General features: G+C 36.6%; 105 protein-coding genes and 1 other RNA gene (1 of these 106 cut by a window edge). 61 read left to right on the top strand and 45 right to left on the bottom strand.

The features are described 5' to 3' along the window. The 6 genes from G440_RS0102330 to G440_RS0102305 all read left to right on the top strand — a co-directional run. Window positions 1–799 (top strand): T9SS type A sorting domain-containing protein (locus G440_RS0102330; RefSeq protein WP_026449828.1); only part of this gene is annotated, 799 nt, incomplete at its 5' end. Window positions 800–1029: 230 nt separating this feature from the next. Further along, a complete protein-coding gene (locus G440_RS0102325) occupies window positions 1030–2031 on the top strand; it encodes a glycosyltransferase family 2 protein (protein ID WP_026449827.1) in 1002 nt (333 codons plus the stop codon). 5 nt (window positions 2032–2036) lie between these two features. Beyond that, complete coding sequence (locus G440_RS0102320) at window positions 2037–3008, top strand: CdaR family protein (protein ID WP_157417818.1); 972 nt, start codon at window positions 2037–2039, stop codon at window positions 3006–3008. Between the two features lie 16 nt (window positions 3009–3024). Next, on the top strand, window positions 3025–3600 hold the full coding sequence (gene coaE, locus G440_RS0102315) for a dephospho-CoA kinase (RefSeq protein ID WP_026449825.1): 576 nt from the start codon (window positions 3025–3027) through the stop codon (window positions 3598–3600). 86 nt (window positions 3601–3686) lie between these two features. After that, entirely contained in the window at window positions 3687–5246 is a 1560-nt protein-coding gene (locus G440_RS0102310; protein WP_026449824.1) for a sensor histidine kinase, read from the top strand. Between the two features lie 3 nt (window positions 5247–5249). Then, a complete protein-coding gene (locus tag G440_RS0102305) occupies window positions 5250–5969 on the top strand; it encodes a response regulator transcription factor (RefSeq protein WP_026449823.1) in 720 nt (239 codons plus the stop codon). A gap of 195 nt (window positions 5970–6164) precedes the next feature. Here the strand turns inward: G440_RS0102305 and miaA are convergent, their stop codons facing one another. The 7 genes from miaA to G440_RS0102270 all read right to left on the bottom strand — a co-directional run bounded on the left by miaA (window position 6165) and on the right by G440_RS0102270 (window position 13463). Further along, on the bottom strand, window positions 6165–7082 hold the full coding sequence (miaA, locus tag G440_RS0102300) for a tRNA (adenosine(37)-N6)-dimethylallyltransferase MiaA (RefSeq protein WP_026449822.1): 918 nt from the start codon (window positions 7080–7082) through the stop codon (window positions 6165–6167). Then, window positions 7082–7939: an ion transporter gene (locus tag G440_RS0102295; RefSeq protein ID WP_026449821.1), complete on the bottom strand. Its 858-nt coding sequence runs from the start codon at window positions 7937–7939 to the stop codon at window positions 7082–7084. Before G440_RS0102295 ends, miaA begins: the two co-directional genes overlap by 1 nt. Window positions 7940–7979: 40 nt before the next feature. Further along, window positions 7980–9347 (bottom strand): exonuclease domain-containing protein, encoded by a 1368-nt coding sequence (locus tag G440_RS0102290; RefSeq protein WP_026449820.1) that lies wholly within the window; start codon window positions 9345–9347, stop codon window positions 7980–7982. A 58-nt stretch (window positions 9348–9405) separates the two neighbouring features. Then, the gene (locus G440_RS0102285; RefSeq protein WP_026449819.1) at window positions 9406–10074 is read right to left on the bottom strand and encodes a YggS family pyridoxal phosphate-dependent enzyme; all 669 of its coding nucleotides are present in this window, start codon (window positions 10072–10074) and stop codon (window positions 9406–9408) included. A gap of 81 nt (window positions 10075–10155) precedes the next feature. Further along, on the bottom strand, window positions 10156–11394 hold the full coding sequence (locus tag G440_RS0102280) for a DUF1015 domain-containing protein (protein ID WP_026449818.1): 1239 nt from the start codon (window positions 11392–11394) through the stop codon (window positions 10156–10158). 150 nt (window positions 11395–11544) lie between these two features. Then, entirely contained in the window at window positions 11545–12435 is an 891-nt protein-coding gene (locus G440_RS0102275; protein ID WP_026449817.1) for a 3-hydroxybutyryl-CoA dehydrogenase, read from the bottom strand. A 59-nt stretch (window positions 12436–12494) separates the two neighbouring features. After that, the gene (locus tag G440_RS0102270) at window positions 12495–13463 is read right to left on the bottom strand and encodes a Gfo/Idh/MocA family protein (RefSeq protein WP_026449816.1); all 969 of its coding nucleotides are present in this window, start codon (window positions 13461–13463) and stop codon (window positions 12495–12497) included. Between the two features lie 389 nt (window positions 13464–13852). Between G440_RS0102270 and G440_RS0102265 the strand changes: the two genes are divergently transcribed. Then, window positions 13853–14494 carry a protein-L-isoaspartate(D-aspartate) O-methyltransferase gene (locus G440_RS0102265; RefSeq protein WP_026449815.1) on the top strand — a complete coding sequence of 214 codons (642 nt, stop codon included), beginning with the start codon at window positions 13853–13855 and terminating at the stop codon, window positions 14492–14494. On the opposite strand, the gene G440_RS0102260 is transcribed toward G440_RS0102265, so the two are convergent. The 5 genes from G440_RS0102260 to G440_RS19295 form a co-directional block, all read right to left on the bottom strand. Continuing rightward, the gene (locus G440_RS0102260; protein ID WP_026449814.1) at window positions 14491–15009 is read right to left on the bottom strand and encodes a GNAT family N-acetyltransferase; all 519 of its coding nucleotides are present in this window, start codon (window positions 15007–15009) and stop codon (window positions 14491–14493) included. The genes G440_RS0102265 and G440_RS0102260 overlap by 4 nt on opposite strands. 74 nt (window positions 15010–15083) lie before the next feature. Then, on the bottom strand, window positions 15084–15857 hold the full coding sequence (locus G440_RS0102255) for a dienelactone hydrolase family protein (RefSeq protein WP_084426532.1): 774 nt from the start codon (window positions 15855–15857) through the stop codon (window positions 15084–15086). Between the two features lie 131 nt (window positions 15858–15988). Continuing rightward, the gene (locus tag G440_RS0102250; protein ID WP_026449812.1) at window positions 15989–18469 is read right to left on the bottom strand and encodes a DUF5686 and carboxypeptidase regulatory-like domain-containing protein; all 2481 of its coding nucleotides are present in this window, start codon (window positions 18467–18469) and stop codon (window positions 15989–15991) included. Between the two features lie 115 nt (window positions 18470–18584). Continuing rightward, complete coding sequence (gene smpB / locus G440_RS0102245; RefSeq protein ID WP_026449811.1) at window positions 18585–19049, bottom strand: SsrA-binding protein SmpB; 465 nt, start codon at window positions 19047–19049, stop codon at window positions 18585–18587. A gap of 66 nt (window positions 19050–19115) precedes the next feature. Next, window positions 19116–19688: a SixA phosphatase family protein gene (locus G440_RS19295; RefSeq protein WP_051285081.1), complete on the bottom strand. Its 573-nt coding sequence runs from the start codon at window positions 19686–19688 to the stop codon at window positions 19116–19118. 346 nt (window positions 19689–20034) lie between these two features. Here G440_RS19295 and G440_RS0102235 point away from each other — a divergent pair, with 346 nt between their 5' ends. Further along, window positions 20035–20805: a T9SS type A sorting domain-containing protein gene (locus tag G440_RS0102235; protein ID WP_026449810.1), complete on the top strand. Its 771-nt coding sequence runs from the start codon at window positions 20035–20037 to the stop codon at window positions 20803–20805. Between the two features lie 94 nt (window positions 20806–20899). Here the strand turns inward: G440_RS0102235 and clpB are convergent, their stop codons facing one another. Next, a complete protein-coding gene (gene clpB, locus G440_RS0102230) occupies window positions 20900–23500 on the bottom strand; it encodes an ATP-dependent chaperone ClpB (RefSeq protein WP_026449809.1) in 2601 nt (866 codons plus the stop codon). A 305-nt stretch (window positions 23501–23805) separates the two neighbouring features. On the opposite strand from clpB, the gene ytxJ reads away from it, so the two are divergent. The 3 genes from ytxJ to G440_RS0102215 are packed head-to-tail and all read left to right on the top strand — an operon-like array spanning window position 23806 to window position 24751. Then, a complete protein-coding gene (gene ytxJ / locus G440_RS0102225) occupies window positions 23806–24198 on the top strand; it encodes a bacillithiol system redox-active protein YtxJ (protein ID WP_026449808.1) in 393 nt (130 codons plus the stop codon). A gap of 32 nt (window positions 24199–24230) precedes the next feature. Next, window positions 24231–24455, top strand: coding sequence for a hypothetical protein (locus G440_RS0102220; RefSeq protein ID WP_034258784.1), 225 nt, complete (start codon window positions 24231–24233; stop codon window positions 24453–24455). A 5-nt stretch (window positions 24456–24460) separates the two neighbouring features. Beyond that, complete coding sequence (locus G440_RS0102215) at window positions 24461–24751, top strand: type II toxin-antitoxin system RelE/ParE family toxin (RefSeq protein WP_026449806.1); 291 nt, start codon at window positions 24461–24463, stop codon at window positions 24749–24751. A gap of 5 nt (window positions 24752–24756) precedes the next feature. Here the strand turns inward: G440_RS0102215 and G440_RS0102210 are convergent, their stop codons facing one another. Then, complete coding sequence (locus tag G440_RS0102210; protein WP_026449805.1) at window positions 24757–25941, bottom strand: hypothetical protein; 1185 nt, start codon at window positions 25939–25941, stop codon at window positions 24757–24759. A 157-nt stretch (window positions 25942–26098) separates the two neighbouring features. Further along, on the bottom strand, window positions 26099–27379 hold the full coding sequence (gene fahA, locus G440_RS0102205; protein WP_026449804.1) for a fumarylacetoacetase: 1281 nt from the start codon (window positions 27377–27379) through the stop codon (window positions 26099–26101). A gap of 276 nt (window positions 27380–27655) precedes the next feature. On the opposite strand from fahA, the gene glyA reads away from it, so the two are divergent. From glyA to G440_RS0102185, 4 genes are all read left to right on the top strand, one after another. Continuing rightward, window positions 27656–28930, top strand: a complete 1275-nt coding sequence (gene glyA, locus G440_RS0102200) for a serine hydroxymethyltransferase (protein WP_026449803.1) — start codon at window positions 27656–27658, stop codon at window positions 28928–28930. Window positions 28931–29065: 135 nt separating this feature from the next. Further along, window positions 29066–30325 (top strand): hypothetical protein, encoded by a 1260-nt coding sequence (locus G440_RS0102195; RefSeq protein ID WP_026449802.1) that lies wholly within the window; start codon window positions 29066–29068, stop codon window positions 30323–30325. 124 nt (window positions 30326–30449) lie between these two features. Then, window positions 30450–30944, top strand: coding sequence for a GNAT family N-acetyltransferase (locus tag G440_RS0102190; protein WP_026449801.1), 495 nt, complete (start codon window positions 30450–30452; stop codon window positions 30942–30944). Window positions 30945–30959: 15 nt separating this feature from the next. Beyond that, complete coding sequence (locus G440_RS0102185) at window positions 30960–31439, top strand: nucleoside deaminase (RefSeq protein ID WP_026449800.1); 480 nt, start codon at window positions 30960–30962, stop codon at window positions 31437–31439. Between the two features lie 67 nt (window positions 31440–31506). Here the strand turns inward: G440_RS0102185 and G440_RS0102180 are convergent, their stop codons facing one another. After that, window positions 31507–33039 (bottom strand): hypothetical protein, encoded by a 1533-nt coding sequence (locus G440_RS0102180; RefSeq protein WP_026449799.1) that lies wholly within the window; start codon window positions 33037–33039, stop codon window positions 31507–31509. A gap of 103 nt (window positions 33040–33142) precedes the next feature. Continuing rightward, window positions 33143–34192, bottom strand: a complete 1050-nt coding sequence (locus tag G440_RS0102175) for a glutaminyl-peptide cyclotransferase (protein ID WP_026449798.1) — start codon at window positions 34190–34192, stop codon at window positions 33143–33145. An 87-nt stretch (window positions 34193–34279) separates the two neighbouring features. Here G440_RS0102175 and ffs point away from each other — a divergent pair. From ffs to fsa, 3 genes are all read left to right on the top strand, one after another. Continuing rightward, window positions 34280–34378, top strand: an RNA gene (gene ffs, locus G440_RS20890) — signal recognition particle sRNA small type. 305 nt (window positions 34379–34683) lie between these two features. Next, complete coding sequence (locus G440_RS0102165) at window positions 34684–35490, top strand: SDR family oxidoreductase (protein ID WP_026449797.1); 807 nt, start codon at window positions 34684–34686, stop codon at window positions 35488–35490. Window positions 35491–35604: 114 nt separating this feature from the next. After that, window positions 35605–36258, top strand: a complete 654-nt coding sequence (gene fsa, locus G440_RS0102160; RefSeq protein ID WP_026449796.1) for a fructose-6-phosphate aldolase — start codon at window positions 35605–35607, stop codon at window positions 36256–36258. Window positions 36259–36394: 136 nt separating this feature from the next. On the opposite strand, the gene G440_RS0102155 is transcribed toward fsa, so the two are convergent. Then, window positions 36395–37783 (bottom strand): TlpA family protein disulfide reductase, encoded by a 1389-nt coding sequence (locus tag G440_RS0102155; protein WP_157417814.1) that lies wholly within the window; start codon window positions 37781–37783, stop codon window positions 36395–36397. 143 nt (window positions 37784–37926) lie between these two features. Between G440_RS0102155 and G440_RS0102150 the strand changes: the two genes are divergently transcribed. Further along, window positions 37927–39552 (top strand): ABC-F family ATP-binding cassette domain-containing protein, encoded by a 1626-nt coding sequence (locus G440_RS0102150; protein WP_026449794.1) that lies wholly within the window; start codon window positions 37927–37929, stop codon window positions 39550–39552. 172 nt (window positions 39553–39724) lie between these two features. On the opposite strand, the gene G440_RS0102145 is transcribed toward G440_RS0102150, so the two are convergent. From G440_RS0102145 to G440_RS0102130, 4 genes are all read right to left on the bottom strand, one after another. After that, window positions 39725–39952, bottom strand: coding sequence for a hypothetical protein (locus G440_RS0102145; protein WP_026449793.1), 228 nt, complete (start codon window positions 39950–39952; stop codon window positions 39725–39727). A gap of 2 nt (window positions 39953–39954) precedes the next feature. After that, window positions 39955–40197 carry a putative signal transducing protein gene (locus tag G440_RS19285; RefSeq protein WP_051285079.1) on the bottom strand — a complete coding sequence of 81 codons (243 nt, stop codon included), beginning with the start codon at window positions 40195–40197 and terminating at the stop codon, window positions 39955–39957. 237 nt (window positions 40198–40434) lie between these two features. Beyond that, window positions 40435–44232: a T9SS-dependent choice-of-anchor J family protein gene (locus tag G440_RS0102135; RefSeq protein WP_034258778.1), complete on the bottom strand. Its 3798-nt coding sequence runs from the start codon at window positions 44230–44232 to the stop codon at window positions 40435–40437. A gap of 291 nt (window positions 44233–44523) precedes the next feature. After that, a complete protein-coding gene (locus G440_RS0102130) occupies window positions 44524–45240 on the bottom strand; it encodes a hypothetical protein (protein WP_026449791.1) in 717 nt (238 codons plus the stop codon). Window positions 45241–45397: 157 nt separating this feature from the next. Between G440_RS0102130 and G440_RS20525 the strand changes: the two genes are divergently transcribed. Both G440_RS20525 and G440_RS0102120 read left to right on the top strand, forming a co-directional pair. Further along, entirely contained in the window at window positions 45398–45976 is a 579-nt protein-coding gene (locus G440_RS20525) for a fasciclin domain-containing protein (RefSeq protein ID WP_026449790.1), read from the top strand. 99 nt (window positions 45977–46075) lie between these two features. Further along, window positions 46076–46654 carry a fasciclin domain-containing protein gene (locus G440_RS0102120; RefSeq protein ID WP_026449789.1) on the top strand — a complete coding sequence of 193 codons (579 nt, stop codon included), beginning with the start codon at window positions 46076–46078 and terminating at the stop codon, window positions 46652–46654. A 64-nt stretch (window positions 46655–46718) separates the two neighbouring features. Here G440_RS0102120 and G440_RS0102115 read toward each other — a convergent pair whose 3' ends face one another. Both G440_RS0102115 and pheT read right to left on the bottom strand, forming a co-directional pair. Further along, entirely contained in the window at window positions 46719–47435 is a 717-nt protein-coding gene (locus tag G440_RS0102115) for a TMEM175 family protein (protein WP_026449788.1), read from the bottom strand. 44 nt (window positions 47436–47479) lie between these two features. Further along, window positions 47480–49906 (bottom strand): phenylalanine--tRNA ligase subunit beta, encoded by a 2427-nt coding sequence (pheT, locus tag G440_RS0102110; protein WP_026449787.1) that lies wholly within the window; start codon window positions 49904–49906, stop codon window positions 47480–47482. A 238-nt stretch (window positions 49907–50144) separates the two neighbouring features. On the opposite strand from pheT, the gene G440_RS19275 reads away from it, so the two are divergent. Beyond that, window positions 50145–51437, top strand: a complete 1293-nt coding sequence (locus G440_RS19275; protein ID WP_051285077.1) for an erythromycin esterase family protein — start codon at window positions 50145–50147, stop codon at window positions 51435–51437. 164 nt (window positions 51438–51601) lie between these two features. Here the strand turns inward: G440_RS19275 and G440_RS0102100 are convergent, their stop codons facing one another. From G440_RS0102100 to G440_RS0102080, 5 genes are all read right to left on the bottom strand, one after another. After that, complete coding sequence (locus tag G440_RS0102100) at window positions 51602–54019, bottom strand: T9SS type A sorting domain-containing protein (RefSeq protein ID WP_026449786.1); 2418 nt, start codon at window positions 54017–54019, stop codon at window positions 51602–51604. A gap of 60 nt (window positions 54020–54079) precedes the next feature. Next, entirely contained in the window at window positions 54080–55312 is a 1233-nt protein-coding gene (locus tag G440_RS0102095) for a M48 family metallopeptidase (protein ID WP_026449785.1), read from the bottom strand. Window positions 55313–55502: 190 nt separating this feature from the next. Then, a complete protein-coding gene (locus tag G440_RS0102090) occupies window positions 55503–56306 on the bottom strand; it encodes a TrmH family RNA methyltransferase (RefSeq protein WP_026449784.1) in 804 nt (267 codons plus the stop codon). Between the two features lie 172 nt (window positions 56307–56478). Further along, window positions 56479–57123, bottom strand: a complete 645-nt coding sequence (locus G440_RS0102085; protein ID WP_026449783.1) for a hypothetical protein — start codon at window positions 57121–57123, stop codon at window positions 56479–56481. Then, window positions 57107–57814, bottom strand: a complete 708-nt coding sequence (locus G440_RS0102080; RefSeq protein WP_026449782.1) for a carboxypeptidase-like regulatory domain-containing protein — start codon at window positions 57812–57814, stop codon at window positions 57107–57109. Before G440_RS0102080 ends, G440_RS0102085 begins: the two co-directional genes overlap by 17 nt. Before the next feature lie 126 nt (window positions 57815–57940). Here G440_RS0102080 and G440_RS0102075 point away from each other — a divergent pair, with 126 nt between their 5' ends. Next, entirely contained in the window at window positions 57941–59119 is a 1179-nt protein-coding gene (locus G440_RS0102075; protein ID WP_026449781.1) for a T9SS type A sorting domain-containing protein, read from the top strand. 123 nt (window positions 59120–59242) lie between these two features. Beyond that, the gene (locus tag G440_RS0102070; RefSeq protein WP_034258775.1) at window positions 59243–60094 is read left to right on the top strand and encodes a DUF6503 family protein; all 852 of its coding nucleotides are present in this window, start codon (window positions 59243–59245) and stop codon (window positions 60092–60094) included. Window positions 60095–60348: 254 nt separating this feature from the next. On the opposite strand, the gene G440_RS0102065 is transcribed toward G440_RS0102070, so the two are convergent. After that, window positions 60349–61416 carry a DUF3810 domain-containing protein gene (locus G440_RS0102065; protein WP_026449779.1) on the bottom strand — a complete coding sequence of 356 codons (1068 nt, stop codon included), beginning with the start codon at window positions 61414–61416 and terminating at the stop codon, window positions 60349–60351. A 207-nt stretch (window positions 61417–61623) separates the two neighbouring features. On the opposite strand from G440_RS0102065, the gene G440_RS0102060 reads away from it, so the two are divergent. After that, a complete protein-coding gene (locus G440_RS0102060) occupies window positions 61624–63075 on the top strand; it encodes an aminoacyl-histidine dipeptidase (RefSeq protein ID WP_026449778.1) in 1452 nt (483 codons plus the stop codon). A gap of 133 nt (window positions 63076–63208) precedes the next feature. Here the strand turns inward: G440_RS0102060 and G440_RS0102055 are convergent, their stop codons facing one another. From G440_RS0102055 to G440_RS0102045, 3 genes are read right to left on the bottom strand one after another with little or no spacing between them, the layout of a single operon-like run. Continuing rightward, window positions 63209–64318, bottom strand: coding sequence for a peptidylprolyl isomerase (locus G440_RS0102055; protein ID WP_026449777.1), 1110 nt, complete (start codon window positions 64316–64318; stop codon window positions 63209–63211). A gap of 17 nt (window positions 64319–64335) precedes the next feature. Continuing rightward, on the bottom strand, window positions 64336–64896 hold the full coding sequence (gene gldI, locus G440_RS0102050) for a gliding motility-associated peptidyl-prolyl isomerase GldI (RefSeq protein ID WP_245574814.1): 561 nt from the start codon (window positions 64894–64896) through the stop codon (window positions 64336–64338). Further along, window positions 64877–65896, bottom strand: coding sequence for a DHH family phosphoesterase (locus G440_RS0102045; protein WP_026449775.1), 1020 nt, complete (start codon window positions 65894–65896; stop codon window positions 64877–64879). The genes gldI and G440_RS0102045 overlap by 20 nt, the downstream gene beginning before the upstream one ends. 236 nt (window positions 65897–66132) lie before the next feature. Between G440_RS0102045 and G440_RS0102040 the strand changes: the two genes are divergently transcribed. After that, window positions 66133–66552, top strand: a complete 420-nt coding sequence (locus G440_RS0102040; protein ID WP_026449774.1) for a nucleoside-diphosphate kinase — start codon at window positions 66133–66135, stop codon at window positions 66550–66552. Window positions 66553–66896: 344 nt separating this feature from the next. Here G440_RS0102040 and G440_RS0102030 read toward each other — a convergent pair whose 3' ends face one another. The 5 genes from G440_RS0102030 to recF form a co-directional block, all read right to left on the bottom strand. Further along, the gene (locus G440_RS0102030) at window positions 66897–67130 is read right to left on the bottom strand and encodes a hypothetical protein (protein ID WP_034258773.1); all 234 of its coding nucleotides are present in this window, start codon (window positions 67128–67130) and stop codon (window positions 66897–66899) included. Window positions 67131–67192: 62 nt separating this feature from the next. After that, a complete protein-coding gene (locus G440_RS0102025; protein ID WP_026449772.1) occupies window positions 67193–68464 on the bottom strand; it encodes a WD40/YVTN/BNR-like repeat-containing protein in 1272 nt (423 codons plus the stop codon). An 87-nt stretch (window positions 68465–68551) separates the two neighbouring features. Continuing rightward, window positions 68552–68848, bottom strand: coding sequence for a DciA family protein (locus G440_RS0102020; RefSeq protein WP_026449771.1), 297 nt, complete (start codon window positions 68846–68848; stop codon window positions 68552–68554). A gap of 108 nt (window positions 68849–68956) precedes the next feature. Beyond that, entirely contained in the window at window positions 68957–69379 is a 423-nt protein-coding gene (locus tag G440_RS0102015; RefSeq protein ID WP_026449770.1) for a lipocalin-like domain-containing protein, read from the bottom strand. Window positions 69380–69459: 80 nt separating this feature from the next. Continuing rightward, window positions 69460–70545 (bottom strand): DNA replication/repair protein RecF, encoded by a 1086-nt coding sequence (gene recF / locus G440_RS0102010; RefSeq protein WP_026449769.1) that lies wholly within the window; start codon window positions 70543–70545, stop codon window positions 69460–69462. 300 nt (window positions 70546–70845) lie between these two features. On the opposite strand from recF, the gene G440_RS0102005 reads away from it, so the two are divergent. From G440_RS0102005 to G440_RS0101975, 7 genes are all read left to right on the top strand, one after another. Next, on the top strand, window positions 70846–71613 hold the full coding sequence (locus G440_RS0102005; protein ID WP_026449768.1) for a tetratricopeptide repeat protein: 768 nt from the start codon (window positions 70846–70848) through the stop codon (window positions 71611–71613). After that, the gene (gene ribH, locus G440_RS0102000) at window positions 71614–72111 is read left to right on the top strand and encodes a 6,7-dimethyl-8-ribityllumazine synthase (RefSeq protein WP_026449767.1); all 498 of its coding nucleotides are present in this window, start codon (window positions 71614–71616) and stop codon (window positions 72109–72111) included. A 200-nt stretch (window positions 72112–72311) separates the two neighbouring features. Then, window positions 72312–72596 carry a hypothetical protein gene (locus G440_RS0101995; RefSeq protein ID WP_026449766.1) on the top strand — a complete coding sequence of 95 codons (285 nt, stop codon included), beginning with the start codon at window positions 72312–72314 and terminating at the stop codon, window positions 72594–72596. A gap of 6 nt (window positions 72597–72602) precedes the next feature. Beyond that, window positions 72603–74447, top strand: coding sequence for a DNA mismatch repair endonuclease MutL (gene mutL / locus G440_RS0101990; protein ID WP_026449765.1), 1845 nt, complete (start codon window positions 72603–72605; stop codon window positions 74445–74447). A gap of 72 nt (window positions 74448–74519) precedes the next feature. Continuing rightward, complete coding sequence (locus tag G440_RS0101985; protein ID WP_026449764.1) at window positions 74520–75263, top strand: rhomboid family intramembrane serine protease; 744 nt, start codon at window positions 74520–74522, stop codon at window positions 75261–75263. 2 nt (window positions 75264–75265) lie between these two features. Beyond that, complete coding sequence (locus tag G440_RS0101980) at window positions 75266–76141, top strand: rhomboid family intramembrane serine protease (RefSeq protein WP_026449763.1); 876 nt, start codon at window positions 75266–75268, stop codon at window positions 76139–76141. Window positions 76142–76146: 5 nt separating this feature from the next. Next, window positions 76147–77163, top strand: a complete 1017-nt coding sequence (locus G440_RS0101975) for an endonuclease/exonuclease/phosphatase family protein (RefSeq protein ID WP_026449762.1) — start codon at window positions 76147–76149, stop codon at window positions 77161–77163. Between the two features lie 154 nt (window positions 77164–77317). Here the strand turns inward: G440_RS0101975 and G440_RS0101970 are convergent, their stop codons facing one another. Beyond that, entirely contained in the window at window positions 77318–77965 is a 648-nt protein-coding gene (locus G440_RS0101970; RefSeq protein WP_026449761.1) for a WbqC family protein, read from the bottom strand. Window positions 77966–78181: 216 nt separating this feature from the next. Here G440_RS0101970 and udk point away from each other — a divergent pair, with 216 nt between their 5' ends. The 8 genes from udk (at window position 78182) to G440_RS0101930 (ending at window position 84276) form a co-directional block, all read left to right on the top strand. Next, window positions 78182–78802: a uridine kinase gene (gene udk, locus G440_RS0101965; RefSeq protein WP_026449760.1), complete on the top strand. Its 621-nt coding sequence runs from the start codon at window positions 78182–78184 to the stop codon at window positions 78800–78802. A 53-nt stretch (window positions 78803–78855) separates the two neighbouring features. Next, complete coding sequence (locus tag G440_RS0101960; RefSeq protein WP_245574813.1) at window positions 78856–79131, top strand: FtsB family cell division protein; 276 nt, start codon at window positions 78856–78858, stop codon at window positions 79129–79131. Continuing rightward, complete coding sequence (locus tag G440_RS0101955; RefSeq protein ID WP_051285075.1) at window positions 79128–80522, top strand: methylmalonyl-CoA mutase subunit beta; 1395 nt, start codon at window positions 79128–79130, stop codon at window positions 80520–80522. The genes G440_RS0101960 and G440_RS0101955 overlap by 4 nt, the downstream gene beginning before the upstream one ends. Beyond that, window positions 80519–80701, top strand: a complete 183-nt coding sequence (locus tag G440_RS0101950) for a hypothetical protein (RefSeq protein ID WP_026449757.1) — start codon at window positions 80519–80521, stop codon at window positions 80699–80701. The genes G440_RS0101955 and G440_RS0101950 overlap by 4 nt, the downstream gene beginning before the upstream one ends. Beyond that, on the top strand, window positions 80694–82859 hold the full coding sequence (gene scpA, locus G440_RS0101945) for a methylmalonyl-CoA mutase (protein ID WP_026449756.1): 2166 nt from the start codon (window positions 80694–80696) through the stop codon (window positions 82857–82859). Before G440_RS0101950 ends, scpA begins: the two co-directional genes overlap by 8 nt. A 43-nt stretch (window positions 82860–82902) precedes the next feature. Further along, window positions 82903–83472 (top strand): hypothetical protein, encoded by a 570-nt coding sequence (locus G440_RS0101940; RefSeq protein ID WP_026449755.1) that lies wholly within the window; start codon window positions 82903–82905, stop codon window positions 83470–83472. Between the two features lie 142 nt (window positions 83473–83614). Next, on the top strand, window positions 83615–83797 hold the full coding sequence (locus G440_RS0101935; protein ID WP_026449754.1) for a hypothetical protein: 183 nt from the start codon (window positions 83615–83617) through the stop codon (window positions 83795–83797). After that, window positions 83794–84276, top strand: a complete 483-nt coding sequence (locus tag G440_RS0101930) for a DUF6036 family nucleotidyltransferase (protein WP_026449753.1) — start codon at window positions 83794–83796, stop codon at window positions 84274–84276. The genes G440_RS0101935 and G440_RS0101930 overlap by 4 nt, the downstream gene beginning before the upstream one ends. Before the next feature lie 132 nt (window positions 84277–84408). On the opposite strand, the gene G440_RS0101925 is transcribed toward G440_RS0101930, so the two are convergent. Both G440_RS0101925 and G440_RS0101920 read right to left on the bottom strand, forming a co-directional pair. Next, the gene (locus G440_RS0101925) at window positions 84409–86100 is read right to left on the bottom strand and encodes an acyl-CoA dehydrogenase family protein (RefSeq protein ID WP_034258770.1); all 1692 of its coding nucleotides are present in this window, start codon (window positions 86098–86100) and stop codon (window positions 84409–84411) included. An 89-nt stretch (window positions 86101–86189) separates the two neighbouring features. Further along, on the bottom strand, window positions 86190–87284 hold the full coding sequence (locus tag G440_RS0101920) for a T9SS type A sorting domain-containing protein (RefSeq protein ID WP_026449751.1): 1095 nt from the start codon (window positions 87282–87284) through the stop codon (window positions 86190–86192). 48 nt (window positions 87285–87332) lie between these two features. Between G440_RS0101920 and G440_RS0101915 the strand changes: the two genes are divergently transcribed. The 4 genes from G440_RS0101915 to G440_RS0101900 all read left to right on the top strand — a co-directional run bounded on the left by G440_RS0101915 (window position 87333) and on the right by G440_RS0101900 (window position 89858). Further along, window positions 87333–87536, top strand: coding sequence for a hypothetical protein (locus tag G440_RS0101915; protein WP_026449750.1), 204 nt, complete (start codon window positions 87333–87335; stop codon window positions 87534–87536). Window positions 87537–87783: 247 nt separating this feature from the next. Next, window positions 87784–88962: a T9SS type A sorting domain-containing protein gene (locus G440_RS0101910; protein WP_026449749.1), complete on the top strand. Its 1179-nt coding sequence runs from the start codon at window positions 87784–87786 to the stop codon at window positions 88960–88962. 114 nt (window positions 88963–89076) lie between these two features. Beyond that, window positions 89077–89541 carry a DinB family protein gene (locus tag G440_RS0101905; RefSeq protein WP_026449748.1) on the top strand — a complete coding sequence of 155 codons (465 nt, stop codon included), beginning with the start codon at window positions 89077–89079 and terminating at the stop codon, window positions 89539–89541. An 8-nt stretch (window positions 89542–89549) separates the two neighbouring features. Then, the gene (locus G440_RS0101900; RefSeq protein WP_026449747.1) at window positions 89550–89858 is read left to right on the top strand and encodes a DUF6122 family protein; all 309 of its coding nucleotides are present in this window, start codon (window positions 89550–89552) and stop codon (window positions 89856–89858) included. 111 nt (window positions 89859–89969) lie between these two features. Here the strand turns inward: G440_RS0101900 and rlmH are convergent, their stop codons facing one another. Beyond that, on the bottom strand, window positions 89970–90443 hold the full coding sequence (gene rlmH / locus G440_RS0101895) for a 23S rRNA (pseudouridine(1915)-N(3))-methyltransferase RlmH (protein ID WP_026449746.1): 474 nt from the start codon (window positions 90441–90443) through the stop codon (window positions 89970–89972). A 158-nt stretch (window positions 90444–90601) separates the two neighbouring features. Here rlmH and nadC point away from each other — a divergent pair, with 158 nt between their 5' ends. From nadC to priA, 4 genes are all read left to right on the top strand, one after another. Beyond that, window positions 90602–91459, top strand: coding sequence for a carboxylating nicotinate-nucleotide diphosphorylase (gene nadC, locus G440_RS0101890; protein WP_026449745.1), 858 nt, complete (start codon window positions 90602–90604; stop codon window positions 91457–91459). Beyond that, window positions 91459–92370 carry a YihY/virulence factor BrkB family protein gene (locus tag G440_RS0101885; protein ID WP_026449744.1) on the top strand — a complete coding sequence of 304 codons (912 nt, stop codon included), beginning with the start codon at window positions 91459–91461 and terminating at the stop codon, window positions 92368–92370. The genes nadC and G440_RS0101885 overlap by 1 nt, the downstream gene beginning before the upstream one ends. A gap of 22 nt (window positions 92371–92392) precedes the next feature. Further along, the gene (locus G440_RS0101880) at window positions 92393–92821 is read left to right on the top strand and encodes a DUF2147 domain-containing protein (protein ID WP_026449743.1); all 429 of its coding nucleotides are present in this window, start codon (window positions 92393–92395) and stop codon (window positions 92819–92821) included. 160 nt (window positions 92822–92981) lie between these two features. After that, the gene (gene priA / locus G440_RS0101875; RefSeq protein WP_026449742.1) at window positions 92982–95432 is read left to right on the top strand and encodes a replication restart helicase PriA; all 2451 of its coding nucleotides are present in this window, start codon (window positions 92982–92984) and stop codon (window positions 95430–95432) included. On the opposite strand, the gene G440_RS0101870 is transcribed toward priA, so the two are convergent. Next, window positions 95429–96142, bottom strand: a complete 714-nt coding sequence (locus tag G440_RS0101870) for a LytR/AlgR family response regulator transcription factor (protein ID WP_026449741.1) — start codon at window positions 96140–96142, stop codon at window positions 95429–95431. The genes priA and G440_RS0101870 overlap by 4 nt on opposite strands. Before the next feature lie 454 nt (window positions 96143–96596). On the opposite strand from G440_RS0101870, the gene rpsF reads away from it, so the two are divergent. The 4 genes from rpsF to G440_RS0101850 all read left to right on the top strand — a co-directional run bounded on the left by rpsF (window position 96597) and on the right by G440_RS0101850 (window position 98368). Beyond that, a complete protein-coding gene (gene rpsF, locus G440_RS0101865; RefSeq protein WP_026449740.1) occupies window positions 96597–96935 on the top strand; it encodes a 30S ribosomal protein S6 in 339 nt (112 codons plus the stop codon). A 3-nt stretch (window positions 96936–96938) separates the two neighbouring features. After that, window positions 96939–97235: a 30S ribosomal protein S18 gene (rpsR, locus tag G440_RS0101860; protein ID WP_026449739.1), complete on the top strand. Its 297-nt coding sequence runs from the start codon at window positions 96939–96941 to the stop codon at window positions 97233–97235. Between the two features lie 16 nt (window positions 97236–97251). Next, window positions 97252–97800, top strand: a complete 549-nt coding sequence (gene rplI, locus G440_RS0101855; protein ID WP_026449738.1) for a 50S ribosomal protein L9 — start codon at window positions 97252–97254, stop codon at window positions 97798–97800. A 94-nt stretch (window positions 97801–97894) separates the two neighbouring features. Beyond that, on the top strand, window positions 97895–98368 hold the full coding sequence (locus G440_RS0101850) for a DUF6495 family protein (RefSeq protein WP_026449737.1): 474 nt from the start codon (window positions 97895–97897) through the stop codon (window positions 98366–98368). 160 nt (window positions 98369–98528) lie between these two features. Here G440_RS0101850 and G440_RS0101845 read toward each other — a convergent pair whose 3' ends face one another. After that, complete coding sequence (locus G440_RS0101845) at window positions 98529–99770, bottom strand: ABC transporter permease (RefSeq protein ID WP_026449736.1); 1242 nt, start codon at window positions 99768–99770, stop codon at window positions 98529–98531. Window positions 99771–99927: 157 nt separating this feature from the next. Here G440_RS0101845 and hisS point away from each other — a divergent pair, with 157 nt between their 5' ends. After that, window positions 99928–101298, top strand: a complete 1371-nt coding sequence (gene hisS, locus G440_RS0101840; protein WP_026449735.1) for a histidine--tRNA ligase — start codon at window positions 99928–99930, stop codon at window positions 101296–101298. Between the two features lie 170 nt (window positions 101299–101468). Here hisS and G440_RS21445 read toward each other — a convergent pair whose 3' ends face one another. After that, the gene (locus G440_RS21445) at window positions 101469–101600 is read right to left on the bottom strand and encodes a GIY-YIG nuclease family protein (protein WP_245574816.1); all 132 of its coding nucleotides are present in this window, start codon (window positions 101598–101600) and stop codon (window positions 101469–101471) included. A 344-nt stretch (window positions 101601–101944) separates the two neighbouring features. On the opposite strand from G440_RS21445, the gene G440_RS0101830 reads away from it, so the two are divergent. The 7 genes from G440_RS0101830 to G440_RS21390 all read left to right on the top strand — a co-directional run. Next, entirely contained in the window at window positions 101945–103147 is a 1203-nt protein-coding gene (locus G440_RS0101830) for a site-specific integrase (RefSeq protein ID WP_026449734.1), read from the top strand. Between the two features lie 129 nt (window positions 103148–103276). Then, entirely contained in the window at window positions 103277–104071 is a 795-nt protein-coding gene (locus G440_RS0101825; protein ID WP_026449733.1) for a type IV toxin-antitoxin system AbiEi family antitoxin, read from the top strand. After that, the gene (locus tag G440_RS0101820; protein ID WP_026449732.1) at window positions 104068–104859 is read left to right on the top strand and encodes a nucleotidyl transferase AbiEii/AbiGii toxin family protein; all 792 of its coding nucleotides are present in this window, start codon (window positions 104068–104070) and stop codon (window positions 104857–104859) included. Before G440_RS0101825 ends, G440_RS0101820 begins: the two co-directional genes overlap by 4 nt. A gap of 65 nt (window positions 104860–104924) precedes the next feature. Then, window positions 104925–106484 (top strand): DNA cytosine methyltransferase, encoded by a 1560-nt coding sequence (locus G440_RS0101815; RefSeq protein ID WP_026449731.1) that lies wholly within the window; start codon window positions 104925–104927, stop codon window positions 106482–106484. Beyond that, entirely contained in the window at window positions 106477–109227 is a 2751-nt protein-coding gene (locus tag G440_RS0101810; RefSeq protein ID WP_026449730.1) for a hypothetical protein, read from the top strand. The genes G440_RS0101815 and G440_RS0101810 overlap by 8 nt, the downstream gene beginning before the upstream one ends. Further along, complete coding sequence (locus G440_RS0101805) at window positions 109228–110994, top strand: 3'-5' exonuclease (protein WP_026449729.1); 1767 nt, start codon at window positions 109228–109230, stop codon at window positions 110992–110994. Between the two features lie 2 nt (window positions 110995–110996). Then, window positions 110997–114572, top strand: the 5' portion of a protein-coding gene (locus G440_RS21390; protein ID WP_026449728.1) for a helicase-related protein. The gene runs 324 nt beyond the window's last position; 3576 of the gene's 3900 nt are visible here — the first part of the coding sequence; its start codon is at window positions 110997–110999; the stop codon falls past the right edge of the window.

The raw sequence follows: 114572 nt of genomic DNA, 5'->3' as shown, positions 1-114572 counted from the left end.
TGGTACAGGGGGTGATTGCGAACAAGAACATCCTATTGCAGGTGATGGTAATGGAGGTTCAGGATCTTCTGTTGATTCTGACTTTACGAGTGCTGCAGACATTGTAGTGGCTGCTGGTGAGGACTTCACATTAGATACCATTGAAGTTTCCTTCTTGACATTTGCTCCGGAAGATGCACCTATAACTGCTAATGTTATATATTATGAAGATGCGGCTGGATTGCCAGGTGCAGAAATAGGAACTGAAACTGTTGTTCCAACCATTTTAAGTTCAGGCGAATGGGTTAACCCTGTCGCATTTAGATTTGATACTAGTCTTGATATGACTCCATTTACCTTTGGTGGTGATGCAGGTAGTGATACTTCGTATTGGATTGGAATAGAAATGGGTACCGCTACCAATCAGGCAACCGTTTTCTGGTTGTACACAGATGGTGCTGGTATAGAAGGAGAGCCAATGGCTCAGTATAACGCCGTTGATGGTTTCTGGACTGTACCGGAACCAACCAGAGAGGTAGGTTATGTTTTCTCTGGAGAGTGTTCTCCGTTAAGCGTTGCTGATAATACGTTAGGTGGATTCACCTTCTACCCAAACCCTACATCAGGTTCCCTTTCATTGAGCTCAGTTAGCAATATAGATTCCGTTGCTATCTATAACCTTTTAGGTCAAAAAGTAATGGATGTTAAAGTTGAAGCTACTACTTCAGAAATCAATATTTCAGGATTGAATACTGGAACATACATTATGAAAGTTTCTGTAGAAGGTCAGATTGGTACTTATAAAGTATTGAAAAATTAAAACTTTATAATTAATTAGTATTTAAAAGCCATTCACGAAAGTGAGTGGCTTTTTTTCTTGCCTCAATCGCTTTTCTTTTGAAGTAAGAAGAAGGCTGATCCTGTAGTTTTATTCATATTAATTAAATAAGTTTTTCTTTTCGGTGTTAGAGTATGAGGAGTTAAAATAGCAAAATGTGATATTTGCTCAGAAACCTATATTTAAATGAATCCATTAGCTAACTTTGCCAAATGCAGCGAAAATATTCGTTTATAATTCCGGTATATAATCGACCTCAAGAAGTCGACGAGCTTTTGGCTAGTTTTGTAACTATTGAATTTCAAGACGATTTTGAAATTGTTTTGGTAGAAGACGGTTCCGCGGAAACTTCCGAAGAAATAGTGAATCAATATGCTGACAGACTTTCTATATCCTATTTTTTTAAGGAGAATTCAGGCCCTGGAGATTCCAGAAACTTTGGAATGAAAAAGGCAACTGGTGATTACTTTATTATTCTTGACTCTGACTGTTTGCTGCCTCCACATTATTTAAATACTGTTGATGCTTTTCTCAATACTACATTTTATCATTGTTTTGGTGGCGCAGATGCGGCGCACGAAAGTTTTTCTCCTTTACAAAAAGCAATCAATTATGCCATGACTTCATTTTTAACCACCGGAGGAATAAGAGGAAGTGAAACTAGTGTGAATCGGTTTGAGCCTAGAAGTTTTAATATGGGAATTTCCAAGGAAGCATTTCAGAAAACGGGAGGTTACTCAAAAATTCATCCAGGAGAAGATCCCGATCTTTCCCAACGTATTTTAAAAGCGGGTTATCATACTACATTTCTGCCAAATGCTTTTGTTTATCACAAAAGACGGATTTCTTGGAAGAAGTTTTATACTCAGGTCAAAAAGTTTGGACTTGTTAGACCTATTTTAAATCAATGGCATCCTTCAGCTTCAAAAATAACATTTTGGTTTCCAACATGTTTCGTGTTTTTTGTTTTAATTTCATTGCTACTTTCCATTTTTCTAAATACATTATTCTTAATCCCCTTGCTTTTATATTTGGTACTGATAATGATTGACTCCTCCATTAAAAATAAGAGTATTTATATTGGTTTACTTTCTGTATTGGCTGTATTCGTGCAGTTTTTTGGATATGGTATAGCCTTTCTGAAATCTACGCTATTTATAAAACTTCTGAAGAAAGATCCTCAGAAACAATTTCCCTCCTTATTTTTTAATTAATTTTATTGAAACTCAAGAAAACTGCTATGACCAAGGGATTTTTTAAAAATGGTAAGAATGCAAAGGCAAAACGCTTACTGTTCTTTCTAATTGTCGCAACAATATTTTGGGTTCTAACTAAGTTTAGTAGGGAGTTTACCTCGACGATGCACACCAAAATCGAATATGTAAATATTCCTGAAACGGCTGCTCTTGCTGAGAATAATACAAAGGAAATTACTTTTGATCTTACAGCCAACGGCTTTGAAATACTCTTCTATAAATTTAAAAAACCTAAAATTGAGGTTCAGGTAGGTGAATTTTATTCGAATGAAGAAAACAGCTTTAAACTCAGTAAAACTGAATTATTGCGAATGGTTTCGGCCAACTTCAACAGGAATTTGGCCATAAATAATCTATCGGTAGATGAGTTGGATGTGCGTTTAGACCCCATTATACTAAAAAAGATTAAGGTAATTCCAAAAACTGATATTCAATATAAAGTGGGATTCAAGGCTGTTGACAGTTTTGTAGTTACTCCCGACTCTGTAACAATCTCTGGTCCTTCAGGTAGTTTAGATAAAATTAAAAGCATTGGGACCGATTTAATTTCGCTTAAGAATGTGGAAAAGAATATTTCAGAATCAGTTAAAATTTCAACTAGAAATAAAGAAATAGTTTCCATAAAACCAAACACGGTAAAAGTAAAATTGGAGGTGGCCGAGTTTTCACAAGGCAAATTTTCACTTCCCGTAGAAGTAATAAATTTACCTCCGGATATGGAAATTAAATTGGTGCCTAAATCCGTAACAGTCACTTTTGATGTTTCGGTAAATGATTTTACAAAAATTACGAAAGAAAGTTTTAGGCTTGTTTGTGATTATTCCAAAAGAAATCAAGACGAGAATTTTATGTTACCGTTTTTTGAGAAAAGTCCTGATAATGTTTACAATGTAGTGATTGAACCCAAAAAGGTCGATTTCTTTATCTTTAAATAATTGTTAATTGATTGCAATGAAACGAATTGGTTTAACAGGCGGCATAGGTAGTGGAAAAACAACGGTTGCCAAAATGTTTTCCAAACTGGGTGTACCGGTTTACATAGCCGATACAGAAGCTAGAAAACTTACCAATTCTTCAAAGACAATTAGACGAGAACTAACCGAGCTTTTAGGCGAAGAAGCTTATTTGGAAGGTGTTTTAAACCGAAAATTTGTTGCGGATAAAATTTTCAATGATAAAGCGCTGTTGGAAGCAGTTAATGGAATCATCCATCCAAAAGTAGCGGCACATTTTAATGCTTGGGCTGCCAAGCAGAAAAGCGCCTATGTAATACAAGAAGCAGCAATTCTTTTCGAAAATGGAAGTTATCGAAATTTCGATGCAATAATTCTGGTTACCGCGCCTAAAGAAATACGAATTGCACGTGTTATGGCTCGAGATAATGCATCATCCCATGAGATTGAGCAACGTGTAAGCAATCAGTGGAGCGATGAGAAAAAGGAAAAACTCGCTGATTTTATCATAGAAAATATTGACCTCGAAGCCACTCAGAAAAGAGTGGAGAATCTACATCGTTCCTTAAGCTGAGTCCCTATAGAGCTGCGATAGCTATCTTTTGTTAACATTTGGTTAAATGGATATATCGCTAAATGTTAAAATCTTACTTTTGAGGTATGAATAAAAAGCTATTTGTTTTGCTTATAGCGCTTATGAGCCTCTCTTTACTGGGGATAGTATTTGTTCAGGGATATTGGATATCAAATGCATATCGAACAAAAGCTGACCAATTCACTATAAATGCAAAGCAAGTGCTTTTGGCGGTTTCCAAGGAAATCAAGTTAAGGGAAGTTGAAGCCTATTATCAACTTTATATACCCTACGTAGATAGTATTGAAGTTCCAAATAGTGCGACTTTTACTGAATTGGCGTATAGAATTCAAAACAAACAGACCAACGAAACCTATATTTTTACCGATGGGATTTTAGAACAGGATTATAAACTTTCGGCTGGCTTTTTCGACTCTGATGCCGACACTATTCAGTTTAGAAAGCTAACAAACCGAAAGACAAAAACTAAAGTCTCTGAAGGATTAGATGGCACCACCTTGACGGAAACCCGCGTGGAATCTTTTTCAAGGTTAAAAGATTATGAGCAAAACCAGTTTGAAAGCTTTGTTAGCAATATTACAGCCCTAACTCCAATATACAAACGAGTAAGTGTAAGTGAAATAACAAGCCTGATAAATAAGGAGCTTAAAGAAAGAGGCTTAAAATCAAAATTTGATTTTGCGGTTTACAGTAACAATCTTGAAACGAAGGTACGCTCAAAGCGTTTTAAGTATGACGATAAAAGTACCTACGTGGTACCTCTTTTTAGCGGTGAAAAAAAGAGCGGATATGAACTTTATGTGAATTTTTCTGAAAAGGAAAAGTTAGTGCTAAACAGTATTTTGGGAATGGCCTTGTTGTCATTGGTTTTTACTGCAGTTATCATTCTTGCATATTCAAGTGCAATTTCGCAAATATACAAACAGCGACAAATATCTCAGATAAAAACTGATTTTATCAATAATATGACTCACGAGTTCAAAACTCCAATTGCAACTATTAATCTTGCATTGGATTCTTTGAAAAATCCGAAAGTAAAGGATAATCGAGAATTTTTGGAGCGTTACTTGGGAATGATTCGAGATGAAAATAAACGAATGCACGCCCAAGTGGAAAATGTACTCCGTATTTCGAAACTGGAAAAGAATGAACTTGATTTACCCAAAGAGCGCGTTAGCTTGCAGGAAGTTGTTGAAGATGCTATTTCGCACGTAAGTTTGATTGTGGAAGACAGGGGAGGTTATATAAAAACACATTATGGTGCGTTGAAATCTACTGTTTTGGCCAATGAATCTCATTTAACAAACGTAATTGTCAATTTATTGGACAACGCAGTGAAATATTCTGAGGATGAGCCAAAAATTGATATTTATTCAGAAAATGGTAAAAATAGTGTTATTCTGAAAATAAGAGATCAGGGAATGGGAATGTCCAAACCTGTTCAGAAAAAAATATTTGAAAAATTTTATAGAGAACACACAGGTGACATACATAACGTGAAAGGCCATGGCCTTGGTCTTGCATACGTAAAACGGATTCTTGATGATCATGATGCCGAGATTTACGTAGAAAGCGAAAAAGGAAAAGGCAGCACTTTTATAATAAAACTACACTTAATATCTTAAACTATGGAAACAGAAAACAAAAAAATTCTTCTTGTTGAAGACGATCCAAATTTTGGAACAGTATTGAAAGATTACCTTGCCATGAACGATTATAACGTGACTCATGCAAAAAACGGAATGGAGGGTTTTGAAAAGTTTAAAAAAGACGATTTCGATCTATGTATTCTAGATGTAATGATGCCGTATAAAGATGGGTTTACACTCGCCAAGGAAATTCGTGAGAAGAACGAAGATGTGCCAATTATTTTTCTAACAGCGAAAGCGATGAAGGAAGATGTGCTAAAAGGCTACAAAGTTGGTGCAGATGATTACCTAAACAAACCTTTTGATAGTGAAGTACTATTGATGAAAATAAAGGCAATTATTCAAAGAAAAGCCACAGATTCAATTGCAGATAGCAAACAATTTGAATTCCAAGTGGGTAATTTCCACTTGAACTCTAAGCTGCGTTTCTTAACTTATAACAATGAAAAGCCGCCTATAAAACTATCTCCTAAAGAAAATGAGTTGTTACGTCTTTTGGCACTTCATAAAAATGACTTGATGCCTAGGGAACTCGCACTTACCAAAATCTGGAGAGATGACAACTATTTCACTTCAAGAAGTATGGATGTTTATATCGCTAAACTCCGTAAATATCTAAGTAAAGATGATGGAGTTGAAATAATTAACATTCACGGGGAAGGCTTCCGATTGGTTGTAAAAGACGAAGTTGACAATTAATCTTATACCAATTTATCAATGTAATGTAGTACAGAAAACGAAGTTGCTTTTTCGTTTTATGACGCTGAGATTGGTTTGCATCCGCCTCGGCGGATGGAAATCATCAGCAGGAAATAGAACGGAAAATGAACGAGTTTAAATGCGACATTACTTTGTTAATTTGGTATTAGTTAAGATATGTGTAAAAAAACGCCTTTAAAGGGCGTTTTTTTCTTTTATAAAGTTTACTATCCTTTCAAAATCCGTTTGATAATCAAACCAATGAATATTTTCATTTTTCTTAAACCAAGTGTATTGTCGCTTTGCGAATCGACGTGTGTTTTTCTTAATCTCTAAAACTGCCTCTTCCTTCGTTAGTTTTCCATCAAAATGATTAAAAAGCTCACGGTAGCCAACGGTGTGGAGGGCATTTAATTCTTTATGGTTATAGAGATTTTTTGCTTCTTCAAGTAAACCGTCTTCAAGCATTTGATCTACGCGGCGGTTGATGCGATCGTAAACAATCGTTCTTTCTGCAGTTAGACCAATAAAAATGGTCTTAAATTTTCGCACGGCTGATTCTCTTTTTAGAAATGACGAATACGGCTTTCCGGAACCACGACAAATTTCTAAAGCGCGTACCAACCTGTGGGGGTTGTGAATGTCAACTTTTTCAAAATAAGAGGGATCTTTTTCCTTTAACTCCTTTTGAAGTGCTTCAATTCCATGAGCATCGATTTCAGCATTCAGTTGTTGTCTAATATCTGGAGAAACTACTGGAAATTTATCCAGCCCTTTCACCACTGCGTCCACATATAAACCAGAGCCACCCACCATAACCGCTACAGAATTATTTTTGAGTATGTTTTCTAAACAAATAAGCGCCTCTCTTTCAAAATCACCAACGGAATAATCATCAAAAACACTAATATTTTGAATGAAATGATGTTCGGCAGCCTTCAGTTCTTCATGAGAAGGAACCGCAGTTCCAATGGACATTTCCTTATAAAACTGTCGGGAATCTGCAGAAATTATTTCGGATGAAAAAGCATTTGCGAGTTTGATGGCAAGAGAAGTTTTTCCAATGGCGGTTGGACCAACTACACATATAAGGGTTCGTGTTTCAGAAATCATTATGCTTCAATATCTTTAGGCGGAGAAAGTTCATAACCACAATTATAGCAAAATTCAGCACCATCTTTATGACCCGTGGCACCGCAGTTTCTACAGGATTGGGTGTTTAACTGAACTGGATCTTCTCGATCCATTCTCACATATTGAGCACCTATAATACCAGTTGGCACAGCGATAACGCCATATCCTAAAATCATAATAACAGTTGCCAAAAACTGACCAGTAGCAGTTACAGGAGCAATATCTCCAAATCCAACTGTTGTAAGGGTAACAATACACCAATAGACGCTCACGGGAATACTATTAAAACCACTGTCTTCCCCTTCAATAAGATACATTAACGTCCCCGCAATGATTGCCACGATGAGAACTGCGAAAATGAAAATAAATATTTTCACTCTGCTTTCAATAAGTGCTTTTTGCAGCTTATTTCCTTCCCCGATGTATCGGGTTATTTTTAAGATTCTAAAAACGCGTAATAGTCTAAGCGCACGAACGGTGAGCAAATAATTACTGCCAATAAGTATAAAGGAGAGGTATAGGGGAATGGTTGAAAGAAAATCTATAATTCCGTAAAAACTAAAAATATAATGTTTTGGTTTCTTTACGGTTATAATCCTGGAAATATATTCAATGGTGAAAAAAATGGTGATGATCCATTCAATAACATAAAACACTCTATGATATTGCAAGTCTATGGACTTCACGCTTTCCAGCATAACAATAATTACGCTAATCAAAATCAAAATAAGCAAGATTATATCAAATAACTTGCCCATTGGGGTGTCCGCTTCATAAATAACTTCATGCAGTTTATGACGCCAAGAATTTTTATCGGTAGGTTTGTTGTGTTTCATTTTGAAGGTCTAAAGTAAGCAACTTTCCTTAATTAATAAGCTAGGCTTGCAGATTAACCGTTTTTAGTACCTTGTTTCTACGCAAATAATTTTGGATGATGTGCTGAACTTCCCTATTGTCTTTCATAGGATTAATAAGGGTTCTCAAGATATCAGGATTGTTGATTTGATGGTTTAGATTGTAAAAGCCATAGCCTTTATAAACTCCATTTTCTATCCAAATCACAGAACGTTCATCAAGGTCCCGACCACGGTCTATGATTAGCATGTTTAGATTTTCATAACTCCGTTTTTCTAAAAAGGCTTTAACTCTGGCATTGTATTCTTCAACTGGCTCTTTGTTTATACACGCGCCGAAACATTCCCCTATGGTATAATTAAAGCAGTTTTTGGTCGTATCAAAAAGTCCTGTCAGTTTTTGACATAGCTGATTTTCTTCTGTTATTTTGAAAAGTGCAGTTCTTGCCTGCTGATAGTTGCTAAAAGTGGTTATCGCTTTCTTACGGCCGTCAGCCTTTTCAATTTTTAGATTGATATATCCGTTGTCATCCACGAATGAAATGAGTTGATGTGAAAAATTGGTACGCCGAAGCCCTCTATTATATTTAGGCTGGTTGTGTTTTATTTCTTCTGATTCCTTTAAGAGAGCAATCAATTCATTGCCCGTTTTTTCAAAAGTAACCGACTTCACTTCCAGTTGTATTCGTTTAGATTTTCGGTTGTCGCTTGTAAAATGTTGCGTCAATCTTTTCTTAATGTTTTTACTCTTTCCTATATATATGATTTTTCCCGCCTCATTACGCATATAATAAACTCCCGTTTCAGACGGTGTATTTTCTATTATATCAATCAGTTTGGGTTCCAATTTTCGTTTGGGATCCTTTTTAAGTGTTTCTGAGATTATTTCCTTTGAAGTGTCCTTGGATAGCAAAAGTTTAAAAAGTGCAACAGTTGCCTTGGCATCACCTTGTGCTCTATGCCTATCTGATAAGGGAATTCCCAAAGACTTGACCAGTTTCCCCAAACTGTAGGAAGGCATATCAGGAATCAGTTTCTTGGATAGCTCTACCGTACAAAGGGTTTCTTTTTCGTATGGATATCCCAACCGATCAAATTCAGTGGTGAGAATCCTATTGTCAAAAAGTGCGTTATGAGCTACCATAATGCACCCGTCGGTAATTTCGATAATGCGTTTTGCAACTTCATAAAACTTGGGAGCTTGCCGGAGCATTTCATTGTTGATACCCGTGAGGTTTATAACAAATGGTTGAATAGGTCTTTCAGGATTTACTAGGCTTATAAATTGATCTACCACTTGATGGCCATCAAATCTATATATTGCAATTTCGGTAATTCCCTCCTCATTGTATTTTCCGCCCGTTGTTTCTATATCTAAAATTGCGTACATGCTCTTTATTGGGTATTCTCTATTTTTTTTATTGAAATAACAGCTCAATGAATACTGATCACTTATAATTACGTTCGCCAAAAATGGCACTTCCTAAGCGAAGCATATTGCTGCCGCTTTTTAAGGCAATTTTATAATCGCCACTCATTCCCATACTTAAAATGTTGAGTTCTATCCCAAAGTTCTCGCACTGAATTTTGAATTCATCATATATTCCCTTTAACTTCATGAATTCTTCTGAAACCTGCTTTTCATCTTCGGTAAAAGTCGCCATTCCCATCAAACCAACGACTTTCACATTTTCAAAGTTTTTCAATTCCTCCGAAGCGAGTAGTGCTGATGCATCTGCTTTTTCCATACCGAACTTACTTTCTTCTTCAGCAATTTTTATCTGAAGCAAACAATGAATCGTTCTTTCGTTTTTCTTTGCCTCTTTGTTTATTTCTTTCAGAAGCTTTAAGCTGTCCACGGCGTGTATTAAGCTGACGAAAGGTGCCATATACTTTACTTTGTTGCGCTGCACATGACCAATCATATGCCATTGGATATCCTTTGGCATTTCTTGCCACTTAGATTCCATTTCTTGAATTTTATTTTCGCCAAAAACCCGTTGTCCGGCATTATAGGCCTCCATCAAATCGGCAACCGGTTTGGTTTTGGAAACCGCTACTAAAGTAACGTCATTAGGTAACTCCTTCTTTAAATTTTCTAAATTTTCTGAAATCATCTCTCTGTCCTCTTTATTATTTTCTCTTTCTTCTTTCTTCTTTCTTCTTTCTTCTTCTCTCTTTCCCCTCTTTTTCAAAAATCAGAATTCATAAACCGTAACACCACTTCGAAGCTTAGGCTCTATATAAGTGCTTTTGGGCGGCATTTTTAATCCCTGATCTGCGATATTCTTCATTTCTTCTGTGGTAACGGGTAATAACCCAAATCCAACTGCAAAAGTACCTGAATCCACAACGGTTTTTACGTATGCTAAATCTTTTTTTCCGTGTGAATATTCAATTCGCTTATCCGTGCGAAGATCATCAATACCCAAGATTGGTTTTAGAATAGTAACATATAAAATATGTGTATCCAATGCATCCAGGGCATTGGTGATTTTGTATTTGCTTTTCCGAAGATGTAAAGAGTAGAACTCACCATCCAAATACATACTGAAATGATTTACTTTAGATGGTTTGTAATAATCTGTTCCCCGATTTTCGATTCTGAAGTGTTCGTCGAGCTTTATTAAAAACTCGTCTTTTTCCAAACCGTTGAGATCCTTTACCAAACGATTGAATTCATATATTTTCAAATCGCTTTCGGGAATCAAGTAACTCATAAAAAAATTATAAGGCTCTTCCCCGGTGTGCTGGGGATGTTCTTCTTTCAAATCTTTCGCCAATAAATAGGAAGAGGAGGAACGATGGTGCCCGTCAGCAATATATAAAGCGGGAAGGGTATCAAAAATATGTTCTATTTTTTTCAGAAGAACTTCGTCGTCAACATTCCAAAGATAATGCGTGTCGCGATAAGTGGTTGTAAATTCATACTCAGGCCTATCTTGCATTACAGAATCTATAATTTTCTTTAATTCTGGATTGTCTGGATAGGTGAGGAGCACAGCTTCAGCATTAAAACCTATTGTTTTTAGGTATTTCTTCAAATTCTCTTCGCGAAACTCTAAAGTGTCCTCATGCTTTTTAATAACATCATCCTCATAATCCTGTACACTTGCCGCACCCACAAAACCGTTGAATACCGAACCGTCACGGTTTACAATTTTATAAATGTAGAAAGAAGGTTTTTTATCCTGCATAAAAATACCATTCTCCTTAAATTCCTGATAGCGATTTCTAACCAAGCCATAGCGTTCTTCACCAGATATTTCCTTGTTATACCTAAATCCAGGGTTTACAATATGCAAAAACGAAAACGGATTGTCGCGCAATCGCGACTCTACCTGGGCGGCAGTATAGCTATCATAAGAACGTGCCGCGAGTAAATTCACTTTGTCCCTTGTAGGACGAACTGCTTTAAAAGGAATTATTTTTGCCAAATTCTTAGTTTAGATGTTTAAAAGTTTAGGAGCTTATAAGCTTGCCCACCGTAGGAGGGTTTATAAGCTTGCTCGCCGGAGGAGGGTTTAAGAGCTTAGTGTTTATGAGCTTTCTCTGTGAGCTTAGTGTCGGCTGTGGCTAAAAAAATATCATTTAGTAAATTGTGAGGAAACATTTTCCGCCTTTCGGTTTTGGCTGTAATCATAAAAACCTTCACCGCTTTTGGCGCCCAATTTCCCTGCCATAACCATATTTACCAATAATGGACAAGGTGCGTATTTCGGATTTTTAAAACCATCATACATCACGTTTAAAATAGATAGACAAACGTCAAGGCCAATAAAATCGGCTAATGCCAATGGCCCCATTGGGTGCGCCATCCCGAGCATCATTACGGTGTCAATTTCTTTTACGCCGGCAACGCCATTGTAGAGCGTTTCTACCGCTTCGTTAATCATAGGCATCAAAATACGGTTTGCAACAAAGCCAGGGTAGTCGTTTACTTCCACAGGAACTTTCTTCAGCTTTGTTGAAAGTTCTTCCACGGTTTTAAAAGTAGCTTCACTCGTACTGTAACCTTTGATGATTTCAACCAATTTCATAATCGGCACCGGATTCATAAAGTGCATCCCTATTACCTTTTCTGGTCGTTTTGTAACGGCAGCAATCTTAGTGATGGAAATTGACGAAGTGTTACTCGCTAAAATGGTGTCTTCATCACAAAAACTATCTAAATCGCGGAAAATTTTCAACTTTAAATCAACGTTTTCGGTGGCGGCTTCCAAAACCAAGCTGGTAGATTTAACACCTTCCTCCAAATTAGTAAAAGTTGAAATATTACTCAGCGTCTGTTGTTTTTCTTCTTCTGAAATTTTTTCCTTGGCAAGCATCCGGTCCAGATTTTTGGTAATGGTAGCTATTCCTTTATCCAATGATGCTTGCGAAACATCAATCAAGTTTACTTTATAATTGTATTGCGCAAAGGTATGGGCAATCCCATTGCCCATTGTTCCAGCGCCTATTACTGCTATATTCTTCATTTATAAATTATAATTTTAGATTTATTATCTTTTTTGACCCGTCAACTGTCATCCGACATCTAGATTTTCTTAAAATTTTCAATAATCAACATGGCTACCCGAAGTGCTTCTGTCCCTTGTCGTAACGTAACTTCTGGAGTTCTGTCAGCTTTTATCGCTTCGTAAAAACTTTCCAGTTCGTCAAGAATGGCGTTATTGGCAACTATTTCCGGATTTTCGAAATAGATTTGCTTTTTAATCCCCTCGGCATTGGTCAAAATCATTGCATATTCGTCAAGATCTGTAGGAGCGTCTTTCATTTTAACCACTTCACATTGCTTTTCAAGAAAATCTACCGAAATATAGGCGTCGCGTTGAAAGAAGCGCGCCTTTCGCATTCTTTTAAGTGAAATACGGCTGGCGGTTAGATTGGCCACACATCCGTTTTCGAATTCAATTCGCGCGTTGGCAATATCTGGCGTTTCACTGATAACCGATACTCCACTTGCGTTCACGCCTTTTACGGGGCTTTTTACAACACTCAAAATCGCGTCTATATCGTGAATCATTAAATCCAAAACAACTGAAACATCGGTTCCACGCGGATTGAATTCTGCAAGCCTATGCGTTTCAATAAACATTGGATTGATTAGCTTATCCTTGATGGCTTGAAATGCGGGATTAAATCGTTCTACTTGGCCTACTTGTCCACGAACATTGTACTCATGTGCCAAATCTCGAATCTTTTCAGCTTCGGAAACAGTTTGTGTAATCGGTTTTTCAATAAAAAGGTGTTTACCAGCTCTGATTACTTTTTCGGCACATTCATAATGCTTGCTAGTGGGGGTTACCACCACCACCATTTCACTGGCGTCTATAAGGCTTTCCATGGAGGGAAAGCTTTTGTATCCAAATTCAGAGACTATTTTTTCCGAAGCATTTTTATCTGCATCATAGAAACCCACAAGTTCATATTTAGTGGATTGTTGCAGCAATTTTAAGTGTATTTTTCCTAAGTGACCAGCACCTAGAACTCCAGCTTTCAACATTGGCATGTGTTTTTCACAAATGTAATGGTTTTAGAGGAAAAGTTTAAAAGAAGGGAGGGGTAAAAGTTGAGGAGTCGATAAGTTTAAAAGAATTGGGAGTAGGGGCGACTCGCGTAGGGGGCTCGCGAGTCGCCCATACTGAGTTGAGGAGGTGTAGCAAGTTAATAAATTTAAGGGTTTATGGGTTCAATTATTTGGAATGTGATGTTTGATTTAGATTTTTGTTATTTGTTGCTTGGAATTTGGAATTTAATTTAGTTTTTATCATTTGGTGCTTTGCATTTTTTGGTACTTGTAACTTGGAGCTTACCTGTCTTATTTGGTTACTTTGTAAAGTCGGATATCTCAGGGCTGACATCTCAAGTATAACATCTCAAATCTAATCAAAATTGAAAGATACATTTACCCATCAAGGAATGCGAAAAAAGTTGGTAGAAATCCTTAAAATGAAGGGGATTGCCGATAAAAATGTGTTGTTGGCTATTGGTAGGATACCGCGACATCTTTTTATGGACTCTGGGTTTGTGGGCCACGCTTATGTGGACAAGGCATTTCCCATAGCGGCAGATCAAACCATTTCACAGCCTTATACTGTTGCAAGGCAAACAGAACTTCTTGAAGTTAAGCGAGGAGATAAAATTCTTGAAATAGGAACTGGAAGCGGATATCAAGCGGCAGTGCTTTTAGAAATAGGAGCAAGGTTATTTACTATTGAAAGACAAAATGAACTTTTTAAAAAGACAAAATTATTTCTTCCCAAACTGGGTTATAAACCTAAACGAATGATTTTTGGCGATGGATATGTTGGGCTGGAGGAAGAGGCACCTTATGACGGAATTATCGTTACCGCCGGAGCTCCTTTTGTGCCAAATCCGTTGTTGGCACAATTGAAAGTTGGAGGAAAATTAGTGATTCCTGTAGGCGAGAATGTGCAGATAATGACAGTCTTTTTACGCAAATCTGAGACCGAATTTGAGAAGGAAGAGTATGGAGAGTTCCGTTTTGTACCACTCTTGGAAGACAAGAACTAACGGTTTAAGTAATATATAGCATTGTCTTGGTTATCAGGGTCTATAAATACGTAACTTGGAATAAATCCAAGTTGTTTTAGTAGCTTTTTTGAAGGAATATTCCTATAATCCGTGTAAGCTTCTATGGTTTGTAACCCATAGCGATTAAAGCCAAAATCGATAACGGCTTTAAGCGCTTCACTCATTATTCCCTTGCCGTGAAACTCTGGATCTAGGTCGTAACCAACTTCTGCAGTTTTCTTATCTTCTGATAAATTCCAAAGGCAGATTGAACCTAGTAAAACCTGTGAATTTTGAAGCATTATGCCCCAAAAGATAGATTGGTTTGTTCTTATTAATGCAGTTATTTTCTCGATATGCGCAACCGCCATTTCAAAAGTTTGGGGTTGAGGTCTTTTTATAAATTTATTAATTTCTTTATCAGAGCGAAAGTAATGTACCCGCTCAGCGTCTGAGGGCTGGATCTTCCTTAGATAAAGACGTTCAGTGTTTAGAAATGGAAATGGTATGGCCATAATGATTTTTCTCTGTGTTCACTTCCTCCAGCAGACAGGTCTGTGACTCTGTGGTGAATTTTTATTTTTAAAGTTTAGTTCTTCTTTAAAAATTTAATCAACTCATCAAAAGAGTCTTTTGCGGCTTCTTCATCATATTTTAAAAGGTATTGCTTTTTGCTTATAAAGGGAATAAACCTGAAGTATTTTCCTTTTTTTAGACTTTTTACATCATAGCCGTGATAGGCATCTGCATAGATTTTAATGCTTGCGTTTTCGGCTACCAGATATTTTAAAATATCCTCAGATTTCACAATTCGATCTTTGCCTCCGGTCATGATTAGCACTGGAACTTTTGGTTTAAGTTGTATTTCGTAACCATTTGCAGGATAGAAAAGTGCGATTGATTTTATATGTAACTTTTTTAGTTCTTCTACATCGTTTGAAAGTGGAATTAAGCCTAAGCCTGCACGAGACCAACCTACGATACTTCCCTGTGAATCTGGATCAATATCTCCATTCCTTTGCGCCCATTTTAATGCTTCTTCAAGCGTCCAAAGTATTTGCGCTGGCTCTTCTTCCTTTACGTCTCTTTTGGAAGCTTTATAAGCCGCAACATTGTCCACGAGCAAAACTGAAATACCTTCTGCATTCAATTTTTTGGCTACATCAAAATAATGGGTCGTGTCTTTAAAAATTCGCAAGCCGCCAGTTCCCGGAAGAAAAACCGCCCACTTTGAGGCATCGTAGTCTTTCGCTTTTTGAAAATGGAAGAAGTCTGCCATCTTTGCGTCTTTCGGTACTTTCTGCATTGGAATGCAGCTTGTGAAGAGGGAAGAAGCTAGTAATATTTTTAGAATAGTTTTCATGATTTCTTATTTTGTAATGAATCCTCTCTGTAGTTCTCTGCGATCCTTTGCGTAACTCTGTGAAATAGCTATTGCGCAGCGGTGCGCAGAGAAAGCACAAGGTTTCCAAAGAAGGCGGTTATCTTTAATTCTTAAATACCCAATAAATCCAAAAATTTCAACCCAAAGATAAATGCGCCTTGACTGCCGCCGTTGTAGTAAGACCGCACATAATCTACCCGAAGCAATCTAAATTTTCCAAAGCCAAGGTTATCAATACCTACGGAAATTTCAGAATATGGTTTTCTTTCTTCCGTACTTAAAAAGTGAGCTCCAGCTACCAGGTTGAGGTTCAGCTGATTTATTCCAGGAATTTTCCCTAAAATCCATCCTCGGAAATCATGTTCCAAATGTCCTTCAAAATAACTTTTATTCGTGCTGAACTCATAATACGGCATCAAGTTAAAAACATTGGTATAATTAGGCGAAGTGCCCACCCGTGTTTGGTTTCCGTTGAAATGTTTATAATCAATAAACGATATTCCTTCGCCGTTTGCAAACGTCCCTCCCTTTAGGTTGTAATAGAACTGGCCTTTGTTGCTAAGCGAAATAGATTGGTTCAAACTCGCTTCAAACTGTGTGTAATCATAATTAGATTCCGTAATTCCAGCTCCATTTTCTACTGAAAGATTCAGTTCTGGGAATTTATCATCACCAATATTAAACTTCATATCAGGGTTAGAAAAATACTTTTGGGCGAAATTGATACGTGCCCGTACCTTGCTTTTTACAATATTATGCTCCGTTATCGCAGGATTGTTAAAATCATTTGGCGCGAGCGGATTGTTACTGCTGTAGCTTACGCCATCATTTGGGATGGTAACATAGTCCGTATTGTTAAAGACTGGTTTCCGGTTTTCATATCCTGCCGCTGCGTATAAGTGAAGCCCATTTAAAACCTCTTGGCTATAACCAATTCTTCCGTAATTAAGCTCGTAAAGCTTCATATAGTTCCGTTCAAAGAATAGGGTCGATACTGTGTTAATGAGGGTTGAAATGGGTTCAGAATCGTTAAACTGGGCAACTTTACTTCCTCCTGAGGTGGAAATCCGCAATTTATCTTTCCAGTTGAAATTTCTAAGAATACTGGCAGTAAACCGAACTCTGTCCTCAGTTATTCCATAATCAGCTCGAATAGCTGCTCCTAGGGTGTTTGTTTTGTTGTCGTCATACCATTTGCTATAGGTTATTCCAGCTTGACTATTCCAACCTTGAACGGTATTAAAATTGATTTTTCGAATTGGACCTTCATAACCAACGGACCATTTTTTAAAGGAATTTTTATAAGTATAGCCTGTAAGAATACTGAGAACTCCCACTTTGTTTGATTTTGTGTCTAGGGAATCTAAATACGGTTTTGAATGCCGCAGCACTTGAAGACTGTCTTTTTTGATATAATCCTTTAGCTCTTCATTTGTTAGCGGAACAGGACGGCTGCCTCTCCAAAAAATACTGTCTTTTTTGTTGGCTTCCGGTTTAAAGGAAAGCACTTCATTGGTAAATGTCTTTTTTGTGAATTGAGGTTTAAAGTCGTAATTGCTATAAACTGCTATAAAACCACCTTCTCCCTTCATTCCCAAAAGGCCAAAACCAAAATCGATAGTCTGTGAAATCTTGATCCAATAGTCATATTCTTGATCAAACTTATAGTTTTGCTTCACCTTTAAGTCGCTCACAAAAGGCACTTGAATGGCCGCGCCGGTGGTGGAAAGCTCTGTTCCGTATAATTGCCAATCGTCTTCCACGATATAGATATAGCCTTGCCAAACCCTGTCTTTAGGCCGTTTTGGAATTACCTTGATTTTGTTGATGAGTTTAGGCCCTTCGTAAAAAATACCGTCCAATTTGTAATTATAGTAGCTCAATGCATTGTTCGCAATTGGTGAAACCAAGGCGGCGTTGAGTTCCACAGTATTTTCATAAAATGAAATGTTCGCACTCTGAGCACTGTTAAAACTAAAGCCATTGTCATTTCCACTTACTTTACTAGCGATTATTTTTTCGGTAAACTTATCTGGTTTTTGATAGGCAATTTCTGAAATGGTTTCCGAAAGATAAATGATTCCCGTTCGCGTAGAATCTAACATTCCGTCAAAATCGCCCACTTCTTGCCCCATGATTTTTTCGGGAACGTTTTTTACTTTCCAAAGTCCACGCGAATAAAAATCGGCCGTATATTCGCTCAACCTGTCTAGATTTTCCTTTCGTTGGGCAATGGTTTTACGGATAATGCGATATGCGGGGTCTTCGGAAGTGTTTACGACGACTTCATCCAAACTGGTTGATTCTTCTTCAAGAGAAACATTTAAAATGAATGGGAAGGCCGTGGGGGCAATAGTTTTGGTTAGCGTTTTATAGCCTAAAAATTGAAAGATGACTTTGTATTCAGCTTTTTCAGAAATATTTAAGGAGTAATTTCCATCGTCATTGGTGGTGGTGCCAATGTAACTATTTTGAAGGTATATATTGACGTAAGGAAGCGGCTGGCCTTCCGTATCGGTCACTTTCCCCACTATTTGCGCAGAAATAGTTGTGGACAAAAAAAGAAAAAGAAGAAGTAGTCTTGTTTGCATTTAGTATTTTGAAAAGTTAAATAAACTACTGCAAAATACTAATAAAAAAACATCGAATTTGTTAAAATAGTCATAGCATAGGCTTATTCTGATAATTACGATCCGTCACCCATGATCAATTATTAAACGCCTTCTTAATTCTGCTGAGTTGTTTTTTAGAATCGCGATCTTTGATTGCTTCCCGTTTGTCAAACTCTTTTTTACCGCGACAAAGTGCAATATCCATTTTCGCCAAACCTTTGTTGTTAGTGAAAAGCACAAGCGGAATGATAGTCAATCCAGAGTTTTTCACTTCTTTTTCCAACTTTTTTAATTCGCTTCGGTTTAATAGAAGTTTGCGTTCGCTCTTTGGAACGTGGTTATAGTGGGTTGCGTGGCTGTATTCCTGAACGGTCATGTTTATCACGAAGAGTTCATGGTTGCTGAATTCGCAAAAACTTTCTGCAATGGAAGCTTTCCCTTCGCGAATTGCCTTTATCTCGGTTCCTCGCAAAACGATGCCTGCAGTAAAGGTGTCGAGGATTTCATACTCAAACCTCGCTTTACGATTTTTTATTTTTACGTTTTTCTGAATTGCCATAGCTGCAAAAATAGAATGAATAATGAAGAATGTATAATTTATAATATAAAATCCTTCATCATTAGCTTATTCCACTGAAATAGTCTCCACTTTTTTGTCATCGCCATCGATGGTTACCTTAAAAAGAGTTGCGTTATCCTTATCGTCCATCTCGGTGAATTTTTCTTCGTTGATAAGATTATTCGCCAAATAGGGGATGGTATTACTATGACCAACAATAAGAACTTTTTTGCCGTTCGTTTTCTTTAAAAATTCTTCAGAATAAATGGTGTTGGGATTGTATAATTTAGGGGTGATCATTTTCTGCTCCGCGATAAGCGAAACGGTTTGTTTTGTTCGGATATATTTGGTTTCAAATATTTCATCCAATTTAATAGGCTCGAAATAAGCTGTCCAGACCTTGGTGCGTTCCATTCCAGCTGAATTTAAACTTGGATCTTGGTTTTTTGGATCTGCGCGGTCTTTTTCGGCGTGACGGATTAGATAATAGGTTGCGTGAAAGGATGGGGTAGAAGCTATATCGATAGCTTCAGATGTTTTGCTTTCTGAATTATCTATTTGAGGCTTTGCATTTTCTATTTTCTGCCCACAAAAAGTAAAAATTGGCAATAATGTTAGTATTAAGATCAAATGCTTCATATTCTTGTGGTTATAATGAGAGTTTTTAATATTTATTAGCAAAGTTATAACTAAAACCAGTAAATTTTTACTATTTCCTTATTATAAATAACAAGTGAAGCGTTGTAACTTTACAAGGCAGAACAAAAACCTAATATCTTAGAATAAGAAAGAATTAGAGATTCAAAATGACAAGCGGTAACATTATCTAAGCTTTAATTACCGCTTTATTTGAAGCCAAGACCCATCGAAGTTTTACATTGTGAAATTTTTATGGGTCTTTTATCAATTTTTTATAATGAAAAGGTATTTTAATTAGATTAGTGCTTAACTTTGTGTTATATAAATTGTAAAACTTTCAAATATTATGAAAAAAATTACATTAATTCTATTTTTATTTACTTGCTTGGCAAACGCGCAAGTTAACAATTACAACGTTGGCGATGTTGTTGATGATTTTACCGTAACAGATACGGAAGGAAATGAATACAATATGTATTCTCTTATAGCTGAGGAAAAGTTAGTTTGGCTCGATTTCTTTTTTGTAGATTGCGTTCCCTGCCAAGGATCAGCACCTACATTTAACGAATTTTTCGATACTTATGGCTCAAACGCAGGGAACGTATTTTGTCTTTCTGTTAATAATGGAAATGATAATAATGCTCGGGTTAGACAGTATGAAATAGATTTTGGAGGCCCTTTTAATCACGCACCAGCTATAAGCAACGAAGGGGGAGGACCAGCTGTAGACAGCGATTTTGGTGTTAATGCCTATCCTACCTTTTGTTTGATAGGTCCTGGAAACATTTTATTGGAAAAAGACATCTGGCCCTTGAATGGAATACAAACCTTTGAAAACACTTTTCCAAAATGGTTTACTCCAACTTTAGGCATAGATGGCGCTGATACATTTCATTTCAATATCTATCCTGTTGTTTCAGAGGGGAATGTAAATATTAATCTACCGAGCTATATGGATTCTTCCGTAGCGATATACAACACTCTTGGACAACAGGTTTTTCAGAATAAATATTCCGAAAAAAATATTGATCTAAATCTTCAACTCTCTCCAGGCATTTATTTGATTAAAGTTGTTGCAAATGCTAATTCAGCTACCAAGAGGATTATTATTCAATAATTTTCCAAGAAATATAGAAATGATCGTCCAACTTTAAAAAACTAAAAAGCCCCAAATATTTCTTTGGGGCTTTTGATTTACATTTAACTTTAATCTACTCAACAAAACTCTCTTGGTTCCTAAACACAAGCGAATCATTAAAACTATCTAAAAGTATAATACTGTCCGTAGTGATTTTTCCGGCGAGTATTTCTTTCGAAAGTTCATTTAGCACTTCTCTCTGAATCACTCTTTTTACAGGTCTTGCACCAAATTGTGGGTCATAACCTTTTTCTGAAAGATAGGTAATTGCCTCTGGAGTTGCGTCGAGTACAATATTCTGTTTTAACAACATTTTGGAAACACCTTTTAGTTGCAGTTCCACAATTTTGTGGATGTCTTTTTTTGAAAGTGGCGTAAACATGATGATGTCGTCAATACGGTTTAAAAACTCAGGACGCACCGTTTGTTTTAGCAATGCGAGCACTTCTACTTTGGCACCTTCCATTGCAGTGTCAGGGTCTTTAACGGCCTCAAAACGTTGTTGGATGATGTCGCTTCCCATATTACTAGTCATAATAATGATTGTATTTTTAAAATCTGCAACACGACCTTTATTATCAGTCAATCTACCTTCATCCAAAACTTGCAACAAAATATTAAACGTGTCTGGATGTGCTTTTTCAATTTCATCAAGCAAAACCACGCTATAGGGCTTGCGACGAACGGCTTCTGTTAATTGTCCACCTTCTTCATAGCCCACATATCCTGGAGGTGCGCCCACCAAACGGCTCACGCTGTGACGCTCTTGGTATTCGCTCATATCAATACGCGTCATAGCATTTTCATCGTCAAACAAATATTCCGCAAGAGCTTTCGCAAGTTCTGTTTTACCAACCCCTATTGTTCCAAGGAAAAGGAAACTGCCAATAGGCTTCTTTTCATCTTGTAAACCTGCGCGACTTCTACGAATGGCGTCACTTACTGCAATAATTGCTTCATGTTGGCCAACCACACGTTTATGAAGTTGATCTTCCAAAGTCAAGAGTTTTTCACGATCGCTTTGTAACATTTTGGTAACTGGAATTCCAGTCCATTTTGCCACAACTTCCGCGATATCTTCTCGCGTAACCTCTTCTTTTATCATGGAAGTGCCTTCATCATTTTCAGCAAGTTGGGTTTCTAATTTGCTTAGGGCAGTTTGCGCATCCTTGATCTTTCCATACCGCAGCTCGGCAACCTTTCCAAAATCGCCATCCCGTTCGGCGCGTTCAGCTTCTAATTTGAACTCTTCAATTTGGGTTTTTAAACTTTGAACATTGTCTACAACTTCTTTCTCACTTTGCCATTTTGCATTTAGTTCATTTCGATCTTCTTTTAAGTTTGCGAGCTCTGAATGAAGTGCCTTCAGTTTGGTTTCATCATTCTCGCGTTTAATGGCCTCGATTTCAATTTCGAGTTGCATAATCTTTCTGTCCAAAACATCTAATTCTTCTGGTTTGGAATTAATTTCCATTCTAATTTTTGACGCAGCTTCATCCATCAAATCAATCGCTTTATCAGGAAGAAATCGATTGGTGATATATCGTTCTGAAAGTTCCACAGCCGCAATAATCGCTTCGTCTTTAATTCGAACTTTATGATGGGTTTCATATTTTTCCTTAATCCCACGTAGGATGGAAATTGCACTTTCGGTATCTGGTTCATCCACAACCACGCGTTGAAAACGGCGTTCCAATGCTTTATCTTTTTCAAAATATTTTTGATATTCGTCTAAAGTAGTTGCACCAATAGCGCGCAATTCGCCACGTGCGAGCGCTGGTTTTAGAATATTGGCCGCATCCATGGCGCCTTGTCCGCCTCCTGCACCAATAAGCGTGTGGATCTCGTCAATAAAGAGAACAATATCGCCATCACTGGAAGTTACTTCTTTAATAACGGCTTTTAGTCGTTCCTCAAATTCACCTTTATACTTTGCACCGGCAATCAAGGCACCCATATCCAGTGAATAGATGACTTTTGATTTTAGATTTTCGGGTACATCACCATCTACGATTCTGTGGGCAAGACCCTCTGCGATTGCGGTTTTACCTGTACCGGGTTCACCGACCAACATAGGATTGTTTTTTGTTCTTCGAGAAAGAATTTGTAAAATTCTTCTTATTTCCTCATCACGGCCAATAACAGGATCTAATTTCCCGTCCCGTGCTAATTGGTTAAGGTTTTTCGCATATTTATTTAAGGAATTATAGGTTTCCTCAGCACTTTGCGAAGTAACGTTCTCTCCACCGCGTAACTCCTGAATAGCGGCTTTCATACCTTTTTCAGTTACGCCTTGATCTTTGAGGCTTTGGGCAATTGCGCTTTTTGAATTTAGAATTGCCAATAAAAGATGCTCTATGGAAACATATTCATCATTCATTTTTTTGGCAATATTGCCAGCGTCAATAACCGTTTTGTTGGCTTCACGAGAAAGCATAATCTCACCTCCTGAGACTTTTGGAAAGCTCTCCAATTGTTTGTCTAAAATCTGTTTTAGCGTAACTAAATTTACATTCAGCTTCTTTAAAATGAATGGCGTTACATTTTCATCAACCTCAAAAATCCCTTTGAGAATGTGTTCGTTTTCTATTTGCTGATGGCCAAAACCCTGCGCGATTTGCTGCGCCTGCTGGATGGCCTCTTGGCTTTTAATGGTAAAATTGTTAAAGTTCATATCTGGTGTTCTTTATTGTTATTATTTGTTGTCGAATAGTTGCAAACCATTCGTCTTTGCCTAAGAGCTGATTCTTCGGTTCCACTCAGGAACAGAAGGATCATTATGGTTATTGAGTACTTCGACTGCGCTCTGAATGGACTTCGTCGAAATGCAAATACAAAGCCATATTAAAATTAAGACAAAATGTCGGTCGTAACGCCTTATTTAACAGTCATTATGACGGTTTTAACAATGGGTTTTTTTATCATTTCTTTTAGAAGATAGTATTCTATAACATGTAGCTTTGTAAAAAACAGAATTCAATGGGATTATTAGATATATTTAAAACGCCAAGAGATATTGTTAAAGAAGAAATAGTAGAAATTCCTTGGCATGTATTGGGCGAAATGGATCAACTGGATGAAATAGTGGAGCAATCCAAAACCAAGCCGGTCGCCATATTTAAGCATTCTACTCGCTGCGGAATAAGTCGAGGGGTTTTAAAATTGCTAGAGAAAAACTACCAACTAACAGACGATCAGCTAAAGCTTTACTACTTGGATCTTTTACAAAATCGCGATATCTCAAATGAGATTGCGGCTCGCTTTAAAGTGCCACATGAAAGTCCACAAATGATTGTTATAAAAAATGGAATCGTCGTGCACACCGAATCTCACCACGGTATCGATGCTTCGCATTTGGAGAAGTTTGTTTAATATATTTTCTTAAATTAGCTAAAACTGATTTTATGGGAACTACCGAGTTGAAAAATAGTCTTTTGGAAATGATGAGCGATATTCAGGACGAACAATTGCTTCAATCCTTATACGATTTTCTAAAAAGCCATAAAATTAGTAAAACGTCACTTTTATGGGATAAGCTTTCAGATAATGAAAAGGAACAGGTTCTTGTAGCTTTTGAAGAATCTGAAATTGAGGAAAATTTAATTCCATATAAGGAGGTTTTTAAGTAATTCCGATGGAAATCCTTTTCACCAAACGAGCCTACAAGAACTATAATTCTATTAAAGATCATATTTCAAGTAAATTTGGACCTCTAGTTACCGAAGCATTTGAGAATAAGATGTTTGATTTTTTGGAGCTTTTAAAAAACTTTCCAGAATTGGGAAGTTTAGAAGTTGCCGAAAAAGGAATCCGTGGATTTCAGTTCAGCAAACAGACTCGTATATTTTACCGAATTAAGGAAAATAAAATAATCATTTTAACTCTTTTTGATGTTCGACAACATCCTGATAAAAAGAAAATATAGTTTATTTAGTTGAATGAATTATCCTTCAAAATCTCCTTAAACCTTTCTTTTATATCTGTTCCCGCGTCAAAAACCATTTGTTCGTTGTTGGGAAAAGGGATGAAATTATTTACAATTAGCGTTCTGTCCTCGGCAGTTAATGCTCGCTGATCACCACGGTATTTTGCAAAGACGTTTTCAAAAATAAATTCAGAAGAAAGCGGAAAACTATTCAATTGTTTTCTTCTACTCAAATCTTTATATACTACCGCGCCACCTACAAGGACACTTTTTTGCTGGCTGGTAATAGTTATGGTCGCAGAAACGTTGATAAACTTGTCAATTTTAATCGGGTTCCCAAGACTGTCCTTTACAATATTTCCTCTTCTATCGCGTCTGTAATCAGATCCATCCTTAACACGTGCGTTTCGCGTGTATTGTCTATCTGAAATGCGTTCCGGTGAAATCTGAATGGTTTGGAAATTTAGATCTACACCTAAATAATAATTAATTCCCTGCTCGAGTTTGCTATGGTATTCTGTCCAAAAATCATTGAGTCCATAGGTGTTGAAGTCCAATAAATCCTGTTCCAACCTAAAAGGAATAAACTGTTTGGTATGATTGTTTAATGCTACAAAAACAAAATCCGTTCCTTGAAAATGGGTATCTTTTTTTAATTGGAATACATCTTTGTAATTTTGATGAACTTCATCCAATTCACATAAAACATCGTAAGCACTCCTGGAATCCTGTTTTGTGTTTCGCTGTATGTAAGCAATGGCTTCCTGATATAAGGACTGAACATAAGAATCTTTCGCCGATAATAAATCATTGGAATAATCAGAGAAAACAAAATTTGCATTTCTTCCCATGTCAAGACTATACAGCGGAAGCAGTGGACGGATTAGGTTTTGCCTAGCTTGCATATCTAAGTAAGTATAATATAATTCTTTTGCGTTCCTTGGATTATTTTCTTTTTTCAGAAATGCAATGTGACGCGTGTCATCATCCTTTGCTTTTAAGAAAGCTTCTTCCAAAAGACGTATGTGGGCATCATATTCTTTGGCGCCTTTATCTTTTTGAAGTTTTTTGACAGCCAATTCAATAGCTTCGTTATAATCTCCTTGGGAGACGAATTTTTGAGTGCGTTTCACACTGTTACAGGAAACGCTGAAAAGTGCAGTAAAGAGAAGGAAGTAGATTGTCTTCATAATAAAATCATTTGGTTATGAAGGCTAAAATACAATAGTAGTGCCAATTTTCATTAGAATGTTTCTTTTGAAAATGATCAGCGGAAAAATTAAACTAAAAATGCACGAATGTTTAAAGAAAAACATTCGTGCATTCGTGGCAATCGAAAAGTTGAAATTACTGCTTTATTGCAGGAAGCAACTTAGCTCTACATTCACCAAAACCGATACGTACATTTTCGTTTTTGCAGAAACCTTTTAACGTAACCGTGTCGTTATCATTTATAAATTTTCTTTCAGAGCCGTCCGATAGTTTTATGGGGTTTTCACCGCGCCAAGTAAGTTCAAGCATGGAGCCAAATGAATCTGGTGTTGTTCCAGAAATGGTGCCGCTACCCATCATGTCGCCGCTGTTAACATTACAGCCGTTAACGGTGTGATGCGCCAACTGTTGCGACATATTCCAATACATATATTTGAAATTGGAAGTAGCTATTTTATTTTCGTCTCCATTTTCAGGCGCTATTGCAACTTCTAATTGTATATCGTAGCTTTTCTTTCCTTTATACTGAAGGTAGGGGAGTTGTTCCATTTCTGGTTTTGGTCCTTCTACTTTAAAGGGTTGCAGCGCATCCAAAGTAACGATCCAAGGGGAAATAGATGAAGCGAAATTCTTGGCTAAAAATGGTCCCAGTGGAACATATTCCCACTTTTGGATATCGCGAGCGCTCCAGTCATTTAAAAGAACCAAACCGAAGATATGTTCCTCAGCTTCATTAACTGGAATAGGTTCTCCCAAAGCATTTGCATCTGTAGTGATAAACGCCATTTCTAGTTCAAAGTCGACCATTTTTGCAGGACCAAAAACAGGTTCCGTCGCGCCGTTTGGCATTGTTTGTCCCCAAGGTCTGCGAACGTTGATTTCGCTAGGGATTATTGAAGAGCTTCTTCCGTGGTATCCTACAGGAATATGAAGCCAGTTTGGCATCAAGGCGTTTTCTTTTCCACGGAACATAGTACCTACGTTTGTTGCGTGCTCTTTGCTGGAGTAAAAATCGGTGTAATCTCCAACTTGCACTGGAAGCTGCATTTCCACTTCCTCCATAGTGAAAAGAATATGTTGCCTATGGTCTTTGTTTTCGCGAAGTTCTGGGTTTTCCTTATCAAAAATAGCAGCGATACGGTCTCTTACCAATCGCCAAGTTTTTCTTCCGTCACTAATAAAATCATTTAAAGTATCTTGAAGAAATATATCATCGGTGAGTTCAATTCCCTTAAAATAGCCCAATTGATGTAGGGCTCCCAAATCAATAGCATAATCGCCAATTCGGGTTCCAATGGTAATGATATCATCACGTGTCAAAAAAACACCGAAAGGAATATTTTGAATAGGAAAATCTGTTTCTGGCGTTGTCTCGAGCCATGTTTTTCTTTTGGGGTCGTTTGCTGTTATTGGCATTTTATTATTCTTTTGTAATTAAAAATAAAATTAAGTAAAATTATTTCAAATAATTTGAAATCAGTTATTTAATTGCTAATTCGTTTTATTTTCAATATTGAGTTTTGTTAGTAAAATTGTTCGTCAAATATATATATTTCATGATAGTTACCGAATGTAATTAGTATTTTTGGATTTAATTAACTTTCGACGAGGTTTGTTGTTTCGGGTTTATGGTTCTGAAGCGAAATACCTCGTAATTTTTAAACTTTAAACCCCAAACCATAAGCTTTTACTATGAAACGAGACGAACAAATTTTTGAATTAATAGAAGAAGAAAAACAACGCCAATTAAATGGGCTGGAGCTAATTGCTTCAGAGAACTTTGTAAGCGGACAAGTTATGGAAGCTGCAGGTTCCGTTCTAACTAATAAATATGCTGAAGGCTATCCTGGAAAGCGCTACTACGGTGGTTGCGAAGTGGTAGACGAGGTGGAGCAACTAGCTATTGACCGCGCAAAAGCACTATTTGGTGCCGAATATGCAAACGTGCAACCGCATAGTGGGTCACAAGCAAATACGGCTGTTTTCGCAGCATGTCTAAAACCAGGCGATAAATTTTTAGGTTTTGATCTTTCTCACGGCGGGCATTTAACCCATGGTTCTCCAGTTAATTTTTCAGGAAAACTTTACCAGCCTGTATTTTATGGTGTTGTAAAGGAAACTGGCCTGATAGATTATGATATGGTGGAAGCCATGGCGATAAAAGAGAAGCCGAAAATGATAATCGCGGGTGCCTCGGCATACGGACGCGAAATGGACTATAAAAGGTTCCGTGAAATTGCAGACAAAGTTGGCGCGTTATTGATGGCCGATATTGCGCATCCTGCGGGTTTGATCGCCAAAGGAATTATAGGAGATCCACTTCCGCATTGTCATATAGTTACCACAACTACCCATAAAACCTTGCGCGGTCCTCGCGGTGGGATGATAATGATGGGTAAGGATTTTGAAAATCCATTTGGTCAAAAATTGAAAAACGGAAAACTTAAAAAAATGAGCTCCTTATTGAACAGTGCTGTTTTTCCTGGGAATCAAGGTGGACCACTAGAGCATATAATTGCAGCTAAAGCCATTGCTTTTGGCGAAGCTTTGACGGATGACTTCCTTCATTATATGGTGCAAGTAAAGAAGAATGCAGCAATAATGGCACAGCGTTTTATGGATAAGGGATACGATGTTGTTTCAGGTGGAACTGATACTCATGTGATGCTGATCGATCTTCGCAATAAGAATCTTTCCGGAAAGGAAGCTGAGGAAGCATTAGGGAAGGCAGATATTACTGTGAATAAAAACATGGTTCCCTTTGATGACCGATCTCCATTTGTAACCAGCGGAATTCGTGTTGGAACAGCTGCGGTTACAACCCGTGGTTTGGTGGAAAAAGATATGGGGAAAATTGTTGATTTGGTAGATGAGGTGATTTCAAACCGTGACGATGATGCCAAACTTGAAAGCATTGCCGAAAAGGTAAATGAAATGATGTCCGGATTACCATTGTTTAAAATGTAAAGAATATTCATCTAAATTTTATATAACCTTCAGTTAACCGCTGAAGGTTTTTTTGTTTTCAACGCAACCTTTCAGCGTTTTTAAGACTATAAGGTAAAGAGTTTAAAATCTTAAAATACATTAAAACCTATTGTTATGAAAAATATATTCTTTCTTCTATTGTTTTCCGCGATTCTGTTTAGCTGTTCAAATGATGTAGATGATACAGGTTCAGGATTGCAAGATTTCACTATAACCATTCATGTTGATCCCGATTATCGCTTTTCCAACTTTACTCAAAGCCTGACAGCCTTTCTTAGTGATGAAAGCGGATCAATTCTAGCCAGAGGCGAATTACAAATAGGTGAAACACTAACATTAAGTTATTCGGGAGAACCATCAGCTATTTACGACTTAAGTTATATGAAATATGATTATTTGGATTTTGTGGACGAGGATCTTTTTTCACTGAAAACTTTTTCAGATGTTGAGCAAGGAGATTATACTATATTTCCCAGACAGGCTATAGAAAACTCGAACGACGAAATTTATATAAATCTAGAAAATACAGGTTATCCCTGTGAAGTAACTTCAAGTACAACAAGCGCTGGAACTTATGGCCCTGAAAATGGAGGATATTATAAATTCCGTAGTAATTTAAAAGGTTCTCCTACAAGTGATTTTTATGTTTCCTTTAAAAGTCCAAATGACCAACTTGATAGATATTTTTGGCAAGAAGATATTGAAGAAGGTTCTATCTTCAATATTGACTATAATACATTGCCAGAAATTGAAAATATCGTGACTGTTCAATCTCCTTCTAATAACATATATAATTATGGACTTGAAGGTTTGGTTAATGGGATGACTAACAATATATACCAACCTATTCGAGAAGGAAATTATCCAAGTGGAATGACTTCACTTTCAATTCCGGTGGCTACGAATGTTTTTGACAGTTATTTGTTCCGCGTTAGTTTCGGTAATGATAATTTTCAATACTTTAAAGATATAAATGCACCTACAATTCCTACTTCTATTGCTACACCAGAAATAAGTTTTGTGGTAAATAATCAATCTGCCTCAAATTTTAATATGACTACTAATGGCGATGCCACTCTTTACAACGTGATTTTCCGTGGATCAAATTCAAGTGAAACCGTATTTATGTCGCATTCTGTATATGGCGAAGTCGCTCCCGAGATAACTTTTTCTAAGAAAAATGTACGAATTAATATTCAACAATCTTATCCAAAACTTAGAGATTTTCAAACATTACCGTTAGGCTCGGTTTTGTTGAGCCATTATAATACACTAAGTTTATATAAAGATATTTTGAAGTATAGAATTCAGGGCAATGTATATGAAATCCCCGAAAATGGTATTTATGAAGGTGTGTCTAAAAAATATGATTAGAGCAGTTTGTTTGATTTTTGATAAAAACCTTCAGTTGAAAAGCTAAAGGTTTTTTTAATTGAGGGATTCAGCAAGCTTCAATTATTTATCTTTGATACTCCAAACACTTTCTTCATATTAACCGATGAAAATAGAAACCGACCGACTTATTATACGCAAATATACACGTGATGATGCGCATTTCATTTACAAACTTATGAATAGCGAAGGCTGGCTTAAAAATATTGGGAATAGAAATATTAATTCCATTCAAGACGCCGAAACCTATTTGCTGAAAAATTACATACCTAGTTATAAAAATCAAGGTTTTGGTCCTTATTTGGTTACATTAAAGGATGGTTCGGAAATTGGTTCTTCAGGACTTTACCAACGAGAGAATCTTGACCATCCAGATATTGGTTTTGCTTTTTTGCCCGAATATTTCAATAAAGGCTATGCTTTTGAGGCGGCTCATGCAATTATGAAATATGCTTCGGAAGATTTAGGAGTTCATAAAATAGTCGGTTTTACATTGCCTGAGAATGCTTCCTCCATCAAGCTTTTAAAGAAATTAGGACTTTCAGAAGTTGGAACGTATTCCTATGGTGATGATGAGGAGTTATTATTATTTTCAAATTAACATTAAAAATAAAATATGATTACGGAACAAGACAACAGATTTATAAAACGCGCCATAGAGCTTTCTGAAAAAGGAATGGATTCCCAAGCAGGAGGACCATTTGGCGCTGTAGTGGTTAAAAATGGCGAAATAATAGCCGAAGGATTTAATGCTGTTACTTCTAGTAACGATCCAACTGCCCATGCGGAGGTTGTTGCTATTCGAAAGGCTTGCGAGAAGTTAGGATCTTTTCAATTGGATGATTGTATTATATACACTTCCTGCGAGCCTTGCCCAATGTGTTTGGGCGCTATTTATTGGGCAAGACCCAAAGCGGTTTACTATGCTTGCACCAAGGAAGATGCCGCCGAAATTGGTTTTGACGATCACTTTATCTATGACGAAATAGATAAAAAGATTGAAGACCGAAATGTAAAGTTTATCAATCTGGATAGGGAGGAAGGCCGAAAAGTTTTTAAAAAGTGGGAAGAGAAAGAAGGGAGAGTAGATTATTAATATAATTACACTTCATATTGTATCAAAAAACCCGTCTGCTTGGACGGGTTTTTTTGATTGCGTTTTTCTAATCTTCCGGAAAGATAGTTGCTTGATAAGCGCCGGCGTCTGGTTTTGTTGGAGGAGAAGGTCTTACAATGCCATTCAAATCTTTAGAAGGGCCAACGCCAGGTTTCCCAATTCCTATTGCGCCAGATTCTCCAGCTTCAATATTGAAATTGTTCATTTCCGTATTTTGGAAAATTGGATCAATATTAAACTTTGTTTCAGGATATAATGCTTCATTGCTAAAATCATATAAAGGATTATCCGCAAATTCGCCTGTGGGATCTTCAAAGCGTACAAGAGAGTTTTCAAATTTAAAATTGAATGCAGCTTGATCGTTTTTGAATAAGGAAAATTCACGACGTTCGTTTCCGTAGATAATACAATTTATGAAATCTGCTTTAATCAAATCTGCAACAAATAAGTCTTCATTGGTTTCAAAAATGTTTTCAATGGAAACAGTGGGGAAAGATCTAAACCCGCCAGTCCAATAATTGGCAAATGTGGCATGTTTAAATTCGTAACTACCCCCAAGTTGGATAGCTAATGAAGTTTGGCCACTGTTGTTAATCACCAAGTTTTCGGCTTCAATAAAACCCGTTCTTGAAAGTAAACCAACGTTGGTGCTATTATAAATTTGAACGTTACTCAAATTTAGCGGACTCGCATCCACTAAAATACCAACGGTGCTGTTTTTTATTGTGGTAAATTTAAATTCATTGTTTACGCTTCCTTGGGTGAGCCAGATATAACCCCATTGGCCAGGAATATCGGCAAACCCTGGTTCTAAGCGATCCCCCTGAAAGATTACTTCATTTTCCATAGCTTCCCGATCAGCGCTTTCGCCTCCTAAAACTTTCATGGTTCCATTTTGCGCAACTAAAATACCGCTGGAATTATGAAAATGAACTCTTGCACCTGCTTCTACAGTAAGTGTCTTATTGCTGGGGACTGCTGCAAAGCCATATATTACATACGGTTTTTCGTTAGTAAAAGTTAGTTCATCATCATCAAGGAAAAACCCTTCAATTTCTACGGCATCATCACCTTCGCCTAGGGTAAGTGTTTCAATAGTGCCATCGGCATATTTTTCAGGATAGAGAAAAACGGCATCTTTTACAAGCGTAACCAATTCTACTTTCTGTTCGTTACCGCCAGTATCAAACAGGAGTTGATCGGTATAAAGAAAATCTCTTGCGTTAGTGGGTAGATTATTGATATCCAGCGTGGTTTCAATAAATATAAAAATGCTATCCTTTGCAAGAATTTGTACATTTTCAAAAATTCTACCGGGAACGCCATCAACATTTAAGCGATAGTTAGAGCTTTCACCTTGGGATAAACGAACAGATGGAATATTAATATCGTCATTACTTCGGTTGTAAACCTTTAGATTATAGGTGCTGGAACCAATGTTCGTAAACACCGTGTCCAGATAAACCGTGTCTTTTGAAAACTGCAGACTTCCAGTGCTGGCAACAGTTTCAAAATCGTTGCGGCAAGAACTCCACAATACTAGGCAGCATAAAATCGCCAATCCATATAAATACCTCATTCAAGTAAAATTTTGGTAAAAATATAACTTTTTATGAAGCTTATTATTGTAAAGGTTGAAGAAGTTTTCAGTTGATAGTTGCAGTTTGCAGCATCGTTCGCCCTTAGGGGGTTAGGGGGCTTATTTCAACTTTAAAAAGCTTGTCCCAATTCTTGCCGGTGATATAAAGTATATTGGGTTCTCCATTATAAGCAATGCCGTTTAGCACATCTAGTTTGGCGTGTTGGGTTACCTTATCTTTTAAATCGGTAAGATCAATCACTCCTTCCACGGCGCCATTGGTAGGATCTATGATTGCGATGGATCCTTGTTGGTAAACATTGGCGTATATTTTTCCTTCAACCCATTCCAACTCGTTGACGCTACTTATTTTACTGGTATTGGTGAAAATCTCGATATAATCTTTTTCAGCAAGCGTATTGGGGTTAAGGATCCAGATTTTATCGGTGCCATCGCTTTTATAAATATTATTGCCATCGTGACAAAGACCCCATCCTTCTTTGCTATCTCCATAAACAAAAGTTCCGGTTTGTTCCATGGTCTGCAGGTTATAAATAAAACCTGTGTTTTCACGCCACGTGAGTTGATAGATCTTATTATTTAAAATAGTGAGGCCTTCCCCGAAATAGTGATCGTCAAGGTTAACCATTTTTAAAACTTCACCTGTTTTGTAATCTGTTTTGCGGAGGGTGGATTCTTTATATTGCCCGGTACTTTCATATAAGGTATCGTTTGCAAACTCTAAGCCTTGCGTATATGCATTTATATCGTGAGGGTAGGTTTCGAGAATTTTATAGGTGTAAAGTTTCGGTTTAATAGACGAAAGGATCAGAATTGTTTTATTGGTTTCATAAACATTACCGTCGCTATAGATTTTCGCTTTTAGTTTTTTCTCACCCAGTTTTTTTCCAGAAAGAGCTAGTTTATTGCTGGAGACTTCTACTTTATCTTTATTGAGAAAGTAAACAACAGAATCAATCTCAATGTTTTTTTTATTGATCAAGGAAATGGAAAGTACGTCTTCTGTGGTATAAGACTTCTTTGCATCGGAGATTTCCAGTGAAAAAGTATCTTTTTTTTCATCGGAATTACTTCCACAACCACCCATTAAAAGCACTAATAGAGTAGGAACTAAAGCGTTATAAATTTTCATTGTTCGTGTTTTATTTGTTGCAAGGTATTTATTAAAATTGAAACGTGAAAATACTTGCAAAAATTGTAAAAAGCCTTATCTTTGCAGCGGCAAGTCCTACACAACCAGCTCCTGTTGAATCCTCCAGGGCGGGAACGCAGCAAAGGTAAATGGTCGTAGCGGTGTGATGTAGGTAGCTTGCCATTTTTTGTTCCCGCTCTCGAAATTTTGGGAGCGGAACAAAAAATGGCAAATCTCTTAAAAGGGAAATTCCAAATAAGAAATTCCAAAATCCAAAACAGGAAAATTCCAAAACCGGTAAATAAATATACTTCTTACCGTTTTAAAAAACACCTCCTTATTCAGAATATTAAATAACAAAATAGGGAATGTTTCAAATGATTATTGTTGATTCGTTTTTTTCTTGATACCATTTCAGTTCTGTTTCTTTTTCAAAAAACTATTTGGAAAACTGAACGCATAACCGCACCTTTGCTATTCAACAACCTTCTATGCCAAAAGTAGTACTCATTACAGGCGGTTCTTCGGGAATTGGTAGAGCCATTGGTGATTACCTTAGCGAAAGAGGCTACCAAGTCTTTGGAACTAGCCGAAATCCTCAAAATATAACCAATTCATCATTCTCTATACTGAAAATGGATGTGAACGATACGGATTCTATACAAGCTGTTGTTTCGGAAATTCTAAGTAAAGCTCAGAAAATTGATGTTGTAATTAATAATGCAGGGATTGGAATTACGGGTCCAATTGAGGAAACTCCAGAAGAAGAGATCAAAAAAGCATTTCAAACCAATTTTCTCGGACCCATTAATGTAATAAAAGCCGTGCTTCCGCAGATGCGTAATCAGGGTTGCGGCCATATCTTGAATATTACTTCAATAGCTGCATATATGGGGCTTCCATACCGAGGGATTTATTCTGCAACAAAAGCTTCCCTTGAAATTACTATAGAAGCGATGCGTATGGAAACACTGCAATTCGGAATAAAAATGACCAATGTTGCTCCGGGGGATTTTGCTACAAATATTGCTGCGGGACGCTATCACGCGCCAGAGTTAAAGAACTCACCTTATAATAAGGACTATGGAAACACGCTCAAAATGATGAATGAGCATGTTGATAATGGTAACGACCCACTGGAAATGGCAAAGGTGGTCCATAAAATTATTGAAACTGAGAATCCCAGGATTCACTATAAAGTGGGCTCTCGCCTGCAGAAATTTTCAATCGTACTAAAGCGTATTTTACCAGACAAGGTATATGAACGGATGCTTTTGAAGCATTATGGGTTAAAGTAAATTGTAAGAAGAACTTGCGAAATTTAAATACCAGTTTATCAATCTTTGTCAACAACCCAATTTAATCAATCTATTCTTCCTAATTTTAGCAAACATTAATCTGAAACTATACTTATGAAATTTTTTATAGATACCGCAAACCTAGACCAAATTAAAGAAGCCCAGGACCTTGGCGTATTGGACGGAGTAACTACCAATCCATCACTAATGGCGAAGGAGGGAGTAAAAGGCAAAAACAATATCTTAAAGCATTATGTGGACATCTGTAACATAGTTGATGGCGATGTTTCTGCAGAAGTAATTGCGACCGATTTTGAAGGAATGGTAAGGGAAGGCGAGGAGCTCGCTGAACTTCACGATCAGATTGTGGTTAAAATTCCAATGATAAAGGAAGGTGTAAAAGCTCTAAAGTATTTTACAGATCACGGTATTCGCACCAATTGTACCTTAGTTTTTTCAGCTGGACAGGCGTTGTTGGCAGCAAAAGCCGGGGCTACTTATGTTTCTCCTTTTATTGGAAGATTGGATGATATTTCAACAGATGGACTTGAGTTGATTGCAGATATTAGACTTATATATGATAACTACGGTTTCGAAACTCAAATTCTCGCGGCTTCCATTCGGCATACTATGCATATTATAAACTGTGCGAAAATCGGGGCAGATGTAATGACGGGGCCACTTTCATCTATTGAAGGCTTATTAAAACACCCGCTAACTGATAGTGGTTTAAAGCAGTTTTTGGAAGATTATAAAAAGGGGAATTAATTTCGGCCTAAACGAATTCTATTGGTTTGTTAGAAATTGCCAATTCGCTTAAAAGCGTTCATTGTAGCTATTATTGATGGCCGTTTATGGCTCTTGAGCTGCTTGCCAGCAATGGAAACTAAGCTTTGACACCGACTTATCGGTTTAAAAAACCAAGAAGCAATTCTTCAAAATTAATATGGAACAAATTGGTTTTTCCGTCAAGAATTACTCCGTTTTCATCTAAAATAATGGTTTTATTCATTGATTTCAGCATAAGATTCTTTTCGGCTTCGGTTATATTTTCGAGCTGAAATTCTTCATCTGGATTATAACCTCTCTTCTTTACTATTTCTCGCCAATTTTTGAAATGGGTATCTACATTAATTCCTATAAAGTTATATTCTGGGTATTTCGATTTTAATTCTGCCGCCCTATTATGAAGATTTTTAGATTGGGCAGAAAATTTAGCCGTCCAGAAATAAATAACGGTGGGAGCTTTAATTATACTTTTTAAATCCTTTACAACATTATCAGTGTTCACTAATGCAATGTTCGGCATGGTTTTACCGGCAGTAAGTTTTATAGAAATATCTAGTAATTTCCCTAATTCCTCGACTTGTCTTTCATCAGAATTGATTTTTGAAAATATTTTATAGAATCTTTTTTCCTGGTCCGCATCTTTGGCATTCTGCATATACCACCACGCGTTAGTGTACAAGAGATTGTTTTTAATTTCGGCTGATTTTACGGTACTGTCGATCAACTGAATTCTTCGGTAATTATATTTGAAAGAATTTCTATCAACAACGGTTTTATGATCGTATTCTGAAAATACCATATTATCAAAATAGCGGTTCATAAAGCGGTAATACGGATAATAAAACTTTAGCTCGTCCCACTGGAAATTTACTTCGTTTCTATAGGCAAAGAACGATGGGTCTATTTTATTGACGATGCGCATATTGGCAGCGGCATACATTTCCTTTTTTGAATAATAATCATAATTGATACTTGCAAGAGCCACTTTTTTGAAATCTTCGGCTACCTCATTGTTTTTGATAAAATCTTCGTATTCTGAAACCTTTAAAGCTCTTAAAGAGTCAATTTTGCTTTCAAAATCACTGGATGACAGGGTGTACCAGCGCGGTAAATTTTGGTTTTCCGTTTGATTTTTAAGAAACAAATCCATTAAAAGATTGTTCTGTTCTGCCCCTTTCCCTGAGTAGGCTAGCGATTCATCAAAATCTATGGTGTTCAAGTGAAGAAGAAGACTGTCGCCTGGTTCAATGTAAAAAACTTGGGTCTCGTTATGTCTTAAGGCGTAAAGTCCGGCAGTAATTTTATCCGTTTTATAATGGAAAAAATTATTTGAATCTAGGTTTACGGTATCACGTAACTCATATCCTCTGGAAAAGATAATATAATCGCAGGTCGGATTTATTATTTGGCCACTTATGTAGGTTGTACTTACGTCATTCTCTTCGTTGCTTTTACAAGAAAATAAAGTAGTAAACAATAAGAGAAGGAGTAGTTTTTTAAACAATGGCACTAGCATTTAAATTAATAGACAAATGTATCCCACCTCATGAGCGGTTAATGTTAAATCATGGTTAAAAGGACTTTTAAAACGTTAATCTTTTCGGCGTGTCCCTTAAATGGCTACTTTTGCGCAAAATATAAAAATTTATGCTTTCAGTTTCCAATCTTTCGGTACAATTCGGTAAAAGAATACTTTTTGATGAGGTGAGCACACAGTTCACAACGGGTAATATTTACGGAATTATTGGTGCCAATGGCGCCGGGAAATCCACGCTTTTAAAAATCATTTCAGGAAAACAAGACCCTACTTCGGGCCATGTGCATTTGGAGAAGGGCAAAAGAATGTCTGTCCTAGAACAAAACCATAACTCCTACGATGATTTCATGGTGCTAGAAACCGTTGTTCGCGGTAACAAAGAGTTGTTTGCTATCAAAACCCAGATAGACAAACTTTATGAAGATTATACCGATGCAAATGCCGAAAAAATTGGTGAACTTCAATTAATTTTTGATGAAATGAATGGGTGGAATGCCGAAAGTGATGCAGCTGCAATGCTTTCAAATCTAGGCATTGATGAAAGTCTTCATTATACATTGATGAAAGATATAGATGGGAAACAGAAAGTTCGTGTGCTTTTGGCACAAGCGCTATTCGGAAGCCCTGATGTGTTGATTATGGATGAGCCTACCAACGATTTGGATTACGAAACCATTAATTGGCTTGAAAACTTTTTGGCGAATTATGAAAACTGTGTGATTGTAGTTTCTCACGATCGTCACTTTTTAGATTCCGTTTGTACCCATATTAGCGATATTGATTTTGGAAAGATAAATCACTACAGCGGAAACTATACTTTCTGGTATGAAAGTAGCCAATTGGCAGCCCGCCAACGTGCACAACAAAACAAAAAAGCCGAGGAGAAAAAGAAAGAGCTTCAAGAGTTTATTATGCGTTTTAGTGCCAACGTTGCGAAAAGTAAACAGGCTACTTCGCGAAAGAAAATGATTGAAAAGTTGAATATTGAAGAGATTAGACCTTCTAGCCGTCGTTATCCTGCGATTATTTTTGAACGCGAACGCGAAGCAGGAGATCAAATCTTGAATGTAGAGAATCTTTCAGCTTCCATTGAAGGGGAAGTACTTTTTAAAAATGTGGATATCAACTTGGCGAAAGGTGATAAAGTGGTTATTTATTCGAGAGACTCACGAGCCGCTACTGCTTTTTATGAAATTTTAAACGGGCATGTAAAACCTGATACTGGATCTTTTCAATGGGGAATAACTACAAATCAAAGTTATTTGCCACTTGATAATGAAGAATTCTTCACAAATAATTTATCCTTGGTAGATTGGTTGCGCCAATATGCAAAAACGGAAGAAGAGCGTGAAGAAGTATATCTTCGTGGTTTTCTTGGGAAAATGCTTTTTAGCGGGGAAGAGGCCTTAAAGAAAAGTAATGTGCTTTCAGGAGGTGAAAAAGTGCGGTGTATGTTAAGTAGAATGATGATGATGCGCGCAAATGTATTGATGCTGGATGAACCTACAAATCACTTAGATTTGGAATCTATTACGGCTTTTAACAACTCTCTTAAAAACTTTAAAGGGACCATATTGCTTACCACTCACGATCACGAATTTGCCAGAACCGTTGGAACTCGTATCATCGAACTAACTCCAAACGGAGCCATAGATCGCTATATGAATTTTGACGAATATATGGACGATAAGAAAATAAAGGAATTGCGAGATAAAATGTATACGGTAAAAGCGTAGTTGATACGTTGAGAGGGTTAAAAGTTTAGGGGGTTAAAAGTTTAGGAGAGAATATCTTATAAACTTTTAAGCCCCTAATTTTTTGGAGTACTATTTTTTAAATTTATTTTTGACCACTGACCACTGACCACTGACCACTGACCACTGACCACTGACCACTGACCACTGAATCCTACCCAATTTCCACCAGAAACTCATCAATCGTAGCTTGGGCTTTATCGACTTCATCATTTCTGATAAAAATCATAGTCTGATTTGCGATGCTCATAGTAAACCCAGCTCTTAAACTGCTGTCGTGGTCGTTTCTTTCAATGGGGCTAATGCCAATTTCATTTAGGCGTGCTACCAAACCTTTCGCAATTAAGGTTGGACCTGTGTAAATTCTTTTTGTTTGAGACATATCTATTCTTTGATTTCTGCTTTAAAAGCGTCAACGATTGGTTGTGCAACCGCAAGTTCGTCTTTGCGGACAAATATTCTAACTTGATCGTCAAACTTACTTCCTGAACCAAACATGACTCCGCTTTGTTCATCGTCGCGAAGGATTGGGGTAATATCTGCTTCTTTTAATCTTCCAACGAGTGCTTCGGCCATAATATCTGAGCCGGTGAATACGCGAATTGTTTCTTCTAAATTATCTGACATGATATGATCTATTAATTGATTTGATTACTAAAATACTAACTTATTTCCGACTTCAGTCCCTTTGGCCCTGTGAAATGTTTCACAAAAAACGAAATACAGCATGGTCCTTTTCGGATTAATATCTTGACGTTTTTGCAAAGGTTCTTTCCAATAGGTTTTTGTGGTCTATTTCATCTATAAAAAAACCATCCTCGAAATGAGGATGGTCTTCTTAAAATTAAAAAATGGAACTTATTTTTACTTCTTTAAAAGTCTATAAGTTTGTTCATTTCCATCTATAGATACTTTCATTAAGTAAGTACCAGTTTGCAAACTATCCATTTCAATGGTTGGAGTAGTTGCGTTTGGTGATACAGTCATAACTTCTTGACCTAACAGATTGTAAACTTTTACAGTTTGAATATCGTTGGCTGCTTTTAAAGTCAGGCTGTTTTCAACCGGGTTTGGATAATAAGTGAAGTTTTCAAAAGCTTGATCAGCTACACTAAGTGGCGAACAAACGATGTCTGCTTCCCAACCTGCGCGATTGACGTCATAATCACTTCTAAACACAAACGTCAAAGCTCCTGAAGAATGCGTTGAAGTAAATGGTCCAGGAATGGTCTGTCCGTAATAACCTCCTCCTGGGAAGTTAGGTGTAGGATCGTTTCCGCTGTCTATCAAAGGATAAGTTGCATCTGGTCCGTTGTGAACATACAATACATCCCATCCGAAATCTGTATCAAACGATGAAAAAGTAACCGTTACAGTCTCTCCTGGGTTGTCTGGTGAAATGATGGTTGTTACATTTTCACTATCACCATAATTGCCATTTTCTCCACCTGTATCGTGAAAGAATTGTCCACAAACTGGAGGAATAACCGCAGTTTTGAAAGTGGTAGGTCCTGCTAGGTTGCTCATTCCGTCGTCATCACAATCAGCTTTTACGTAGAAATCATAAATAGTATAATCATCTAAATCAGTTACGTCTACCGAGGTTGTACCTTGCGTAGTTGTTCCAGTAGCTACAGGAGTTGCTGTTACAGGATCTGCATTTTCTTCAAAAATATACCAAATATATCCGTTGTTAGCTCCAGTAACTTCATCCCAAGAAAGTTCTACAGAATCTTGAGTCATATGCAATGCTTGAAGATTCAAAGGTTGCATACACGTTGGTGCTTCAGCTACCATAACATCGTCAACATCTATTCCTCTTGCGAAATTGGATTTTCCTTCAAAAGCAATGTAGTAATCGCTACTTGCGTTTGGAAGGTCCAATATAACTTGAGTCCATACGTCGTGTAATGTAGTATAACTCTCTCCAATTTGCGTCCAAGATCCGCTTGCGCTAGACTTGTAAAAAATGCGTAGTTCATCTACATCTCCAATCCAATCTGCATTTGCAAAATAGAATGTAAGTTGTGGACTTGTTAAAGAAGTTAAATCCATAGCTGGAGATACCAACTTAGTCTTTTCAGTCATAGACTCAATTTTAAACTGAGCCATTAAATCTCCTGTTCTTGGAGTTATTGAGTTGTTACCATTGGTACCTACATACATCCAGTCTGTTGGTTCACCTGCTACATACTCGTTAGTCCAACAGTCTCTAGTGCCTGAAGTATTTTCAAAAGACTCTAAAAATGGGAAGGTATCTATGGTGTCTCCACAAAGTGTACTAAATCCTTTTGGACCAGCTGGGAATGGATCCCCAGAGCTACATAAAGGCGTAACATAATACTCATAATAAGTAGAAGGTTCCAAACCAGTAATGGTTTCTCCAGCAATACCATCATTATCAGGAATTACAGTACCAGTTCCAAGTTCGAAACCAGCAGGGCCATATTCCAATTCCCATTCGGTTTCTGTTCCACCGGCATTCCAAGTTATTTTAGCGGAAGTCAGCGTAATACTTGTAGCTGCTAAATTTGTAGGCTCAGGACATTCAACAGTTGTACAAGTTCCTCCAATGCTGAAAACAGCGTCAAAACTACCTGGGTTTACCATCCACGGATCAAACTCATATCTAATCATGGCATAGTTACCTATATGGTTAGCGCTAGTCATTTCAATACCTACTGGTGAATTTCCGTTTGGTGTTGCGCTTATCTGAACCCAATAGGTCGCAGGTGTGTTGTTTGCACCATTTGAAAAATCTACCGCTGTTGGAAGATCTAGGACTACTTCCCAAGCTTCAGTTCCTTGATAGTCACCAATTAAAACCTGTGAGGTAGGAGTTATGTTTTCAATGGTAGTTCCAATTTGAGTTCCAGGGATTCCATTATTATCTTCATAAAAAACGATACTCGCGGTATTTATTCCGCCAGCAGCAACTAGGTTTGCTGAAATAGTTTCTACTGAAAGGTTAGTGGTACTAGCTGGTACAATAAAATCATCAGCAATTTTATATCCAGAATCTGGAGTAATTACATAAACACCTTCAAAGCCATTACCTACTTGTGTTTGACCACATCCATCGGTATCTGCAGTTCTAAATGCAACGGGGCCTGTAGGGATACTTGAGTCATCTATGGCACAAACTGCAGTTACGTATAGCTCATAGCTTGTATTGGTATCCAATCCTGTAAGGTTTTCTCCAGATGTACCGTTTACGGTAACTGTAGTTCCAGTTCCTAATGTGAATCCTGGCGCGCCATATTCAATTTCCCATTCTGTTTCACTACCACCACTCGTCCAAGCAACATCAACCGAACCATCGCCTAGTGGCGTTGCAGTTAATTCAGTTACCGGAGGACAAGACAAAATAACGTCTTCTATAGAAAAGTCATCAAAATAGATGTAGTATCCATCAGTGCTGCTATTAGGGATATGCACTGCAATATGTACAATTCCACTGTAATCACTTAAATCTATGCTAACTTCATTTGGTCCTGCCGTAGTAACAAGAGTTGGAGGAAGAATAACAGTAGTAAAGTCTTCTACATCATTTTCTGTTGTAGATAATAACACTTCAAATTCATCAGGCTGGGCAGCCTTTAATAATAATGTGTAAAATGTCAACTTTTGGTTTCCGTCTAAATTCAATGGAGGCAACATTAAGTAATCATCATTGTTTCCATTATTAAAGTCGGTATACATTCCAACTGCTTTTGAGGCTCCAACTCCAAATCCATCATCTGATTCAAATTTGCGGTTGTCCTCATTATTGTCAACTACAGTCCAGCAGTTTGGTACATCTGGATATTCAGTAGATTCAAATTTTTCTGTCCAAGGATAAGAGCTGATTGGTGTGCAAGTAGTAGTAAACTGCTTAGGACCGGACCAAGAGCTGATATCGCCACCGTCGCAATCTGCGTTTACATAAAAATCGTAAGTTGTGCTTGCTGTTAAGCCTGTAATGTTTTCACCAATAGTTCCATCGGTATCAGCAACAGTTGTTCCTGAACCTTGAGTAAAACCAGTAGGTCCATATTCAATGTTCCATTTTGTGGCAGAACCTGGCTCAATCCACTCTAAGTAAGCTGAAGGAGCAGTAAGGTTTTTAGCTTTTAAACTGGTAGGTGCCAAGCAAGTTGGTCCTTCACCTACAGTTACATCATCTATATCAACTCCTCCACCGAATAAAAATTTACCTTCAAAGGCAATATAATAATCGTCTGATGGGTCAGGAAGATTTAAAGTTATTTCCGTCCAAGTATCGTGAGCATAATTATAGTTTTCGCCAAGCTGAGTCCAAGCTCCAGTGCTACTGGTTTTGTAATAAACACGTAGTTCGTCTACTGCACCTGATTTTATGTTTAATAGGAAAAATTTAAGCTGAGGATGGCTTACCGCACTTAAATCTAAAGATGGTGTTACTAACTTAGTGATCGCACCAAAGTTGCTATGTTTGAATTCAATCATGTAGGGATCCGAATGTGGTTCCGCGCCATCAGAGTTTCCTGTAACGATATTCCAGTTTTCCGTCTTGTTAACATATTCGTTCGTCCAACCAGCGGGGAAGGTTGGGGAGTCAAAACTTTCATTTAAAACCTGCGCATTTCCATGCCAACTACAGCACATAACGAACAGGGATAGAATTAAGGTAATTCTTTTCATTATTATTTAGGTTTATAAATTAATATTCCGCGCAAGATATTAAGCTTGCTATTATAGGAACTGCGGAATAAACTAAGAATTGGCTAAAAAATTATGGATAGCTTGATGGAAAAATAAATAAAAAGAGAATGTTAAATAATTTTTATTAATTTATGATAAAACAATAGACAGCAATACCAGAAATTAAAACTTGTTGTTGTTGAAGAAAATATGTTAAAGTTTTAGTTTTTGACAAATAGATGTGGAGTAGAAGAGTTGTAGCACCAAAAATTTAAGTTTTAGCAGCGTTATTCAGGCATTATAATATTTGCTCTTCCAGATAGCGCCATTAAAGTTTTTACCTTTTGAAAAACCATAAAGAATGACCATTCCTCCCATGCCCGTAAAAATAAAGAAGGCTAAAAATAAATATTCACCAATTCCGGGATGGGGCGTTAACCAATGCATTGGGACGATGGACGTAAGAAGGACACTTAAAACCATAACCATAAAAACCAAGTTGTCTAGACTTTTATAGGGCCACATCAATAATTTCCGAAATGGGTGCAAGTCTCTTCCCCATTTGTGAATTAAGTAATAATAATCATTGCCCATGGGTGCAAAAAGCAATGGATCGTCCGCATTTTCTAGCTTTAATAGTTTTGCCGGTGCTACAATTTTGAAGTTTCTCAAAGTTATGTCGTGACTGTTTTCAAGGTGTCTTATTTCAGAAATGGCTTCTTCAGGAAAATCTCCTTTAAAATGATGAGAGCCTAGAAAACGTAAACGATAATTAATGCAGAGGCCTTTAATGTCGTCAATATGGAAAATTTGTTCGGAATGTAGTAAGTCAAAATTAAGATGATTTACAGCCTCTATATCATCTTCAGTTAAGGTAGAAACTATTTCCTTCCGCTTATTTTCATTTTCTGAAAATATTTTTTGCACTTCATCAATAATTGACTGCTCATCAATACGTTTGGTGCGATATTTTAAAAGCTGAATTTCTATATTCGTTCTGGAAAACATAGCGGTAGTTTTTTGGAGTATTAAATTTACATAGTTGTTTGAATAAAAGCAAGAATTAATTAAAGTTTCGTAAAACTTTAATTAATGCCACAGTAACTACCTTTAGCCTATAATTGGCGTTGTATTTGTTATATTTACATCCTCAAATAATACTTATATGAACTTCAAAAATGCATTTTTCATTATTTTTATAACATTTTTAGGTATTCAGGCTTCTGCTCAGAAATATCTTTCGTTAGATACTACTGAGGTAAAAAAAGAATGGGAGGGAAGCAATTTTACTTCCACCAAAACTTTTGCTGAAAATATAGAAGAAGCGCCACAGTTTTCAATCTTGATGAATATTTTAGAGCAGGATAAATTAAGACAAGCCCTGGAAAAGGAAGAAATGCTTACCATTTTTGCTATCACGGACTCTGCGTTTTTGGAACTTCCCAAAAAGAGTCGTGATTCTATTTTGGGCGACCCAGAACTTACAACTTCCATAGTAAAACACTTGTGCGTTCCCGGAAGGTTGGATAGTTATAGTTTAAAAGCTGCTATAAAAAAAAACAACGGCATCATCTTTTTAGCCACATTAGAAGGAGAGAAGCTGGGCGTTAAGGAAGTAAATGGACAACTAGAACTTATAGATTCTGAAAAGCGAACTGCCAAAATTGTTGCTTCAGACTTTAATCATAAAAACGGTTTTTTTCATATTGTGGAAGGACTTATTTTTCCGACCTCGGAAGAATAGTCGGTTTAAGTTAAATAAACCTTAAAGTCCGGAAATTGCGAAACCGCAGTTTCCGGACTTTCGTTTATATGAACATAAATATAAACTAAAAAACACATTATGAAGACTAAATTCTTAACAGCAGCATTATTCTCAATCGCCTTAGTGGCTGGAACTACATCTACTTTTGCACAGAGCAAAATGATGAAAAATGAAAAAACGGTGATGGTTGGCGGTGCCGAAATGTATCCAAGCAAAAACATTATTGAAAATGCGGTGAACTCAAAAGATCACACCACACTTGTTGCAGCGGTTAAAGCTGCAGGTTTGGTAGAAACTCTTCAAGGGGGTGGACCATTTACTGTTTTCGCACCAACAAACGAAGCTTTTGAAAAACTACCAAAAGGAACCGTAGAAACCTTATTGAAACCAGAAAACAAAACCAAACTGCAAACAATCCTAACCTATCACGTATTGTCTGGAAAGCACAGTGCTTCAGACATTATGAAGGATATTAAAAAAGGAAACGGAAAAGCATTGTACAAAACCGTTAGCGGTGGAACTTTAACAGCAATGATGAAAGGAAAAAAGGTGATGCTGATGGATGAAAATGGCGGTATGGCCGAAGTTACTATTGCAGATGTAAATCAATCTAATGGTGTAATTCACGTTATTAATAGCGTGGTCTTGCCAAAATAATATTGAAAACCTAAAACCAAAAAGACGGAAATCTATAAGATTTTCGTCTTTTTCTGTTTTTATATTATTCTAATTTTTTCGACTTTTTACTATAATTATGTGACCAGTAAAAAATTGCAGGACCGTACAAGAAATAAATAGAACCACCGATAGCGGTCGCCATCGCGGAGGAGCTGTTCATTATAAATGTAATCATGATGATTGAGATAAGAGGAATTGCGAACATTATAATGAGTTTGTTCATTTGTGATTTTGTATAAAAAATCTCAAATGTACTCAGGTTTAAATTTTCCCTAATTCTATAGGCTTTATAATAAAACAGAAAGAGTACAAAATTCAACGCAAAAGCAACAAAGCCATAATAAATCATTAAGTACGGTAGTTGGCTTTCTTCAATAACCAACCCCACATCAACATTAAAAAAGATACTTGTTAAAAAAAGAGACAGAAAGCGAAGTGGATAAACATAAAAAATTACAAGTGCAATAAAAAGGGTGTTCAAAAAAATGAAACCAGTTGAATTAAGAGTATAGACTTCAGAAAATCGAAGGTGTTCTTTCCAAATAATCACTAGAAAAAAAATGCTTAATAAAAATGCGGGAAGCGTCTTGGTAAAGGTTAAGAGATCGGTAAAGGAATTTGGATTGGTAAGATTAAATATCAGCAAAGTAATGGCAATTCCAAATACCGCATCCGTAAGGTTGTCCATCCTTGAAGGGTCAAGACCACGGTAGTTTATTCTTGAATCGTGCTTTCTATATTTGTTAAACTCACTTCTCATTGCTTTTAATATTTACCCATTGAATAAAACCATTGGGCTTAATTTTACCGCAAAGTAGCTCCAAACTCAGTTTCGAATTTTTGTTGTAGCTTCTTCATTATTTTATCAACCTGTTTATCGGTAAGGGTTTTTTCAGTATCCTGAATTGTGAAGTGCAAGGCGTAACTCTTTTTCCCATCAGGAAGGTTCTTACCTTTATATACATCAAATAAGGTTACAGATTTTAGAAACTTTTTATCTGTGCTCATTGCAGCATCTCTTAAAGCGCCGAAGCTAACTGAATCATCCAGCAATAAGGCGAAATCTCGCTCTACTGCTTGAAATTTAGCAATAGGTTTTAATTTGAAATTTTTCACCGGAATTTGTTTTAATACGGCCTCCCAATTGAAATCGGCGTAAAACACTTCGGCATCAATGTCTAATTCTTTTGAGATTTTGGACTTTACAATTCCAAATTCAACAATGATTTCTTTGTTTCTTTTAAAAGCAATTGCTTCAGAAAAGATGTCGTTTTCGGATGTTTCTTCCGTATAAGCATCAAGCCCCATTCGCTCCATTAAGATCGCGACGGTTCCTTTTCCGAAGAAAAAATTACTTCTTGAACCTGGCATTGTCCAGTTGCCTTCCGTCTTTAAACCAGTAATTAAAAGTGACAGGTGTTTTGATTCTGAACGTCCTCCAGGGAAATTGTGGTAGGTTTTACCGAATTCAAACAGTTTAAGATCGCTGTTTTTCCTATTGCTGTTAAATTCTATAGCTTCCAAGCCTGAAAATAACATGGATTGACGCATCACTGAAAGATCGTGGCTCAAAGGATTCATCATTTTTACATAGAAATTTTCCTTGATACTTTCGCTCAATTTACCGTATTCTGGAGTAGTGAGTGAGTTGTTCAGCATTTCATTAAAACCAAGTCCGGTCAGTTGAAGCGCAATTTTATTTTGTACCGCATAGTCTTCCCCGGGCAAAATAGATGCGATGGACGCATTTAGTTTTTGGGTAAATTCTATGTTGTTGTATCCGTAAACACGAAGAATTTCCTCAATGACATCAACATCTCGAGTAACGTCATTGCGATAGGCCGGAATGGTCATTCCAATACCGGTTTCGGTCACGTTGTTTATTCTCATTTCAAGCGCCATAAGGATGTCTTTAATGACTTCCATGGGGATTTCTTGACCTATCAGTTTATTCGCCTTTTCATAATTTAAAAACACTTGATGATCCTCAATTTTCTTTGGATAAAAGTCTATTAAATCACTTGTTATTTGTCCTTCAGTAATCTGAGCGATCATAATTGCGGCGCGGCGTAGTGCGTAATCTGCAATATTTGGATCAATTCCTCTTTCAAAGCGAAAAGAAGCATCGGTACTCAGTCCATGTCTTTTTGCTGTTTTACGAATACTTACAGGATTGAAATAGGCGCTTTCCAGAAAAATACTAGTGGTGTTTTCGGTAACTCCGCTATTTATTCCACCGAATACACCAGCAATACACATGGGCTTTTCGGCATCACAAATCATTAAATCTTCTTGGTGTAATTCACGTTCAACGCCATCAAGAGTGGTAAATTTTGTGCCGGTTGGCAAGGTTTTCACTTCAACGGTGCTTCCAGTAATTTTTGCTGCGTCAAATGCGTGAAGAGGTTGGCCAAGATCGTGGAGCACATAGTTGGTAACATCTACAATATTGTTTATTGGAGAAATACCAATTGATTTCAATCTGTTTTGAAGCCAATTAGGAGAAGGCTCTACTTTTATTCCACTGATTGTAATTCCACAATACCGCGGAGCCAATGAAAAATCTTCCACTTTGATTGCTACTTTTAAGGTACGGTTATCGACTCTAAAACTACTTGTAGAAGGGGTGTGAAGTTTCACTGAAATACCTTGTTGGAACAAGCCCGCTTTAAGATCGCGCGCCACACCCCAATGGCTCATAGCATCTGAACGGTTGGGCGTTAACCCGATTTCAAAAATTTTATCATTTTCAATCTCTAAAACTTCGGCCATCGGCGTTCCGGGCTTAAGTTTGGATTCCAAAACCATAATTCCGTCGTGCGACTCGCCAATGCCTAGTTCATCTTCAGCGCAGATCATGCCTTCGCTTACTTCGCCACGGATCTTGCCTTTATTGATTTTCCAAGGTTTATCTTCAGCATCATAAAGTGTAGTGCCAACGGTGGCTACCGGAACATTTTGACCTACGGCCACATTGGGTGCACCGCAGACTATTTGTATTGGCTCGCCGGTGCCAACATCAACCATGGTTACCTTAAGTCGGTCTGCATTGGTGTGTTGGACACATTCTAATACGTGACCAACCACAACGCCTTCTAAGCCGCCTTTTACTGATGAAAAATCTTCTAATCCTTCAATTTCGAGACCAAGGTCTGTTAGTAGTTCGCCAGTTTTTTCGGCGTTCCAAGGTAGATCGATGAATTGTTTAAGCCAGTTGTAGGAAATTGTCATAGGTATAGATTCTTAACAGGTGGCAAAGATAATATTCTATTGTTTATTGTTTAAGGTTTATTGTTGAATGTTTTTATTTGATGACGGATGACCGTTGTGCATAAAAATGTAGACACATTGGAGCTTGCCTAGGCTTGATTGCGTAAACTGGTTGTTTTACTACTTGAAAGTGTGTTGTTTGATTAGTAAACGACACCGAATCTTCTTATATTGACTTTATTACTTAATACATCAATTTATGAAGTTGCGTGTAACACTTTTAATGATTCTTTCATTTATGATGGCCTCTGCCCAAAATTTTACGGAAAAAGCGAAATTGCTTGTCAATGCCTCTAGCTTGGATCCACTTATTACTGCGTCGGGAGATAAGAAGTTGGTCCTGTTAGGGGAGGCGAGTCATGGTACTCATGAATATTATGTGTGGCGAGATATAATAAGTAGAAGACTTATTGAAGAACACAATTTTAACTTTGTTGCTGTTGAAGGTGACTTTGCCAGTCTTTATAAATTAAACCAATATGTGAAGAATCTGGATGGTGCTGAAAATTCCGCTAGGGAAGTTTTGATGAAACTCAACCGCTGGCCCACTTGGATGTGGGCAAATGAAGAAGTTGTCGTGCTTGCTGAATGGTTGCGGGAACATAACGATAATCTCCCCCAAGATAAGAAAGTAGGTTTTTATGGCATGGATGTTTATGACGAATGGGTTTCCAAAGAAATGGTTTTAGACGTACTAAAAAAAACAGATAACACAAGTTTTAAATACGCCAAAAAGCAATACAATTGTTTTAATCCGCATAAAGGAGAAAGCTGGCAATACGCCCATGCTGTAAAAGGCGGAAAACCAGATTGTGCTGCGGCCACAGAAAGAGTTGTTGAATATATTAGAAACAATCGGGAGGTTTTAAAGGAACTTTCGGATGACGCTTATTTTTATTTGCTTCAGAATGCTGTAGTGGTGCATAATGCGGAAGCGTTCTATCGGGAAAGTGTTGCTTCAAAAGATGCCGTTTCTTGGAATTCCAGAGTTTTTCATATGCGAGAAACGGTAGGAGATTTATTGGCGCTTTATGGCGAAAATTCCAAAGGAATAGTCTGGGCGCACAATACTCATATTGGTGACGCTTCATTTACCAGCATGCGAAACACAGGCGAAAAAAACATAGGGCAGCTGAAGCGGGAAAGCTTAGGGAAGGAAAATGTTTTTCTAGTTGGTTTTTCCAGTTATAAAGGAAAAGTGATTGCCGCATCCAGTTGGGGTGCTAAAATGGAAGAGATGACAATTCCGAAGGCCATCAAAAACAGCTTAGAAACTAAACTAAAAAACATTGGGCTAGATGCTTTCTATCTTATTTTTGATGAAGAAGACCGAAAGGAAGAAAATTTAGAAGCAATTGGCCATCGGGCGATAGGTGTTGTGTACAATCCTCAATTGGACCGACGGCAGTTTGTGCCCACCATTGTGCCGATGCGGTATGACGCGTTATTGTTTTTTAAGGAAACGAAGGCTTTACAACCTTTGCATAAGTAGAATAACATGGTTCTATAGACATTTTAATGGATAAAAATCATTTCGCCCTTTCAGAGCTTTGTATGTCCCGGGTTTTTCCTTCACCGGGCGTTGCCCGATTTTAAGATATTACCACCCTTTTAGGGCTAGTTTATCAATGTCCTTCAAATGTTAGAAGTTTAGAGCTATTCTTTAATTATCTTTTTGGTTTCGGTATATCCATTTTCATCTTTAATTTTTACGAAATAGATTCCTTCGCTTAAAGTTGAAATATCTACTTTGTCGGTCTTTTCAAGAGTTAATAGCAATTGACCAAGATTATTATAAATGGCTATTTCAGAAATAGATGATTTGGATTTAACATTTAGAACTTCATTAGTTGGATTTGGATAGATGCTGAAAAGATTTGTGGTGTTTTCTTCAAGCCCCAGAGGGCCGCGATTTTCGAACCAGAGTATTTCATCCATTAATCGTGTGGATGCGAGAACGTCCATTTTACCATCTCCATTATAGTCATCGGCAAACACACAGATGGCGGTATTTACTTGTGAAGATATTATCTGTTCTTCCCCAAAATTGCCTGAGCCAAGATTTTCGAACCACGCTATTTTATTGTCCCGATAGCTGGCGGATAGTACATCCAAATCGCCATCGCCATCCAAATCTTCTGCATATACTTCTTGTATTCCATCGGCGGTATTTGAAATAACATTCGCTGATCCAAAACTGCCCTGCCCATTTATATTTTCAAACCACAGTACTTCATCGGTGTCAAAAGCGGATGCAAGAATATCAACGTCGCCATCGTTGTCCAGATCACCAGCATAAACTGAAAATGAACCACTCACTTCAGTTGAGATTGTGAGTGTCTCACCAAAATTTCCATTTGTATTTTTATACCACATCAAAACATCATCAGTCCAAGAAGCGGCGACTAAATCCATATCTCCATCATTATCTATATCTGCGCTTGTTATTCCTTCTATGCTGCCTATGAGGTTATCTAAAATTTGAGGAGGGCCAAAACTTCCATTCCCGTCTATATTTTCATACCATAATATACCATTTGAATGGCCAGAAATAAGATCAATATCTCCATCAGCATCAATATCGAGCGGAACGGTGGTAATAGGATTATCAGAAATCGGACTGAACATGTGAGCGGTAAAAGTAGTTCCCAAACCATCCATATTTTCAAACCAACCTACGGTACGGTCGCCATTAGATTCGGAAATTACATCCATATCCCCATCCCCATCTATGTCTGCTGCATTAATAGATATGGGATCGTTTAATTCCGAAATAATTATTGGGGCCGAAAAGTTTCCTTCTCCGTCCAAATTTTCCTGCCAAATTATTTTATTTGCAAATGATGCTACGGAAAGTATGTCTTTGTCGCCATCCCCATCAATATCTTCTGAATATATTGTATAAGGACCATTAACACCGTTTATTTCAGCTACAATTTGCTGGGATCCAAAATCACCCTGCCCATTGGTGTTTAGATAATATGCTATTTTATCATCTGTTGAAGATGCGGAAAGTATGTCAAGGTCACCGTCATTGTCCAAATCACTGAATTCAATATCTTTAATACCAATAGCCTGATCCGTTATTTCTTCTGTCGGACCAAAATTGCCAAAACCGTCATTTTTGTAAAAAAGTATTTTGTTTCGATTACTTATTACATCTTGGTCCCCATCTCCATCTAAATCTGCCGTATATACTTTATCTGGATTTTGAACATTGGAACTTATTAAATTTTGGGGTCCAAAATTGCCCTGTCCATTCAAATTTTCAAACCATATAATCTTTGGGTCTATAAAAGAAGAAGTTGCAACCACATCTATATCGCCATCGCCATCAATATCTGCAGTTGAAATACCACTTGGGCTAGATACGTCTGTTGTGATTATTTGTTTTGAACCAAAATCCCCTTGCCCGTTGGTGTTTTCAAACCAAGAAATATCATCGTTTACATAGTCTGGTGCGACAACGTCCATGTCACCATCACCATCAATATCCTGAACCGCAATAACCCGATAATTACCACTGGTGGCAATAGTGTGCTCCGTTCCAAAATTGGCTTGGCCGTCCATATTTTCAAACCATGCAATACTGCTATTTGTACCGTCATTGGCCACTACATCAAGATCGCCATCGCCATCCATATCTTTGGCATATATTATAGCCACATTTATATTTAAAGGGCTCACGGCCTGTGGCTGCGCAAAGTTGCCAAGTCCATTTGTGTTTTCATACCAGGTTATGCCATTGCCAAATGTGGCATTGATCAAATCCTGATCTCCATCGTTATCCATATCTATGGCGATAATTTGTCTTGTGCCATTAGCATTTTCCGTTATAATTTGTTGCGGACCAAAATTTCCATTAATGTTTTCGTACCAAGCGATTTTGGAGTCGTGTACTGAGGAAGAAATTATGTCCATATCACCATCGCCATCAAGGTCTGCGGCGAAGACGGAATTTGCACCGTTAGTCCCGCCAGTATCGTCCACAACAATATGTGGCTGAAAATCTATTTGGGCGTTAATTGATAAAGAAATGGATATTGCGGAAAGGAAAAGTAGTCTTATTTTCATTTGAAATGTTTAGAAGTTTGCAAAGTAATTTTTTCTTACAATATATTCAAATGATAAAAGTCATTTCCTTAAATTTCGAAAGCGTTGAAGAAGCGTAGGATGCGAATAATGTGCAAAAACATAAAACGGATGCGGAGTGAGGTCGCTCAAACTGTTTTTTGTAAGCTTTTTTAAACCTGAAATTAAAGGTGGCGCAGCATAGGTATTTTTCGCATAATTATCTGCTTGGTATTCAAATTTTCGGCTTAGGTAATTCATCAATAATCCTGTGATTCCAGAAATTGGACTATAAAGCACGCCGAAGGCTATTAACCCAATATGAAATGAAGGTTTTGAAACGTGTAACGCTTCAGACATTAACGGATTCCCAATAAATAATGATAGTAGCCAAAGCGTAAACCCAGTGGTTACAATAGCGGCAAAAAGGGTTATGATAATATGGTTGCGTTTGTAATGACCAACTTCGTGCGCGAGAACAGCCACTATTTCCTCTTCGTTTAAATCATTTATAAGTGTATCGTAAAGCGTCACCCGTTTTTCACTGCCGAAGCCTGAGAAATAAGCATTGGCTTTGGTACTGCGTTTACTGCCATCTATTACAAAAATTTTATCGAGGGTGAAACCTACTTTCGAAGCATAGGTTTCAATTTGTGAACGTAGCGATCCGTCTTCCAGCGGAGTTTGTTTGTTGAATAATGGGAGGATAAAGCGTGCGTAAAAAAGATTCATTAAAACGGTAAAAACGGTAATAATTCCCCAAGCGTAGAGCCAGAAGTTTTTGCCCGTAGTTTCATAAAACCAGATGATGGCACCCAAAAGAACTCCGCCAATAACCGCACCCATCAACCAGCCTTTAAGTTTATCCAGGAAGAAGGTTTTTCGAGCTGTCTTGTTGAAACCATATTTTTCTTCGATTACGAACGTGCTGTAATAACTAAAAGGTGTGCTAAGTATATCGCTCGCTATCATTATTATTCCGAAGAAAACCAAGGCGATGATTATTTCATGGTTTGAAACCGATCGCGCTAATTCATCTACAAAAGCAAACCCATCAAAAAAGAAAAATAGGAGGGTGGCAATAAGTGATATAGCTGAGGTAAGTATGCCGAATTTATAACGTTCCTTTTTATAAGCTTGCGATTTTTTATACTCTTCTTCGTCAAAAACATTTTGTAATTCTGCCGGAAGCGTGTCGTTAAAATATTTTGCGTTTAGATAATCCAGTACTTGGTCAATTATAAAACTGACGATTAGGATTGCTATAATTATGTAGAAAAGAGTTTCTGGTTTCAAGTTTCTTGTTTTTACCCCCAGCCCCTAAAGGGGTGCAAAGACAATTCTCTTTTGGGTTTGGGTGTTTTAGTTTATGTTAAATATTTTTCTGGTTTTTTCCCAGCTTCTATTAATGAGTACGGTCTGCTCCCTTTAGGATTGGGGTATTTTTTGAGACTCCGTTTTTTTGACTGCAAACTGCAACTGAATACTAAAACCCACGCTGTCTTTTCGCTTCAAAAACAAGAATTCCTGCTGCTACTGATACATTTATACTATCTATTTCGCCTTGCATTGGGATGATGATGTTTTGGGTGCTGTTTTTAAGCCATTCTTCTGAAAGACCCGTGGCTTCGGTGCCAACGACTATAGCGGTGCTTTCTTTGAAATCTATTGTATCGTAATTTACAGCTGCTTGTAGAGCGGCGCAGTAAATGTTGATATTGTTTTGTTTTAAGAACGAAATTATTTCTGAAGTACTTCCCGTGGCAATCGTATTGGTAAACAGACAACCCACACTACTACGGATGATGTTTGGATTGTATAAATCTGTTTTTGGATTTGCGATTATTACGGCATCTACATTTGCTGCATCGGCGGTTCGAAGGAGCGCGCCAATGTTTCCTGGTTTTTCGGGAGCTTCAGCAATTAGAATTAAAGAGTTTGTGGTTTGTGGTTTATAGTTTAACAGACTTAAATCTTTTGTATGAGCCACCGCTAAAATTCCTTCGGTAGAACTTCGGTAGGCTAACTTTTCATAGATTTCAGAAGTGATTTCTATAAGCTCTGTTTCATTGTTGCAAGATTCTTTCAGTTTAAAAACGTCTTCTTCGGAAATAATTTCTGGACAGAAAAGAAGTGTTTTCAAAGCATACCCACCTTTCAGCGCTAATGAAATTTCGCGCAATCCCTCAATAACAAAAAGATTGGTTTTGCGACGCTCGCGCGATTTCTCCTGAAGTAGAATAATCTGTTTTATCAGTGGGTTCTGAAGGCTGGTAATGTTTTTTTGCATGCTGTTTGTAAAAATTTTTTCGCAAACCTGCCATCTGGCAGGCAAGGACGCTAGGATGCAAAGGTAAACATATCAAGAGTATAATTAAGATTTTTCTGAAATCTGACCTTCAGTATTTCTTAAGAAAATATTCTTAGCGTCTTTGCGTCTTCGCTAAAACAGTATTATTAAGCTACAAATTTCTATAAGCCGTTCCCAAATTTATGCGAAGCCCAAAACTGAGATTGAAGTAATTTACGCCGTTAAAGGTGTCTTTTAATTCAGAAGGTGTATCGATATTCATAAAATCATGACGTAGTTCTGGCGTAAAATAAACACCTAAATAAGTTGTTAATCGATAGCTGACTTCTGGGTTTAGCCAAACTGCCGTGGCGGTATCTTTAAAACCATGGTTATTGTATCTTGAAGCACCTACACCAACTCCAATGCTAACATCGAAATTTTTAAGGTGTTTTTCGTAACCCGCAATAGCTCCAACAACTGTATTGGTGGTACTGTAGTAATTTCCTAATAATTCAGGATTGTTTACGTCACCATTAAAAAAGCTGAAATATGGGCCAATATAAAATCCTTTATACGCATTCACCTTGAAGGAAATACGTGCTCCAAGTTTTAGATCCATTCCGTTGTTTACAAAGTTATCTCCAAATGATACCGGAAAGTAAGGGCCTATAACGATGCTACCTACATCTTTGCCAGGTTTTATTGAGTCTTGTGAGGTTTCAATTATTGGGTTTTCTGATTTATTGGATTCTTGGGCAATTGCGGATGCGGAAATTACAAGAGCAATACTGAAAATTTTAAAATTCGAAAACATACGTATTATCGGTGTTTGTTAGTGGAATAGCGATGGTTTGCTCCGGCTCATTATTTAGAATATACTTTAATAAAACAGTGGAGCCTAACTGACTGTTGAAGGTGTTTTGGAAGTTTGAAGTGTTTATATCCAGCTGTTGATAGTAGTCGTCATTTACAAAACAATCTTCGGGATTGTTATGGTTGAGATCTATTTCACAAATAGCGCTTTGGTATTCTATTTTATAGGCTACCGCGTTGTTATCGCCAGGAGTATTATTAAATAAAATGGTAAGTCGGGCAGCCTTATTGAGTTGTATTTTACCTAAATTATAGGTGCTTGCATTCCGGTCTCTTGAATCTTTAAAATATTGTTTACCGGAATAATCCGGGTTTTCCGTTAAGTCATAACTATAACCACCATCATAATAATAAATATTGGTTTTTATGTTTACGCCTATTTCTAATCGATAATAATTCTCTGCTTCCAATGATGTAAATTCAAAATTGCCATTAGCATCTGTGAGTGTTTCACCGAAAATTTCACTGTATGCATGGCTGCGAATAGGAATATTGGGAATTGGATTGTTTTCACCATCAACAACGCTTCCTTTAATCAAAATACGATGATCGTCCATAACCCGTATATCACAAGATTGAAATAGCAAAAGAATCCCCAATAAAAGCAATTGGGATGTATATAATTTTCTCATAAATAGCCTTTTTTAAACGAAACAAGAGTACTGAAAAATCCGTATGTCGCCAACTGAAAATCGCATTATTTAAGTTTTTATTAACAATTCTAAAATTTTAACTAAATTGCATGAAAACTATTAATTATGAAAAGATTTTTACTCTTTTTCGTTTTTAGCATAATTTCTCTTTCAAGTCATTCCCAGATTATTGTAAACCCTGAGCCTGATCCCTTAATGGTTTGTGATGAGGATAATGATGGTTTTGCACAGTTTATTCTTCACGATGCAGATGATGATATCACACTTGGAAATCCTACAATAACGGTAACCTATCATTTAACGCTGGTTGATGCAATGGAGATGGAGAATGAAGTTTTAGATCCTTATATTAATTTCAATCCATATAATGATGAGGTTTACGCCAGAGCCGAAAACAGTGATGGTGAATTCGCTGTTGTTGTATTAGCATTGGAAGTGCTAATGAGTCCAACCCCAACGGAACCTACACCGCTGGAAGTCTGCGATGAGGATAATGATGGTTTTGCGAGTTTTGTATTAACACAGAAAGATTCTGAAATAGGTAATGATGACCCGAATCTTTCTTTTACCTATCACGAAACCCTTGTTGATGCGTTATTAGGAAGCTTGCCTCTGATAAGTCCTTACGAAAATATAGTTCCATTTTCGCAAACCATTTATGTGCGGGTTTCAAATGATCTAACGGATTGTTTCGCTGTTGTTGAATTAGAATTGATTGTAAACGAAAGCCCACCAATAAGCGAACCAGATGATTTATTTATAAATGAAGGCGACGGTGATGGCTTTGCAATTTTTGATCTTACCGTGAATATTCCTGTGATTCTCTTCGGTTTAAATCCTTCAGACTATAATGTCTATTTCTATGAAAACGAGGAGGATGCGCAGAATAATGAATTCGTCATAGCAAATCCTGCGGCATATCAAAACATTACAAACCCACAGACAATATATGTTCGGGTGGAAAATTATGATACGAGTTGTTTTGTAATAGCTTCTTTTGAAATAGAAACAGATCAGACTATTTCGGTGGCTGCTTTTGCTTTGGAAAATTTAAGCATCTCCCCAAATCCAACTTCCGAAAGTTTTGCAGTTCAATCCTCACAATTGGTTTCAGAAACAACAATTTCAATTTATGATATTCAAGGAAAACTATTGTCTTCTGAAAAAATACTTCCGCAAAACGGAATGCTAACGATGAATGTTTCTACTTTGGAAAGCGGGGTATATTTTGTGAAGATTGCTTCGGAAGGAAATTCAGCGATTAAAAAATTGGTAAAAAACTAAATCAAACCGACAAAACTACCAACTATCGTCTACCGACTACCGACTAATTATTCACAAACCTTTCTAAAAATCTTCTCCAAATCGAGGAGCTTTTCTACTTTTAAAAAACTAAAATCAACTATAATGAAACGACTGCTTTCTATATGTACCCTTCTGCTTTTACTTTCTGCCTGTAAGAACGATAAAAAAGACAACTCCGAAAATTCAACGATTGATCCGCGTGTAGAGGCATTAGAGGCCGATTCTGTAAAAACAACTATTAATGAAAATAAAGAAGTTCAGGTAAAAAAAACCAAGGTGTTTCCAGCAGAACTTCAAGCTGTTTTTACGGCTCACGGCGGACTAAGCCATTGGAAACAGATGAACAATCTCTGTTTTGAGATGAAGGGAAAGAATGGTGTTGAAATCCACACCGTTTCCTTGCTGGATAGAAAATCGAAAATAGAATCCAAAGACTGGTCCATAGGTTATGATGGTAAAAAAGTATGGCTTCTACGGCACGATGTAGGTTATAAAGGCGATCCAGTATTTTACCATAACTTGATGTTTTATTTTTATGCAATGCCTTTCGTAATTGCAGATCCGGGAACTAATTATACAGCCCTAAAACCTACCGAATTGGACGGTAAAATGTACGATGCTTATAAAATTTCATATAATGATGGCGTAGGAGATTCCTCCAAAGATGAATACAAACTATACTTCGACCCAGAAACCAATAAAATGGCTTGGTTGGCATACACGGTAACGTTTAAGGATCAAAAGAAAAGCACCGATTGGCACTTTATTAAATACGATAAATGGCAAGATGTAAACGGACTTCTATTACCAGAAAAACTTTCTTGGTACACTGTTGAAAATGACAAGCCGAAGAAAAAGGAAATGGACATAAAGTTTGATAACATAGCTGCAACCGAAACCTTACTGGATCCTTCTGTTTTTGTGAAACCAGCGGAAGGTAGGTATGTGGATTAGATATTAAACTTGAGTGGTGAGTGGTGAAAATTTCACAACGTTAAGTGAGTTAACAAATCACTCTTTCCTATAAATCGATTCAAATTTTTATTAAAAGTAATTTAAACACCAAATCCAAGATGGCGGAGTGTCCCGATTTTTCATCGGGATGTACCGAAGCCCAGTTTCACAGCGTTTTACCCCAACCCTAAAGGGAGTTTAAAATTTTGCTGTTATTTTGTCTTTCCTCTTTAGGGGGCAGGGGGCGTGCCATATCACAGTGGTCTTTCCTCAAAATAATTAACCACTAGCGCCACCATATAGTTATAGCTCATAATACCAGCGCTTTGATTATTCGCTTTTAGGAAATTATCCCAAAACACCTTTGAAAAAGTCTCGAACGGGTTTTCATAGCTTTCCCAGAAATCACGCATCTCCTTATAACTGGCCAAGATTCCAGGGTTTATTTTCTTTAAGAGTCTATAGTATTCCTCTTCGTCATTTCGGGCTACTTCGTTTATTAAATAACGCAGCGTAAAAATATATCCTGCATATTGGATATAAAGATCGTCGTTGTGAAGGGTGGCTAAAGTAGCGATAAAGTTGGCTTCGTTTTCTGCGGCATATCCTATTTGGTGCGCTTCTTCGTGACATGCAACTACCGGAAATTTATAGGTTTTGATGAGGTTGTTAACCTGCCCTTCCCCCGAAAATGGATTGAGATATCCGCTATATCCCATATAGGTTAAGCCCAAGCTCCAGCCACTTTTTTTGATACTCCGCGGGGAATAGGCGAGTTGTGGAAATTCATTTTCAAGATTCTTATATCCATTTAAGCTTTTTCTAAACATTTCTTTCTGACTGAATGGCAAATCAATTTTCGTTGAATCTGCATAGCCCAATTCACGATGCATCGCGTTGCTCTTTTCTATAAATCGGTTTGTAGTGGAGAGCAATTCTTCATAAGTATAATCGCTTTCCAGTTGTAGGGATTTATGAAGAGGTACTCTATAATAATTAAAAGCCCAAAGAATGTGAAACATAAAATAAACCACAGAAACTGCTGCGAGAATATCTACAAATACTCGAAAGGGCTCAAAACGAAGTCGGTAAAAATTCTTATAAATCCATCGAATAGTAACCAAAGCAATCAAAAGATAAAAGAGGTCTCCTACGGAAAATGGCACCCAACCAAAGATATAGCGTGATACTTTGGAAAGCATGGGATAAAAGCCCAAGCTGTAATGTCTCTCCACAAATTCTGGAAAATTTTTTAGGATCTGGAGGAAAATCCACTGTATCGGAAGCAGTAACGCAAGAATAAGCGCAGTTCGTCTTTGCATAAATCAAACTTACAAAGGAATTCTTTCTCTTCATAATTTTTATAGCGATTGAAAAAAGTTAATTTTGTGGGAATGTGCCGCGAATACACGAATGTTAGCTTTTTGCTGGTGCAAAAAGCTTAGACGTAAATAAATGACCACGCATCCGTTTGCCGGATATTTGTGTATTCGTGGTGAAAAAAATAATTATCACAAAATATAAATTATATGAACGAAGAAATTAGAAATCTTGAACCCAAAGCCCTTTGGAACAAATTTGCAGATTTAAACGCAGTGCCGCGTCCTTCAAAAAAAGAGGAACGTGTAATTGCCTTTATGAAAGACTTTGGGAAAAACCTTGGCTTGGAGACTATGGAAGATGAAGTTGGGAATGTGATCATCCGTAAACCAGCTTCCAACGGAATGGAAGACCGAAAAATGATCGTGCTTCAAAGCCATCTAGATATGGTTCATCAAAAAAACAACGATACCAATTTCGATTTCGATAAACAAGGAATTGAAATGCATGTTGATGGAGATTGGGTTCGTGCAAAAGGAACTACTCTTGGTGCGGACAATGGGCTTGGAGTTGCAACAATTATGGCAATTCTTGAAAGTGATACAATTGTTCATCCAGCAATTGAAGCACTTTTTACCATAGATGAAGAAACCGGAATGACTGGTGCCAAAGGATTAAAAGGTGGCCTTTTAAAAGGAGATATCCTTTTAAACTTAGATACCGAAGAAGATGACGAAATAGGCGTTGGTTGTGCTGGTGGCGTAGATGTTACTGCAACCGGAACCTATATAGAAGAAGATGCGCCAAAAAATGCTACAGCTTATACGCTAACGGTTAATGGTCTTAACGGTGGCCACAGTGGAATGGACATTATAAAAGGTTTGGGGAACGCCAATAAGTTGATGAACCGTGTGCTTTTTGCTACAAAGGATTTTATGCAATTGGCAAAACTTGAAGGCGGAAGTCTTCGGAATGCTATTCCGAGAGAAAGTGTTGCTCAAGTTTTAGTTTCTTCTGAAGAAGAGTTTAAAACAGCATTTGAAAAAATCAAGAAAGCCATTACTTCAGAATATAAGTCTTTGGAAGAAAACCTTTCAATTACAGCTGAAAAGAGCGACGAGAGTTCTAATAAGGTTATGTCTAAAAGTGAGCAAAGCGTATTTTTAAACGCAATGAATGCGGCTCATAATGGTGTTTACAGAATGAGTCCAGATATTGAGGATTTGGTAGAAACTTCAAATAACATCGCGAAAGTCTCGGTTGCTAACGGAAAAATTAAGGTCGAATGTTTAACTCGTAGCTCTGTGGAATCTTCAAAAGATGTTCTTGCAGATGCGCTGACTTCTACTTTTGAGCTTGCGGGCTACGATGTAAAACTGGATGGCGATTATCCAGGGTGGGCACCGAATATGGACAGCGCAATTTTAAAAGTTTTGGATAGTTTATATCAAAAGATGAACGGTGAAAAAGCTGAGGTAGCTGCCTGTCACGCAGGTTTGGAATGTGGAATATTAGGCCAGAATTATCCTGATATGGATATGATCTCTTTTGGACCAACCATTAGAGGAGCGCATTCTCCTGATGAGCGAGCAAGCATTTCTTCAGCAAAAAAATACTGGGACTTCGTAATGGAGATCTTGAAGAATATTCCGAAGAAATAGAGGAAAGGAGATAGAATAAAGAGGAAAGAATAAAGAGAAAAGAGGAATAATCTTTTTTCGTCCTGTTTTAAATATAAAAAGAGGAACTAGTTTTTAAACTGTTTCCTCTTTTTATATCTAAGAAATACTGAAACTATTCTACGATCTCAACAATTTCAAGTTGGAAAATCAATTCAGAATCTGGAGGAATAACTCCAGGAATTCCTCTTTTTCCGTAAGCTAAATGAGATGGAATAAAGATAGTTGCCTTATCGCCAACTTTCATATTCAATAAACCTTCGCGGAAACCAGGAATCAGTTGTGCATCCTTGCTGTAGTCCGTTGGTACAGGAACATATTGTTTTGCAGCTTTACGCATTTCATCAACGATTTCAAATTTTTCTGCGTTTGCCAAAATGTTTGAATCAAATAGGTGTCCATCAGCCAGGTACCCAGCATAGTTCATCAAAATCTTATCGCCTTCTTTTGGTTGTGGGCCATCACCTTTTTCATTAAAATAAATTTTAACTCCGGAGGGAAGTGAATCCGCTTTAGCCTCCATAGCATTAAGCTCTTTGGCTTGTGCTGCTGCCACGTCCTTTATACGGTCTTCTTTTTCTTTCTTGTCTTTTTCAAGCTTGCCCATCTCTTCTGTGAAATATGGAACCTTAACATCGCCTTTATTAATAATGTTTACTTTTTCAATAATAACAGGTTCTTTTGGCTTATCGCCTGGTTTTTCGGTTTCCATGTTTCCGATAGCATCAACAACGTCTTGTCCCTTAACGATTTCGCCAAAGATAGTGTGACGACCATCCAACCAAGGTGTTTCTTTTAAAGTGATAAAGAATTGACTTCCATTAGTACCTGGTCCTGAATTTGCCATTGCTAAAAGTCCTTTCTTGTCAAAACGAATGGTATCGGTTACTTCATCTGGAAATGCATATCCTGGATTTCCAGTTCCATCACCTTTTGGGTCTCCACCTTGAATCATAAAATCTTTGATTATACGGTGAAAGCTAAGTCCGTCATAAAAACGTTTGCCTTTATAAATTGAATCTACCATTCCGTTGGTGCCTTCTGCCAATGCAACGAAATTTGAAACTGTAAGTGGCGCACTGTCATTTTTCAATTTAGCAACGAAAGTTCCTTTGTTGGTAATAAATTCAGCATAAACGCCGTCTTCTTTTAAGTCTGGATATTTTTCCTGACAAGACGCCAGTGCAAGCGTAAGAAATAAAAATAAAACTGTTAGTTTTTCCATCTTTTGTTTAATTAATTTTAATTTGATTGTTCTATTGAATGTAAAGTTATTGTGCTCTGCACAGGAATATTGGTGCCGAGTTTTTCTTCAATTCCATAATAGCCAAAGGCCTTATAGGAAGGAAGGAGGAAGGTCACTGTTTCACCTTCCTTCATAAGTTTTATACCTTCGCGAATTCCAGAAATAAGCTCTTGGTTGCTCTGATCTACCTTATATTGTTGTAAGCCATTTTCTTTTTCTGAAAGAATCACATCTCCGTTGAGATCTTTGATGTTGTAAGTAAATTTCACCAAATCGCCTAAATTGGGTGTTTCTGTAGTTGTGGTATTGCGTTTGTTGTAGAAGTACCAAAACCCATTTTTAGAAGCAATATATTGGTTGGTGGAATCTTTTGCTATTAGTTTTTCGATATAACTTTTTTCTTCGTCATAGATTTTTTTGTTCCGATCTGCAGACTCCTTTATAAAAGTCCCTGAGTTGCTTTGCAATGGATGCCTGGCATCCGGACTTTTACAGGAAACAATTAAAAACGGAAATAGTAAGATGTAAAACAGCCTATTAAGCATGTGTAAGTTCATTTTTATAACGTGGCAAGATACTAATAAATTCGCTTATTGTTTTGTTAAGAGATTGCGAACTTTTTCCACCGGCTGCATTCGTATGGCCGCCGCCGCTATAATGATTGCGAGCAAAATCATTCACAGAAAAATCTCCTTTACTTCTTAAAGATATTTTTACAATGCTTTCCTGCTTGTTTTCAATAAAAATAACAGCAAAAACAACGCCTTTCACTGAAAGCGCATAATTTACAAAACCTTCCGTGTCACCTTTTTTGAAGTTGTTTTTGTCCAGTTCTTTTTGGGTCAAGGTAATATAAGCCGTGTGAAGTTCTGGCAAAATATTTAGATTGTTTAGCGCTATGCCAAGCAACTTCATGCGTTCTGGACTGTTGTTGTCGTAAACATTTTGATTTATAATGGCGCTTTCTGCACCAGCCTCTATCAATTTTGCTGCAACGCGATGGGTTGTTGGAGAGGATGTCGAAAAACGAAATGAACCCGTATCGGTCATTATACCAGTATAAAGATTAACAGCTATTTCTTTGGAAAGTTTTTCAGCTTCCCCTAAAGCATCCATAAAATGAAAAACCATTTCGGAAGTGGAACTCATTTTCACATCGCTATAGGTTGCAACTGCATAATCTGCCGGTTGTTGGTGATGGTCTATCATCACAAATTTAGCGGTACAATTCTCCAAGACTTTCTGAAGATCTCCAACTCTGTCCAAGCTATTAAAGTCCAAGGTGAAAACTAAATCTGCAGCATCAATTAGTTCGCTACTTTTTTCAATTTCCTTTTCATAAATAACAATATCGTCAACGCCGGGCATCCATTTTAGAAATAGTGGAAAATCATTGGGCATTACTACTGTTGTTTTATGTCCTAAACTTTTCAGAAAAAAGGATAGTCCCAAACAAGATCCTAGGGCGTCTCCATCAGGATTTTTGTGACCAATAATCGCCACGTTTTGTGGAGAAGAAAGCAGGCCTTTGACAATTTCAGTAGTTTCTTTATTCATAGGGCGCGAAGTTACAACAATGCTCCTAAACACCAAAGCAGAATATTTGGGGCAACGAATTTAAAAAAGGAATGCTTTAACTGCGTGAATTTGAATTAGAAGAAGTAGTTACAAAGTTAGAAAGTAATATTGGAATATTACTTTTTATGCAGTTATGTTCTTTTATGAAGAGAAAACAGATAACTTTTGAATGTTGTAAATATAATACCTATTTTTGCCGAAATTTTAAAAATACCATGAGAACAGACAGAACATTCACAATGTTAAAGCCAGATGCGGTTGAAAAAGGACACATCGGCGCCATTCTTGAAAAAATAAATGCTTCAGGTTTTAGAATCGTTGCAATGAAACTTACCCACATGACCACAAATGATGCGAAAACATTCTATGAGGTTCACAGTGAACGTCCATTTTATGGCGAATTGGTAGAATATATGACACGCGGTCCAATCGTTGCAGCCATTCTTGAAAAGGATAATGCTGTGGAGGATTTTCGTACTTTAATTGGAGCTACCAACCCAGCTGATGCTGCTGATGGTACCATCCGTAAATTATACGCCGCTTCTATAGGCGAAAACGCCGTTCACGGAAGTGATAGCGATGAAAATGCGGCTATTGAAGGTGCTTTTCATTTTGCAGGTCGCGAAAAGTTTTAAAAGCCCCATAACCCGCTAAGGGGATACAGTTGACTAGGGAATATTATAATTGAAAACGCCTTCCATTTTGGAGGGCGTTTTTTTATAGAAATTCTTTGTATTTGATAAAACCAAACACCTCGATTATTTTTTCGTTGGGCTTTATTCGTTAAACGATTGTATAGCCTTTAAAAATTAAATCCCTGATATTTTTGTCTTCAAAATATATGGATTTTCGCTGTTTATAAGGTAGCGAATTTAAGGCTTTTCTTGAGTTGAGGAGATCCTTTTTAAATTTCCTCGAAGCATAAGGTTTGTATTCCGCAATATATTCAACTTGATCGGCCAATTTGAATAAAAAACTTTTAAGGATTTTGATTTTCATATTTTGCAATCCTTTCTTTCATAACATTGTCCAATTCTTCTAAAGAAATAAACTCGGCCGTACCGTTGTCAATTGTTTCAAGTTCTTTTGAAAGATATTGTTTGTTGGCATTATTTTCATCAATAACTTTTAACTCATTGGGGCTAAACTGTTGTAATAATTGAAGGACCTTGTCGTAAATTTCATTATTTATTTCAAGTTTAAGGGTTTTCATTATGATATGTTTTATTTCAAATTTATGACTTTTTGGAACATCTTCTTCTCCAGAGGATGTTTTTACCCTTTGATTAATTTTTTTGTCGCCACCATTTTTTCATCTTTCATAAGCCGCACAAAATAAATCCCTTCGGAAATGTTTGGGAGGGAAATACTGTTGTTTTCCTTTAAATCATTTTCAGAAAAAATTATCTTTCCCGTGATATCAACAATTTCCAGTAAAAGTTCTTCAGTGTTTGTAGAATTGATTTTAAGGTTGAATTTGCCGTTTGTTGAAGGGTTTGGGTAGATTGTAAAAGCCCTGTTAGTATTGAAATCTTCGATGCTTGCGGTGTCATAAGGTGTTTTTAAAATAAAGCGACCTATAAGTGCATAGCCAATATTTTCTGTGGGGAAAATGATCTCTGCGTAACTAGTATCGTTTGCGTGACAATTGGCCGCATTTGTTTCTTCATTCAGACTAAAATCCCAGTTTTCGCCGCCATTACTGGTTTTTACTATCCAGACATTACAACAGTCACAAAGCATTGCAGCCGAATTAAGAGAGAATCCAGTATTGTCGTCACGAAAAAACAAATCGGCATTCCCTAATGACCCAATAGCATCATCGATATAATAAACTGTCCAATCCGTATTATTACCAGTTTTAAGAAGTTGGCTGGCGGAACGGGAAAAATAGTCATTATCTGTATATCCATTTAACAGATACACGTAATTGTCCGTAATTGAAATTGAAAATAAATCGTATGCATTAGGAATAATAAGCTGTTCCCAATTAGCACCGCCATTTTCCGTGTAGAAAAGCACTCCATTATTTCCAGCAATATAACCTATGTTTTCATCTTTGAATTTCACACTGTTTAAAGCTTCAGAAGTCACGGAATTGTTTAATGTCCAGGAATTTCCATTGTCCGTACTATGTAAAATTGTGCCATTATTTCCAACTGCCCAAATGCTGCTTGCTGCATTTATTGCAATCGAAATAAGAGCTTCGGAAGTGCCAGACGTTAATTCTGACCATGATTGCCCCGCATTGGAGGTCTTAAGGATTTTCCCTTCCTTACCTACGGCATAACCTTTTTCAATGCCATCAAAAACTAGGTCGAGAAAATATACACTAACGCCGCTTTCAAAACTTGTCCAAGTTTCACCACCATCTTCGGTTTTATAGAAAATACCAGAATCGGAAACTACGTGTACAATATTTTCATCAATTGTATAAATGGCACCGTGTGAGTTATCGGTAATTTCAATAGGTAGATAACCCCAGCTTTCTTGTGAAAATCCAAAATTACAGAATAGGTAGATGGAAATTAGTAGCAGTGCTTTCATATCGAGTGGCTTTACGACAGAAAGGTATTGTTTTTACGGAGAACATGCAAAATAATTTCCGAGTCATCTCTTTGGAGATCAGAGGGCTTACCGCAAAACTAATTTCTGGATCAATGTCTTGCCCAATTCCTCATTGAGTAAATTGACTATTTTCTCCTTCCCATAACTGAGCTCTTCCCGCAAAACTGATGAAGAAAGCTGCACATAAAGTGTTTCACGATCCAGTTTTATATCGGTTGTATATTTTGAAATAGCTACACCCATAACCGTATCCCAAGCTTCTTTGGCATTTACTTTATTCAAGCCTTTCTCAAGCCTGTTGGCGCCAATAAATTCCTGTAAAGCATCGCCAATAGATATGTTTTCGGAGTGTCGTTTTGCCATTTTTTTTTAAAAGTTTAAAGGTTTAGAAGTTTATGAGTTTAGAAGTTTAGTTTGATTTTTTTAGGCAACCTGCAACCTGCAACCTGCAACCTGCAACCTGCAACCATTTTATTCTCCAAAATCGAATTTTTCAAAAGTGGAGTATGTATAAATCTTGTTATCTCTGTTTTTTACCACCAGGGTGCTGTCTTTCGCTTCAATCACGGTTTCTTTCCATTCATCGAAAGGAGTTTTGTAATACATCCGCAAGCTGTCCGCTTCAATTTTTAATGTGAAGTTCTCTGAAACACCGTTTGTTCTAAAGCTACCGTCAAGTTTTGGTGAAACCTTGGTGCGGATACCGCTGTCGCCTTTCACTTCAATATAATCAACAATGGTATTGGCTCTAAAATCTTTCTTTTTGCCACTTGGCATTTTTACGGTTTCTATTTCCCAATACCCGTTGAGGATTTGCTTTTGTTCTTCGGGATTGGGTTTTTCACAGGCAATGAAAAAAACGGTAAGCAGTAAAATTGTGATTTTGTATTTCATTGGTTTAGGATTTTTAGTTCTTTGCGTTTTTGCGGCTTTGCGTGCAATTATTTCACCACAGAGGCACAGAGGGCACAGAGTTAGGATGATAAAGGAAACATTTTATAGGTTTGATGCACTTTTTTTATTACGTCTTCGGTGCGTTCTGCGTGCGTATCGCTAATGAAAAGTTGTCCGAAATTTTCATTATCTACCAAAGAGATTAAATGCTCTACCCGCATTTCGTCCAATTTATCAAAAATATCATCCAAAAGCAAAATCGGGTTCGTTTTTGAATGATTTTTTATAAAGTCGAATTGTGCTAATTTCAATGCTATAAGATACGATTTTTGTTGTCCCTGCGAGCCAAATTTTTTGATGGGATGTCCGTCAATTTCAAAAACCAAATCGTCTTTGTGGATTCCAAAGTTTGTGTATTGCGAAATTTTATCCTTTATGATATTCTTCTGAAGTAGCGTCGATAAATCATTTTCCTGCAATTGACTTTGATAAACCAAATTGATGCTTTCCTCACCGCTGCTGATGGATTTGTATCTATTCAGAAATATAGGAAGGAATTCCTCCACAAAAGCAATCCTTTTTCCAAAGATACTTGTTCCATAAGCGTGCATTTGCTCGTTATAAATGTCAATCGTGTCCTGGCTGAAAGTGTTGTTAGCTGCGAAATATTTCAAAAGTGAATTTCGCTGTGCCAGCACTTTGTTGTATTTGATTAGGGTATGGAGGTATTCAGAATCACGCTGCGAAATAACGCCGTCAATGAATTTTCGCCGTGTATCGCTTCCTTCAATAATTAAATCCCTATCTGCGGGCGAAATGATCACCAAAGGCAAAAAACCAATGTGGTCGCTGAATTTATCATATGCTTTCCCGTTTCGTTTTATAATTTTTTTCTGCCCTCTTTTCGCGCTCACTACAATCTTTTCTGAAGAATCGTTCTTTTCATAAAAACCTTCCACCACAAAAAAATCTTCGTCGTGTTTAATGTTTTGAGTTGTAATCGGGTTAAAATAACTTTTTCCGAAAGAAAGGTGATAGATGGCATCCAGGATATTGGTTTTACCCACGCCATTATTTCCAACAAAGCAATTTATTTTCGGATCGAAATCAAATGATTCAGCTTCAAAGTTTTTATAATTGAGTAAGGAGAGTTTTTGTAAAATCATAAATAAAAAATGCCAAAAGGCTTTTAGACTTATTACGTAAGACTAAAGAGTTTAAAAATTCAATTCAGAAAGTGCCGTAAAAAGATGTAAAAATAAGAGGTTTGGTATGATTTCTTCCTAAGTCTTGCGTCATTTTGTCTTTTCTTTATTCTTTGATGTAAATTGGTTTTTTACAATGTCCATACTGTAAAGGACTTAGGGTTAAAAATATAGGCTTTTCAAATTATTAAAAAATAAGAAATATTAATCCTTTTAAATTCCATTAAAAATTTTATTTTTGCGCCACAATAACCTATAACTATGGCAACGTACAAAAAACGCGGAGGCAAACCAAAAACGAAGGCTGATAAAGAGGCTCAAATTGAAGAAGGCAGCACAACGGCAGAAGTATTCAACTCGCTGGACGAAGGCGCATCAAAAACTGAGGCTTGGGTAGAAAAAAACCAAAAGGTAATTCTTGGAGTTATCGCAGTTGTTGCTATATGTGTTCTGGGGTATTTCTTATATCAGAAATTTATTCAAGAGCCAAAGGAAACTGAAGCTATGAACGAAATGTTCCAAGCGCAGAACTATTGGGAACAAGCATTGAACTCTCCAGCAAAAGATTCACTTTACAATCTTTCATTGCAAGGTGGTGAGGGAAAATATGGTTTTCTTGACATTGCTGATACTTACAGTGGAACAAAGGCAGCAAATCTTTCCCGCTACTACGCTGGAATGGCTTATTTGAACACAAACAAATATCAAGAGGCGATTGCACAATTGGACAAATTTAAAAGCGATGATGATATTTTAGCACCTTTGGCAAAAGGAGCAATTGGCGATGCATTCGCACAGTTGGGCCAGAATGAGGATGCTTTAAAGTATTACGAGGAAGCAGCCACGATGCGCACCAACGATTTTACAACACCACGCTTTCTTTTAAAAGCTGGAATTGCAGCAATGGCTTTGAATAAGAATGACAAAGCTTTATCACATTTCAAAAAAATAGCGGATGATTATCCAAAATCAGCCGAAGCCGCCAAAGCCGAAATCTATACTGGTCGCGCGGAAGCAATGAAAAAATAAATGGCAACTAAGAATACAAATTTATCGGCTTACGATAAAAACACAATCCCAAACGCGAAAGATTTTCGGTTTGGGATTGTTGTTTCAGAATGGAATCATGACGTAACCGAAGGCATGTTTCAAGGCGCTTTTGATGCTTTAAAAGATTGTGGTGCGATCAATGAAAATATAGTTCGTTGGGACGTTCCAGGAAGTTTTGAACTAATTCACGGCTGTAAACTTATGACGCAAAGTTATGACATGCTTGATGCCGTAATTGCCATAGGAAGTGTTATCCAAGGGGAAACAAAACATTTTGAATACGTATGTGGAGGTGTTGCCCAAGGCATAAAAGACCTTAACGTACACGGAAATATCCCTGTAATTTTTTGTGTACTCACCGATAATACCATGCAACAAGCCATTGACCGAAGCGGAGGAAAACACGGTAACAAAGGCACCGAAGCAGCAATTGCCGCCATAAAAATGGCACAGCTGCGGAAGGATTCAAAATTTTAGATTCAAAGTTCATACTTCGACTTCGCTCAGTAACCGAAATTTTAAGATTCAAAGTATTTTCGTTATCTCTACTGCACATTGCAATTGCAACTGAATACTGCTCACTGACCACTGAACATTGGTACGGTAATTGTTCAAAACAAGCTTTCAAAATACTTTACAAAACACAGTATTTTCAATACCTTTGAAGCACAACAATTATGGGACTAATAGGTAAGAGAAAAAATAAGAAGTATAGCTATAAACCGCGTCACTACGAATTTGATGGAGAAGGAAGCCCATATTCTATGGAGCATAAATTTGATCACTTCCGGACTACTGTTGGCGATAATAAAGGTTTAAAGGGAAAATTTCAATCGGCTTGGTCAGATTTGCGCCAAACTTCTGATAGAAACGCAAACCGAAGAATTATTGTTATTATAGCAATATTAGTCCTTATTTTCCTGTTTATTATTGAGTTCGATTTATCCATTTTCTACGCATAGATTTTAATGTCAGACATCATTCAGTTATTACCGGATCACGTTGCAAACCAAATTGCAGCAGGGGAGGTTGTACAACGCCCTGCTTCTGTAGTGAAGGAGTTGCTGGAGAATGCCATTGATGCAAAAGCAACTTCCATAACCCTTGTTGTTAAAGACGCTGGAAAGACGCTTGTTCAGGTTACGGATAATGGTGGCGGAATGAGCATTACCGATGCACGACTCAGTTTTGAACGTCACGCTACTTCAAAAATTAAATCGGCGGAAGATCTTTTTAATCTTCATACCAAAGGTTTTCGTGGGGAAGCCTTGGCTTCCATCGCCGCTATTGCCCATGTGGAGTTGAAAACTAGAACTGAAGATTCTGATATTGGCACCCATCTCACCATTGAAGGCAGCAAAGTGATTTCACAAGATCCGGCTGTTGTTCCAAAAGGGACGACTATTTCAGTAAAAAATCTTTTTTATAATATTCCCGCACGTAGAAATTTCTTAAAAAGCAATCCCGTAGAAACGCGCCATATTATTGATGAATTTCATCGTGTGGCTTTGGCACATCCAAGTGTTGCCTTTCAAATGCTTCACAATGGGAGCGATGTTTTTAATCTGCCTGCATCTAATTCGCGACAACGTATTGTAAATATCTTCGGAAGTAAGACCAATGAAAAACTGGTTCCCGTAACTGAAGAAACCGAAATTTTAAAAATTGAAGGTTTCGTCTTAAAACCTGAATTCGGAAAGAAAAGCAGGGGAGAACAGTTCTTTTTTGTAAATGATCGGTTTATTAAAAGTCCGTATCTACATCACGCAGTTTCTTCGGCTTTTGAAGGCTTGATGAAAAGTGGCGTCCACCCAGGCTATTTTTTATTTTTAGAAGTAGATCCGCATTCCATCGATATCAATATTCACCCAACAAAAACCGAAATAAAATTTGACGATGAGCATTCAATTTATGCGATGCTACGAGCGACGGTAAAACACAGTTTGGGACAATTCAACATTGCACCGGTATTGGATTTTGAACGGGATAAAGGTTTTGATACGCCTTATGAATACAGTAAAAAATCGCCAACAGCGCCTTCCGTAGAAGTTGATAGAGATTTTAATCCATTTAAGGATAAGCCGAAGCAGGGAAATATTAGATTTCCTTATAAACGAGAACAAGCTTCTTCCTGGGAATCGCTTTACGTGGGACTAAAAGATGAAAACACAGAAGTCTCTGGCTTGGGCGATATTGAATTTGAAAGCGAAGAAGTAACGGGAAGTCTTTTTGAAAATAGCGATCTTGAATCTGGACAGATAACGTTTCAGCTTCAGAATAAATATATTGTAAGTCCGTTGAAAAATGGAATGATGATCGTGCATCAAAATCTCGCACATCAACGTATTCTTTACGAAGAATTATTAAAAAACATCACGGTAAAAGAAGCGGTGAGCCAACAATTGTTGTTTCCGTTGGAGTTGCATTTCTCCAAGCCGGATGTCGATATCATTGAAAAAATACGGGAGCAACTTGAAAATACCGGTTTTGTGTTTTCAGAATTGAAAAACGAAACCATTGAGATTAGCGGTATTCCTGTGTTGATTATGGAGAGCCATGTTGTAAATTTGCTGCAGCAATTGGTAAACGATATAAAAGAAGAAGTGCCCGATAGCGGGTTTAGTCAGAATGATATGTTGGCAAAATCAATGGCCGCTGGAATGGCGATTAAAACAGGCGTTTCTTTAAACAAAGAAGAGCGGGAACATTTAATTAACCAGCTTTTTGCCTGTAAGGAGCCAACGGTAAGTCCAAATAACAAACCGGTGTTTACAACCATGGATGTTAGCGATTTTGATAGAAAATTTATGTAAAACCAAACCTTTTGGGTGAAAAAATAACTGCCGAAAATTATCCTCAGCGATAATCGAAAGGCAGGAAAAACTATGGGAAAAATAACCGATACAGTAAAATTTCTTTTAATTATCAATGTGATCTTTTATATAGGATCATTTTTAATAGGCGATGTATCGCTGAAATTGTTTGCGCTCTACTACTTTGAAAACCCTAATTTTCAATATTGGCAGCCAATTACGCATATGTTTATGCACGATCCTACCTCCATATTCCATATACTTTTTAATATGTATGCGCTCTGGGCTTTTGGTTCGCCATTAGAAATGCGCTGGGGCCAAAAGAAGTTTCTGTTTTTTTATTTTTCGGCAGGACTGGGCGCAGCCATAATACACACTTTGGTGAACTATTATAATGTTCACAGCGTTATGGATTCATTATTAGCCGGTGGATGGAGCCAAGACCAGATTATGAGTTATTTAGCTGGAGGTAATGGCGGAAGCCAATCTGTGCTAGATACCGTTTCGATGGATCAAATAACATCTATGGCGCAGTCGTACAACGGTGTGGCTCTTGGGGCTTCGGGTGCCGTGTATGGTGTGCTGGTGGCTTTTGGAATCATGTTCCCAAATATAGAACTAATGTTGATTTTCCTTCCTATTCCTATTAAAGCGAAATATTTTATTCCAGGAATTATTCTAATGGATTTAATTTTTGGAATTACAGGAACAGGTACTGGAATCGCGCATTGGGCGCATATTGGAGGCGCTCTATTTGGCTTTATTATGGCTTGGTATTGGAAGAAGAACAGTTTTGATAATCACCGCTGGAATTAATTATGGCTGCTACAAGTCTTTCATATAAATATAAAACAGCCAATATCTTGGTGAAGCTCATTGTTATCAATGTAGCCGTGTTTTTAATAGTCAACTTGAGTTCCTTTTTTTTAAGTATAAGTCCGCAGTATTTTTCTAGATGGTTTGTGCTAAGCGATAGTTTGAATACGCTTTTAATCCATCCATGGACGTTAATTACATACGGATTTCTTCATTTTGGTTTCTTCCATATTTTCTTTAATATGATATGGCTGTATTGGTTTGGACAATTTGTTTTGACCCTATTTACAGGAAAACGATTGCTGACAATATATTTATTGGGAGCCTTATTTGGTGGTTTACTATTTGTATTGGCCTATAATCTTTTTCCGGTTTTTGCAGAAAGCCGTGGTTATTTAATTGGAGCTTCGGGCGCGGTAACTGCGATTATGATTTTTATCGCTACCTATACGCCAAACACGCAAGTGCGAATATTCACCTTCACTATCAAGCTTTGGCATATTGCCATTGTACTTTTCCTTTTAGATTTAATACGTATTCCTTCATCAGGTAATGCAGGAGGTTTAATGGCTCATGTGGGTGGTGCGGTTTTTGGCTATACCTATGCAGTACAATTGGCTAAAGGCAATGACATTGGCAAATGGTTTGAAAATTTTATGGACTGGATTGCTGATCTTTTTAAACCACGAACTAAAAAACCCTTCAAAACGGTACATCGTACAGCGCAACCTAAAACAAAGCCTTCTAAACCCAAGGATTCAAAATCTGATCATCAGAAAAAGATAGATGGTATTTTGGATAAAATTGGCAAGAGCGGATACGAAAGCCTTACAAAAGAAGAAAAAGATTTCCTTTTTAAAGCGGGTAAAGAGGACTAAGCATAATGGGAAGATTCTTCAATAAACTGATTTTTTGGGTCAATTTGATTGCGGCTTTTTTATTGTTGATTTCTTTTGTATTGCCGTATTTACCGCCAAAAACCTTTCCCACAATTTCATTGTTGAGCTTGTTCGTACCACTGATCATACTGCTTAATATTATTTTTGCTCTTTATTGGGCTATCCAGCTAAGAGCTCGATTTTTTCTCTCCTTCACCGTTCTCTTTGTTTCCTATTTTTACTTTAATGTGTTTTATGAAGTATCCAAAGGAGGAGATGCTTCACAATACAAAAACACGTTGAGTGTACTTTCCTATAACGTACGTTTGTTTAACGCTTATGAAAAGAATCCAGAAACCGATGCAGTTCAAATGATGTCCGAAATCCTTGCCGAACAAGATCCGGATGTTATCTGTATTCAGGAATTTTATAGATTTAACAAGGTTGATTTTTCAGCTTATCCATATCAATATCTTCACTTTAGAAGACCTAGAGCTGAATTGGGACATGCTTTTTTGTCGAAATATCCCATAATAAACACAGGCGCTTTCGATTTTGAAGGTTCTCACAACAATACCCTCTTTGCTGATCTGATAAAAGGGAATGATACCATCCGTGTTTACAATCTTCACCTTCAGTCAATAGATGTAAACCCGAGAATTAGATTTTTAAAAGAAACTGATAATGAAAAACTTAGAAAACGAATCTCTTCAGCCTTTACAAAGCAGCAAAACCAGATACAAGCTATTTTGAAGCATCAAAGTAATACGAAACATCCAATTCTTGTGTGTGGTGATTTTAATAACACCCCTTTTTCATATAGTTATCATATGTTGAAAAATGGGATGCAAGACTCTTTTAGGGAACGCGGAAATGGCTTGGGAACTACTTTTGAATTTGACAAATTTCCGTTGCGTATTGACTATATTCTTGCATCAAAAGGATTGGACTTTCTTACTTTTGAAACAATAAATAAAACTTTCTCAGACCATAGAGCGATTAAGGCGACGATTGGATGGTAATCCCCCCTTGCCCCCGAAGGAGGAACATTTACTCGGGGCGTGGAGGATGATTCTCACTAGGACGCATTATTATTATTATTATTATTATTATTGAAGTTCAATGAGCAATTCTCCTTAGCCGTCGAGTGGGATTCTTGTTGAGGCAGTTTTCGTGTTATTTCTCCCCTCTGGGGAGATGCCCGCAGGGCAGAGAGGACTCTTCTAAGTAAATCAAAGAATTCGGCCCTTCATTAAACAGCAAATCCAAAACGGAAAGATTTGGTAAAAAGGGATGATTTGCTTCGTGGACTTGCGTGTATTGTTCAGGCTGAAAAGTTGACTTTCTTTTGGCATTAACTAAAAAACGAAGATCTTGAATTTCGGGGGAAACTTCGTAAACTTTCGTTGTGGAAACTTCGGCTTCTATTCCTATTAATTCGAATAAAATTTCAGCAATTCTCAAGTTATAATCCATTAAACTTTCAACCTTTTCGCTAAATAATGGTTCTAGGTCATCTTCGTAATATTCAAAAAATGGAGAGGTGCGATATGCACTCTGTAGGCTTTTCCAATGTAGATCTTGCCACGGAAAGTCATTTTCCACTAGTATATTCTTCATTTTTTGACGTTCCCCATTCTTGCTGTGTTTGATGGGAATGTTTAAAAGGAGTTCTCCATTGCTATGCGCAATATAGGCGCGGTTTCGGTAGGTTTGTTTTTGGTAATTATCCTCAACTTCAAAGACTACCTTTTCTGCTTGTGCAATAGCAGCCATTTGTTCAATGGAAGGAAAATAGGAGGGATGGACGAGGATTTTTTTCATTTTGAGATATTACTACTTCAAAAATAACAAAGAAATCGAAAACTTTTGCTCACCGTGGGAGGAAAAAAGAAATCAACATCAAAAGTTAAATTCTATAAAAAAAGGATTATGGATAAGTATTGTTTAAACTGTAATTTTGAACGTTGATTCTTGAACATTGAACATTCAATATTGAACCTTGAATCCTTTTCCCTACATTTGTATAAATATTAAACTATGCTTATAATTGGCATCGCCGGAGGTACCGGAAGCGGCAAAACCACAGTAGTTGATCAAATTGTGAAAGAATTGCCTATCGATGAAGTGTGCGTCATTTCGCAGGATTCGTATTACCACGACACCAGTCATTTATCGATTGAAGATCGAAAAAAAATAAATTTTGACCATCCAAAAGCCATTGACTTTGATTTGCTGGTGAGTCATTTGAAGGAATTGCGCAACGGAAATTCCTTTGAGCAACCTGTATATTCTTTTGTAGAACATAATAGAACAGGCGAAACGATCCGTACTTTTCCGAGAAAAGTAATTATTGTGGAAGGAATTTTAATTTTGTCACATCCCGATATTCGTGAAATGTTCGACATTAAAATATTTGTACACGCTGATAGCGACGAACGATTGATACGAAGGTTAAAACGCGACATTGCAACGCGCGGCCGCGATCTGGAAGAAGTGCTCAATCGTTATCAAACTACCTTAAAGCCCATGCACCAACAGTTTATTGAGCCTACAAAGGAGTTTGCAGACATTATTATTCCCACAAATAAATACAATACAGTGGCCGTAGATGTAATAAGAAGTATTATTCACCAAAAAATAAGTTATACCGAATTGTGAAATTATCGCAAATAAAAAAGAACAAGTGGGTTAGATATATAGGCAATAAATACATGCTTATAGTTATACTATTTTTGGTTTGGATGATTTTTTTTGATGCCAATTCCTATTTAATTCATAAGGAATTGGACCACGATATCGATGCTTTGGAAGATAACGCCGAGTTTTATCAGAAAGAAATTGAACACGACAAAACCTTTATTAAAAAGATGGAAGATGATGATGAGATGGAGAAATTTGCTCGAGAAAGATATTACTTGAAGAAGGAAAATGAGGATATTTATATAATTGAAAATAAAGACAGCGTCAAAAAAGATGAAAAGCGATGAGTAAATTTGAACCCGCCCGCCCATTTGTAGGCATTGAAGATTTTGATGAAGTTTCCGCAAAACAATGGAAACAACAAATTCAGTATGACCTAAAAGGCGCCGACTATAACGAAACCTTAGTTTGGCAAAGTCCTGAAGGTGTAGATGTAAAACCATTCTATCATCAAGACGATTTTACGGAAGACTTCCAGCCAATCCCGGGACAACCCGAATCTTGGAAAATAGCCCAGAAAATATTTATTGATGATGAAAAAATAGCAAATAAAATCGCTTTGGATGCTATAAATAGAGGCGCGGAGTCCATTATTTTTACCGCTGATGAAGATTTTGATATTAAATCTGTTTTTAAGGATTTTCCATTTGAAAAGGCTTCCATCTACTTTAAACTCACTTTTCTTTCTGAAGTTTTCTACACTAAACTTATCAAGTTTTTTTCCAATAAAAACGCAACTGTTTATTACAATTTAGATCTAATCGGGAACTTAGCCCGAACTGGAAATTGGTTTCATAATATGAAGCGGGATCACGAAATCCTGGATACTATTCTTCCGAAGCATTCTTCGGAAAATATCCTTTCGGTTGATACCACTTTATATCAAAACGCAGGTGCAAACATCGTTCAGCAATTAGCTTATGCGCTGTCTCATGCGAATGAGTACCTAAATCATATTGCGAGCGAAGCGAAGCAATCTTTATCGTTAACCTTCCATCTCGCAGTAGGGCCAAATTATTTCTTCGAAATAGCCAAAATCCGAGCGCTTCGGAAACTTTACGCAACTTTGGCAAAAGAATACGGTTTCAATGAAACCTGTCATATTATTGCTACACCTTCCGAGCGTAACAAAACCCTTTATGATTATAACGTAAACTTGCTTCGCAGTACCACCGAATGTATGAGTAGCGTTTTGGGTGGAGCGGACACAATTTGCAACTTGCCTTATGACGCGATTTATCATAAGAATAACGAGTTTGGCGAACGTATTTCCCGGAATCAGTTGCTTATTCTAAAACACGAGAGTTATTTTGACACCGTTAGCAATCCCGCAGATGGCACTTACTATATTGAAAGTTTGACGGATGAACTTGCGGAAAAAGCATTGCAATTATTTAAGGACATTGAAAAGAATGGTGGCTTTCTTCAGCAATTAAAAGAAGAAACCATTCAAAATAAAATAAAGGAAAGCGCCGACAAAGAACAAGCGCTTTTTGATACTGGCAAACTGAAATTGTTAGGGACCAATTATCACCCAAACAAAAACGACCGAATGAAAGACGATTTGGAACTTTTCCCTTTCGTTAAAAAGAACCCAGTAAAAACTATTATTCCCCCAATTGTTGAAAGAAGAATTTCGGAAATCACTGAACAAGAACGCTTAAAACAAGAATCATGAGTGAAGAATTAGGAATTGTAGTAGGAATAGTTTTCGCGATACTTGGCCTGGCCATTTTAACTCGTTTAAACAAATTAACCACGCACAAATATTACCGATATCTATTGATAGTAATTGGTATTATTCTGATAGGATTTGCAATATATCAGGTCTGGAGAAGCATTTACGTTTATGGATAGAAAGAATTTACAGCAGATTAGTCTGAAAAAGACGGAAGACGGAGGACAGAGGATAGATAGGAATCACCTTGACCAGAAAAATGTTACCGACGAGGAAACCTTTTCCACTGCAGAAAAAATCGAGATCAAAAAAAACTACAGCAAAGAAGATATAGTGAATCTTAAGCACTTAAACTTCGGCGCTGGAATTGCACCAAATCTTCGTGGGCCTTATTCCACGATGTACGTTCGCAGACCGTGGACTATTCGTCAATACGCCGGTTTTTCAACGGCCGAAGATAGTAATGCTTTTTACCGAAGAAACCTCGCCGCAGGTCAAAAAGGACTTTCTGTAGCCTTTGATCTTGCCACACATCGCGGTTATGACAGTGATCACGAAAGAGTGGAAGGTGATGTGGGGAAAGCAGGTGTTGCCATTGACAGTGTGGAGGATATGAAAATCCTTTTTGATCAAATTCCATTGGACAAGATGAGCGTTTCTATGACCATGAATGGCGCGGTACTTCCTATTATGGCCTTTTATATTGTTGCAGCCGAAGAACAAGGCGTTTCGCCAAAAGATTTGGCGGGAACCATTCAAAACGATATTTTAAAGGAGTTTATGGTGCGGAATACTTATATCTATCCGCCAACGCCATCGATGAAAATCATCAGCGATATTTTTGAATACGCTTCTAAAAATATGCCCAAGTTTAATAGTATTTCCATCTCTGGGTATCATATGCAGGAAGCGGGAGCTACGGCCGATATTGAGCTTGCTTACACATTGGCAGATGGATTGGAATATATTCGTACGGGTCTTAAAGCAGGAATGGATATAGATACTTTTGCGCCGCGACTTTCCTTCTTTTGGGGCATTGGGATGAATCACTTTATGGAAATCGCCAAGCTGCGAGCCGCCAGAATGTTATGGGCTAAAATTGTAAAACAGTTTAATCCTAAAAACGAAAAATCGCTTTCCCTTCGAACCCACTGCCAAACCAGCGGTTGGAGTCTTACGGAACAAGATCCGTTTAACAACGTGGCGCGAACTGTTATTGAAGCTTCGGCAGCGGTTTTTGGAGGAACGCAATCTTTGCACACAAATGCCTTGGATGAAGCAATTGCATTACCAACCGATTTCTCCGCACGAATTGCACGAAACACACAGATTTTCCTTCAAACGGAAACTCAAATTACCAAAACGGTTGATCCTTGGGCAGGCAGTTATTATGTTGAAAGTCTTACCAACGAAATCGCCAATAATGCTTGGGAATTAATTGAAGAAGTAGAAGAGCTTGGTGGAATGACCAAAGCTATTGAGGCTGGAATTCCAAAACTGCGTATTGAGGAAGCTTCCGCTAGAAAGCAGGCAAGAATTGATAGCCAGCAGGATATTATTGTTGGTATAAACAAATATCGCCTAGATAAAGAGGACCCGTTGCAAATCTTGGACGTGGACAACCAGAAGGTCCGTACCTCACAGATTGAACGGCTAGAAAGAATAAAAGCTGAGCGTGACACCAAAAAGGTAGAAAGATCCCTTGCAGATATAACTGAATGTGCAAAGACGGGTGAAGGAAATTTATTAGCTTTAGCCGTAGAAGCAGCCCGCGAAAGGGCAACTTTAGGCGAAATCTCTACCGCAATGGAAAAGGAATTCGGAAGGTATAAAGCACAAATTAGATCATTTAGCGGCGTGTATAGTAAAGAAATTAAGAAAGACAAGAGCTTTGAGAAAGCTAGAGAAATGGCAGATCAGTTTGCAGAACTGGAAGGCCGTCGTCCCCGCATTATGATTGCCAAAATGGGGCAGGACGGTCACGACCGTGGCGCCAAAGTAATTGCTACCGGATATGCCGACGTAGGTTTTGATGTGGACATAGGCCCACTCTTCCAAACTCCCGCAGAAGCCGCCAAACAAGCCGTTGAAAACGATGTGCACATTCTTGGCGTTTCCTCTCTCGCTGCAGGACACAAAACCTTAGTGCCACAAGTAATTGAAGCTCTAAAAAAGTACGGCCGCGAAGATATTATGGTCATCGTGGGAGGCGTAATACCACACCAAGACTATCAATATCTTTTTGATGCTGGTGCCGTAGCTGTTTATGGCCCAGGAACAAGAATTAGTGATGCTGCTATTGAGATGTTGGGGGTTTTGATTGAGGGGGTTGAGTAAATTCGCAATCGAAGTGTTTTAAATACGCCGGTTGTAACACATTATGAGAAAAACCCTGATATTATTAATAATCGTTCTGACTTCAAATTTCGTTGAAGCCCAATTTATTAAAGAAAAATCCATTAATGCCCAAATTGGATATGGATTAAGTGCTCCAAATAATAGCTATGAAGAAATCGTTGATGATGGCTTTTTCGCTCAAGGAGAATTAGTGTTGAAAGTTACTTCTTGGGTTGAATTAAGGCCTTACGCAGGTTTTATTTTTACAAGCTCAAATGGCAAAGACTTAAATGACAATCCAACTGATGAAAAAGCGGAATCAAAAGCTTTTTTACTTGGAGGAAAAGTAAGACTGCGAGCGCCGATTCCTTGGGTAGCACCTTACGTTGAATTTGGTATAGGAACTTCAATTGGAAAGTTTAGAACATTGACAGCATTTGATGATATTGACAAAAGCGGACTTATTTATCATATCCCTTTTTCGTTTGGACTGGAATTAGGAAAAAACAATAATGTTGATTTAGGCTTTGCTTATTACCTTCAGCCATCTGTTGAACAATACGCTGGAGCATTTGCTGTTGGAATTACATTTCCACTGAATAATAAAAAATAACGGGTCACACGATTATATCTGAAGCAAAAACCTAAATACGATTTAGAGAAGTTTATTCCATAATTTCCACCCGCTCGTGCCTACATCATTACTTAGTCCTAAAATATTTCACTAACTTTGAAATAAGAAAATTCAAAAACTAATGGAAATAAGATTCCAGACCAAAGAAGAAAGCAACCGGCAGCAAGAAGAGGCCTTCTTAAAACTTTCAAAACCTGAAAGGGTATGGCGTTTTTTTGAATTGATGCAGAAGAGTAAAAGCCTTCCCGTTAAAGAGCCAGCTTCCAATTCTGAAAACTTTATCATTAATATCCAATTAAAATGATTGGAGAATGGAATACCGCTATTGAAAACTTTATAATGCTATCAACAAAGCATAAAGTTAGAATGCTTATGGTTGGGGGGGCAGCAGTAAACTTTCATGGATATCAACGTCATTCTGCTGATGTCGATTTTTGGATTGACACTTCTGCTGAAAATTTTGATAAACTCGTTGCCGTTTTTCAAGAAATGGGCTATGATATTGAAGACTTCCCTGAAGCGGTAAAAGATAAGCAACAAAATATCTCCGTAAAATTCTCTCCCGTAGATTTTGATCTCGAATTAATCACAAATTTTTCAGTAAATAGGACTTTTGACGAGGCTTATAAGCAAAGTGAAGCAGTAACACTTGAAAGAAACAATAAAACACTCATTTGGCAGGTTATTTCTTTGGAGGATTTAATTACAAGTAAAATTAAATCCAGTCGTCCGATAGATCTTTTGGATGTTCAGCAGCTTCAAAAGAAAAAACGAGATCTATAAATGTTAATAATTTTCAAAGTATTATTTTCCAAAGACAAGTCATAAATTCCTGATAGCCCAGATTTTTAAGGTATGCCTTCCACAGGTCTCGTCCTGAAATATTTCATTATCTTGGGAAGAGCAAGCATCGCTTTAAAACTCCCAAGCAATCATTTCTTTTACCTCCTCAGTTGAAAGTGGTTTTATAGCTTTTAACTTATCTGAGGAATATTTTTCTTTTAAAAAATCAACCGCTGGTTGAATCCAAACTTTACTCTCTTCATCCAGTGCCTCGATCAGTAAAGCAATTTGAAACACCTCAGTTACTTTATCAAAAAATGGTTTTGCCGTTGTTTCCATTTCATCCTGTGGTAAATTTTTCAGAGTGTCTGCAAAGGAAATTAAGAGGGATAGGTTTTCTTGTAGCCATTTTTTGTTTTCTGCATTAGTAAAGGCAATGCGTTCAATTTCTTTACACAACATTTCAAAGCCGTTTGATTTTGTCATGGCTCTGAGCATATCCAAAACGATAACATTTCCAGAGCCTTCCCAGATAGGTAATACCATCACATCCCGCATTAGTTTGGGCATCACTGCATCTTCAATATACCCATTTCCGCCCATCAACTCCATACTTTCTCTAACCATATATACACTGGTTTCTGCCGACCATTTTTTGGTAAGCGGGTTAATGAACCGGAATAATTGTTTCTCTTCCTCATTACCCGAATCGGCATTATCCAAGGCCGTAATGGCTCGCCATACCATATAAAAGTTGGCAATATGTAAAGCAGCGAGTTCAGTTAATTTGATACGAATTAGGGAATGTTGCAGTGCATTTTTGCCAAATAATTCCCGAAAGCTTAAATACTGATAGGTCTCAATCAATGCCCTTCTGGCACAAGACAGAGCTGCTACCGAATTATACAGACGAGAAAGAATGATCATTTCCGTCATCACTTTAAAACCCTCAAATTCTTTGCCCGTTAATTTTCCAACGGTATCGGTAAGGATAATCTCTGCCGAGGCCATGGAGCGTACCCCAAGCTTATCTTTTAGGCGGATAATATCCATCGGGTTCCTTTCGCCAGAAGGCAACTGTTTTTCAATTAGGAAAATGGAGAGCCCTTTTGTACCTTCAACAGTTTCATCTGTGCGAGCCAGTGCAAATATTATTTCGGCATTGACATTACTGCAAAACCATTTTTCTCCATTTAGATGATATAATTTCTTTTTGTCTTTTATGGCAGAAACAATATTTGCGCCTACATCAGAGCCACCTCTTTTTTCCGTTAAAAACATGGCACCTGTGTAAAGATCATTTGCATTGTCTGTATAAATATGAGGCAATAACCTTTGTTTATCTTCCTCTTTGCCAAAAAGATCAATCAGCCGTGCGGCGCCGTCTGTCATACACAAAGGGCAATATTGGCCGCTCTCACTCATGGCGTATAAATAGCCGCTTGCAAAACCCAACCTGTGTTTTTCTGTATCAAATTTTTTACGTAAAAATGGTTCCCATTTTACACGAAGCATTTCGGAAGCCACGGCCACTTTCATGAGTTCATCATATACGGGATGAAAACGAATTTCATTAATTGTTTCGCCCAGGTGGTTTCTTTTTATTAGTTGTGGAGAAAATTTATCAGCAAGTAGAGACCATTCATTCATTTTTCCCGCTGCGTCCTTCCCAGTCTGCTTCCATGCCGGTTGCATGTATTGCCGCCCCTGTGCCGTAATATTTCTTTTCAGATAATGCTGCAATATTAAATCGCTGGAAAAGAAATCTTGGCTTACTCGGGAATCCGTTTGTAGTACTTTGTTTTTAGTATCGGAATATTTCATGTTACAAAGATACAAAACAGCTCATTACCAAAGGTTTGCAGCCTTAGTTAAATTGTAGTTTTGCTTTATAACTGGTTCACGACTGGCTTTTAATCTTTAATAATTTTCAAGGTTTCATTTTCCAGATGTAAATAATAGATTCCTTTTGCAAAATTTGATAAGTCAATCTGCTTTTCGCTCTGAGTAATTTCACCAAAAGATAATAATTGCCCTAAAGAAGAAAAGACTTTGTAATGCGAACTATTCTGAACGTTTACAGATACAATATCTTTTGTTGGATTCGGAAAAACACTGCTTTCAAAATTATTGTCGGCTATATTGAGCAGCTCGCATTCAAAACTGGATTCCACTTTAGAAGCTGCTGGAGGATTAATTAAGAGTTCGTCTGTTAATAAAGGACAATAACAATCATTTTTATCAACGTATAATTTAAGCCAAGAAAGGGCGATTTTTCCTACGGCTCCATTGCCTCCGTTGGGCGTATTTGCAACGGAGTGATCTCCGTTTTCAACTTCAAAAAGTAGTTTGTCGGTTGTATTTGGTGTAACATTATAATGAATATCTGCGTGTTGGGCAGGAGGTGCCGTTGGATCGTTTTGACCACTAAAAATTAACACAGGACTTGCGTGGTCTAGCGATGGATTCGTTAACCAAGGGCATAGGGCAACCACACCTTTAATTGAGTTGTCCAATACTGCCGCTCGCTGTGCTCCACCGCCACCCATAGACCATCCACTTACTGCAAATTTATCAACATCCAGTTTGTTTTCTAAAGGTGATGTGCTTCGGGCATTTTCCTGACGCATTGTTTCTAAGGCATCTATTAGCGCATATGCTCTAGCTTCTGGAAAATCAAAAATAGAATTGGTTCCTATAATGATAGTTGCAATTCCGTGAGAAGCATAAAACGGGCCCCATTCGGCAACGCTTGAAGGCGGCGCCGTAAATCCAGGAACAATGGCTATACTCGCAAAAGGAGGCGTAGCATTTGTGGGATAATATACCGTGGCACCAAAATATCCGGGACCATTTCTAAGCCCATCTGCTTCAGTGAGTGTAGCAAAGTCAAAAGGCCCTGGGTTTGTTAAACTCTCAACGGTGACGTCTTCACACTGTGACAACAGCATGTTTGGTGCTATTGAAGTCAGTAAAAATAAAAGTGCTACAGCGTATATTTTTTTCATATAAAAATCTTAAACCACTATATATAAGTGTTGAAATTAAACTTTTAAATGTTTTTAGCAAAATCAAAATTTCATTTATTCGCATTAAATGTTAACAGCAAAATAACTTCGATTTTTAGAAAAAGACCAAAAGTTCAAATCGTTCATAAAAAACTATGGAGTTTATCTGTTCAAGGTAAAATAATAATACTTTTAAGCTCTTTTGAAGAAACTCCTTTTTTATGGGAATGCAAAGGTTTATGTGATTTATAAGGAGTTGATTATAGTTTGTTTCAGACGGGTTAATATGAAACATTCTTTTAAGGTTCAATTTACATTAAAAAATGAATCAGATTTGTTCAAACTATGTAAGATTATTTTGGTAATAATCTGGTTTATAGAATTTTACGGATCTCAATATGTATTTTTTCTCTCGTTTCAGCCCTTATTTATTAAATATTTTATACTTTCACAGCTTCTTAGAAAAACTTAACTCTTTAAATTTAATCCCCTTATTAAAATGAAAAAAATTACCTTTTTATTGGGTTGCCTTGTGGCAACACTAGGTACTGTAAATGCTCAGGACCTACAAAATACAACTGTTACTGATTTGTTGAATCGTATGGATGCGGTAGAAAATCCACTTGGTGCTGAACCAGAAGATCTATTTACGCCAGCAGAAAGATTAGTGTTACAAAATCACTTTAATGCAAATAATTCTGAGAATCCCGTTGGTTCCATAGTTGCGGGCGATGTTTACGCGGCTAGTGTGTATGGTGGTTGTGAGCGTGGCTTTGGAACTTTCCCAGTAGCTGGACCTCATAATATCAATTACATAACTGGCACCACAACAAAATTTTATGCTGGTGATCATGACGACGATGGCAATATATACGCAGTTAGTTCCGACACATTTGATGAAAATGCGTTTCTATTTAAAATAGATCCGGAAACTGGTTTGGAAACAGAAATTGGAAATTTAAACTTAGACGTGCCTCAGGTAATAACCGGTATAGCATTTAACACTATTAATCAAACTTGGTATATATTGACTGGTGACAGCACGAACAACAGACTTTTTACCGTGGATGTGGCTACGGCAACAATTACCCAGGTAGGAGGCAATATGGGAAGTAGATTAGGAATTTGGTTGGCAATAGACAATGAGGGTAATGCATTTACCATGGATATTGGAACCGATCTTTTATACGCTGTTGATTTGGCTACAGCAGCGGTTACCATAGTTGGTCCTACAGGAGTGAATTTATCTCACGCGCAAGATGCCGATTTTGATCCGGCAACTGGAATGTTGTATGCCGCTGGTTATCACGGTGGAGGTGTAAATCGCTTTTACGCTGTTGATACCACTACTGGATCATTTACAGATACGGGCTCCATTAACAATGGTTGTGCAGAACTTGGTTTAGTGGCTATCAGTGGTGATGCACTTGGAGTATCGGAAAATTCTTTAGAAGGATTTTCTTATTATCCAAATCCAGCTACCAACGTTCTTAACTTGAAGTCCATGAGAAATATAGAAAATGTTAGCATTTATAACCTATTGGGTCAACAGGTAATCAATAGCCGCATTAACGCTACCGATTCTCAATTAGATGTTTCTTCTTTAAATACAGGAGCGTATATCATGAAAGTAGAAGTTAATGGCGAAATGGGAACTTACAAGCTTATTAAGAACTAAGCAAAAATAGTTTTTAAATATACAAAGCCATCTCAATAAAATTGGGGTGGCTTTTTCATTGTGCTAATTTACACTTTCCATAATAGTTGCTATCTTTGAAAGAAAACCTATTCTATGAACGAATCCAACCGCATCCAAAGCCTTTTTACCGACCTTTACCACGGCCATCCTTGGCTGGATGTAACGCTTCAGGATACATTGAGTAGAATTACTTCGGAACAAGCTTTCGAACGACCCATTCAGGATGGCAATACCATTTGGGAAATTGTAAACCATATTATTGCATGGCGCGAAAACGTTCTTAAAAGAGTCCAAGGCGAAGTACTAGAAATCCCTTCAAATAATTATATTGAAGTTATAAAAGATCCTTCCGACGAGGCTTGGCAAAATACGCTTGCAGCATTGGAGACTACGCAGAAAGAATGGCTTTACTTTCTTAATACTTTTAACGAAGCTGATTTTAAAAAAGAATATCCGGCAAACAAACTTTCCTATTATCAACATATTCACGGTATTATTCAGCACGATGCATATCATTTGGGGCAGATTGTGCTTTTGACAAAACTGGTTAAACATTAAAGTTAGGAATGCTTCAAACCATTGTTCATTATACATTGCACCTCTTGGTTCCTGGGCTAATTGCCTATGTCTTGTTCAGAAATGAATGGAAAAAAGCTTGGCTCATTATGCTTGCAACCATGCTGGTAGATGTAGATCATCTTTTTGCAATACCCATTTTCGATCCGGGACGTTGTAGCATTAATTTTCACCCGTTGCATACTTATTGGGCAATGGCTGTATATGTTGTGTTATTATTTTTCAAAAAGACAAGAATCATCGCGGTAGGATTATTATTTCATATGTTAACGGATTATATAGATTGCCTATGGAACTGAAAAAGTAAGGTGTAGCAGTTTTTATAAGTGGCTTGAGAGATGTTTTAATCATACGAGCTCCTGAAAATTTATCGCTTGAATCATTCGTCGCTCGTAACTCGTCGTTCAAACTTATCTATGATGATATGGTTCATTCCTCAAAATAGTAAATCCTCTATACAATTGTTCAATAAAGAAAAGCCGAACCATTTGGTGTGAAAAAGTCATGGTAGAAAGCGAAACCTTCCCGTTTGCGCGTTTATAAACAGTATCGCTAAAGCCATAAGGACCACCAATAACGAAGATGAGGTTTTTTAGTCCGCTGTTCATTTTCTTCTGAAGAAATTCCGAAAAGCCTTCGGAAGTGAAGGTTTTGCCGTTTTCGTCAAGGAGAATCAAAATATCGGCAGTGGTTGTTCGCTTTAGTATTTCCTCACCTTCAGCTTGCTTTTGAAGAAATTCGGACAAGTTTTTTGCATTCTTTATATCGGGAATAATTTCCATTTCAAAAGAAATATAAAATCCCAAACGTTTGGTATAGTCGTCCATTAAGGTTTGCAGTTGCTTATTGTCTGTTTTACCTATGGCGAGTAGTGTTATTTTCATAAAAACTTTTTAGGGGTTAAAAATACAAAGATAAACGGCTCCCTTCTAACTATTTTTGGTTGCCGAGCGAAGCCGAGGTATAAGGGTTTTTGTATAACTAACAACTGAAACTGAATACTGCCAACTCTTTTTGTTATTTTAGCAGAAATTTCCACGTTATGATTTCAGAAAAACAATTCAACAGAGAGATAGATATTATTATTACCAATGCCGTCCGTGAAGATGTAGGCGATGGCGATCACAGTTCGCTGGCCTGTATTCCAGAGGATGCTATGGGTACGGCAAAACTTTTGGTGAAAGATGAAGGTATCATTGCAGGGATAGAGTTTGCCCGTCAAGTTTTTGAGTATGTAGATCCAGGTTTGGAGTTGGATATTAAAATTAAGGATGGAAGTCCAGTAAAATATGGCGATGTATGTTTTTACGTTTCGGGTCTTTCGCAATCAATCTTAAAATCGGAACGGCTGGTATTGAATGCCATGCAGCGCATGAGTGCTATTGCTACCAAAACCAATGAATACGTAAAGCTCTTGGAAGGTACAGGCACTAAAATTCTAGATACCCGCAAAACTACACCTGGAATTCGAGCTTTGGAGAAGTGGGCCGTTAAGATTGGAGGTGGAGAGAATCACCGTTTCGCACTTTATGATATGGTTATGCTAAAAGACAATCACATCGATTTTTGCGGAGGCATAACCAAGGCAATTGAAAAAACAAAGGACTATTTGAAAGATCATCATCTTGATCTCAAAATTATCGTGGAGGCTAGAAATCTTGAAGAAATTGAAGCAATTCTTAAAACTGAGGGTGTTTATAGAATCCTTATTGACAATTTTAATTATGAAGATACGAGAAAAGCAGTAAAGCTTATCAACGGTAAGAGTTTAACCGAATCCAGTGGTGGAATCACGCTTGAAACCGCCAGAAAATATGCAGAATGCGGCGTAGATTATATATCCAGTGGAGCCTTGACACATTCTGTTTATAATATGGACCTGAGCCTAAAAGCTGTTTAATGAGCGAAGAAGAAAAGGAAATCAACATTCCGGTAATTCGGGATTTGGTGAAGCTTAGCAAAAGAATAAAACTCCCTGGCCTGGGAGCGTTTTCGCTTTATCATTTGCTGGATATCTATGGTACCGGTATTATAAAAGGTTCATTTTCCCCTCGTGCCAGTTCCATCGCCTATAGTTTTTTTCTTGCACTTTTTCCTTTTTTACTACTTCTTTTAAACCTGATTCCATATATACCGATAGATGGTTTTCAAACCCGATTTTTAATTTTTATTGAGGCCTTACTACCGCCGCAAACAACGCAGTTTTTTTATCCTGTTATTGCAGATATTGCTGTAAACCCCCGAACAGGCTTACTTTCCTTTGTGTTTTTCCTTTCTGTTTTCTTATCTGCAAATGGGGTTAATGCAATTTTTAGTGCTTTTGAATACTCATTTCATGTAAGTATAAACCGTTCTTTTTTTAAACAGTATTTAGTAGCACTAGCGGTTTCTATTTTCTTGGCATTCTTATTGTTAACAATGGTAGGAGTGATTTTGTATGGGGAGTACATTATACGGGATCTTCAGTCAAGAGCCTATATTAATAACAATCTTTTTTGGATATCGTTCTTTCAGTTTCTTGTTTTTGTAGTAATGATTTATGTGGTGATTGCCACCCTTTATTACTTCGGCACAAAGGAAGGTAAATCTTCACGATTTTTTTCTGTAGGAGCGTTGACCACTACGATTCTTTTCTTGCTAACAACTTACTTTTTTGGAGTTTATATCAATAATTTTTCAAATTATAATGAGTTATACGGTTCCATTGGTGCACTATTGATTTTGATGTTATATATTTGGATAAACTCTAACCTCTTGCTGCTAGGTTTTGAATTAAACGTTTCAATAAAGCGGCTCAAAGAAAAAATGTAACGCAACCTAAATTTTTTGAACTATGAAAAAAATACTTTTAACTTTCTCTCTTATCGCTCTGTCTGTTATGGCAGCCGTGGCACAAGATGTAACCGGAAAATGGCAAACCTTTGACGATGATACTGGTAAAGCAAAATCCGTTGTAGAAATTTATAAACAGAATGGAAAAATTTTCGGAAAAGTAGTAGAGATTGCAGATCCTTCAAAACGTGACGCAACTTGTACTAAATGTCCTGATGATGACAAAGGAAAACCAATTATGGGGTTGATAATCATAAAAGACCTTAAAAAGGATGGTAAGGAATACAACGGCGGAACCATTATGGATCCAAATAATGGGAAAGTGTATAAAAGTTATATAGAATTGGATGGTGCCAATACATTGAAGGTCCGTGGTTATATTGGTTTCTCTCTCTTGGGAAGAACACAAACTTGGACCCGAGTTCAATAAAAAAAATTAAAAATACTATCTTTAGGCCACCAATTTTGGTGGTCTTTTGCATTCCGACCTAAGCGAAGGGAGCTAACAAAATCAAATAATTCATTAAAGGTATCCGAGCAGTAATAGATGAAATAATATTTTCATTAACTCATAACTCACAACTCATAATTTGTATTTCATAGACGTCATTCTGCCAATTCCATTAAAACAAACCTTTACGTATAGCGTGAACAAGGATGAGGCTGCCTTTTTAAAACCGGGAATGCGAGTTGCCGTCCCCTTCGGAAAATCGAAGGTTTACACGGGTATTGTCTATCAAGTGCACGACCAAGCACCAACAGGTTACGAAACCAAGTCTATTGATCATATTTTGGATGAATCGCCCATTATTACAAGCTTCCAGTTAAAGCACTGGGAATGGCTGGCCAAGTATTATATGTGTTCGTTGGGGGAAGTGATAAAAGCAGCGCTTCCTAGTGCTTTTTTGCTTGAAAGTGAAACGATAATAAAGTTAGCTGTAGAAAAGGAATGGGATGAAAATTTATTATCTGATGAAGAGTTTTTGGTTTTAGAAGCCTTGCAGCATCAGTCCTCACTTCATATTAATGATGTGCGCTCCATTTTGGACAAAAAGAATGTGGTTTCAGTAATACAGAAGTTGTTTGAAAAAGGAATAGTGGAAGTAGAGGAAACAGTTTATGAACAATACACTCCAAAACTGAAACGCTATATTAAACTTGCCACGGAATACACTTCCGAAGAAAATCTAAAAAACTTACTGGATTCATTAAGTAGAGCGCCAAAACAACGGGCGGTGCTTATGAATCTTTTTATGTTGACTAGCCAATCTAAAAAACCCATTGGCTCCATAGCGCTTCAGAAAAAAAGTGATGCCTCGGCGGGAACCTTAAAGACACTTATAGACAAAGGCATTTTAGAAGAATATTTTGTTCAGCACGATCGTGTAGAATTTTCTGGGGAAGCTTCTTCCGAAATAAAAACCTTAAATGAAGCACAATTATTTTCTTATCAGGAGATTAAAGAGAGTTTTCAAGAAAAAGAAGTCGTTCTCTTGCACGGAGTAACTTCCAGTGGAAAAACTGAAATTTACGTACGGCTTATTGAAGAAATGATTAATTCGGGAAAACAAGTATTGTATATGCTTCCTGAAATTGCCTTAACCACCCAATTGATCACAAGGCTTCAGAAATATTTCGGTGAAAAGATATCGGTTTATCATTCTAAATTTTCAGTAAATGAACGAGTTGAGGTTTGGAACAATGTGCTTCAGGAAAAACCAAAGGCACAAGTGGTTATAGGTGCCCGTTCCTCTTTATTTCTTCCTTTTAAAAATTTAGGTTTTATAATTGTGGACGAAGAGCATGAACCTTCTTTCAAACAATACAGCCCCGCACCTCGTTACAATGCGCGAGACAGTGCCATTGTTTTAGCAAATCTTCACAAGGCAAAATTATTGATGGGGTCTGCAACGCCTTCTTTAGAGAGCTATCACAATGCAAAAACGGGGAAGTACGGATTGGTTACGTTGAAAAAACGCTTCGGAAATGTACTGATGCCAGAAATTGAATTGGTAGATATTAAGGAAAAGAACCGAAAGAAGCAAATGACAGGCCATTTCAGCGATAGGTTACTGGAAGAAATGAGAGAGGTTCTTAAAAATGAAGAGCAAATTATACTCTTTCAAAATAGAAGGGGTTTTTCGCCAGTTGTGGAATGTACTACCTGTGGCGTTTCACCACAATGCCCTAACTGCGATGTTAGCTTGACATTCCATCAATTTAAAAACCAATTGCGATGTCATTATTGTGGCTATAAGATAGCTATGATGCATAGTTGTATAGCCTGCGGAAGTGAAACTTTAGATACCAAAGGTTTCGGTACGGAGCAGATAGAGACGGAATTGAAATCTTTGTTTCCAGATCACAAAATTGCCCGGATGGATCAAGATACCACGAAAGGGAAAAATTCGTATTCAAAACTTATAGAGGCTTTGGAGAATGAGGAAATTGATATTTTGGTAGGCACACAAATGCTTGCCAAAGGATTGGATTTTAGAAACATAAGATTGGTGGGCGTTATGAATGCAGACAACCTTTTAAATTTTCCCGATTTTAGAGCCCACGAAAGAAGTTTTCAATTGCTTCAGCAAGTTTCGGGTAGGGCGGGACGTACCGAAAAACGTGGTAAAGTTTTAATTCAGACATACAATCCGTATCACCAAATATTGAAGCAGGTTAGTGTAAATGATTACGAGGGAATGTATAAGGAACAATTGGAAGAACGCTACAATTATAAGTACCCACCTTTTTACAGAACGGTAAAAATTGTATTTAAAGATAAAAACCTTACCCGCGTTCAAAAAGCCTCCGCTTGGTTTGGACAAGCTTTGGAAATAAAATTTAAGGAACATGTGTTGGGTCCGGAACCGCCGCCAATAGGAAGAATAAAAAACAAATACATTATTAACCTTCTCCTAAAAATTCCGAAGAATCAATCACTGGAAAAAACGAAGCAATATATTGCAAACGTACAACGCAGTTTCAATTCCATCAAAGAATTTTCAAGTGTTCGCATACATATAGATGTAGATAATTATTAAGGGCTTGGCTTGTCGGCTAGTGCTTCCACAAGAGCTGCTTTTCTGTTGCGGCTTAGAGGAAGTTTATCTTTTTCCAATTCAATCATTTTACTGTTGTAGCGCTGTACTTTATCCAGGTTCACGATATAAGATTTATGGATTCTTAAAAACCTCTCGCTTGGTAAAAGCGCTTCAAATGCTTTCATTGTTGAAAGCACCACAAGGGAATCGTGTTCTGTTACAAGTTTCACATAATCGCCCAAAGCTTCAATATAGCGGAGTTCGTTTAAGAATACTTTTCGCTTTTTAAGATTGCTTTTTACGAAAATGAAGTCTTCGTCATCAAATCCTTCTTCGTTCTTAAGTTTGAAGTTGCTAATCGCTTTATGAACTGCATTTAAAAAGCGATCTTTAGCAACCGGTTTTCTAAGATAATCAACGGCATCATAATCAAATGCCTTAAAAGCGTATTTAGTTTTTCCGGTAACAAATATTACTTGAGGCTTCACTTGCATGTCATCTAAAAGGTCGAAGCCAGAAAGTATTGGCATTTCGACATCTAAAAAGATGAGATCCATTTCCGTTGTGGCAATAGCTTTTTTTGCGTCTATTGCATTTTTGTATTCCCCAACAAGTTCAAGAGAAGAATGAGATTCGATTAATTTTACAATAGAAAGCCTTTGTAGTGTTGAATCATCTACAATAGCGCATTTGAGTATTATTTTTTCCACGACAGGTAGATTAGCTTAATAGCAATACTATGAAAATAATCGATGAAATGCAACTATTTTTGTGCTTTATCGAGGGATATTTAGGCTTTACCTAAAAACATGAAAATAATACAAAATTTTGTTCAACTAAAGACAATACCTGCTTAAGGCTTTTTTATTTAAGTTGAGACCTTGCTATTAAGTACACGATTGAGATTTAATAACTAAAAGTATGCTGAATCAATCTAATCTAATCTTATCAATTTATTAGGAAGCAAGTCTTATGTCTAACATCTAACTACTTTATGAAAATTTTATAAGCAGCAGCTGAGCGGTCTTAAATATTAGTCGGACACGACGAATTAAAATATAAGTATAATCGTATTTTGGTTTGATACTAATAAATAAAGTATTATTTTTGCACCCTCTTTGGCAGAAGGCCAAGGATTTAATTATTAATTTTAATAGATTTTTTATGAATCATTACGAAACTGTTTTCATCTTAAATCCCGTTTTGTCTGAAGATCAGATAAAGGAGACAGTAAAGAAATACGAAGATATTCTTATTTCTAAAGGAGCTAAGATGATATCCAAGGAAAATTGGGGCTTGAAAAAACTTGCCTACGCAATCCAAAACAAAAAAAGTGGGTTTTATCACCTGTTTGAGTACACCGTTGAAGGTGAAGCCGTTAACGAACTAGAAACTGAGTTTAAAAGGGATGAGCGTTTTATGCGTTACCTTACAGTAAGCCTTGACAAGCACGCAATTGCTTGGGCAGAAAAAAGAAGAAACCGCAATAAAAAATCAGCTTAAATTATGGCCACACTACAACAACAAGCAAAAGGAAAAAAAGACGGAGAGATCAGATATCTTACTCCGCTGAACATAGAGACTAGCAAGACCAAGAAATATTGCATGTTCAAAAGGTCTGGTATTAAATATGTTGATTATAAAGATGCCGATTTCTTAATGAGATTTATAAATGAGCAAGGTAAAATTCTTCCAAGAAGACTTACTGGAACGTCATTGAAGTATCAGCGTAAAGTGGCCGTTGCCGTTAAAAGAGCACGTCACTTGGCACTTATGCCTTATGTAGCCGATTTATTAAAATAAAAACCAGATAAAGAATATGGAACTTATATTAAAAAAAGACGTAGAAAATCTGGGATTTTCAGATGATCTTGTAAACGTAAAAAACGGGTACGGAAGAAACTTTTTGATTCCTCAGGGGCACGCAGTACTTGCGACTCCTTCGGCGAAAAAAGTATTGGCTGAAACATTGAAGCAACGTGCTTTCAAAGAAAAGAAAGTTGTTGACGAAGCTAAAACGCATGCAGACAAATTAAACGGTCTTGACATTAAAATCACAGCCAAAACAGGTGAAGGTGATAGACTATTTGGTTCTGTTACAACGGGAGATCTTGCTGAAGCACTTGCAAAAGAGGGTGTTTCTATTGATAAAAAATTCATCACAATTGCTGGTGGTGCCGTTAAACGTACAGGTCCTTATGATGCTACAATCCGTTTCCACAGAGACGTGATAAGCAACTTGACTTTTGAAGTAGTTGCGGAAGCGAAACCAGAATCTAAATCTAAGCCAGTGGCTAAGCCTGAGGTGAAAGCCGAAGCTAAAGCAGAAACTGAAGATAACTCAGAGGCTAAAGCCGAAGAGAACTAATTAACTCGATTAATTGTATTAAAACCTTTCCCGTTCTCGGGGAAGGTTTTTTTGTTTTTATTAAATAACCCACAACCCAGAACCGAAAACCGCTATGAAGTACGCCAGACTTACAAAAGAGCAATTTGAAGAACTACACCAAGAATTTATAAACTTTCTTGCTACCCAATCCATCACTGCGGATGAATGGACAGCCTTAAAAACCGAGAAACCCGAATTGGCCGAACAGGAACTAGACGTTTTTAGTGACCTTATTTGGGAAGGAGTTTTAAACCAAGTGAGGTATTTGGAACATATTTCACCCAAGCAATTGATGCTTTTCCATATTACGGATGCATTTATGGAGTTAATCGCAATAAAAGTTGAATCGGATAACCTAGATATCACTACTGATTATGGTTACAAATGGCTTCAGCAAAATCTGCACGATGATTTGGTGAGTCTTTACACTTCCACAAAAGCTATAAAAGACGACCGAAATAAAGATGTTTTTGCGCTAATTCGGCAAGGCTCGGTTATCACGAAAGGAGAACTTTATACATATTTTGGTGATCTTCTTAAAGAATAAATTCCAAAACTTTAGAAGCGCCAAATTCTAAATTCCAAAAGCCAAACTCCAAAAGCATCGGAAAGATTTAGAACCTTGGAACTGTTTCGGAAATTGACATTTTTGTGATTTGCTTTTTATTATTTGGAATCTCTTATTTGAATTTTGGAATTTCCCCTACCTACTCGTATCTCAAACTTTCAATAGGATCCAGTCGCGCCGCCTTTGCCGCTGGATATGATCCCGCTATTACAGCAACAATAAAGGTTATTATTGTGGCCCAAATCATTGCCGTCCAAGGAAGTGTAAAGTCAAAATCGAAGGCTTTAGCAAAAACAAAACCGGTAAATATTCCGAGAATAATCCCCAGAATACTCCCGAATTGGCCAATAACAATGGTCTCTATAAAAAACTGTGTAGAAATGGTGGAACGTTTGGCGCCCAAGGCTTTTCGAACGCCAATTTCGCGTGTGCGTTCCGATACGGAAACCAACATAATGTTCATCAAAGCAATAGACGATCCTAAAATGGTGATAATGCTGATAATCCAAGCTGCAATTTCTAAGTATTGGGTAATGGAGGCAATCCTGTTTATTAAATCATCACTGCGCTCTATCCCAAAGTTATTCGCTTCTACTGGGCTGAGGCCTCTAATATTTCTAAAGGTGATTATTGCTTCATCCTGCGCGGCTTCCATCAACTGTTTGTCGTCAACTTTGACGCTGATGTTGTAATTAATATTTGGTTGTGTGTAAATTCCACGCGCCACTTGTACGGGTATCAAAACTTTTAAATCCTGATTGTTTCCAAAAGTGGATCCCTTGGATTTCAGCAAGCCGATAATCTTAAATTTAACGCCACGGATACTTATTGTTTTGTTGATGGGGTCTTCATTTTTAAAAAGATTTTTCGTGAAGTCAGAACCGAGTAAGCAAACTTTGTTATTGTTTTGGATATCGAAAATGGTAAAGTTTCTCCCGCGATCAATTTCAGTTCCGGTATTGTCGAGATAGTTTTCATTTACGCCAAAAACTTGTACTTCAGGATCCGTTTTTTCGGAGCCGTATTTTACCTCGGCTGCAGAAGTTCCTTGAAAGGAGAGCGAGGTCTTTGTATAGGGGAATTCATACTTGTTTACGAACTCCCGAACATTGTTATAACTGATAATTGGATTCACTTTTTCCCTTTCGCCACTTCGGTTGGATTGTACTTCAAATTCGTATTGCTGAATATTAAAAGTATTTGCTCCCATAGAGGCGAAATTACCCGAAATGGTTGTTTCCAGTGCCTTTACAGCGCTTAGGATACCTACTAGTGCCCAAATGCCTATCCCAATAATAACGATGGTAAGAATGGTTCTAAGCAACTGACTTTTTATAGAATCCAGCGCAATGCGGACATTTTCCCAAAACAGTGAAAACATATTTTTAGTTTGTGTTTCTCATTAGACTGTAAAAGTTGGATAAAGTTACTAATATTTAAGATATTTGCTGATTAAAGAATTCAAAGTTCAAGGTTCAAAATTCAAAATTTTTTGAACCCAACTTTGAATATTGAATTTTAAATCTTGAATTATAGGAATTTTGAAAAAACCATCCACCCCAAAAGGAACCCGCGATTTCGGTCCAGAAGAAGTTTCGCGTCGCAATTATATTTTCAACACTATAAAGAAAACTTTTTCCTTGTACGGTTTTCAGCCTATTGAAACGCCTTCCTTTGAAAACAGCGATACCCTGATGGGGAAATATGGCGAAGAAGGAGATCGGTTGATTTTTAAGATTTTGAATAGCGGAGATTATTTGTCAAAAGTTGATGACGCATTATATTCAGAGAAAGACAGTAATAAAGTAACTCCGAAAATTTCTGAAAAAGCATTGCGTTACGATCTTACCGTGCCTTTTGCCCGTTATGTTGTGCAGCATCAAAATGAAATTACCTTTCCATTTAAGCGGTATCAAATCCAACCCGTTTGGCGTGCAGATAGACCTCAAAAAGGAAGGTTTAGAGAATTTTATCAATGCGATGCCGATGTAGTAGGATCAAAATCGCCTTGGCAGGAAGTGGAATTTGTGCAGGTTTATGATGCTGTTTTTAGTAAGCTCGGTTTAAAAGGTGTTAGCATCAAAATCAACAACCGAAAAATATTAAGTGGAATAGCAGAAACCATTGGTGCAGAAGATAAATTGATAGATTTTACTGTTGCCTTGGATAAACTGGACAAGATAGGAGAGGAAGGCGTTAAAAAGGAAATGCGCGAAAAGGGTATTTCTGAAGAAGCTTTACAAAAATTACAACCTTTATTTTCGTTTAGGGGAAGCAATGAAGAAAAGATAAACTCATTGAAGGGAATGCTAAATGCTTCTTCTTTGGGAATGAAAGGTGTTGAGGAGCTTGAATTTATTTCTGAAAACATTAAAACCTTGGGTTTACAGACTTCAGCTTTGCAAATTGATGTGACGCTGGCTCGTGGTTTAAATTATTATACCGGTGCAATAATCGAGGTTTCCGCTCCTGAAGGAGTAAATATGGGAAGCATTGGCGGCGGCGGAAGATATGATGATCTCACAGGGATTTTCGGCTTAAAGAATATGAGTGGAATGGGCATTTCTTTCGGTTTGGATCGTATTTACCTTGTTATGGAAGACTTAAATCTTTTTCCAGAAACCGTTTCAGAAAATAGCGACGCGCTTTTTATAAATTTTGGAGAAAGGGAAGCTTTATATGCTATGAAAGCAATTACAAACCTTCGGAAATCAGGTGTTAAAGTGGAATTATATCCTGATGCCGCAAAGATGGGGAAGCAAATGGGCTATGCCGATAAAAGAAATATTCCTTTTACTATTTTGGCTGGTGACAAAGAAATGGAAGCCGAGTCTTTTACTCTTAAAAATATGAAAAGTGGAGAGCAACGAGCGCTTAATTTTTCAGAATTAGAGCAGTTTTTGAAGTAATGGTAAATTGATATATAATTATACTTTCAGTTTTATTCATAAAAAAATTCCCTTGGAGTCTATCTTTGGGGATTTTTGTTTTGTAGTCCGCCTCAGGCGGAGGACTTGAACCCCGTATCATTTTATTTCGAAATGAATCCTATGCTTATGTATTTTGGGAAAATTTCATTCTAAATAAGTTCTCTTCCCTTACCAGATTTTAAAAATAATTCTCTCTGTAATGCTTCTTTTTTAGTTTTATGGAACTCAACATGTAGAACGACCCAGGGTCTATATCTTAATGTATACCCTTTTCTGGAAATGTAATTATGTGAGTAAAAGCGTTTAATGAGTGCGTCTGAATACCCAATATAGATTCTATGGTATTTTTTCAGAAAATAGAATATAGGTTACAAATTCATCCATAAAAAAATCCCCATAGAATCTATCTTTGGGGATTTTTGTAGCGAGATCGGGACTTGAACCCGAGGCCTCCGGGTTATGAAAATTCAAAAACGTTCTTCAAAATACATCAAAAGACCTTAAAATCAATTAGTTACATAAAATTCTATTTTACATAATATCATTTGATATCAAGGAAAATGGCCATTTGTTGTACCTATGTTGTACCTAAAATTTAGTATCTTATTAGTCTAAATTTTTGATTATGGCATCTATTCAAACCGTACTTAGGAACAAACCAAATGCTAGATTGTTGTACCCAATCGCTATCAGAATTACTAAAGATCGAAAGTCATCCTACATTTTTATAGGTCAATACATCGATAAAAAGGAGTGGAATGAGGAGAAGGGTCTGGTAAGAAAATCACATCCAGACGCAATTTCCATTAATCAACTCATTTTCTCAAAATTAAGCGAGACTAATAAACGGCTTTTAAATGCGGAATCCGAGCGAGAATATCAATCTGTAGCTTCTATAAAAACAAATATTGTCAAAAAGGAACGTTTTGATTTCTTTAGTGCCGTAAAAATTCAGTTGAGACGCTTAGAAGATCGGGGACAGTTTCATCAACGTGATGTTGTTAAACGAAGAATGGAAAAGTTTAAAGCTTTTGCCAAAGCTGATAAACTGCATTTTAATGAAATAACTTTTGACCTCTTGAAACGTTTTGAAGCTTATTTAAAAAATGAAAGAGGATTGGCACACCGAACAACTGTAAATTATATGATTGCTATTAGAACGATTTTTAATATTGCTATAGGGGAGAAATGGGCGGAACGTAATTATTATCCTTTTGGGCGAGGTGGTTACACTATAAAATTTTTGGAATCGCAAAAAATTGGCTTAACCGTTGAAGAAGTGAAGCTGCTAGAAAGTACAGAAATTCTTACTCCTGCGCAGCAGCATGCTTTAAACATCTGGTTAGTCAGTTTCTATTTTGCAGGAATAAGAATTGGTGATGTTATGCAGTTAAAGTGGTCAGATTTTATTGATAATAGATTGCGCTATCGTATGGGGAAGAATCAAAAATTGGTTTCGTTGAAAATTCCAGAAAAGGTTAAGCCAATTCTTAAAGTTTACAAAGAAATGGCGCAGGACGATTTTGTATTTGAAGAGTTGAGAATGGTTGATCCTAAAGATGCAAAAACGCTCCGTACCAGAATAAAGACAGTTACTAGAACCTGTAATAGACACTTGAAGAAAATAGCTACAGAGTTGGGGATTTCCAAAAACCTGAGCATGCACATTGCACGTCACACGTTTGGAAATATCTCAGGCAGTAAGATTCCTATTCAGATGTTACAGAAGCTTTATAGACATTCATCGGTAACAACAACCATTATTTATCAGTCCAATTTTATGCAAGATGAGGTGGATGATGCGTTGGATAGGGTGGTAGATTTTTAAGAAAAGCAGAAAGTAAATCAATTTTTAATCTGTTATTAAAAGATTATAATCTTTAAATTTCAAAAAAAGTGTAGTAAACTTTCAAGAAAACAACTAATATTCACTATATTTCTCGAAAATTTACTACAATTGAATCTGTCCGACTTCATAAAAGAACGATTATCATTTGAAAGTTATGCTTTCAATTGGGACGAACTTCTTATTGCTAAAGCAGATAAGTCTGAAACTTCAATACAGAGTCAATTATCTTACGCTATACAAAAGGGCGATATCATTCCTTTGCGGCATCACTTTTATTTGATTATTCCGCCACGATATTCAAAATTCGGGAAATTACCCATCGAGCTATACGTTAATAGCCTGTTTGAGTTTTTAGACCGCAATTACTATATAGGATTATACTCGGCAGCAAAATCTTATGGTGCTGGACATCAGCAAATCCAAAAGGAATATGTCTTTCACGACAAAGCACCTTTGCTATCCATCTCTAAAAATTCCATCAATCTTGACTTTTTTACCGTGTCTAATTGGCCAACTAAAAATATAGTATCAAAAAAAGGAGATGCAGGAATGTACAAAATATCCAGTCCTTGCCTAACAGCTGTGGACTTGATTTACCATCAAACTAAAATAGGCGGATTAAATAGAATGCTTTCCGTTTTAGAAGAATTGACAGAAGAAATGAAAATGGCTGATGCAAAAGATTTGTTGTCTTGGTATTCACAAAAAAGCGTATTACAACGTTTGGGTTTTTTATTGGACGAAATCAATCCCGATTCTGACGTAGCGAATCTTATATACGAACACCTAAAACTTAAAAAATTCTATCCAGTTTTATTGAGTCCAAGGTCAAATGAAAAGGCAGGTGCGGTTGAAAATAGATGGAAAGTTGATGTGAATATAAAAATGGAAAGCGATTTATGATACCAAGGCCTGACATAGCGAAATGGCAGATGAACGCACCTTGGAGAGATTTTTCACAGGTAGAACAAGATTTGGTCATCAGTCGTGCCCTTGTCGATATATTTTCGGATGAATTTTTAAACGAAAATCTGGCATTCAGAGGTGGTACGGCACTTCATAAATTGTATCTAAACCCTGCGCCACGTTATTCCGAAGATATCGATTTGGTTCAAGTTAAACCAGGACCGATAAAACCAATAATACAACGCATCGCTGAAGTAGTTACTTTCTTCGAAGAAAAAAGAAGCACTAAAATCGGTGGCCACGGTGCAAAGGCGATGTATCGATTTACATCGGAATATGAAAATATCCGACTACGATTAAAATTGGAAATCAATTGTAAAGAACATTTTAACGTGTTGCCTTGGGTTGAATTTCCTTTTGAAGTAAAAAGCAATTGGTTTGAAGGTAAAGCCAATATCCGAACCTATGATATCAATGAATTGTTGGGTACAAAATTAAGGGCATTGTATCAAAGAAGCAAAGGACGGGATTTATTTGATTTGGATTATTCAAGATTGAACAACAAGTTGGACATTCCTACAATTATTGATTGTTTCTATAAATATATGAGCGTTTCAGTTGGAAAACCACCCATTAAAAAAGAGTTTTTAATCAATGTGGAAGAAAAGGAAAACAATCCTGATTTTACAGGCGATATGGAAGCCTTGTTAAGACCTGAAATTAAATATGACCAGAATGCAGCATTTGAATGGCTGAAAAGTGAGCTTATTGAGAAGCTTAAATAGAATGAAAATCGAATTTAAAATATGCTGATGATTTTCGAAGATTTTATAAAGGTAACAGATAGTAAATGAGTAAAAGTATAAAAGTTATAGATTTATTCGCAGGCCCTGGAGGCTTGGCTGAAGGATTCTCATCGATAATCAAGAATAATAAAAGAAGGTTTTCGATTGGCTTGTCAATTGAGAAAGATGAATCAGCGCATAAAACCCTTTTATTAAGAAGTTTCTGCCGACAATTTCAAAAGAATAATCTTCCTACAGAATATTACAATGCAATTTCTACGGATAATATTGAAGATAGAGAAAAAAATATTGAAGAACTATTTAAGTCTTATCCTGTTGAATTTCAGATTGCTTCAGAGGAAGCTATAAAATTCGAATTAGGTAAAGATTCAGAAAAGTTTCTCGATTCAAAAATCAAAAGCATTATTGGAAATGATGACAAATGGGTTCTTATAGGGGGGCCACCTTGTCAAGCTTATTCTATGGCGGGAAGGTCACGAGTAGGTGGGATTTCAAGTGATGATCACAGAGTATATTTATATAAAGAATACTTGAAGGTTATTGCGAAACATTCACCATCTATATTTGTAATGGAGAATGTTAAAGGATTAATATCTGCCAAAGTAGATGGAAATAGTGTTTTCGAAATGATTCTTGAAGACCTATCCGCTCCGCATAAAATAATTAATGGAACGAAAATTAATAATTATAAAATCTACTCTTTAGTTGAAGAAAATGTAAAGCAACCTAAAGAATACATAATAAACTCTGAAGATTATGGTGTCCCTCAAAAAAGACACAGAGTAATTCTGCTCGGTATTAGAGAAGACATTGAGGCTAAACCATCTATTTTAAAAAGGAATGTTTCTAAAATAAATATTGAAGATGTGATTGATGACCTACCGAAAATTAGAAGTGGTTTAAATAGAAGTTTTGATAGATATGAATTTAATGAAAAAGGAAAACGAGTAAGAAAATATAAGAAAGTCGAAGATTCCAAAGATAACTGGCAGGTTCTTATGAATGATAATCTAAATCAACTTATAAAGCTAAATGGTTTTAATGAAGACGAAGATGATTTCGAAATAAATGAATCAGATTATGGAACAGGTAGTGAGTATTTAAAATACAAGAGAAAAGAAAAGAAAAAGATAACCCATCAATTTTGGTATATGGATGATAAGCTCAATGGCGTGTTAAATCATCAATCAAGAAGCCATCTGACTGAAGATTTAAAAAGGTATATGTTTTCTACGATGTTTACTGATAAATATAAAAAATTCCCTAGAATGAGGGATTTTAAGGAATATGGAGATAAACTATTACCAGACCATATTAGTGCTGAATCTGGAAACTTTGCAGATAGGTTTAGAGTTCAGAAGAAAGGAGTGCCTGCTACCACAATCACCAGTCACATATCAAAGGATGGTCATTATTTTATTCATTATGATAAATCGCAAGTGAGGAGTTTAACCGTACGAGAAGCTGCCCGAATACAAACATTCCCAGACAATTATCTTTTTAGAGGGAGCAGGACAATGCAATTTCATCAAGTAGGGAATGCAGTTCCTCCATATTTAGCTTATCAAATTGGAAAAATAGTACTAAAAATTTTAGATGTTTAATAAAGAGTTAATATCATTCATAAGAAATAGATATAAGGAAATTGATAGTTTAAGAGTGTCTATAGATGGTAAACCTTTAAAAGGAACATTGTATAATCTTCTTACTCCATTTTTGGCTTTTACGAATACTTTGGACACCCATAATAGAATTATTTCTTTTTACACTAGAGAAGGGAGTAAGCAACAAAAGCTTTTACCATTTTATATAGGTATATCAAATTATTACAAGGTTTACAATGAAATAAAAAATGATTATTCTGAAGATTCTATTGATACGACTGAATTAAACTCAATGCTTTCGGAAGTTGAAAGTATGTTTCCTGAAAAATTTGAATATCTAAAGAAACAATGGATTTTTAAAGGCTTAAAAGTAAAGTTAGGGGTTAATAATAAAATATACTTTGCTATTAAATCTGTTGAAAAAAGACCAATTGAAAGAGCTCCTAGACTACAAGATTTATTGAGTACCTTATCTAGGTCAAAAGAAGTCGAAACTCATATTATTTCTTCAAAAACAGAATCACTTCAGCTTTATTTAAATGAGTTTATCAGTTCTAATACAAAGTTCTTTGAGTTAAATAAAATTAAGGGCGATGCAAATTCTGAAGTTGATATAAAAGATATAGTTAAACTTGGGACTAATTTAAATGTAAAGCCCTCTTCCGGTGTGTTATTATTTACGAGTAAGGCTAAATATCGACAGTTACTGAAAGATATTCAAATAGATAATTTGGCAATAATTGAGCAATTCCCGATTGCAGAAATTAAAATATCTAGAGATAATGAGTGCTGTATTAATTCTGAAGGTCTTGAAAATGTTGAGCCTATAATCTATTATTGTTCATCAGAATATTATTTAGGTTGGGAAGGTATTTTAGAAGAATTAAACCTTACACATGTTAATACACTAATTTTTGACGATTTTGATTTTATTATTAAAAAGGAATCAAGAAATGATTTTGCTAATTTCAAAAATTTTGCAGAGGAACTGAAAGAGGCGCAATCGATTTCATCTATTAAAGATGTTTATTTCCTTCAAAAAGATTATTTTTTTGATTATAATGAAATTTTAGAGAGATTCGGTCTAAATACCTACCCATGGTTAATAAATCATAAAGAAAGAGTCAGCTTAAATTCAAAAGGGGCGATTGAAAAATCAAATTTTAAAGTTCTATCTGTAACAAATATTTGTCATCATAATTACTGGTCGACATTTAAAATGTTATCTAGACAACTGACAGAAGAAATAAGTTCTGCAGTTGATATAAATTATAGCAGTGAACTTTTAAACGTTATAAAGATTGGTTATCAGATATATGATAGACTAAATAGCTTTTTTGATGCTGATATTATTAAAAAAGATTATTTCGATTATATCGAAAAGCTATCTAAATTAAGTGGCGAGATTAACTCTAGTTCATACAGCCATAAGGTTGGAGTTCTGTCTCAATTAATTGATGATGAATGTTTTTATGAGAGTAAAATTTCGGTGATTGTTAAAGTGATTCAAGAGTTATATTTACAGGGAGAGGTTTTAGTTATTAGTAAAAACAAAAATCAGCTTGATATCGAAAAAGCTAAAAATACTATTTTAAAAGCTACAGGTTTAAATAGTGTTTTCCTACATCTTGATGATGCTGAATATATGAATACTCGACAATTCAAATATGCTTTTTTTCTAACTTATTCAGGGAAAATTACTAAATCTTTATTTTTAACTAATTTTTGCAAAAAACAGTTTGTCATTCTTAATTCTAAAATGGAATTGGGTTATTTTAAACATTGTTTTGTGAAGTTTACTCCTATTATATCAAATTTATCTGACTTCGACAATAAGCTATTATTATTGAATTTAGAAAATCAAGAATATCTAGTAGACACCAATAAGATTGAGTTTAGATTAGAAGACTATGTTGATTATGGGTATGATATTTTTATTACCCAAAATGACTTGCCAGATATTCAGGACGAAATTATTGAATCAGAAAATGTTGATGATATTGAATCGATTGACAGTAATGAATTTGACTTCTCATTCGTAATAAATAAAATAATTCGAAAAAACAATTTTAAGGCTACAGGCACTTTAACAACTTCTGAAAATTCCGACAATACTTTATTACTCTTTGAAGATGGATACTTAAGAGTCCCTCAAACAAAATTCTTTTATTTACTCAATGACGCTAGCGACGGAAGTACAGAAATAAAGAAACGAGCTTCAGAATTAAAACTTAATGACAAAATATTTGTTATGAGTGGTTTTAATGATGATTTTAACGAGCTACTTAATTATCTTAAGAATAAGTACATAAAATTGAAAAAGTATTATGAGGCTTCTTATTCTTGGAGAGTTGACCTAATAAATAAGTATGAAGAGCTTGGAGGCTATATCAGTATACTGAATAGGTTTCTTGAATCAAATGATATATATGTTACAAACCCTACTGTTGATAGATGGGTAACAGGTTTAACAATCTATCCAGATTGTTTAGACCAACTAATAGACTTATTCAGTAAAGATGAATCTTCAAAAACAAGTGAATTTAGAAAGGAAGAAATACTGGAAGCAACAGAATGGGTTGCCAAGTTTAGAACAAAACTTCATAAACAAATATATTTATATCAAGTATATAAAAATTATGGAATGACTCATCAAATACAAGAATTGGAATTAAAGAATATTATTGAAAAATTAAATGAAGTTGTGGAGGTCAAAGAAATATTAATGATACAACAAGGATAGATGCCAATATTACCAAAATATAGAACCGAGTTTACTAATAACGGTGAAAGAGAAATATATACTCTTGCAAACAAGTCTGGTTATTTTGAGAATAACTTAAAAAGGTATCTATTTCATTCATTAAGAAGTCACAATGTGAAAAGAAAATTAGTAGGAGAAGTAGACTTTGTATATTTAGATGAAAACTTTATTTTATTTTTGGAATCCAAGGGAGGACCTGTAAGGTATGATTGTGTAAATGATGAATGGTGGGTTTTAGGAGGTACGAAAAGAGGGGAGCCCTTTAAACAAGTAACAGACTATTTGTTCCATTTTAGAGATAATTTGATTAATAAATTTTATCCATCTGAAAACTATAGGTCTAAATTGATATTTGGTTATGGTGTTATGTTTCCAGATGTTAAAAGCTTTAATCTCAATAAAAAAACAGGCAAGTCAGATAATTTCAATTATGAAACCATAGAATATGACCCAGAAATCATATATACCTCGGCAGATCATAGTACCCCGATTACTTTTATAAAATACATAGAAAGACTTAAGGAGTATTGGAAATCTCACGATAAATATGAGAATAAAACTTACACTGGGATTGGACTTAAAGGTGTTGACAACATAAGAAAGATGTTTCGAAAGGATTTAATATTCGAAATTCCATTAAATAAGATTCTCGATGATCAGAACAATAAAATAATAGAATACACAGAAGAACAATATCAAATTTTAGATTCTGTAGATTTTTTCTCAAATAGAGGGTTTATTGTCTCGGGTGGACCTGGAACTGGGAAAACACTTTTAGCGAAAGAGCTTATCTTAAGAAAAGCAAATCAAAATAAGAAAGTTGCTTTCTTCTGTTTTAACAAAAACTTATCATCTGAAATAAAAAAATATTTTGATTCTTTTGAGGATCTAGAAATAGAAGTTTTCAACGTTCATAAATATCTCTTTGAGTATTTGAGCAAAGCATCGTTACTTCCACAAGGTGATCGTTCAATTACAAAATATTGGACGGAACTTTTACCAAACCAATTTAAATATTGGTTCAACTCTCTTAACGTATCTATGTATGATTTCCTTATTATTGATGAAGGTCAGGATGTCTTTAGAGAGAACATTTTAGATTCTATTTTTTTAAGTCTAATCGGAGGTGTTGAGTCTGGGAATTGGAGCATTTTTATTGACTACAAATTTCAAGGTTTTTATGAAAGTTTTGATGAAGAGTTTTTCAAACTTTTTGTGTCTCAATACCCTACAACTGTAAATGCTTTGCCTCTCAATTGCCGAAATCATGAAGACATAATTAATGTTGCATCTAGACATAGTGGTTTGGATATTATTCCTTGCAGGAGGAAAGATATTCCATTTAAAACAAGAACGATATTTTATCAGTCTACTGAAAATTTAGTAACCGAGCTAGATTCATTGATTAATAAACAAAAAAGTGATGGTATAGGCTTTTCAAATATTACAGTCTTAACTACTGATAATACTATTTTGAGAAAAATAATTGAACTTTCAAAATTAAGCTACAATAAAGTAAATGAAGATAATCACAAAGTCAAAGATAAGGTTTCAATCTCTACAATACATAGTTATAAAGGTTTAGAGAATGATTTCATAATAGTTGCTGGAGTACTTAATTATTCACCAGAAATCATGGAGAATATGTCATTATTATATGTTGGTTATACTAGGGCTAAATTAGGATTAACAATATTTTTTCAAGAAGAAAATAAAACAAAACTTGCTATACAAGCGATGAACTAATTATGAATAAAACGAATTTAGAAATACGAGATGAAATATCTGAATGGGTTAACAGAACTTATTTAGGTCCCTTTCATTTAGACGAAAACGGAGAAGCAGATAAAAACGAAAATATATCTTTCTCACCTCTAGATATGTATTCTACAGGAATTCTATTTCCCCAATCAAGAGAGGAAACTTCTTTATTTACTCCTAATGAAGTTGATGGAGAGTTGAGTGGGATTAAAGAAGATGAAATTAATGATTCTAATGAGACAAATAGCTGGAGAAACAAAAAGGTTATCGAAGATGACAAAGAAGAAGATTTAAGATTAACAACTGAATTTTACCCATCCTCAATAGCTATATCTTCGATAATAGATGAAAAATCGATACTAAAAGTACAAGTCGATTTTGGAAAATATTACACAAGTACAAATGAAATGAAATTGAAATCAGATTCCAAATATACTCGGAAACCAATTACTATTTTATTGGATGTTAGGGTCTCTGATTTTAAGATTATTGGAGAGATTAATTCAGAAAATTCTTGGGAGACTAGTAGTCAGGGAAATATATTGAGTATTTTAAATGAAGAAAATAATTCGTGTATTAAAATTATAAAGCGAAAACAACACGGGCTTAAAGAAAATCAAACCATAATAACTGTATCATTAATAAATAACAAAAAAGTTATTGATGGTTCAGTTAAATCTAGAGAAGGTTGCATATTTCAACCAAAAATAACTATAGACTCTTCAATTGAATTTGTTTCCTTCCCAGATAACACAAAACTAGAGTTTTTAAGTGAAGAGGAAATAGAACTCAAATTTTTATATAGAAACTATAAAAATTATTGCTTAGGTCACGGATGTGGGAGTAATTGGATCTATGATGATACCCTAGTACATAGAGTTGAAAGTTCAATCATTCCGAAGGAAAAAATTAATGGTGTAGACTTTAATCCACACGAATTAGAAGGCTCTGATGATATATTGTTCATGAAGAACCTATCAGATTTAGACCCTACATTTAAAACTAATGATTTAATAAGTGGACTTAGGAGTTTCACGAAAATCTATGAGACATGGATTGCTGAGCAAGAAGATTCTCTTAAAGGAGAAGTATTTAATAAAGAGTATTTAAAAACCTCATCATCCATTATTGAGAAGTGTCGCAAATTGTTATCTCGTATGAATAGAGGGATTGAGCTCTTGAACGATGAAGATGTTTTAAGAGCGTTCCTAGATGCAAATAAGGCAATGTTTAATCAAAGGGTTATGTCTGATTTTGCTAAACATAGAACAATAGAAAAAAGGACCTTTCCTTCTGAGAATTCAGATGAGTTAGATGACTGCCTTCCAGACTGTAAAAAAATACCTTATGACTCAATTTCTAATTCAATATGGAAAAATGGGAACCTATCCATACCTAAAGTGAAACCTTCCAATAATAGGTTTCTAGCTAAATGGAGACCTTTTCAATTAGCTTTCATTTTATCTCAAATAGAAGGTGTCGTTGATAAAAAATCTGATGACAGAGAAACTATTGATTTGTTATGGTTTCCTACAGGAGGTGGGAAAACAGAAGCTTATTTAGGACTGATATCTTTTACTATTTTTTATGGACGCCTTAAGTCTGATACTAAAGTTAGTGGTGTTAGCGTAATGATGCGTTATACCCTTCGTATGCTGAATAAGCAACAGTTTGACAGAGCTAACATTTTAATTTGTGCTTGTGAGCTTATTAGATATAAAAATCCTGATTTATACGGTAAGGAAAGAGTCTCAAATGGTTTATGGGTAGGAGGTTCTTTTTTCCCAAACAAACACTCTGGTACTAGAGAGTTTCCAGGAAATAATGAATTGCTCGAAGCTTATAGAACAAATATTGACAACAGGAATGATAATTTCACCCATGATTATGCCCCTCCAGTATTTAACTGTCCATGTTGTGGAAATAAATTAGTAAAAGAGATTCATTCTAATGACGGTAAGAAACAAGAGACTAAAGGAAAATGGGGCTATAATCAAAAAAGAAATAGATTAAAAAGAAAACCTTTTACTCATAATAAAGATAGCTATAACCCATTTATAACACATTGTACAAATTCCAAATGTCATTTTTATCTTTCAGAAGCAGATTTTTTATTAAATAAACTAGATTCTCCAAAAATAGATAGTTATTCACTACCAATATATTATGTTGATGAGGACGTTTATAGACATAGACCAACTCTTTTATTTTCAACTGTGGATAAATATGCTCAGCTATCTTGGAAAAAAGAAGTTTTTCGTTTATTTAATTTCAATGATGATTTTTCAAGATTTTGCCCACCTCCATCATTAATTGTTCAAGATGAACTTCATCTTATTAGTTCCTCCTTGGGAACTATTTATAGTCTCTTTGAGTTTGCTATTGATGAACTAACCAACCACAAAGGTTCAAAGCCCAAGATAATAGGTGCAACTGCAACCGTTAGAAATGCTAGGCAACAATGTATTAAAATCTATGACAGAAAGTATTATTCGCAATTTCCACCTGTTGGAGTCCGTATTGATGATTCTTTCTATTCCAGAAAAAAGAGTGAGGATGACAGCGGAAGACTTTATTTAGGAATTATGGCAAGTGGGAATACTTCTACTACCGCCAAACTAAGACTTGACAGTCTCTTGTACGAAGGAGTAAATTTAATGAGAAATGCTAAAAATAGTGAGCTAGACAATTATTACACTTTACTCGCTTATTTTAATACGGTAAAAGAATTAGGTAAATATCGGACACTATTAGAAGACGATATGAACGCCTACAGAAAGTTCTTAAGTAAACATTTTAAAAATATACATCTACAATATAATCCTAGTAGAATTGTTGAGTTATCAAGTCAAATGACTTCCGATGAAATTAATATTGGTTTAGATAGATTGGAAAATACACGTTTGCAATATACCGATTTGAGTGATGGGGTTGTAAAGTTCTTGAGTGAAATAGGTGTAAATACTGAAAAAGATTTGCAAGAAGTTAAATATAAATGGAAATGGATTTCTATATTCAATGATCACTGGGATACTATTAAAGTTATAGCAGACTTATCAGATGATAAAAAAATAGGACCCTATCCTTACGAAGAAGATAAATTAGATGTTGTCTATGACAAATGCTATCCTATTTTTGAAAAATCAATAAAGAGTAAGAGCCGAGACGAGAATGACCCTGTTAAAGTTGCTCTAGCTACAAATATGATAGCAGTTGGCGTAGATATACCTCGACTTAATGTTATGTCCATATCAGGTCAGCCTAAAACATCAGCTGAATATATTCAAGCAAGTTCACGGGTTGGAAGACAATCCCCAGGAATTGTACTAACATTATATAATCAAGCTAAAAATCGTGATAGGTCACATTACGAAAATTTCAAGGATTATCATCAAGCGTATTACAAATACGTAGAAGCTACAAGTGTTACACCATTTTCTTTGCCAGCTCTTGAAAAGACCTTAGACTCAGTCGTCATTGCTTTAATGAGGGGAATGTATTTCAAAGAGGAAACTAATGCTTATTTTGACTCAAAGGCAGAACTAAGTTTCAATCAGATTAAG

This window comes from Aequorivita capsosiphonis DSM 23843, assembly GCF_000429125.1.
Classification (GTDB): domain Bacteria; phylum Bacteroidota; class Bacteroidia; order Flavobacteriales; family Flavobacteriaceae; genus Aequorivita; species Aequorivita capsosiphonis.
The sequence above is the reverse complement of the archived record's forward strand: the minus strand, read 5'-3'. Positions and strand labels throughout refer to the sequence as shown.

Excerpts from the sequence above, each read along its gene's own strand:
- G440_RS0102325 (WP_026449827.1), top strand. The coding sequence starts at position 1,030 with ATGCAGCGAAAATATTCGTTTATAATTCCGGTATATAATCGACCTCAA.
- coaE (WP_026449825.1), top strand. The coding sequence starts at position 3,025 with ATGAAACGAATTGGTTTAACAGGCGGCATAGGTAGTGGAAAAACAACG.
- G440_RS0102310 (WP_026449824.1), top strand. The coding sequence starts at position 3,687 with ATGAATAAAAAGCTATTTGTTTTGCTTATAGCGCTTATGAGCCTCTCT.
- G440_RS0102305 (WP_026449823.1), top strand. The coding sequence starts at position 5,250 with ATGGAAACAGAAAACAAAAAAATTCTTCTTGTTGAAGACGATCCAAAT.
- miaA (WP_026449822.1), bottom strand. The coding sequence starts at position 7,082 with ATGATTTCTGAAACACGAACCCTTATATGTGTAGTTGGTCCAACCGCC.
- G440_RS0102295 (WP_026449821.1), bottom strand. The coding sequence starts at position 7,939 with ATGAAACACAACAAACCTACCGATAAAAATTCTTGGCGTCATAAACTG.
- G440_RS0102290 (WP_026449820.1), bottom strand. The coding sequence starts at position 9,347 with ATGTACGCAATTTTAGATATAGAAACAACGGGCGGAAAATACAATGAG.
- G440_RS0102285 (WP_026449819.1), bottom strand. The coding sequence starts at position 10,074 with ATGATTTCAGAAAATTTAGAAAATTTAAAGAAGGAGTTACCTAATGAC.
- G440_RS0102275 (WP_026449817.1), bottom strand. The coding sequence starts at position 12,435 with ATGAAGAATATAGCAGTAATAGGCGCTGGAACAATGGGCAATGGGATT.
- G440_RS0102270 (WP_026449816.1), bottom strand. The coding sequence starts at position 13,463 with ATGTTGAAAGCTGGAGTTCTAGGTGCTGGTCACTTAGGAAAAATACAC.
- G440_RS0102260 (WP_026449814.1), bottom strand. The coding sequence starts at position 15,009 with ATGGCCATACCATTTCCATTTCTAAACACTGAACGTCTTTATCTAAGG.
- G440_RS0102255 (WP_084426532.1), bottom strand. The coding sequence starts at position 15,857 with ATGAAAACTATTCTAAAAATATTACTAGCTTCTTCCCTCTTCACAAGC.
- G440_RS0102250 (WP_026449812.1), bottom strand. The coding sequence starts at position 18,469 with ATGCAAACAAGACTACTTCTTCTTTTTCTTTTTTTGTCCACAACTATT.
- smpB (WP_026449811.1), bottom strand. The coding sequence starts at position 19,049 with ATGGCAATTCAGAAAAACGTAAAAATAAAAAATCGTAAAGCGAGGTTT.
- G440_RS19295 (WP_051285081.1), bottom strand. The coding sequence starts at position 19,688 with ATGAAGCATTTGATCTTAATACTAACATTATTGCCAATTTTTACTTTT.
- G440_RS0102235 (WP_026449810.1), top strand. The coding sequence starts at position 20,035 with ATGAAAAAAATTACATTAATTCTATTTTTATTTACTTGCTTGGCAAAC.
- clpB (WP_026449809.1), bottom strand. The coding sequence starts at position 23,500 with ATGAACTTTAACAATTTTACCATTAAAAGCCAAGAGGCCATCCAGCAG.
- ytxJ (WP_026449808.1), top strand. The coding sequence starts at position 23,806 with ATGGGATTATTAGATATATTTAAAACGCCAAGAGATATTGTTAAAGAA.
- G440_RS0102220 (WP_034258784.1), top strand. The coding sequence starts at position 24,231 with ATGGGAACTACCGAGTTGAAAAATAGTCTTTTGGAAATGATGAGCGAT.
- G440_RS0102215 (WP_026449806.1), top strand. The coding sequence starts at position 24,461 with ATGGAAATCCTTTTCACCAAACGAGCCTACAAGAACTATAATTCTATT.
- G440_RS0102210 (WP_026449805.1), bottom strand. The coding sequence starts at position 25,941 with ATGAAGACAATCTACTTCCTTCTCTTTACTGCACTTTTCAGCGTTTCC.
- fahA (WP_026449804.1), bottom strand. The coding sequence starts at position 27,379 with ATGCCAATAACAGCAAACGACCCCAAAAGAAAAACATGGCTCGAGACA.
- glyA (WP_026449803.1), top strand. The coding sequence starts at position 27,656 with ATGAAACGAGACGAACAAATTTTTGAATTAATAGAAGAAGAAAAACAA.
- G440_RS0102195 (WP_026449802.1), top strand. The coding sequence starts at position 29,066 with ATGAAAAATATATTCTTTCTTCTATTGTTTTCCGCGATTCTGTTTAGC.
- G440_RS0102190 (WP_026449801.1), top strand. The coding sequence starts at position 30,450 with ATGAAAATAGAAACCGACCGACTTATTATACGCAAATATACACGTGAT.
- G440_RS0102185 (WP_026449800.1), top strand. The coding sequence starts at position 30,960 with ATGATTACGGAACAAGACAACAGATTTATAAAACGCGCCATAGAGCTT.
- G440_RS0102180 (WP_026449799.1), bottom strand. The coding sequence starts at position 33,039 with ATGAGGTATTTATATGGATTGGCGATTTTATGCTGCCTAGTATTGTGG.
- G440_RS0102175 (WP_026449798.1), bottom strand. The coding sequence starts at position 34,192 with ATGAAAATTTATAACGCTTTAGTTCCTACTCTATTAGTGCTTTTAATG.
- G440_RS0102165 (WP_026449797.1), top strand. The coding sequence starts at position 34,684 with ATGCCAAAAGTAGTACTCATTACAGGCGGTTCTTCGGGAATTGGTAGA.
- fsa (WP_026449796.1), top strand. The coding sequence starts at position 35,605 with ATGAAATTTTTTATAGATACCGCAAACCTAGACCAAATTAAAGAAGCC.
- G440_RS0102150 (WP_026449794.1), top strand. The coding sequence starts at position 37,927 with ATGCTTTCAGTTTCCAATCTTTCGGTACAATTCGGTAAAAGAATACTT.
- G440_RS0102145 (WP_026449793.1), bottom strand. The coding sequence starts at position 39,952 with ATGTCTCAAACAAAAAGAATTTACACAGGTCCAACCTTAATTGCGAAA.
- G440_RS19285 (WP_051285079.1), bottom strand. The coding sequence starts at position 40,197 with ATGTCAGATAATTTAGAAGAAACAATTCGCGTATTCACCGGCTCAGAT.
- G440_RS0102135 (WP_034258778.1), bottom strand. The coding sequence starts at position 44,232 with ATGAAAAGAATTACCTTAATTCTATCCCTGTTCGTTATGTGCTGTAGT.
- G440_RS0102130 (WP_026449791.1), bottom strand. The coding sequence starts at position 45,240 with ATGTTTTCCAGAACGAATATAGAAATTCAGCTTTTAAAATATCGCACC.
- G440_RS20525 (WP_026449790.1), top strand. The coding sequence starts at position 45,398 with ATGAACTTCAAAAATGCATTTTTCATTATTTTTATAACATTTTTAGGT.
- G440_RS0102120 (WP_026449789.1), top strand. The coding sequence starts at position 46,076 with ATGAAGACTAAATTCTTAACAGCAGCATTATTCTCAATCGCCTTAGTG.
- G440_RS0102115 (WP_026449788.1), bottom strand. The coding sequence starts at position 47,435 with ATGAGAAGTGAGTTTAACAAATATAGAAAGCACGATTCAAGAATAAAC.
- pheT (WP_026449787.1), bottom strand. The coding sequence starts at position 49,906 with ATGACAATTTCCTACAACTGGCTTAAACAATTCATCGATCTACCTTGG.
- G440_RS19275 (WP_051285077.1), top strand. The coding sequence starts at position 50,145 with ATGAAGTTGCGTGTAACACTTTTAATGATTCTTTCATTTATGATGGCC.
- G440_RS0102100 (WP_026449786.1), bottom strand. The coding sequence starts at position 54,019 with ATGAAAATAAGACTACTTTTCCTTTCCGCAATATCCATTTCTTTATCA.
- G440_RS0102090 (WP_026449784.1), bottom strand. The coding sequence starts at position 56,306 with ATGCAAAAAAACATTACCAGCCTTCAGAACCCACTGATAAAACAGATT.
- G440_RS0102085 (WP_026449783.1), bottom strand. The coding sequence starts at position 57,123 with ATGTTTTCGAATTTTAAAATTTTCAGTATTGCTCTTGTAATTTCCGCA.
- G440_RS0102080 (WP_026449782.1), bottom strand. The coding sequence starts at position 57,814 with ATGAGAAAATTATATACATCCCAATTGCTTTTATTGGGGATTCTTTTG.
- G440_RS0102075 (WP_026449781.1), top strand. The coding sequence starts at position 57,941 with ATGAAAAGATTTTTACTCTTTTTCGTTTTTAGCATAATTTCTCTTTCA.
- G440_RS0102070 (WP_034258775.1), top strand. The coding sequence starts at position 59,243 with ATGAAACGACTGCTTTCTATATGTACCCTTCTGCTTTTACTTTCTGCC.
- G440_RS0102065 (WP_026449779.1), bottom strand. The coding sequence starts at position 61,416 with ATGCAAAGACGAACTGCGCTTATTCTTGCGTTACTGCTTCCGATACAG.
- G440_RS0102060 (WP_026449778.1), top strand. The coding sequence starts at position 61,624 with ATGAACGAAGAAATTAGAAATCTTGAACCCAAAGCCCTTTGGAACAAA.
- G440_RS0102055 (WP_026449777.1), bottom strand. The coding sequence starts at position 64,318 with ATGGAAAAACTAACAGTTTTATTTTTATTTCTTACGCTTGCACTGGCG.
- gldI (WP_245574814.1), bottom strand. The coding sequence starts at position 64,896 with ATGAACTTACACATGCTTAATAGGCTGTTTTACATCTTACTATTTCCG.
- G440_RS0102045 (WP_026449775.1), bottom strand. The coding sequence starts at position 65,896 with ATGAATAAAGAAACTACTGAAATTGTCAAAGGCCTGCTTTCTTCTCCA.
- G440_RS0102040 (WP_026449774.1), top strand. The coding sequence starts at position 66,133 with ATGAGAACAGACAGAACATTCACAATGTTAAAGCCAGATGCGGTTGAA.
- G440_RS0102030 (WP_034258773.1), bottom strand. The coding sequence starts at position 67,130 with ATGAAAACCCTTAAACTTGAAATAAATAATGAAATTTACGACAAGGTC.
- G440_RS0102025 (WP_026449772.1), bottom strand. The coding sequence starts at position 68,464 with ATGAAAGCACTGCTACTAATTTCCATCTACCTATTCTGTAATTTTGGA.
- G440_RS0102020 (WP_026449771.1), bottom strand. The coding sequence starts at position 68,848 with ATGGCAAAACGACACTCCGAAAACATATCTATTGGCGATGCTTTACAG.
- G440_RS0102015 (WP_026449770.1), bottom strand. The coding sequence starts at position 69,379 with ATGAAATACAAAATCACAATTTTACTGCTTACCGTTTTTTTCATTGCC.
- recF (WP_026449769.1), bottom strand. The coding sequence starts at position 70,545 with ATGATTTTACAAAAACTCTCCTTACTCAATTATAAAAACTTTGAAGCT.
- G440_RS0102005 (WP_026449768.1), top strand. The coding sequence starts at position 70,846 with ATGGCAACGTACAAAAAACGCGGAGGCAAACCAAAAACGAAGGCTGAT.
- ribH (WP_026449767.1), top strand. The coding sequence starts at position 71,614 with ATGGCAACTAAGAATACAAATTTATCGGCTTACGATAAAAACACAATC.
- G440_RS0101995 (WP_026449766.1), top strand. The coding sequence starts at position 72,312 with ATGGGACTAATAGGTAAGAGAAAAAATAAGAAGTATAGCTATAAACCG.
- mutL (WP_026449765.1), top strand. The coding sequence starts at position 72,603 with ATGTCAGACATCATTCAGTTATTACCGGATCACGTTGCAAACCAAATT.
- G440_RS0101985 (WP_026449764.1), top strand. The coding sequence starts at position 74,520 with ATGGGAAAAATAACCGATACAGTAAAATTTCTTTTAATTATCAATGTG.
- G440_RS0101980 (WP_026449763.1), top strand. The coding sequence starts at position 75,266 with ATGGCTGCTACAAGTCTTTCATATAAATATAAAACAGCCAATATCTTG.
- G440_RS0101975 (WP_026449762.1), top strand. The coding sequence starts at position 76,147 with ATGGGAAGATTCTTCAATAAACTGATTTTTTGGGTCAATTTGATTGCG.
- G440_RS0101970 (WP_026449761.1), bottom strand. The coding sequence starts at position 77,965 with ATGAAAAAAATCCTCGTCCATCCCTCCTATTTTCCTTCCATTGAACAA.
- udk (WP_026449760.1), top strand. The coding sequence starts at position 78,182 with ATGCTTATAATTGGCATCGCCGGAGGTACCGGAAGCGGCAAAACCACA.
- G440_RS0101960 (WP_245574813.1), top strand. The coding sequence starts at position 78,856 with ATGCTTATAGTTATACTATTTTTGGTTTGGATGATTTTTTTTGATGCC.
- G440_RS0101955 (WP_051285075.1), top strand. The coding sequence starts at position 79,128 with ATGAGTAAATTTGAACCCGCCCGCCCATTTGTAGGCATTGAAGATTTT.
- G440_RS0101950 (WP_026449757.1), top strand. The coding sequence starts at position 80,519 with ATGAGTGAAGAATTAGGAATTGTAGTAGGAATAGTTTTCGCGATACTT.
- scpA (WP_026449756.1), top strand. The coding sequence starts at position 80,694 with ATGGATAGAAAGAATTTACAGCAGATTAGTCTGAAAAAGACGGAAGAC.
- G440_RS0101940 (WP_026449755.1), top strand. The coding sequence starts at position 82,903 with ATGAGAAAAACCCTGATATTATTAATAATCGTTCTGACTTCAAATTTC.
- G440_RS0101935 (WP_026449754.1), top strand. The coding sequence starts at position 83,615 with ATGGAAATAAGATTCCAGACCAAAGAAGAAAGCAACCGGCAGCAAGAA.
- G440_RS0101930 (WP_026449753.1), top strand. The coding sequence starts at position 83,794 with ATGATTGGAGAATGGAATACCGCTATTGAAAACTTTATAATGCTATCA.
- G440_RS0101925 (WP_034258770.1), bottom strand. The coding sequence starts at position 86,100 with ATGAAATATTCCGATACTAAAAACAAAGTACTACAAACGGATTCCCGA.
- G440_RS0101920 (WP_026449751.1), bottom strand. The coding sequence starts at position 87,284 with ATGAAAAAAATATACGCTGTAGCACTTTTATTTTTACTGACTTCAATA.
- G440_RS0101915 (WP_026449750.1), top strand. The coding sequence starts at position 87,333 with ATGTTTTTAGCAAAATCAAAATTTCATTTATTCGCATTAAATGTTAAC.
- G440_RS0101910 (WP_026449749.1), top strand. The coding sequence starts at position 87,784 with ATGAAAAAAATTACCTTTTTATTGGGTTGCCTTGTGGCAACACTAGGT.
- G440_RS0101905 (WP_026449748.1), top strand. The coding sequence starts at position 89,077 with ATGAACGAATCCAACCGCATCCAAAGCCTTTTTACCGACCTTTACCAC.
- G440_RS0101900 (WP_026449747.1), top strand. The coding sequence starts at position 89,550 with ATGCTTCAAACCATTGTTCATTATACATTGCACCTCTTGGTTCCTGGG.
- rlmH (WP_026449746.1), bottom strand. The coding sequence starts at position 90,443 with ATGAAAATAACACTACTCGCCATAGGTAAAACAGACAATAAGCAACTG.
- nadC (WP_026449745.1), top strand. The coding sequence starts at position 90,602 with ATGATTTCAGAAAAACAATTCAACAGAGAGATAGATATTATTATTACC.
- G440_RS0101885 (WP_026449744.1), top strand. The coding sequence starts at position 91,459 with ATGAGCGAAGAAGAAAAGGAAATCAACATTCCGGTAATTCGGGATTTG.
- G440_RS0101880 (WP_026449743.1), top strand. The coding sequence starts at position 92,393 with ATGAAAAAAATACTTTTAACTTTCTCTCTTATCGCTCTGTCTGTTATG.
- rpsF (WP_026449740.1), top strand. The coding sequence starts at position 96,597 with ATGAATCATTACGAAACTGTTTTCATCTTAAATCCCGTTTTGTCTGAA.
- rpsR (WP_026449739.1), top strand. The coding sequence starts at position 96,939 with ATGGCCACACTACAACAACAAGCAAAAGGAAAAAAAGACGGAGAGATC.
- rplI (WP_026449738.1), top strand. The coding sequence starts at position 97,252 with ATGGAACTTATATTAAAAAAAGACGTAGAAAATCTGGGATTTTCAGAT.
- G440_RS0101850 (WP_026449737.1), top strand. The coding sequence starts at position 97,895 with ATGAAGTACGCCAGACTTACAAAAGAGCAATTTGAAGAACTACACCAA.
- G440_RS0101845 (WP_026449736.1), bottom strand. The coding sequence starts at position 99,770 with ATGTTTTCACTGTTTTGGGAAAATGTCCGCATTGCGCTGGATTCTATA.
- G440_RS0101830 (WP_026449734.1), top strand. The coding sequence starts at position 101,945 with ATGGCATCTATTCAAACCGTACTTAGGAACAAACCAAATGCTAGATTG.
- G440_RS0101820 (WP_026449732.1), top strand. The coding sequence starts at position 104,068 with ATGATACCAAGGCCTGACATAGCGAAATGGCAGATGAACGCACCTTGG.
- G440_RS0101815 (WP_026449731.1), top strand. The coding sequence starts at position 104,925 with ATGAGTAAAAGTATAAAAGTTATAGATTTATTCGCAGGCCCTGGAGGC.
- G440_RS0101810 (WP_026449730.1), top strand. The coding sequence starts at position 106,477 with ATGTTTAATAAAGAGTTAATATCATTCATAAGAAATAGATATAAGGAA.
- G440_RS0101805 (WP_026449729.1), top strand. The coding sequence starts at position 109,228 with ATGCCAATATTACCAAAATATAGAACCGAGTTTACTAATAACGGTGAA.